Below are 114,124 nucleotides of genomic sequence, written 5' to 3' on the forward strand. Positions count from 1 at the left end.
GGCTTGAGCAGTACCGGATTGAATCGGACCGAAGGTTCCAGCCCGCAGGCGCGTGCCTGCAATGCCTGCGCGCGTCCGATCTCTCCCCCGTCCATCGTCACCACGGAGTTGTTGGACATGTTTTGTGCCTTGAACGGCGCGACACGAATCCCCTTGCGTGCCAGTAGCCGACACAGGCCGGTCACCACCAGACTCTTACCGGCGTCGGAGCTGACGCCCCCTACCAGCAGCGCGCCGGACACGGCGCCCGTCATGGCAGTGTCAGAATCTCTACTCCGTCGTCGGTGACCACCATGGTGTGCTCGAACTGCGCGGTCCATTGTTTATCGGTGGTCGCCACGGTCCAGGTGTCGTCCCAGATCTCATAGTCCAGCGATCCGAGGTTGATCATCGGTTCGATGGTGAACGTCATGCCCGGCTCGATGACGATGTCCAGATTGGGGTCATCGTAGTGCGGCACGATGAGTCCGTTGTGGAACGTGGGGCCCACACCGTGCCCGGTGAAGGAGCGAACCACGTTGTAACCGAAACGCTTTGCATAGGCCTCGATCACCCGTCCGACGACGCTGAGTGCCCGGCCCGGCTTGACGGCATTGATGGCCCGCATGGTTGCCTCCCGGGTGCGGTCTACCAGCAGGCGGTGCTCCTCGGAGACATTCCCCGCCAGGAATGTGGCATTGGTGTCTCCGTGCACGCCGTCGATGTAGGCGGTGACGTCGATGTTGACGATGTCGCCGTCCTCGATCACGGTCGAGTCCGGTATCCCGTGGCAGATGATCTCGTTGAGCGATGTGCAGCACGACTTGGGAAATCCCTTGTACCCCAGCGTTGACGGGTAAGCACCCTGGGAAACCATGTAGTCGTGGGCGATCCGGTCCAGCTCGTCGGTGGTGACCCCGGGTGCCACGGCCTCACCGGCAAGCGCCAGCGCCTGCGCCGCGATCCTGCCGGCGACGCGCATCTTCTCGACGACCTCGGGTGTCTGAACGTACGGCTCCCCGATGGCCTCCGCGACCTCGGACTTGCCCACGTACTCGGGGCGGTCGATCGACACGGGAACCTGGCGCTCGGGAGACAGCGTTCCCGGACGCAATGCGGCACGAACAGTCATGAAGGCAGCGTAGCGGGGCCTGCCGAGATCGCTACGCGTTGATGACGATGGGGTCGCCGATACCGACGGTGTTGTAGTACCAGGCCGCGTTGTCGGGGCTCAGGTTGATGCAGCCGTGGCTGACGTTCGAATTGCCCTGCGCTCCCGTCGACCACGGGGCACTGTGCACATAGACGCCACCCCAGGTGACCCGCACCGCGTAGTACACGGTCAGCTTGTAGCCCTCCGGATCATTCAGCGGAATACCGATGGTCCGCGAATCCATGACCACCGGACTCTGCTTTTCCAGGGCGGTAAACGAGCCGACCGGTGTGGGGTGCTTGGGTTTTCCCATCGACGCGGGCATCTCGCGCATGACCGTGCCGTCGATCTTGACCGTGAAGGTGTGCGCGCTGATGCTGGCGATGCCCAGCACCTCCGAGCCGGTCTGGAACTTGTACTTCATACCGCTCACGCCGTTCACGGACACCGTGATCGACGAATGCGCGGGCCAATACTCACGAGGAGTGAAACGAACCGTCGCATCGTCCACCCAGCTGAATGTCCCGGAAGGAACCTTCGACGCGGAGAAATTGATGGAACGCTCCGCGGCGGGCCGATCGGCGACAGGGGCCGCGAAATGAACCGTCACCGGCATGGCCACCCCGACCGTCTGACCCGGCGTGGGTGAGACGGATGCCACCCCGCGAGGGGATGCGGCCATTGCCTGGCCGAGGGTCGCTGGTGTGGTGATGGCCACGTTCATCAGGAGGCTGGCGAGCCCGGTCACCACAAGCACACTCCGAAATGCTCTGCGCAAGCTCTCGATCCTCCCTGGATGCTGTTTTACTACATGGTAGTTCGTAATCGCCTGGCGGAACGTTAGCGACAGCGAGCACAATCGGCTTCATGGGGCTGTCCGCCGGACTCACATTAGAAGCGATTGTGATCGACTGCCATGATGCGGCCACACTCGGCCGTTGGTGGGCCGACGCGCTGGAGTGGCCGTACGCGATCGACGATGACGGGGCCGTCGAGGTGTTCCAGCCCGACCGACATCCACCGTCCTTGTTCTTCCTGGGGACCCCCGACCGGAAGGTGGCCAAGAACCGGTTGCACCTGGACTTTCGCGGTGCCGACCAGCAGGCTGCGGTGGATCGATTCCTGGAACATGGCGCTACCAGAATTGACATCGGCCAGGGCGAATCGAGCTGGATCGTGCTCGGCGATCCCGAGGGCAACGAATTCTGCGTACTGGCGCCAAGCGCCGACTAGGCCAGGTAGTCCGGCGGCAGCGACTGGAACATAACCCGGGTGGCCCGCACAGCGGCTTCCGAGCCGCCGCCCCCGACGATCAGCGTGGCGAAGGCCATGTCGCCGCGATACCCCGCGAACCAGGCGTGTGAACCGCCCGGGAACTCGGCCTCACCGGTCTTCCCGTAGACAGAACCCTCACCCTTGAGGTCCATCGCGGTACCGCTGAGCACGGTCTCGCGCATCATCCCGCGCAGGCCGTCGATCATTGTGGACGTCACCGGTGGACGCTCACCGGTGACTCCGGTGGTCTGGCCCGAGATCAGCTGCGGTACAGGCGTTTTTCCATTGGCGACGGTTGCCGCGGCCAGCGCCATCCCGAACGGCGTGACCAGCACCTTGCCCTGCCCGAAACCATCCTCGGTGCGTTCAGTCAGGTTGACCGTGGGCGGCACGTTTCCGGAGATGGTGGGGATCCCCGCGACGTCGTAATCCGGACCGATGCCGAATTGCGAAGCGGCGACGGTCAAACCGTCCAACGGCATCTCACTGGCCAGTTTGGCGAAGGTCGTGTTGCACGAATTCGCGAAGGCCCGCCACATGGGCACCGTGCCGAGATCGAACTCGTTGTAGTTGGGGATGCTGCGGTCTCCGATGGTGACTCGCTTCGGGCAGCCCACCATGGTGTCCGGAGTGGCCATGCCGCGCTCGAGCGCCGCACCCGCGGTGATGATCTTGAATGTCGATCCGGGCGGGAACAGACCCGTGGTGGCCAGTGGCCCGTCGGCATTGGCAGCGGCGTTCTGCGCGACCGCCAGGATGTCGCCCGTCGACGGCTTGATCACCACCATCATGGCCTTTTGACCGCGAGTGTTGACGGCATTCTGCGCCGCGTTCTGCACGGCACGGTCCAGGCTGATCGTCTTCGACGGAGCCGGATTGGGTTTCACCTCGTTGAGCACCGCGGTGTCAACACCGTTCTGGTTGACACTGACCACCCGCCAGCCGGCCTCGCCATCCAGCTCATCGAGCACTGCCTTCTTGACCTGCGCGACGATATCGGGTGCGAAGCGATCATCGGTGGGCAGCAGATCGGCGATCTGTGTCATCACCACGCCGGGTCGCAATGCCCCTGGCCGCGTCTCCAGCGCGATGGAGACCTTGTCCCAATCGTCCTTGCGCAGCGTGATGAGATTCATCGGCGAGGTCTGGGCGCTCGCCTGCTCAGCCAGGGAGGCAGCATTGATCTGGTCGTCGTAGGGCCGGATGGCATCGGCCAGCGCGGTGGCGGTGCTCATCAGCGATTTACCGGCCTGCGACGCGTCGAAGGAGATCTTGTACAGGTTGGCCGGCGCCAGCACCGTCGTACCGCCCGACTCGTTGACCGTTGCCCGCTTGGCGGGATCGGTTCGCAGCGAGAGCGATTGACGCTCACCGAGTTTGGGGTGCAGGTCGCTCGGTGCCCAGCGGACCTGCCAACTGCCCGCGGTACGCAGCATCTCTAGGCGCCCGCTATAGGTCCAGGTGCGCTTTCTGGGCAATTGCCAGACATATGTCGCGTCGGCGCTACCGGTGTCCTGAGTGTATTGCGATCCGTTCACGGCGGCCTTGAATGAAGTTGCCTGTAAGCCCGAGAAAGCTTGATCCAAACCCACTTTCGCGCCATCGGGATCGTCGGTCATCTTCGCCGCCGAGGCGGTGTCACCGTTGGCCAGCGCCTCGAAGAACTTCTCTGCGACCGGGCCGGGCCCGTCGGGGCGCGGGGTGCACGCGACCGCGCCGGCCACCAACAGGGCGGTGCCGAACAACGGCAGGGACCACACACGTCTGAACATCGGGTCGATGTTATGGCCGTGAGCCTCCAAAACCCCGCAGGCGCACGGACGTAGCGAGCACTAGCTCGCCGGAATCAGCTAACGAGAACGGTCGCGAATGTGCCGATGCGCGTAAATCCTGCCCGGGCATAGGACGCACGGGCCACTTCATTGAAGCTGTTCACGTACAGGCTGGGGATGCGGCTGCTGCGATGGACCGCTGCCGCCACGGCGGCCACCCCGGCAGTGCCGAGCCCGCGGCCACGGAACTCCGGGTCAACCCATACGCCCTGGATCTGGCTCACGCAGCGCGATTGCGATCCGATCTCCGCTTTGAAGATGACCCGCCCATCCTCGAAACGTGCCCACGCCCTGCCCGCCTCGATGAGGCCGGCCACCCGCCGCCGGTATCCACGGCCGCCATCACCGTTACGCGGATCGACACCCATCTCGCCGATGAACATCTGAATCGAAGCGTTCAAATACGGGTCGAGTTCCTCGGCGCGCACCTGCCGTACCGCGGAGTCGACGGCACATGTCGGCGCATCGAGCATCGCCAGCAGGGGCTGGCAGGCGCGGACTTCGCGTGCGGGGCCCCAGACCGGATCGAGATGGCCCCACATGTCGAGCACCACATCGGCCGGGCCGACCAGGGAGGGACAGATCCGGTGCTGCTCAATGGCGCGTTCGGCAAACAACCGGGTGGCCTCCGGGCCACCGGCCAGCGGAATGATCGTGGTCCCGACGAAGCACAGGGAATCGGTCAACGCTCCCGTGGACCAGATCTCGCCACCGATGGCCGTGGGATCGGCACCGCGAGCCTCGACGCGTGCGGCGAGCATGCAGGAGGCCACCGGGTCGGCGTCCAGGACCGCACGCACCGCCTCGGTATCCGATAGTCCGAGGACGCGAACGGCATCGGACGACGACGCTCCGGGCGCTCCGTGCGCCGGCAGTGTTGTCGTCATCGGCAATCGCTCCCGTGTGTCCCGTTACGCCGAGCTTTGTTCAGCTTACGGTCACGACCGGCTGGCCAGTAGGAGTTCCGTCGGTTCCGATCTCGGTGCCCATCTCCTCGGCCAAGCGCATGGCCTCATCGATGAGTGTCTCGACGATCAGCGCCTCCGGCACGGTCTTGATGACCTCGCCCTTCACGAAGATCTGACCCTTACCGTTTCCGGATGCCACGCCGAGGTCGGCCTCACGCGCCTCGCCCGGCCCGTTGACGACGCAGCCCATGACCGCGACACGAAGCGGTACGTCCAGCCCCTCCAACCCGGCGCTCACCGCGTTGGCCAGGGTGTAGACATCCACCTGCGCGCGCCCGCAGGACGGGCAGGACACGATCTCCAGCGACCGGGGCCGCAGGTTGAGCGATTCCAGGATCTGATTGCCGACCTTGACCTCCTCGGCGGGCGGCGCCGAGAGAGACACCCGGATGGTGTCGCCGATGCCCTTGGACAACAGCGCACCGAAGGCGACGGCCGACTTGATGGTGCCCTGGAATGCCGGGCCGGCCTCGGTGACACCGAGGTGGAGCGGGTAATCGCACTGCGAGGCGAGCAGTTCATAGGCGGCGACCATGATCACCGGGTCGTTGTGCTTGACGCTGATCTTGATATCGCCGAAGCCGTGTTCTTCGAACAGGCCCGCCTCCCACAGCGCCGACTCGACGAGCGCCTCCGGGGTCGCCTTGCCGTACTTGCCCAGAATGCGCGGGTCCAGCGAACCCGCGTTCACGCCGATGCGGATCGGGATCCCGGCGTCTCCGGCGGCCTTGGCGACCTCCTTGACGCGGCCGTCGAACTCCTTGATGTTCCCCGGATTCACGCGCACCGCAGCGCAACCCGCGTCTATCGCCGCGAAGATGTATTTGGGCTGGAAGTGGATATCGGCGATGACCGGGATCTTGCTCTTGCGGGCGATCTCGGCGAGCGCGTCGGCGTCCTCCTGCCGCGGGCATGCGACACGCACGATGTCGCAGCCGGAGGCGGTCAATTCGGCGATCTGCTGCAGGGTCGAGTTCACGTCGTGGGTCTTGGTGGTGCACATCGACTGCACCGAGACCAGTGAGTCGCTGCCCACCCCGACGTTTCCGACCATGAGCTGACGTGTCTTGCGCCGCGGCGACAGTGTCGGCGGCGGTGCACTCGGAATACCCAGGCTGGTCATGTGATCCTCCGTTTGGATCGCTACTGAAAAAGTCTAATCGGGTTGACGATGTCGGCGGTGATCGTCAGCAGCATGTATCCGACCACCACCACCAAAACCAGGTATGTCGCCGGCATCAACTTCATGTAGTTGACGGGGGCTCCTGCCGCGAGCCCGCGCGCCGACCGGATCATGTTGCGGAGCTTCTCGTAGGTGGCCACCGCGATGTGTCCTCCGTCGAACGGCAGCAACGGCAGCAGGTTGATGGCACCGAGCGCAAAGTTGAGCTGCGCCAACAGTATCCAGAACATGATCCACATGTCGTGCTCGACCGTCTCGCCGCCCATGCGGCTCGCACCGACGATGCTCATCGGAGTGTCCATCGCCCGCTCACTACCGGTGATGGAGTCCCAGAGGGCACCGACCTTGGTGGGGATCTTTCCGATGGCCTTTACGGTTTCGACGGCAACGGTCCCGATGAGGTTTCCGGTGGCGGGAACCGCAGTCAGTGGGTTGTAGTGCTTCTGCGGCACGTAGGTGCCCAGCGAGGCACCCACGGCACCCACCGAGATGAGCTTGCCTGCCTTCTCATCCCAGCGCTGTGTCTCGGCGACGTTGACGAGGAGCGATTGCTGCTTGCCGTCGCGGATGATTTCGAAGACCTGCGGACCGCGCAGCTCCCGGATCGCGGTGACCATATCGCTGGATGTGCTGAGCTGCTTGCCTGCGACGGCGAGCACCTGATCACCCTCGCGCAGGCCCCCGAGCGCCGCCGGCCCTTCCCCGGTGCACGTCGCCATGTCCTTGGGGTCAGCACTCTTTTGTGCCGCCACACAGCTCGTCTGCTTGATCTCCGGGTGTGTGGGCGCGTTGTTGTCGGGCAGACCCCAGAAAAGGACGACGCCGTAGAAGACCACGATGCCGATGAGGAAGTTCATGGCCGGTCCGGCGAACAGCACCGCCACCCGTTTCCAGACCTTCTGCTTGTACATGGCGCGGTCGGATTCCTCGGGAGTGAGCTGTTCCACCGAGGTCATGCCCGCGATATCACAGAAGCCACCGAGCGGGACCGCCTTGAAGCCGTACTCGACGATGTCGTTGGCACCGCGATTGCTCTTGCGCTTGGTGGACCACAATGTCGGCCCGAATCCGACGAAGTAGCGACGCACCTTCATGCCGGTGGCCTGCGCCACCCACATGTGCCCACACTCGTGCAGCGCCACCGATACCAAGATCGCCAGCGCGAACAACGCAATTCCGATCGCGTACGCAGCCATCAGGTTCGATTTTCCTCCGCCAGGATCAATTGCGCAGCCCGCTGGTCAGCCCAGTGCTGCGCGTCGAGTACATCGTCAACGGTAGCGGGTTCTCCCGAGGTTCCCTCCCATTGGCTTGCGGCATCAAGCACATCGGCAATTGTTCGCACGATCGACTTGAATCCGATACGTCCGGCCAGGAAGGCAGCGGCCGCGGTTTCGTTGGCGGCGTTGTAGACGGCGGTCATGCATCCGCCCGCCTCTCCGGCGCTCCGAGCCAGGTCGACGGCGGGAAATACCTGCGCATCCAGTGGCTCAAACTCCCAGGTAGATGCGGTGCTGAAATCGCAGGCCGTGGCTGCGGCAGGTACCCGGTCCGGCCACCCCAGCGCCAGGGCGATGGGCAGTTTCATGTCGGGCGGACTGGCCTGCGCCAAGGTCGACCCATCGGTGAACGTCACCATCGAGTGCACGATCGACTGCGGGTGAACTACGACACCGATCTGCTGGTACGGCACGTCGAACAGAAGATGGGTCTCGATGAGTTCCAGTCCCTTGTTGACCAGCGAGGCCGAGTTGAGGGTGTTCATCGGCCCCATCGACCAGGTGGGGTGCGCTCCGGCCTGCTCCGGCGTGACGTCTTCGAGCTGCTGGGTGCTCCAGCCCCGGAACGGGCCGCCGGATGCGGTCAGGATCAGCTGTGCCACCTCGCCACGGGTACCGCCGCGCAGGCATTGCGCCAGCGCGGAGTGCTCGGAGTCGACGGGAACGATCTGGCCGGGAGCCGCCGCCTTGGTGACCAGCGGCCCACCGGCCACCAGAGACTCCTTGTTGGCCAGCGCCAGCCGTGCCCCTGTCTTCAGCGCGGCCAGTGTCGGACGTAGACCCAGCGCTCCGACCAGCGCATTGAGCACCACGTCGGCCTCGGTGTTCTCCACCAGCTCGGTAACGGCACCGGGCCCACTCAGCACGGGCAGGTCGAGGCGTTCGGCGGCACTTTTGTCGGCTACCGCGACGTTGGTGACGCCGGTCGCGTCGATCTGCTGCCGCAGCAGATCGATGTTGCCGCCGCCCGCAGCCAGGCCGACGACCTCGAAGCGCTCGGGGTTCGCGGCGATGACCTCGAGCGCCTGGGTGCCGATGGATCCGGTGCTGCCGAGCAGCAACACCCGGCAGACCTCTGAACTACGTGTCACCTACATATTGTGCGGCCTGGGCTAGCCCGCGACTCCCACCGGACCGCGCAGTTCACCATTTTCCCTTCGCGCGGGGTGTGCTTACCCGGGAGCGGATGGGCGTGGCACACTATGGGCTGTAGTAGACGTCTGAGATTGGAGGGCTGGCGGTGGCCACGACTGAGGTTGTCAAGCACGACGGAGTCGATGTCGAGGACGTGCCGTCCGCAGCGTTCGGGCGTGGGCTCTCGGGCCAGAACCCCCGCATCTTCCACATCCTGGGCCTCGCCATCGCGGCCTTCTTGCTGCTGCTCCTCAAGGGCAATCACGTCGGCAAGGTCGAAGACATCTTCTGCGTCGGTTTCGCCGTCATCGTGCTGGCCTTCACCGCGAACGACTACTTCGGTCGCCGCTCGGGCCGTATCCGCTAGCTAGCGCTCGGACGCGGCCAATTGGCCGCATGCGGCGGCAATCTCGCGACCTCGGGTATCACGCACCGTGCAGGAAACCCCCTGCTCCCGCACGCGTCGCACGAACTCACGCTCGACCGGCTTCGGGCTGGCATCCCATTGACTGCCCGGCGTCGGATTCAGCGGAATCAGATTCACATGAACGAACTGACCCAAGGCTTTTCGCAGCTTCTTGCCGAGCATGTCAGCGCGCCAGGGCTGATCGTTCACATCGCGGATGAGCGCGTACTCAATGGACACCCGACGTCCCGTGACATCGGCGTAGTACCGCGCGGCATCGAGCACCTCGCTGATCGCCCACCGGGTGTTGACCGGCACCAGGGTGTCGCGCAGCTCATCGTCCGGGCAGTGCAAGGACACCGCCAGAGTGACCCCTAGTCCCTCATCGGCAAGTTTGCGAATGGCCGGCGCCAGCCCCACTGTCGAGACCGTGACACCGCGCTGCGAGATACCGAATCCGTCGGGGGGCGGCGCCGTGATCTTGCGCAGCACTGTGAGCACCCGGTTGTAGTTGGCTAGGGGCTCACCCATGCCCATGAAGACGATGTTCGACAACCGGCCGGGGCCGCCCGGCAGCTCACCGTCACGCAGTGAAGCCGCGGCATCACGAACCTGCTCCAGGATCTCGGCGGCCGAGAGGTTGCGCGTCAGTCCACCCTGACCGGTGGCGCAGAACGGGCAGGCCATCCCACACCCGGCCTGCGAAGAGATGCACAGCGTGTTGCGGTCGGTGTAGCGCATCAGTACCGACTCGACGGTGCTGCCGTCGTGTAAGCGCCACAAGGTCTTTCGAGTATCCCCGGAATCACAGGCCACCTGGCGCAGCGGATGAAGCAGCCGGGGAAACAGCGCCTCGCCCACACCATCGCGCGCGCCCGCTGGAAGGTCTGTCATTGCCGCGGGGTCGCCCACCAGCCGTCCGTAGTACTGGTTGGCGATCTGCTTGGCACGAAACGCCGGAAGCCCCAATGCGGTCACAGCCTCACGCGTCTGCTCGGCCGTCATATCCGCCAGGTGACGCGGCGGCATGGCCCGGCGCGGCGCGTCGAAAACCAGCGGCAGGGACCCTTTATCGGCAGACATAACCCACCTAGTATCCCAGGCTCGCGCTAGTTCCCCGAACCGGAACGTGCCCGCACATGCATCCGCTCCCCCTGCGGGCCGAAAATGTGCAATACCTCGACGGGTTTATCGGTCGGATTGCCGAACCAATGCGGGATATGCGTATCGAACTCGGCGGCTTCACCGGCGGGCAGAATCAGGTCCAGCTCGCCGAGAAGTAGGCGGACCTTTCCGGAAAGCACGTACATCCACTCATAGCCCTCATGGACCTTCAGGTTCGGTTCCCCCTTCGGCGAATGCGGCGGGATGATCTGCTTGTAGCACTGCACCCCACCGGGCCGGCGTGACAGCGGCAGATAGACCGACCCGTGCCGTTTGAACGGTTTGGGGTGGATGCGCGGGTCACCCGTGGCGGGTGCGTTCACCAGCTCGTCGAGCGGCACCTGGTGCGCCTCGGCCAGCAGCAGCAGAAGTTCCAGAGTGGGCCGCCGCTGACCGGATTCCAGACGCGACAGCGTGCTCTCGGAGATACCCGTCGTGTCGGACAACTGCGCCAGGGTGACCTGACGATGCAGGCGCAGCGCCCGCAGCCGGGGCCCCAACGCGTCAAGCACGGCCTCTAACCGCTGGTTCTGATCGTCCATACCAACCATGATGGCGGCCAAATTGCTACTTTGGCAAGAAAGCTTGCGTGTTTCGCAGGTCCGCCCCAATAGTGGTGTCATGAACAAACTCTGGGATGTAGCCATCATCGGTGGCGGTGCCGCGGGCCTGTCGGCCGCCATCACCCTCGCTCGGTCGCGGCGGTCGGTGGTCGTGATCGACGATCACCACCCGCGCAACGCGCCGGCGGATCGGGTTCACAACTACCTCGGACGCGAGTCGACTCCGCCGTCAGAACTGTTTGATATCGGGCGCGGCGAGGCGGCACAGTACGGCGCGGTCTTCCGCGACGCGCGCGCCAGCTCGGTGTCCCACGCGGACAACCATTTCGACGTGACGGTGGATTGGCCAGACGGCACGACCTCAACGGTGCAAGCCCGCCGCGTCCTGGTGGCCACCGGAGTCGTGGATGAACTACCCGATATCGAGGGCCTGGCCGAGCGTTGGGGCCGCGACGTCCTGCACTGCGCCTACTGCCACGGCTGGGAAGTGCGCGATCGCGCCATCGCCGTGCTCGGCACCGGCCCACTAGCGGTTCACCACGCGCTGCTCTTCCGCCAGCTCAGCGATAACGTCAGCCTGGTGCGGCACAACGATTTTCCGTTATCACCCGAGGATGCTGCGCAGCTGGCTCGCCGGGACATCGGCGTGGTGGACGGCCCCGTTGCCCGCCTGCGAATCAGCGATGACTCGCTCACCGCGGTAGAGCTGGGAACCGGCGCCGTGCTTCCGTGTGATGCGCTGGTCGTCGCGACCGTGGTGTCGGCGCGCGTCGACATGTTGGCGCCGGTACGCCTGACGGCGCAGGAAATGCGACTCGAAGACCATCTGTTGGGGACATATCTGCCGGTCACCAGGGGAGCCACTGCGGTGCCGGGAATCTACGCCGCCGGAAACGTCACCGATATCAAGGCGCAAGTCATCACTTCTGCGGCGGCCGGAACCGAGGTCGCCGCGATCATCAACGCCGACCTCGCGGTCGCCGACGCCCAGGAGTTACAACATGCGTGATCACCAGAACCCGCCGTCCGACGAGAAGTCCTGGGATGAGTTTTACCGGTCGCACGACGCACTATGGAGCGGGAACGCCAATCCACAACTGGTCAATGAGATTTCGTCACTGCCGCCACGAACCGCACTCGACGCCGGCTGCGGCGAGGGCGGTGACGCGATCTGGCTGGCCCAGAAGGGCTGGCAGGTCACCGGAATGGATTTCGCGGAGACCGCCCTGCTTCGTGCCGCCGACAATGCCACCAGAGCCGACCCCGAGCTCGCCAACAGGATCACCTGGATGCAGGCCGACCTGACAACATGGCAGCCGAATCGGCAATTCGATTTGGTGACCTCGCATTTCATGCACCTGCCGACAAAGCTGCGCGAGCCCGTGTTCGCCGCGCTGGCCGCAGCAGTGGCACCGGGGGGCACCTTGCTGATCGTCGGGCACCATCCGTCGGACATGCACGCGGCGATCGGGCGGCCGGACCTGCCCGACTGGTACTTCACCGCCGAGGACATCGCCGACACGCTCGATCCTGACCTGTGGAGCATCCTCGTCGCCGAGTCACGCAACCGCACATTTACGCGAGACGATGAGGAGTTCGATATCGCCGATACGGTGCTGCGGGCCCACCGCACCGCTGCCGCAGAAGTGGTCTAGGCGATCGCCGCGGCGGCGCCCGAAAGCGCCTCGCGTGCAGCCCCTTCCACAGCGGCATACACGCCGGCTTCAAGCCCGCGGCGGCCGACGACCGATAGGGTCGCCAGGTTCGCCGCGGGCATGGCCTCGACCGGGGCGATGCCGTCGGGCAGCCACCCGATGATGGGCAGCAGCGCCATTCCCAACCCGGATCGCAGGCCCGCGTACAACCCCGACAAGTCCGGTGATTCCCCCACAATCTGGTACTGGCGCCCCAGCGTGTGCAGCGCGCTGAACATGGGCGCACGCAGGGTGCACGGTTCGGTGAAGGTCACGACCTGCAGGGGCTCAATGGAACCCGCCTTGTAGCCACGTGCCGCAACCCACCGCAGCCGAACGGTGCCCACCGCGTTGGCTCGATCCAGGCCCGATCCGTCGAGGATGACCGCCAGATCCATGCTCCCCCGGTCCACGGATTCGGCGAGATAAAGGTTGCGATCGAACCGCACCCGCACCGACCAATCCGGGAGATGACTGCGCAGCGCAGTGGTGATGCTGGGCAGTATCAAATCCGCGCCGTGCTCGGTGACCCCCAGAATCAGCGTGCGTTCTTGGCCGGCGATCAGATCGTCGACCGCACTGTCGTGCGCGGCAAGGATGCGACGAGCGTGCGCCAGCAGCTGCGCTCCCTTATCGGTGAACACCACACCGCGCCCCGAACGCCGGACCACCGGCTCTCCGACCGCGGCCTCCAGCTTGCGCACATGCTGACTGACCGCGGATTGGGTCAGATGCAGCACGGCCGCGGCCCGGTGGAATCCCCCGCAATCCGCCACTGCGACCAGCGACCGCAGCGGTGCGATATCGAGTGTCGAACTCGCCATATCGCCACCGTAGTCCGATCACAATTCTTGATCAATGTTTCTCCATGTCGGGTGATCGTGAGCTCCACACTGGGTGGGATGTATCAATTGATAACGATTGCTGATTGATTTTGATCAGTAATTATCGTTGGACATCGGTCGTCGAGACCGGCGACCATGGCAGGCATGCAGAAGATGCCGATGTGGTTCGCGTCGATGCTGACATTCCTCTACGCACTGGGCTACCCCGTTGGCGCGCTCGCGGTATCCGCCATGACACCCATGCTGGTGCTGGTCGCCCGCTTCACCTTCGCCGGTCTGATCGTCGCCGCCTGGGCCCTACTGGCCAAGGCGGCCTGGCCGACGGGTCGCAAGCTCGGGCACGTCGTCATTACCGGCCTGTTGATGCAGGCGGTGCAGTTCTGCGCGTTGTACGAAGCCCTCGAACATGGCGCGCCCGCCGTCCTTGGCGCGGTCGTCATTTCCATGAATCCTGTTGTCACCGCGGTGCTCGCGGCCCTGTTTCTGGGTGAGCGGCTCAACGGGTGGCGAGTCCTTGCCCTGGCGCTCGGCATAGTTGCCGTGCTGGCCGCCTGCGCCAGCCGGCTGCTCGCGACGGGTGGCGTCGACACGGTGCTGGTGCTGCTCTTGATCGCGCTGCTCGGCCTGGCCGCGGGGGGCGTGTACCAGCAGCGTTTCTGCGCTGGTGTGGATTTCCGGGTCAACTGCACCATTCAGAACGTCGCCGGGCTGGTGCCCGCCGGCATATTGGCCCTGCTGACGCCCACTGCCGTACATGATCCATGGAAGGCCACCTGGACGGTGGGCGCCATGGTGGTGTTCAGCGCGGTACTCGGCATCTCCACCTACGTCCACGCTGTGAGCCGGTTCGGCGCTTCCGCGGTGGCCATGCTGTTCTGCGTCATCCCTGCCGTCGCAGGACTGTTGTCGTGGGCGATTCTCGGCCAGCGTGTGGATGTCGGCATCGGTATCGGGCTGGTGCTCGGCGCACTGGCCTGCTGGCTGAACGCCCGTGCCAGCAGGCCCGCCGCAGCTGAGAAGAATCCCGGAATCGAGGTGGCAGCCGCCGCGCCTACCCGTCAGTCGGTGGCAGCCAGCTAGCCTGGCTGCATGCGTGCCCTGTTACACGGTGGTCTGATCATGCTGGGAGCGACGCTCCTGGTCGCAGGATGCTCGAAGGGAGCCTCGGTCTCCCCGACCACTCCCCCATCAAGCACACCAACGTCAAGCAGCACCACAAGCAAGGCCCCCACCACGACCACCACGACGACTCCCATCGAATTGCCGGAACCCGTCGCCGGTACGCCATATGACGCTGTGGCGCAGTGGATTTCCAAGGGAGCGCCGGTGAATGCCACCAACTTTCACTCGGCGACCAGCCAGGATGGCCAGAAGACCGATCTCGGGGAGAATGTCGCGTTCAAGACTCCCTCAGGCAAGACGCGATGCATGACGAGCAACATCGAGCCCGGCACACTGTCCTGCCTGGTCAACCTGACGAATCCGCCAAAGCGGCCCGCCGGTACCGAGGGTAACTGGGTCGGCGGATGGACAGATTTCAATGGCCAGCAGGTCACCGTGGGCGGGCTCCATGGCGACCCAGGCCCCTTCCAAAGCGGCGACGGAAACCCACTCGACTACGGCGGCCGCCTGACGTTCGGGGATTTCGCTTGCCGCAGTGAGACTTCCGGATTGTTCTGTGCGAACACCAAAACCAAGTCCGCGATTCGGGTCAGTGATGCCGGAATCGAGCCCTTCGGTTGCCTGAAAGAGACCACCCCATCCGACGGCAGCGGCCGGGAATTCAGCTGCTAGCTCAGCGCCCGGGCCAGATACTCCTCACCGCGCGGTGAGAGCCGATAGCCCACCGGCAGGCTCAGGGTCAGACCAAGGTTCTTGAGCTTGCGCACGTGCACCTTGAACGTCGCCAAATCGGGCCAGCGGGAGCAAGATTCGAGGTCTTTGGCACGTACCTGCGGGCGCTGGGCGATCTCTCGCAGCACCTCGCGAGTCCACGGCCCCGGCGTGGCGCTGCGGTCCATCCGATCCAATCGCGCGTCGATATCGGCGATGTCGGCATCCGTGAGCGCTACCGCAGAGGCCAGCTCCGCGCGCGGATCGGCCATCGCTATCTTTCGAAACGCCAAGCGGTACAAAGGATCGTTACCGCTCACGCCGACATCGCTTCGCGCTGCCGCGGCTGAGGGATAACCGGCTAGTAGCGCGTCGGCATCGTCGATGTCGCGCGCCGTAATCTCATCGACAGCATCGACCTCGATGAAATCGAACTCGGTCATGGAACGAATGCGATCCGAGCCGACGCGGTAACGACCACCGATCTTCACCTGGGGGCGCTTCCAGCGGCGGTAAGCCACCGAGATGGTGCCATCGCGAATTCCGGCCCGCAGCCTGGGCTCGAACAGCATTAAACCCCCAGGTGTGAGCCGTAGAGCTCGGCGAGGGCCTGCCAATGCCGCTCGGCCGTCGCCTCGTCGTAGGTGGCGTTGTCCGTGACCGCGAACCCGTGCCGGGCGGGGTATGTCTCGATGGTGTGTCGCACCCCGGCATCGGTCAGCACCTGCGCCAGGAGCTGCTCCTGCTCGGGTGGAAAGGAAGCGTCCTGCTCTGCGGCGGCAACCAGCACCACACCGGTGATCCGGTCGGCGAGGTGGTGCGGACTATTCGGGTCGTCGGCCTTGGCCAGGTTGCCACCGTGGAATGACGCGGCGGCGCCCACCCGGGGAGCGTGAGTCGCCGCTACCCGCAACGAGATCCGCCCTCCCATGCAGTATCCGGTCAGACCTACCGTGTCGCCCGTGACCTCGACCTGCTGGCCGAGGAAATCCAGAAATGCCCCCGCGTCGGCGTCGATGCGCTCGGGGGTGAGGGTGGCCATCGTCGCGAAGAGACGACCACGCTCCTGCGGGTCACCGAACGCTGTCGCCAGATCGAAAGGTTTCCAATCGCCCTCGCGGTAGTAGACGTCGGGCATCAACGCGACGTACCCCAGCGTCGCGAGGCGGTCCCCCATCTCGCGCATGACCTCGCGGGCACCGCCGGCGTCGGGGTAGAGGATTACGGCGGGGCCGGGCTGGTCCGGCAGGTGCAGAGTGCCCGGGCATTGCCCGTCGGCTGTCGGGATCTGAACGTCGCGACGAGACATATGTCCATCAAACCAGCCACCCATGCGGGTAGCTACTGCACTGGTATCTTGAGCCTCATTGATCCGTCAATGACCAGGGGGAAATCTGATGGCCGTCACCAGCACGCTGTCGACGTCGTGGCAAATCTTCAAGACATCCGCGAAGGTGCTGAGCTCACGTAAGGAGCTCGTCGTCTTCCCGATTTTGTCCGGGCTTACCGCGTTGCTTGTGCTCATCGGAATGGTGACCCTCGGCGTCCTGCTACTGCCCGCGACGACCGGAGATTCGGTGCCGCCGCTCTTTTACCCGGTCTTCGCCGTCGGGTACTTCGTGCTGATGTACGTCGCGACGTTCTGGCAGGCGGCGCTCATCTCGCAGGCGAACATCGCACTAGAGGGCGGAGACCCGAGCGTCGCCGGGGGAATCTCGGCAGCAGCCCAGCGCGGCGGACGTCTGCTCCCCTGGGTTCTTATCACCGGTGTCGTCTCCTGGATCATCAGCGCCATCGAGGAGCGGGTGCCGTTCGTCGGGCGATTGCTGGATGTCGCCTGGCGTGTGGTGTCCTTCCAGGTGCTGCCCACGATCGTGCTGCAGAATCTCGGCGCAATCGACGCCGTCAAGAAGACCAAGGAAACACTCAAGAACGCCTGGGGCCAGAACGTTGTCGGCGTCGTGGGCCTGAACTTTTTCACCGCGATGTTGACGCTGCCCGGAGCCGGGTTGATCTATCTGGGAGTCGCCGCGAATGTCACCGCCGTGACGGGCGTGCTCGTGGCACTCGGCGCACTCTGGATCCTGGCGGGCTCCATCATCGGCGCCGCGCTCACCGGGATCTTTCAGACCGCCCTGTACAGGTTCACGGTTGACGGCCATGTGCCGGGACCGTTCGCCGGAGTGGACCTGCGTCAGGCGCTCAAGACCAGGTAGACGACCTCCACGCCATCCTGGATTCGGGTGGCACCTGTCACTCTTCCTCGCACCTCAGTTGTCACACTGGTAACTTGTGTAACAGGAGTTTGTTACGCATCAGGGGACTCGGTGGCTTCTTCCAACGCACTGCCGACGTCGTGGGACATCTTCAAGACATCGATACGCCTCCTACGCCGTCACAGGACGCTCGCGCTCTTCCCCGTCGCAGCCGCCCTCACCTTCGCCGTGTTCATCGTGGTCTTGATAACCCTGGGACTTCTCTTGCCGCCGGGCATCGACAAGACGGCGCCACAGTTCATCCGTGCCGCGCTGACCGTCGACTACCTCATCCTGTGGTACCTCGTGATGTTCTGGCTCACGGCCCTGATGACACAGGCGGACGCCGCACTGGAGGGTCGAAAGCCGATCTTCGCCAACGGTTTCCGGACGGCAGCCCGCTACCGCTGGCGGCTCGTCCCCTGGGTTCTCATCGATGCGGCCGTCACCTGGGGCATCGGTGTCATCGACGAGAATCTCCTGTATGTCGGGAGCCTCGTGCACGTTCTCTTCATCGGACGTTTTCTCGACCTCGTCTGGCGCGCAGTCTCATTCCAGGTGCTTCCGAGAATCGTCCTGCACGACGCACGCACCACGGATGCCATCAAGGCCTCCAAGAGCGTCCTCCGGCGCGTGCTGGCCAAAAATGTCCTTGCCCAGGCGGGTCTTCGCATCTTCACCCTGGTGCTGGTACTGCCAGGTGCGGCTTTGCTTTTCGCCGCCGCCGCGGCGGGCCAAGGAGTGCTCGCGGGCCTGCTCGGACTGTGCGGTGGTCTCTGGATCGCGGCCGCAGTCTTGACCGCCGTGACCGTCAGCGGGATTTATCAAACGGTGCTGTACCGAAGCGCAGCCGCGTCAAACACGACCTAGATAAAGAGCGTCAACACAATCCAGGTGGCCACCGCGGAAGGCAGCAACGAGTCCAGACGGTCCATGATGCCGCCGTGTCCGGGCAGCAGCGTGCCCATGTCCTTGATGCCCAAGTCGCGCTTGACCTGCGACTCGACCAAGTCGCCGAGGGTTCCCGTGATGACGAGCATGATGCCCAGTGCCACACCGACAAAGGGATGGTGGCCCAGCAGGAAGGTCACCGCCAGTGTCGATGCGGTCGTGCCCACCAGGAGCGAGCCTGCCAAGCCCTCCCAGGACTTCTTAGGACTGATTGCGGGTGCCATCGGATGCTTACCGAACAGCACACCGGCCGCATACCCTCCGATGTCGGAGAAGGTGACCCCGAGCATGAGGCAGAAGACCTGCTCAGCGCCATTGTCCGGATAGACCAGAAGCGCGCCGAAGGATGCGAACAGCGGGATCCACGCGGCGACGAACACCGTGATGGCGACATCGCGCAGATAGTTCACCGGCTGCTGGTTCAACCCGTGCCCGACCAGGCGCCAGATCATGCAGACCACGACGGTAGCGCCAAACGCACCCAACGCTCCGGCGGTCCCCCACGGCCAGGTCAGCCAGATCATGGCCTGCCCTCCAACGAAGAGCGGGATGAATGGCACCGAGATGTCGGCCTGGCGCAGCCGCTTGGTCACCTCCCACATCGCGATGCCGAGGAAGACCGAGATGATGCCGACCCAGATCTCCTTCTGGTACAGCAGCGAGAAAATGATCATGGCGGCGAGAACAGCGCCGACGCCGATGGCCGCCGGCAAATTGCGTCCGGCCCGGGACTTCGTCCCCGAAGGGGGCGCAGGGCTGTTGCCGGGGGCCGGAGCCGCGTCGGTATCTCCCATGGTCGTCATTACCGGGGGCCCTAGACCTCCAGTAACTCGCCTTCTTTGTGCTTCACCAACTCATCGATCTGAGTCACGTACTGGGAGGTGGTCTTGTCCAGATCCTTTTCCGCGCGGCCCACTTCGTCCTCGCCGGCCTCGCCGTCCTTCTTGATCCGGTTCAGTTCGTCATTGGCCTTACGCCGGATGTTACGCAGGGTCACCTTGGCGTCCTCGCCCTTGCCCTTGGCCTGCTTGACGAGCTCGCGACGACGTTCCTCGGTGAGCTGCGGAATGGCAACGCGAATGATGCTGCCGTCGTTGCTCGGGTTCAGACCCAGGTCCGAGTTGCGGATCGCCTCCTCGATGGCCTTGAGCTGATTGGCCTCGTACGGCTTGATGACCACCAGGCGAGCCTCGGGCACGTTGATGCCGGCGATCTGCGTGATGGGGGTGATGGTGCCGTAGTAGTCGATGACAACCCGCTGAAACATTCCAGGGTTGGCACGGCCCGTGCGAATCGTCGCGAAGTCATCGCGGGCGACCGACACGGCCTTTTCCATCTTCTCCTCGGCGTCGAGAAGAACCTCGTCAATCACGATTGATCTCCCATCGGGTCTGATGATCTTCGCGCAAGCGGCTCATCATGGTGTTACCAGCGTTCCGATCTTCTCACCTGCGACCGCCCTGGCGATATTGCCTTCGGTAAGCAGGTTGAACACCAGGATCGGCATCCGGTTGTCCATACACAGGCTGAACGCGGTGGCATCGGCGACCTGCAATCCGCGATCAATGACCTCACGGTGCGTGATCTCCGGCAGGAACTCGGCGTCAGGATTGGCGCGCGGGTCATCGGTGAAGATGCCGTCGACCGCCTTGGCCATCAGCACTACCTCGGCGCCGATTTCCAGCGCGCGCTGTGCCGCAGTGGTGTCGGTGGAGAAGTACGGCAATCCCATGCCGGCACCGAAGATGACAACGCGGCCCTTCTCCAGATGCCTCCTGGCCCGCAGCGGGATGTACGGTTCGGCAACCTGGCCCATGGTGATAGCCGTCTGCACGCGCGTGACGATGCCTTCTTTTTCCAGGAAGTCTTGCAGTGCAAGGCTATTCATCACGGTGCCGAGCATGCCCATGTAGTCCGAGCGCGTCCGTTCCATCCCGCGCTGCTGCAGCTGCGCGCCGCGGAAGAAGTTGCCACCGCCGATAACGACCGCCACCTCGGCACCGCTGCGAACCACCTCGGCAATTTGGCTGGCCACCCTATGGACCACATCCGGGTCAAGACCGACAGCTCCCCCGCCGAACATCTCGCCGCCGAGCTTGAGCAGCACCCGCTTATATCCGGTGCGGCTCACATCGCGAGTCATCACGCCTCCTCGGTACGGGTTCAACAACGCCGGTGCACAAAACTCAGCCATCGGGCCCGCTGCTTCCGCTCATCGCGCAAGCGGCTCATCGGAAGGCCGCGACGGCGGTGTCTATCCTGCCTTATTGGGCGACGCTCGTTGGCACGACCCGGCGAACCGAGCCGGGGCCGACTGTGGTTTCGGTGAGGCCGGCGAGAGCTTGCGGCAACGGCGCCACGTGCAGCACGCCCAGGCGCTGTGTGGCGCGGGTGAGCGCCACATAGAGCTCGGCCGCACCTCGCGGCCCATCTGCCAGGATCCGTTCCGGCTCCACGACCAGCACCGCGTCGAACTCCAGGCCCTTGGTCTCGGAGGCGGGCACCGTGCCGGGTACACCCGGTGGCCCGATCACCACACTCGTGCCCTCCCGAGCGTCTTCATCGCTCGTGAATTCCTCGATGGCTTTTGATAATTCGCCCTCGGTGAGATGTCTTGACCAGGGGCGCACGCCGCAGGAACGGACGGATTCGGGTGGCTGGACGCCCGGTGCGAACTCGGCAAGCAGCGCCGCGGCGACGGCCATGATCTCGGCCGGGGTGCGGTAGTTCACCGACAACGACCGGTACAGCCAGCGTCCCGGCACGTACGGGGCCAGAATCGCGTCCCAGGAGGTGGCACCGGCCACCGATCGGCGCTGAGCCAGGTCCCCGACCACCGTGAACGAGCGGCTTGGACACCGGCGCATCAAGACTCGCCAGTCCATTTCGGACAGCTCCTGCGCCTCGTCGATCACGATGTGCCCGTACGTCCAGTCCCGGTCGGCCGACGCGCGTTCGACCAGGTCGCGGGTGTCACGTTCGGTGAATCGTTCCGCGAGGTCCTCGGCGCCGAGCAGATCGGTGGCGAAGAGGTGGTCTTCGTCGTCCATCATGTCTTCACGGCCGGTCATCAGGTCCAACACCCCGGCCGCGTACTCGGCCTCGGCCCTGCGCTCCTGTTCAGCCGCCTCCTCTGCGGCCTTATCGCGGCCCACCAGGTCGACAAGCTCATCGAGCAGGGGTACGTCTGAGACCGTCCATGCGTCACCGACAGGGCGTGCCAGTGCCGGATCCGCACCGGCAGCGCGCAGCCGCTCCGGTGAGGTGTACAGCTCCGACAAGAGCATCTCCGGCGTCAGCATCGGCCATAGCTCGTCGAGTGCGGCGGCGAATCCCTCGTGATCCCCGAGTTCATCCAGCAGCTCCGCGCGCAGGTGCTCCCAGGCCTTGCGGTCCTCGCGTGTGAGCCACCCCTTGCCGATACGTGGGATAGCCCGCTCGGTGATCGCCCACGTCAGTACGTCGGTGAAGACCGTTCGCGCCTCGTTGTGCGGGAGCCTGCTCGCACGCGCCTCTTCGATGGCCCACTGCGCTATATCGGCATCGATGCGCACCGAAACGTCGGTGAGCTGGATGCGCAGTGGTTCCACAGGGGTCCGCTGCCGATCCGCGACCGCAGCCGCGAGCACGTCGAGAATCTGCAGCGAGCCCTTGAGACGCGCGGCCTCCGCTCCGTCCTCCGCCGTCACCTTCAGACCGGGCAGCAGATCTCCCGCCGTCGTGAACACCACGTTCGTCTCGCCCAACGACGGCAGGACCCGCGAAATATGGCTGAGGAAGGCCGCATTCGGGCCCACAACCAGCACACCGTGGCGTTCCATCCGCTTGCGCTGGGTGTACAGCAGGTAGGCGACGCGGTGCAGCGCCACGACGGTTTTGCCTGTGCCGGGACCGCCCTCGATGACCAGCACACCAGGATGATCGAGCCGGATGATCCGGTCCTGCTCGGCCTGGATGGTCGCCACGATGTCGCGCATGCCGTTGCCGCGCGGTGCGTTCACGGCCGCGAGCAGCGCCGCATCAGTCATGCTTCCGCGCTCGCCGTCGCGATCTTCACTGTCAGGACGGCCCAGGATTTCGTCGGAGAACGCGTCGACGTGACGTCCCCGAGTCCGAAATTGGCGCCGGCGCCGGGTGTTTTCCGGGTTGGCCCCGGTGGCGATGTAGAAGGCCTGCGCTGCCGGAGCCCGCCAATCGATCAGCAGTGGTTCGTAGTCATTCGTCTCGTCCAGAAGACCGATGCGTCCGACGTAGGACCGCTCTCCCGAGACGGCATCCAGCCGGCCGAAGCACAGTCCGTCGTCGGCGACGTCCAAGCGTTGCGCCTGACTGGCCAGTGCGCGCACCTCGTCGTCGCGCTCGACCATGGCCGCACCGTTCTGCTGATCGACAGGTGCACGCAGGGTGCTGCGGTATCGCCCCTTAACGCGCGCACGCTCGGCGTCGAGCCGCACATAAAGCCCAGCGATGTACTCCCGCTCGGATTCCAGTTCTTCCTCGTATGTCGTCAACTGGACTTCCCCGTTTCCGTTCTCATTCATGGCATCTGACGTTCGGCCAGCGATTGTGCGGTATGACCGGGGCCTTGCCGCAAGGCCCCCTGTCCGATATATGTTGGAAGGGGCAGGTTGTTCACACCGAGTCGACGGTCGTCTCCGTCCGCAATTCTTTGCGCCAGCTCCATAGCCCGACGGCGGCCATCACGGTGAGAAACGCGTATAGACCTGCCGTCAGGTTCAACCCCTTGAACAGATAAACACCTACGGAGAACGTGTCGGTGATGATCCAGAGTGCCCAATTCTCGATCCATTTTCGGTTCATCATGAATTGGGAGACGATACTGAGCCCGGTGATCACCGAATCAAGCTGAGGGGCATTGGAATCGGTGAACGTGATGAGGAACGCATACAGTCCCGCCACCAGGACCGCCAGGGACAACGCCAACGGCAGCCACGCCCGCCGTGGCGTCCGCCGCACCGCGACACCATGCCGATCCGGGCTTCCCCGCTGCCACAGGTACCAGCCCTGAGCGGCCAGCGCAATGAACATGACCTGCAGGGCAGCGTCGGCGTATAGGGTCTGCCGGCTAAAGACCACGATGTAGAACAGCGAGCTGACGATCGCGACCGGGAAGGTCCAAATATTCTGGCGGACAGCGAGGATCACGAACAGCACACCGGCCAGGCTGCCGATTAGCTCTGTCCAGTCCACCGCAACAGGCTAGCCGAGCACCAGTAAGCTCGCGCCATGGCGACACCGGCACCACTGCGAAGCTTCGCGTGGCTGGCCACGATCATCAGCGAGAGCGAGCCACACTGCGGCGATGTGCGTGTTGTGGCCATCGACGGCCGGGGCGCCGCCGGCAAGAGCACCTTTGCTGCACGACTACACACAGCGGTATCGGCGACAAGCCCGTCTACTGCGCTGCTGCACACCGACGACTTCGCGTCCTGGGAGACGTTCTTCGGGTGGTGGCCGCGGTTCGAGGAGCAGATTCTCGCGCCCTGGGCGCACGGCAACTTGGCGCAGTACCGGCGCTACGACTGGACGACCCGAGAATTCGGCCCACCGGAGCAGTGCGCACCGCCGTCGGTGCTGATTCTCGAGGGCGTCGGCTCGGGCCGCGCAGCCGCCGACCGCTGGTTGAGTTCGCTGATCTGGGTGCAGACCGGCCAACTGACCCGTAGGCGCCGCGCGGAGGTTCGCGATGGCGAGGAGCTCCGCGAGTTCTGGCGATTGTGGCTCAACGAGGAGGAAGCGCACTTCCGTCGGGATCCCACCGCGGTGCGCGCCGACCTCATCGTCGACGGCGATCCCGCGGTGCCACCGGACGACCCCGACCGCGACTTCCTGCTCAGCCGTTAGCGCAGCGGCACCGTCGGCCCGTTCGGGTCAAGTGGCGCACAGCTGTCCTGCCCTACCGTCGTGGAGCATTTCGCCGCCGGGATCGCCGGGCGGTAGCCGGCTGCGGTGCCTGCATCCCGGGTGATCTGGGTGTAGGTCTGGACGGCATCGGTGGGCACGCGCTTCAGTGCCGGATCACCCAGCGCGTCTACGGTGTAGAGGCCGAAACGTGGCCGGTAACTTCCCCATTCGTAGTTGTCGACCAGCGACCAGTAGTTGTACCCGATGATCGGGATACCGTCGGCCTTGGCCCGCTGTAGCCAGAAGACGGTGTCGTTGAGGTACTGCGATCGGGTCACGCCGTCAGAGCGCGGCTTTCCGTTGTCGGTGACCATGCCGTTCTCGACGATGTAGATCGGCAGCCCGGGGTATCGCTGCGCGTAATGCCGCGACACGTAGTAGATGTCTTCGGGCTGCAACTTGATGTTCCAGCGTGCGGCCATGCTCTGCGCCGAGGCTGGATTGTCCAGGGCGGTGCCGGTGTAGTAGTCGAAGCCCAGGTAATCCAGGCTGCCGGTGACCCGGTCGAAGAACGAACCCTCCAGACCCTTCACCCCGAAGCCTGCGAACTGTGCCAACACATCCGGGGGGATGTAGGCCTCGTTGGTGGTCACCTTGGCCTTGGGGTCGGCGTCGTGCGCGGCCCGGTACACCGCACGATGAGCCTGCGCAAGACGATCCAGGAAACCTTCGAACTGATCGGGTTTGATCGCGCCGGTGCGCACCTCCATCGCCCCGAAAGCCAGCGGCTCGTTGATGCTGACCCACAGCACCCCTTGTCCGGCATAGCGTTTGGTGATTGCCTTGGCGAAGTCTTCGAACGCCGCGATGTTGTTCATGAAGCCGCCGCGGTCGGCGACCCAGCCCGGGTATACCCAGTGCATGAGCGTGATCATCGGGGTCATGCCGTTCTCGCGTAGCGTCGCGACGATGGAGTCGTAGTACGCCAGTTCCTTCTCGTCCCATTTGCCCGGCTCGGGCATCACCCGCGACCACTCCAGCCCGAATCGAAATGTATTGACGCCCATGGCATGAGCATTGGCGATGTCTTCGGCGTATCGATGGCGGAAATCATCGGCCTGCCGGTACGGGTCGACCGGGCCAGCCCCCAGAGGATCAGCCCCGGGCTCAACCGGCCTACCGGCGGTGCGATCGACATAGCGTCGCCAATTGCTGTCGGGAGCACTGCCCTCCACCTGGTAGCCCGCAGTTGCAGTACCCCAGTAGAACCCGCGATCCCAGGCGGAGTCGTCCTTCGAACTCTCCTGCTGCGGGCTGCAAGCGGCCAATCCCAATGCCACGACGACTGCCGATGCCACTACGGAGACGATCCATTTCATACGAAAACCATACACTGTATGGTTTTCTAGGCCAGTAGCCGCTCCCACACCCGCCGCATGTGGCTGCCCATGTCGATGGATGGATCCGACATCCACTGGATCTGAATGCCGTCTGCGGCCGCGATCAGCGCCGCCGCGGCGAATTCAGCATCGACATGCTCGGGAACCTCGCCCGCGGCCTGGCGCCCTCGCACGTACTCGGCGATAAGCGTGCGCATCCTTTCGTACCTGTCCCGCAGGTAAGCACCGGCAGGGTGGCCCGGGTCAACGGCCGCGGCGGCCGCCAATGAGAGATACACCGTCCCGGAACCGGGCTTACTCGCCTTGTCGAGCATCGCTTGTGCGAGCACCTCGCCGGGGTCGATCTCGGAGTCCGAATTGCCATACCAATGTTCAAATCTGGCATCGGCATCGCGCTGGATCTCGGTGAGGATCACATCGCGCGTCGGGAAGTAGTGCATGAGCCCGGCCAGGCTGATGTTGGCTTCCTTGGCGATGACACGCATCGAGGCGCCGGCCTCCCCGTCACGCTCCAACACCGTCAACGCCGCGGCGAGGATCTCCCGGCGCTTGGCCTCCCCTTTGGGATACCGCTTTGTATCAGGCCCAACAGCTGGCATTGCCCGAGGCTAGCGCACAAACAGTTCGGCCCCGCACAGGAACGAATCCTGGCGGGGCCGAATTGTTTTGAGAAACCTAGGCTTGGCCGACCTCGAACCGCGCAAAGCGGGTCACGGTGACACCGGCCTCGTCAAGCAGAGCCTTGACGGACTTCTTGTTGTCGGACACCGACGGCTGATCCAGCAGCACGACATCCTTGTAGTAGCCAGTCACGCGTCCCTCGACGATCTTGGGCAGCGCGGCCTCGGGCTTGCCCTCGGCCTTGGCGGTCTCCTCGGCGATGCGACGCTCATTCTCGACCACGTCGGCCGGAACGTCTTCGCGCGTCAGGTACTTGGCCTTGAGCGCAGCGATCTGCAGCGCCACAGAGTGCGCGGCACCCTCGTCCGAACCGGTGTACTCGACCAGCACGCCCACGGCCGGCGGCAGATCCGCGGCGCGCTTGTGCAGGTATGCCTCGACCGTTCCATCGAAGTACGCCACCCGGCGCAGCTCCAACTTCTCGCCGATCTTGGCGGCCAGGTCGGCGATCGCCTGCTCAACGGTCCGGCCGTCCTCGACCTTGGCGGCCAGGAGGGCGTCGACCTCGCCGATCTTGCCGGCAGCGGCCGCACCGACGATGGCGTCGGCCAGGCCCTGGAACTCGGCGTTCTTGGCAACGAAGTCGGTCTCGGAGTTCAGCTCGACAAGTGCGCCGTCACGCGCGACAACCAGGCCCTCGGCGGTGGCGCGCTCGGCACGCTTGCCGACGTCCTTGGCACCCTTGATGCGCAGCACCTCGACGGCCTTGTCGAAATCACCGTCGGACTCGGCCAGGGCGTTCTTGCAGTCGAGCATTCCGGCACCGGTCAGTTCCCGGAGCCGCTTCACATCGGCGGCTGTGAAATTCGCCATTTAGCCTTCCTCGGTTGTGGTTTCGGTGGTCTCGGCCGCGGGCGCAGCACCGTCGTCGGTGGTTGCGACAGCGGAGGCGAGCAGTTCCTGCTCCCACTCGGCAAGCGGCTCGGCGGCCTCTGGCTTCTCGTCGCCACCGGCCAGGCCGGAGCGGGCCTGCAGGCCCTCGGCGATCGCGGAAGCGACGACCTTGGTGAGCAGCGCGGCGCTGCGGATCGCGTCATCGTTGCCCGGGATCGGGTAGTCGACGACATCGGGATCGCAGTTGGTGTCCAGGATCGCGATGATCGGGATGTTCAGCTTGCGGGCCTCTGCTACGGCGAGGTGCTCCTTGTTGGTGTCCACCACGAAGATCGCCGACGGCACCTTCTGCATGTCCCGGATACCGCCGAGGCTGCGCTCAAGCTTGTTCTTCTCACGCGTGAGCATGAGGATTTCCTTCTTGGTGCGTCCCTCGAAGCCACCGGTCTGCTCCATCGACTCCAGCTCCTTGAGGCGCTGCAGACGCTTGTGAACAGTGGAGAAGTTGGTGAGCATGCCGCCCAGCCAGCGCTGGTTGACGTACGGCATGCCAACGCGAGTCGCCTCTTCGGCGATGGGCTCCTGAGCCTGCTTCTTGGTGCCGACGAACATGACCGACCCACCGTGGGCGACGGTCTCCTTGACGAACTCGTACGCCTTGTCGATGTAGGTCAGCGTCTGCTGCAAGTCGATGATGTAGATGCCGTTGCGGTCGGTGAAGATGAACCGCTTCATCTTGGGGTTCCAACGACGGGTCTGGTGCCCGAAGTGCGCGCCGCTGTCAAGCAGCTGCTTCATAGTTACTACAGCCATGAGTCCATGGTTCCTTTTGTCGGTTGTCGCCTGGGATCGGGTGATCCTGGGCCCTAGCGTCTGCTGATGCCGGAACCCATTCCTCGATTCCCGAAGGAAACCCTGGATGGGACCGCCCGGCATGCTGGTCACGAGTTCGTGTACAGACGCGCGAAGTCAACCCGCTAGGCGAGTTGCGGTCATGAGTTTACATGCTGCGACGAGTGCTTTTCGCCACGCACCGAAGCATCGGGCGCAGACCCCGTAGGTTATCCACAGAGGCCGAAATGGCTCTTTCCTCCACCACAATCGTCCGGTCACGATGATGTCGTGAGGTTCAGAAGGGTGGGCTGTCCCGGACTGATCCTGGCCGTGGCGCTGACCGCCTCCCCCGTGGCCACCACCGCACCGGGCGACACGGGTGATCGTTTCGGCTGGCCGCTACGTCCTCGACCTGCAGTAACCCGGCACTTCGACAAGCCGCGCGAGCGTTGGAACCGGGGCCATCGCGGGGTCGATTTGGCCGGCTTCCCCGATCAGCGGGTGGCCGCGGCCGGGCCGGGCATCGTGGTGTACGCCGGATCCCTCGCGGGTAGGACGCTGGTCTCGATCGAACACGACGGCGGCCTGCGCACCACCTACGAGCCGGTTACCCCACTGGTCAAGCCTGGTCAGCGCGTGAGCGGGGGATCGGTCATCGGGACACTACGGCCCGGACATCCCGGCTGCGATGGTGCGGCCTGTTTGCACTGGGGCGCGCTGCGCGGGCCTGCTTCGGCGGCGAACTACCTGGATCCGCTGGGACTGTTGGCCGCTACGCCGCTACGGCTCAAACCGCTTCAGGCGGGCTGACAGATGTCGACGTGCGCGGGCTTTCCCGTGGCCTGCGACAGCCTGGTGACCGCGTCATGGAATCTGTCGAGTGCGTCCTGTTCGGTGACCACTTGGTAGAACGCACGCATCTCACCGCCGTTGGCCATACACACCCACCACGGCGGGTACACATCAGCGGTCGCCGTTCCCGGTGCCACGAGTCCGAGGCCTACGACGGCGGTAGTGGCCGCCACCAGAATTCCGGCGCGCATGCTTGGAACTCTAATCATCGGACCGATTTCGACCAGGCCCTTGCCCACAATTCCAGCGGCGCCAGCGCGACGAGCAACGCCTTGCCCACCGCCGTCAGCGAGTACTGCCCGTCCTGGCTGCGCACGATGTGGGCGGCGGTCAGCTCGCTCAGGCGTGTGGTGAGGACGCCGCTCGATACCTCCCCGACGTCGCTCATATGCTGCCTGAGCTCAGAGAAAGTCTTTGACCCCGACCGCAGCTCCCAGAGCGCCAAAATGGCCCAACGGCGACCGAAAAGGTCGAATGCCGCGTTGAGTGGCTGCCCGGAACCGGACCCCCGCACGGGCTTGCCCGGGCGGGGCGTGGCGACCCCGTCGGGCGACTCCGCCTCGGATATCCCGGCACTGGCGATGATCGTGATCAGTCGGCTGGCGCGCTCGGCCATCTGCTCTGCGCTCTGGTCTGGGTGCCGGATCCACCAGGTGATCATGGCGCCGACCATCCCCATCCAGCCCTGCGTGAGCACACCGATGTCCTGTGGATCGCGCAGCTCGGTGGCCGCACTTCCCACCGCGGCCACGCCCTGGCCGGCCAGGGCAGCGAGACGCATTCTGGCGATCCGGGCAGCCGCCAGTGCATCACTGTCCTCAGGCAGCGTCTGATCCCAAATCACCAGCCAATCGGATGGGCGGGGTGCCAACGCCTGAAAGATCGCCTGCAGCACTGCCCGTGGCAACGCGAGTGTGGGCGGGGCCGCCTCCATTGCCGCAGCGATGTGGTCACCGACGATCGCTCCGGCGCGCTGCACGCACGCGATGTAGAGCTGCTCCTTGGACCCGAAATACGCCAGCACCATGGGCTTGGATACACCGACCGCCGATGCCACCGCCGCCAGGGACATGCCCGCGTATCCGCTGCGGCCGAACTCCTGGCACGCGGCATCGAGGATCTGCTGCTCCCGCTCGGCGCGGGGCATGCCCTTGGTACCTGCCCGTGTCACCAGTCCCTTGTACCAGCCTCGAGCCTTCCCGTGCCGAGTATTCATGTGCGCGGCATCACAGTAGACCGATCGGTGTGATGTTCATATGACCAACTGTTAAATTAACAATCGGCCAGTTAACGTCAACGCTCACCAACCGGATCAATGAGGAGCTGGAATGCGTGGCGCGTGGGTGTATCTGGTATCGACGGCGGTCCTCTGCATCGCCGGGGCCTACATAGCCCATCTGCGGCTCAGCGACATTCCCGACCCCGCCATCGGCCATTCGGCCAAGCCTCCAGTCATCGGCAAGCCACGAGACAAGGTCGTCGAGTACCGGCTCGACGGGCCCGCAGGCAGCGCAATCACGGCGTCCTACTTGGACGTCGACGGCGCCGTCCGCGAAGTATCGGGCACCCTCCCCTGGCAGACCACCCTGCACGCCAAACAACTTGTCGTCCCCGCCGGACTCGTCGCGCAAGCCAGTTCGGGGCAGATGTCTTGTCGCATCACGATCGACGGGCTCACACGTGACCAAAGCGCGGCCAACGCATCGGCCGTCTCCTGTCAGGTGGCGGTGGCGTGAATCTCTTGGACAAGTTTCGCGTACAGGTATGGGACAAGTTGTGGGCCGGGCCCGCGGACGTGGCACCCGCACCGGGACGACCGCTGCTGGCGCGGCTGCTCTACCGGTTCTCCATACCTATCCTCGTGGTGTGGCTTGGCGCGGCCGGTATTCTCAATCTCGCTGTGCCCCAGCTGGAAACGGTGATCAAACAGCACGCCCGCTCGTTTCTGCCCGATGACGCCGCCTCCGTGCAGGCGATCTCGAAGATGGGCGATTACTTCGGCGGTGCCGGTACCAACAACTTTGTCTATCTTCTCCTCGAGGGCGAAGCTCCGCTGGGCGCCGAGGCGCACCAGTACTACTCGTCGATCCTCGATCGGATCAACCAGGACAAGAAGCACGTCAACTCCTCCATGGATCTGTGGTCCGATCCGCAGTTCGCGCCGGCCAACGAAAGTGCCGACGGGAAGGCCGCATACGTCCTGATCAACCTCAAGGGCAACATGGGGACTGCCCTGGCCATGGAATCGACCGCGAAGATCCGCGAACTCATCGCCCAGTACCCGCCGCCCAAAGGAATCACCGCGCACCTGACGGGTCCCTCCGCGGTGGTGAACGACGAGCTGGTGTCGATCAACGACTCGATCCTGATCCTGCTGATCGCATGTGCGGGGCTGGTGGGCCTCATCTTGTTGGTGGTGTACCGCTCGCCGATCACCATCGCGCTGCCACTGCTCGTCGCGGGAGCGGGGCTTGCCGTCGGCCGGCCCATCGTCGCGTTCCTGGGCCAACACCAAATCATCGGTGTCTCGATTTTCGCCTCGGCACTACTGGCGGTGATCGTGCTGGGCGCCGGAATCGATTACGGCATTTTCCTTTTGGGCAGATACCAAGAGGCACGGCGGGCCGGCGAAGACCCGGTCGAGGCGTACTACACGGCACTGGCGGGCGTGCAACACATCATCATCGCCTCGGGGCTCACCGTTGCCGGGGCGACAGCCTGCATGGTCTTCACCCGCCTGGCCATCTTCAGCACGTCGGGGCTGCCCTGCACGGTTGCGGTGGTGGTCACCCTCGCCGCAGCGCTGACACTCGCGCCCGCCGCACTGGCCGCGGGTAGCAGATTCGGATTCTTCGAGCCGCGCGAGGAGAAGTCTCAGCGCCGGTGGCGGCGCATCGCCACGTACGTGGTGCGCTGGCCAGGGCCGGTGTTGGCGGGCAGCTTGGCTGTGCTCGCGATCGCATTTCTGGCGGTGCCCGGGTTTCAGCCCAGTTACAACGAGCGGCAAGCTCAGCCCAGTGACTCCCCCGCGAACGTCGGCTTCGCCGCTTCGGACCGTCATTTGCCGCCAAATATCATGTCCCCCAGCGTCTTCATCGTGGAAGCAGACCACGACATGCGCAACTCCGCGGATCTGATCGCCCTGGCGAAAATGAGCAATGCCGTACTGAATATCCCCGGTATCAGCAATGTGCAGGGCATCACCCGGCCGCTGGCGGCCCCCTTGGAACTGGGGACACTGCCCGCGCAGGCCGGTTATGTCGGTGGGCGGCTGACCCAGATGACCAAACTGCTGACGCAGCGCATCGAGGACCTGACCGCTCTCAGCGGCCGGGTGGGCCAACTTTCGCTGACGGTGCGGGGCCTGGAGCAAGCGCTGCGCACAGGAACTGTAGGTGCAACCCAGATACATTCAGGTGCAACGGAATTACGCACCAGTCTGGCCGCCGTGGTGCAGAAGGTCGACTCGTTGCGTGGGACGGCCAAACCGGCCGAGGACTTCATCGGCGGGATCCCGAACTGCCGCGATAACGACTATTGCCAGGCCGCCCTCACCGGCTTCTCGCTCTTCGACGATCTGCACCGTTTCGACGGGCTTGTCGGCAATCTGGTGAACGGAACCGGCACGCTGGCACAGACCTTGCCGGCACTCGGTGCGCAGTTGCCGGGACTCAAGGACTTCATCACCCAGGTCAACGCGGTTATCGCACCGCTGCAGAGCACCCTGCAGGTTCTGCTGCCCCAGGTCACCGAGATCACTCAGTTCACCGATGACCTCAGCAAGAGCTTCACGGCAGGCGACCCGAGTAACTCCTTCTTCATACCCACGCAGGCCTTCGAGAATCCACTCTTCAAAAGCGCTATGCCGTACTTCTTCTCCCCCGACGGCAAGGTGACCCGGATGGTCGTCACTCCGGAAAAGGAGGGGTTCAGCCAGGAGGCCATGGATCTGAGCTCCGAGATCATCCCGACGGCACTGCAGTCCATCAAGAGCACATCGTTGGCAGGCAGCACGGTGAGTATCGGAGGGCCGGGCGGCACCCTGCTGAACATCGAGGCCTTCACACGTGAGGACTTCATCACCAGCGCCGTGGCCGCGTTCGCCTTCGTGTTCTGCGTGATATTGATCCTGCTGCGCAGCCTCGTCGCCGCGATGGTGGTCATCGGGACTGTCGCGCTGTCCTACGTCTCGGCGCTGGGCCTCACCGTGTTCGTCTGGCAGGACCTCGTCGGGATCCCGCTGCATTGGTCGGTGGCGCCACTGTCATTCGTGTTCCTTGTCGCCGTCGGCGCCGATTACAACATGCTGCTGGTGGCCCGGTTCCGGGAAGAGATACACGCGGGCATCAAGACGGGTGTCATCCGCTCTATGGCCAACACCGGCGGGGTGGTGACAACCGCGGGCCTGGTCTTCGGTTTCACCATGTTCGCGATGATCGTTGCGCCGGCGCGCAACATCGCCCAGCTCGGTACGGCGGTCGGTCTCGGGCTGCTGATGGACACCCTGATCGTGCGATCGTTCCTGGTGCCCGCCATCGCGACCCTGCTGGGCCGCTGGTTCTGGTGGCCAGTCGTGGTACACGACAGGGCCGCGAGCCGCGACGCGGTCCGACAGAGCACGGCACCCCCAGGCCCGCTGAATCATGCACAGCTCGTAGGCGCGCCGCGATGACGTGCGCGGATTCTGTTCGAGACCAAGGCAGGTGAGCAACACATGCGGTGGCGCAGTCTTTCATCAACCGGTGTAACCCACACCTCTGTCGAGATGCGCTTAGGCACAAGATATCTCGATGACCACAGGTGCGAATTGAACCTCGGCCCGCTGCAGCTCAGCATTGTCACACCGCACGCTTGGAACCGCGGGTAACGGCCGTGCTTACGGGAGCCGGGTTCGCCGCAGTGCTTCTGTTCCTGGTGGTGGTGGCCCTGTGGGCGGCCGGTGGTAATGGCGGGTCGATGAGCTATTACCAGCGCGAAGTGGAACGCATGATGCGCAAGCAATCGCGGCAAGAAAAGGCGAGTTTGGAGGCGCGAACCCGCCGTAACCGACGGCAACGCTGGAGGAGTCGCGTCAACCCGGCTCAGGCATGCCGACGGAAACATGAGCACGAGACCTGAGTGCCTCACGACATCACGCCCTCGGGTGCGCCTGATCGTGGACGGCTCGTAGACGCGCCACGGTGACGTGGGTGTACAGCTGCGTGGTGGCCAGCGTGGAGTGCCCGAGGAGTTCCTGAACAACACGCAAGTCCGCACCGCCTTCCAGCAGATGCGTTGCGGCGCTGTGCCGCAGACCGTGCGGGCCGATATCGGGGGCGCCGGGCACGGCGGACATGGTCTGATGCACGACGGTGCGAACCTGACGCGGGTCGATGCGCCGGCCACGCGCGCCCAGGAGCAGCGCGGCACCCGAGCCCGAGTGGGCGAGATCCGCCCGACCGCGCTCCAGCCACGCCGTCAGCGCATCGGCGGCGGGACCTCCAAACGGCACGGTGCGCTCCTTGTCGCCCTTACCCAAGACGCGCAACACCTTTCGCGACCTATCGATATCGTCCACATCCAAACCGCAAAGCTCACTGACCCGAATCCCGGTGGCATAGAGCATCTCCACGATCAGCCGATCCCGCAGCGCCATCGGATCATCTTGCTCGGCACCCGAATGCGCGGCTTCCATCGCCGCCACGGCCTGGTCTTGTCGTAGCACCGCAGGGAGGGTGCGGCGAGATTTGGGCTGTTGTAGGCGAATCGCGGGATCCGTCTTCATCAATCCGCGACGGGTCGCCCACGCGGTGAAAATCTTCACCGCCGAAGTACGCCGCGCGACCGTAGACCGCGCCGCACCCTGCCGGGCCTGAGCGCCGAGCCATGACCGCAACACCGGCAATGACAGATCAGCCAGGGATGCCTGCGGATTGGTCGCCGACAAGTGATCAAACAACGAGGTGAGATCGCCACGATAGGCCCGTTGGGTGTGTACCGACCGTCCGCGCTCCAGCGCCAGATGCTCGGCGAACTCGTCGAGAATCGCGGTCAGCTGCGGAGTCACTCCCTCACGGTAGCTTCGGCGGCCGCTAGCTCCTGCTTCCACACGCGGAAAGTCTCCTCGGTTCGCCCACGGCGCCAATAGCCCGAAATCGAGGCGGCCCACTTCGGTGCGACCCCACGTTCCTTGCGTATGTACGGCCGCAGGTTGTGCATGACGGTCTGGGCCTCGCCGTGGATGAATACCTGCACCTGTCCGGGCAGCCACTCCGCCGAGCGCACCGCCGCCACTAACGGGGCGTTGTCCCCCGCCAGGCTCTCATCGACCTCGTCGGCACCAGCGCCCCGGTGAACCCAGACAATCTCGACATCGCCGCGGGTGTCGAAGGCGATCTCATCCTGCGGGCCTGCCACCTCGATGAACACCTTGGCGCGGGCGCCCTCTGGAAGTGCTTGCAGCGCGACGGTGATCGCCGGGACGGCCGATTCATCGCCGGCGAGCAGATGCCAGTCAGCGGCGGGATCTGGCGAGTAGGCGCCGTGCGAGTCGGTGAGATACAGCTTGTCACCTGGCGTGGCCCGTGCAGCCCACGGGCCCGCCACCCCAGTGTCGCCGTGCACCACAAAGTCGATCGCGATCTCGCGGCGGTCGGCATCTACGGAACGGATGGTGTACGTGCGCACGGTGGCCTGCATGTCGCGCGCTTGGTCAACATCGCGCGGACCCGGCCCTTCGTGGCCCTCGGGAAGGAATATCAGCTTGGCGTAGCTGTCGGTATCCGCGTTGGCCTCGAAACCGTCGAATCCGTTACCGCCAAGCACCACCCGGGTGATGTGCGGAGTCACTTGTTCGGTGCGAACGACCTGTAACTCGTGGAGCGGGCGTGCCATATCGCCTCCTGCGTCGAATCCTCCATGTCAATTGCCTTGACTATACGGAGGAATGCCTGTGAATGGGCGCCCCCGTCAGGGCAGCATGCCCCTGACAATCAGCTCTGCGGCGGCCTCGGCGTGCGCGTGCACCTGATCCGGATCGAACACGGCATCGCCGAAGACGGTACGAGCCAGCGCTCCGCTACTGAACAAGGCGGCGGTACCGGACGTGATGAGAAAGAAGCTGGTCTGCAGCGGCACATCGCGCAGTTCGCCTGCCTTGACCGCCTCCTCGTACACCGGCCCGAGCCGTTCTTGCATGGGGATGACGTAGGCCTGACAGATGTGTTGCAGCCGCTCGCTGTCCTGGCCCGCCTCGATGTCCATAATCCGGATCAATTCGGGGTGTTCGGCCGCGAAGATCACAAACATCTTGATGAATCGTTTGATCCGCTCCGCAGAATTCAGGCTCTCGTCGTCATCTGCCAGCACCTTGTCGACGATCGCCTGAAATCCCCAGTCGACGGCCGCGTACCACAGCTGTTCCTTGGACGAAAAACGTTGATGTAGCAGGTTATGACTTACGCCCAGCTCGCGATTGAGGGTCCGCATCGACATGCCCTGATAGCCGTGCGTGGCGAACGCTTGCAGCGCCGCGGTGAAGATCGCGTCGGCCGACACCCCCTCGCCGCCTTTGCGCGGCCGGCCACGAGGGCGCCGCGTCAACTCACCCGTTTCAGTCACGAAATCCGCCACATCCTTCCTTCCCAACCATCATCCCCCTATTGGCTGGCAATCGCGTTCAGGCCTTCCGCACAACGGTCATGATCTTTATCGGGATTGCCGAATGCCACCGTTACGGCCGGGCATACTGGCGCGATGGATACCTGGTTGTGGATCTGCGCCGGCGTGCTCGCCGTGGTGCATCTCGGCGCGGGCGTGTTCAAACTGATCACCCCGTACGAAAAGATCGCCGCCAATCCCAACCTCGCCTGGGCCACCGATTTCAGACCTCACGTGGTAAAGGCGATCGGCGGTCTGGAAGTGCTTGGCGGAATCGGCGTGGTGCTCCCGCACGCCACCGGGATCGCCCCGGTGCTGAGTCCGCTTGCCGCTGCCGGACTCGCAGTGTTACAGGCGGGGGCCTTTGGTGTTCATGTCCGCCGCAATGAATGGAAATTGACCATGGTCAACGTGATCCTCATCGTGCTTGCGGTATTCGTCGCGTTCGAGTGGTACGCGTTGTCGACCTCCGGACAGTGACTACGGCACACCCACGAGATTGGTCTGCGCGCTGCACAATTCGCTCACATATGCGGCGAAGGCCTCAGCTTCCGGCGTAGCGCCCTTCTCTCTCCACACCAGCGTGAGGCGCCCACGCATCACCTCATCTGACAGGTCGATCTGGCGAACTCGGTCCAGGCGATCAGCAGGAAACTCCGGCGCTACGGCGACGCCCAGATCCCGGGTAACGAGGTGATTCATCATGTCGACTGAGCTTGTCTCGAAGGCGATGTCAGGAACGAATCCTTTTGCCAGGCAAGCCTGATCGAGAATTTTCCGAATCCCGGACCCCTGCGGATGACTGATGAGCGCACGGTTGCGCAGATCCTCAAGACTGATCGACGCACGCGATGCCAAGGGGTCGTCGCGATGGACGATGGCCACGATGTTCTGTTGGGCAAGAAGCTGCTCGCGTAACAGCGGGGGCGTTGACGAGCCCTGCCCCACCACGGCGACGTCGAGTTTGCGTTCTAGCACCCCCGCCGTGAGTTGATCCGATCGCGCTTCGGTCAGTGTGATCGACACTGCGGGATGCGCTTGGTGGAACGCGGCCAAGGCATCGGCGAGTAACGGCAGCGGATGATCGACCGTTCCAATAGCTAGATGCCCACACAAGACGCCCGCCATGGCGCTTGCGGTCGACCGTATCTTGCCCACGGTCTGAAGTGCCGTTTCGGCGAGCGGGAACAACATCTTGCCAAACTCGGTCAGCTTGAGCGCTCTGCTCGAACGGTCGAAAAGCTCGTGACCGAGCTCCCGCTCCAGTCTCCGGACCTGAGCACTTACCCAAGGCTGAGCGACATGCAAAGCCTCCGCGGCGCGGGTGAAATTCGAGTGTTCGGCGACCGCGAGAAAGTACTCAAGCTGCCTCAATTCCATAGCGAATCATCCACAGGCCAGACAGGAGTTACCGCGGTTGACAAGGCAGGGTCAGTAGTTGATGAGCCAAAGCGGCCCAAACTTGGCCACTCCCAGCGCGATGAAAAGGACCGCAATGATCATCGCCGTGGCGAGGTCGTTCATGTGCTCGATGGGGCTGCTCGATTCAGCCTTGTGGGACTCGTAAATCTGAAATCCGGGCTCCATGCCGCGCTTCCTTCCTACTTTGGTTGAACAACTGTTCTGGAAAATCGATCTGGCGATGCAACCGGCAAGGATCGCCGTATCACTCAACCGAGAATGGTCTTGCGATCCGAGTGGAAGAATGTGATGAGTGTTGTTGCACCACATATTAATCCGACAGTGAGTATCACCTTGGATCCGCTGTAGACCGAGGCAATGACCCCGCCTGTGGCAGCACCGAGGATGAACGACAGGTAGAGCATCGCGTACCCAAGCCATTCAAAGACCGAACCCTTGCCAAAGAGATGGCGTTCGATTCCTTGCCCCAACTTGACCACGGTTCCCGTGACATAGCTCAAGGGAATGGCGGTTTCACCCTTCTTCACAAACGACGTGTTGAGCGCTCCAATCGAGAACGCCAACAACAGAATCGGCGTGAAATGCACGTCAATGTTCGCCGTGAAACTCCGGTCCTGATAGAAGTCGACCGCGGCAGCCGCGAGGAGACCCACCGTGGTCAGCACCGTCGCACCGTGCGGATGATTCTTCCAAAATTTTCTCCGGCAGAAGGAGGCGACGATCACCCCGAACAGGAAGGCCCCGATCATCGAGATAGCGGCAATCGGACCCGCACCCGCCACCTGCTGTTTGTCGGTGACCTTGAACCACGTCAGCACCGCACGTTCGGTGTTTCCGGTCATGAATGTCACGAAGTAGCCTGCGCTGTGCAGGAAGGCGACCGCGCCGACCATGCCCGCAAGTCCTGAAAGCAGCCACGAAAGCCTAGCCTCGCTGCCGATTGCGGCCTCACGAGTTATGACGGCATCGGCGGTCTTCGACACCACGGCATCGCCTTTGCGATTGTCCATTTCCACGTCATCCTGAGATCTGTTATCTAAAGTCATGGACCCGCTGCTCTTCCGGTTCATGGTGGCCAACTCAGGACTTGTCGATGTCGCCGACGTGGCCGTGCAGGACGATGCGTCCGTCGGCCAGTTTGTAGGTCAGGTACACGATGGCGAGCTTGTTGGCCTTGACCGCATCGGCGACCACCTGCGAGCGCTGCAGCAGTTTGATGCCGGTCTCTTCGACGTGGCGGGCCTCGAACTCATCGATGCGGGACAGTCCGTCTTTGCGGCCGCCCAGGATCGAGGGCATCACCCGTACCACCAAGTCGCGGATGTACCCGCCGGGTACCTCGCCGCTATCCAGGGCGGCCACGGTGGCCCCGACCGCGCCGCAGGAGTCGTGACCCAGGATCGCGATCAGCGGCACGCCCAGCACCGCCACCGCGTACTCGATCGAGCCCAGGACGGCGGAGTCGATCACCTGCCCGGCGGTACGCACGATGAACATGTCGCCCAGGCCCTGATCGAAAATGATCTCCGCGGCCACCCGGCTATCCGAGCAGCCGAACAACAGCACATTGGGGTTCTGACCATTTGCCAGCTCAGTACGACGCGCGATGCTCTGACTCGGATGCTGCGGAAAACCACCCACAAAACGCTCATTGCCCTCTTTGAGCGCCGCCCACGCGGACTTCGGATCAGATCTCATATTTCCTTCATACCCTACCGGGGTATCGCATGTCTGTGATCTTCAACACATGGTTGACTTCCATCAACCAACCGTTGATCATCGAGGCATCGAAAGGTGCCCCGCGGATCATCGAAATATGGACTGCTGAAAGCAAATTCGTCGGATCGTAGATTCGATAGCCGACAGTGACAGCCCTGGCAGACCTCTCCGGTGGGCGTCGCAGTCATTGAAAGCACCCAATTCCAATATGCCTGGATTCGGCGGAGGCCGCAACGCCGATCCTCAATCAGTTGGCAATCATCCACTGCCACAACACACTCGAACGCCTTCTGCCTCGTTGCACTTTGGGTACCCCCCTCAATCGAAAGCCGCAGCTGCGCAGGCTATTTCAGTAACTTGGCAATACAAAGTCACGCCCGGACAAGCAGGACCAAATATTCACAGGAAAAATTCAGACTGCGGCACTTCATAAGAAATCGTTCTAGCTGTCAGACAAAGTCGATGATGGCATTGGTGAACTACTTCGCTGCACCATGGAAAGGGGCCACCGGACATCCCGCTCGACGAAGACGAGAGATGAGTGAAAATGTCACGCACACAGGACGACACATGGGATGTATCCGCGAGCGTCGGGGAAACAGCTCTGGGTATTGCTCACATCAGGGCGATCGAAAGCACGCGGCAAGACGCGGCGTTCATAGACCCGTACGCCAGAGTGCTCTTCGATGCCGTCAATTCGCCATCGTGGAGCACAATGGCGAACGCCGGTGTCTCTGCTGGCGGGGCCGGCCTTGCCGCCTATGTCGTGGCGAGAACCAAATACTTCGATGACTACCTCCTGGACAGTGTCGACTCGCTCGGCATCCGCCAGGTAGTCACTCTCGCCGCGGGACTCGACAGCCGGCCATACCGGCTCGCCTGGCCGACAGGCACGATGCTCTTTGAGATCGATCAACCTAGGATTCTGGATTTCAAAGAGACAACCCTGCGGCACGCGGGTATTCAGTCGATGGCGGACTATCGCCAGGTCGGGCAGGATCTTCGATCGGACTGGGCGGGCGCACTGCTGGCCAACGGATTTGATACCCAGTGCCCCACAGCGTGGCTGGTCGAAGGACTTCTGCCCTACCTCAAGCCGCGCGACCAAGACGCACTCTTCGCAACCATCGTTGGGCTCTCGGCTCCGGGCAGCCGCGTCGCCGTGGACGATTTCGGCCATACCGACATCCCATGGTTTCGGAGCGCGACCACATCGACCGGAAACCTCGAGCGATCAAGCTACGGCGTAGACCTGGGCGAATCATCCTCGGGTGTAGCGGGATTGATGTACCTGGACGAGTCCCGCCGCCCAGCCTCCGAATGGTTCGCCGCGCACGACTGGCAGGTTTCGGGCGTTCGAGTCCGCGAGGCTGTTTCCACAGTGAACCGCTCGGTGCCGCGAGAGGACGAGCTTGGGTTGTTCGACAATCTGCTGTTCACCGCCCACGGCGCATAGGCCGTGACACCCATCGACGACACGGAGGATCAGATGGTCAACATTCACCATGGGCCGCTCTGGAAATACGAAGGACGAACGGGGTATGCCGAGTACGTGGAGACAAGCGCTGTAGACGCAACTCTCTATGTGTCAGGCCAGGCGGGGTACTCGTCCTCAGGGGAACTCCCCAAGGGTGACATGCGTGCGCAGCTCCGTAACACCTTCGCAAATATCACCGGATTGCTGGACGCCGCCGACTACCCCGCGAGCCAGGTGATCAAGATTCACATCTACGTCACCGATATGGACCGTGCACTGGAGGCTTATGACGAAGTCACCGGCTGCCTTCAACAGTGGGGTGCGGCACCGGCATCGGTCATGACAGAAGTCGGAAGGTTGGCGTCGGTCGACATGCTCTGCGAAATCGAAGCGGTAGCCGTCCGATGAGTAATCCCGCGCTGATCGATGTCCACCATCACGCCCTGCCGGCGGTGTACACCGCTGCGCTTGCACAGCAGGGTGTCACCGAGGCAATTCCCGGGCAGGACTTCCCGGCGTGGTCTCCCGAACTGAGCCTGCAGTTCATGGATGCCCACAACATTCAGAAGGCGTATTTATCGGTCACCGCTCCGGGATTCGGCGGCCTGACCGGTCAGGAGGCGATCAGGCTGGCCTATGACGTCAACGCGTGGCTGGCGACCCTGACCGCCGAATCGATCGGCAAGTTCGGGGCGTTCGCGATGGTTCCCCTCGACTCCTCCGATACCGCCCGTGTGACAGCCGCGGCTGCGATCGAGGATATGCAGCTCGACGGCGTGGGCCTATACACCAGCACCGCCGGACGATACCTTGGTTCATCGGACCTTGACCCGCTCTGGGAGTACCTTGAGGCACAACAGGTTCCAGTTTTCATACACCCGGTGGTGGGGTCTGTGCAGGTACCCAGTTTCGGTCTTCCGGCTTCGATCCTCGAGTTCCCCATCGAAACCGCAAGAGCCATCGCGAGCTTTCTGTTCAGTGGAACGCTCGACCGGTTTAGCGGTCTCAAACTGATCTTCACGCATTCAGGGGGCGCGCTCCCGGCACTCCTGCATCGGTTGAGCCTGAGATCCAGTGTGGATCCGCTGCTGGCCGCCAAACCGCCGGTTGACCTGCTGGCCAGCTTTGGCCGCCTGTATTTCGACGTGGCGATGTCGGCAACGCCAGGAAACCTGGAAGCCGTGCGCGCGCTGATATCCACCGACCGCCTGTTGTTCGGCAGCGATTTTCCTCTCCAGTCCGAGTCCGACGCCGGCGCGAACGCCGATGTCGTCTCCTCCATGGACATCGCAGGCAACACCACCGCCAATGCGCGCGACCTCTTCGCCCGCCATCCGGTCAGCCCCGGATGAACGTCGACGACCACGTGGGTGGGCCAATCGTCGTGCTGGGTAGCTCGGGGCAGACAGGGCGAGGAGTCGCCGACGCACTGGAGGCGCACGGCCACAACGTGCGGAGGGCCTCGCGACGATCTCAGTGGGTATTCGATTGGGAGGACAACGGGACGTGGGCACCCGTCCTCACCGGAGCCCGTCGCATCTATGTCGTGCTACCCGAACGGCGATTCGACTGGGCGGGATTCCTTGGAGCGATGTCGTCTTCGGGGATCGAACGTGCAGTGGTGCTCACCGCCCGCAATCCGGGCGCCAGCGGCGATGGCGTGGCTGACGGGGCGGAGCGCGCCTTCTCCGAGTCATCCGTCGATTCGACGTTTATCCGGCCGTCCTGGTTCAGTCAGAACTTCATAGCCGGTTTGTTCTCGCGGCAGCTCGATCCCAGCGGAGAGCTGCGGCTCCCCGTTGGGGACGGCAAGGAACCCTTCATCGACTACCGAGACATCTCTGATGTTGCCGTCCACGCGCTGCTCGCTCAGGACTCAGGGACCCGCAGTATTGAAGTGTCCGGCCCTGAGTTGCTCAGTTTTGATGAGGCGGTCTCCATCGTCGGCGATGTCACCAGACGCGAATTATCCTACGTGCCAATAGGACTCGATGAATGGCGTGATGAGGCGCAGCACATGGGAATTCCCGGCCCGTTTGTCGATGCTCTCGCCAATCTCTTTCAAGCGATCGCCGAGCATCGTGATGAGTACTTGTCCCCCGGCGTCGTCGAACACACCGGACGTGTGCCGCGTTCCTTCCGCCAGACCATCGCCGATATGTCCGCTTAGTGTCAGGGTCATCGGGCTCGGCCGCGGCGTCTAATCTTCCAGCCACCGTCAGCGTCCACCACCAACTCCTCAAGTTCGAGGATCGCCAGTGCGCCCAGTACCTGGCTGCTGGGCAGTCCCGACTCGGCAATCAGCTGTTGAATCGAGGCGCTGCCTCGTCCGGGCAGTGCTTCGTAGACCCGCTTCTCGTCCTCGCCGAGCCCGTCGACAGTGCTGGCGGGGCGTTCTGGATCGGCCGCGAATTCGCCCAATCTGCCTGCCAACTCGATCACATCTTGTGCGCAGACAACGAGCCGCGCACCTCGCTCGGCAATCTCGATATGGGTACCCGCCGATGCCGCCGATGTGATCGGCCCGGGCACCGCGCCGACGGGCTTTCCAAGCCCGCGCGCCCATGCCGCGGTATTGGCGGCACCGCTGCGCACCCCCGCCTCGACCACCACTGTGGCACCGGAAAGTGCTGCCACCAATCGGTTTCGGGTGAGAAATCGATATCGCGCAGGCCGCACTCCCGGCGGATACTCGCTGACCACCAATCCGTGTCGAGCGATTCGGTAGAGCAGCCCGGAGTGAGCGGACGGGTACGGCACGTCTACACCGCCTGCCAGCACCGCGACTGTGATGCCCTCGCAGGCCAGAGCCGCCCGATGCGCAGCACCATCAATGCCGAACGCACCGCCCGATACCGCCGCCATCTCATGGGCCGCCAAACCCGATGCGAGTTCGGCCGCTACGTGCTCGCCATATCCGGTGCAGGCGCGCGTACCGACGAGTGCTGCAGCCCGTGACGTGACCTCTGATAGGGAGTGCTCACCAAGTACCCAGAGTGCCAGCGGCGCTCGTCCGTTGGGCATGCGTTTCGTATCGATCGTTGCGAAATCCTGGAACTGCCACCCTGGCCATTCCGGATCATCGGGTGTCACCAAGCGCCCACCAAGGCGGGCCAGGGTCTCCAGATCCTGGCGACTGCTGTCGATGTCGTGGCGGGACTGCACGATGGTGCGCACCCTGTCCGGTACCGCCAAGCGCCGGACGCGCTCTGCCGTCTCCTGCACGCCGAACACCGACACCATGGCCGCGATTTCCGCGCAGGGCGCCTCAGCCACCCGGGATAGGTAGGCCCAATCGGGCGACGCATCGCTCATCGTTTATCGCGAAACGTCAATGCGAGCTTGACATCCTCGGTGCCCGGGAAGTCACGCCCGCCGAGGTCGGCGAGAGTCCACGCGACACGTAGGCATCGGTCCAAAGCACGGACACTGATGAGCCCGCGTTCCATAGCGTTACGCAGCGGCTCCATAACCGTCCGCGACGGTCGAAACTCCTTACGCAACAGCGGACCGGGGGCATCAGCATTGACACGGAATCCATAACCCGACCATCGCTGCGCCGCCCGCTCACGCGCCAAGAGGACACGCTCACGCACAAGCGCCGTGCCCTCGGCAGCCTCGCTGAGCGCGCTTTGGCTGACCGGGTGCATCTTTACCCGAAGGTCCACCCGATCGAGAAGCGGACCGGACAACTTGCCCAGGTAGCGACGACGTACCGGAGCCGGACATGTGCAATCCCTCGGGTTCGCCGGCGCGCACGGGCACGGATTGGCCGCCAGTACCAACTGGAATCTGGCCGGGTACACGACGACGCCGTCGCGGCGTGCCAACCGAATCTCCCCATCCTCCAACGGCGTACGCAATGCCTCCAGTGCGGGCGTCGAGAGTTCGGCGCATTCATCGAGAAACAGCACGCCACGGTGAGCTCGACTTACCGCGCCGGGCTTGGCGATACCGGAGCCGCCGCCGACGAGCGCGGCGACGCTGGAGGTGTGATGTGGCGCCACGAACGGTGGTTGGGTGATCAACGGCTGCTGCGTCGTCAACAGACCCGCCACCGAGTGGATAGCGGTGACCTCAAGGGCCTCGCCGTCGGTCAGCGGTGGCAACAGCCCTGGTAATCGTTGCGCCAGCATTGTTTTGCCGATACCCGGCGGACCGGTCAGCATGAGGTGATGAGCGCCCGCCGCCGCCACCTCGACCGCGAATCGCGCGTCGGCATGTCCAACAACGTCCGCCATGTCCGGCATATCGCTCTCGCATGGCACGTCCACCGGCCGCACCGGCTCCAGCTCGCCATCAGCACACAGCCAGCTCGTCAGTTGCCGCAAGGTCCGGGCACCCAGCACCTCGATACCGTCGACCAAACCCGCCTCCCCTAGATTCGCCTCGGGTACCACCACTGTTGGCCACCCGTCGCGTTTGGCCGCCAGCACTGCGGGAAGTACGCCGCGGATCGGGCGCACCCGCCCGTCGAGCGCCAACTCCCCTAGTAACATGCTCTTTTCCAGCCTCGTCGGTGGGATCGCGTTACCGGCCGACAGCACCGCGGTTGCGAGTGCCAGGTCATATAGCGTTCTAGTACGCTTTTAAACATGCAGGCTGTGATCTATACGCGTATCAGTAAGGACCGTGCGGGCGCTGGCCTCGGGGTGGACCGTCAACGCGAGGACTGCCAGCAGTTGGCCACCAGGTTGGGGTGGACGGTAGTCGAGACGTTCTCCGATAACGATATTTCCGCGTACTCAGGCAAGAGGCGACCAGGCTATGAGGCGATGCTGGCAGCGTTGGAATCCGACAGGGCGCAAGCGGTGATCGCCTGGCACACGGATCGTCTGCACCGCCGACCGATTGAGCTTGAAAGCTTCATCGACCTGTGCGAGTACAGGCGAATCGAAGTTCGGACTGTGCAGGCGGGTTCAGTTGACCTCTCGACGGCCTCGGGAAAGATGGTCGCTCGCATGTTGGGTGCTGCGGCTCGCCATGAGGTTGAGCACATGATTGAGCGCGCCAAGAGCGCGAAAAAGCAAGCCGCACTTGATGGCAAGTTCCGTGGCGGTCGGCGCTCTTTCGGGTACGAATCAGACGGTCTGCGGCTGCGCGAGCCGGAGGCAGCGGCCATCCGCACGGGTACGCAGCGGGTACTTAGCGGGGTGTCGCTGCGGCAGATCGCACGAGACTGGAACGCAGCAGGGTTGCGCACGGCGTACGGCGACAACGAGTTCACGTCGCGTGAGGTGCGCACGATCTTGCTGCGCCCCCGCAATGCCGGAATCGTGCTGCACGAAGGCCAGCGCGTCGGGCAAGGCCAGTGGGACGCGATCATGGACACCGAAACTTTCGCGGCCATTGAGGCGCTGTTACGTGACCCTGCTCGGTCCAACCACATCAGCTATATCCGCAAGTACCAGGGGTCTGGGGTGTATCTGTGCGGCAAGTGTGGTGCACCGATGCGCAGCGCATCACAAGTTGGCTCCAAGCGCGCTGCGGACTGGCGCAAGGTCTACACATGCAGCCAAGCCAAGCACCTCGGACGAGTAGCCGAGTACGTCGATGAATATGTAAGCGAACACGTCATAGGACGTCTAACGGCTCCCGATGCCCGTGAGGTCATCATGGGAGCGGGAGCAGACGTGACAGCCCTTCACGCCCAACGCGAGGGCCTACGTGCACGCCTGAACCAACTCAGCGACATGTTCACCGAAGGCAGCATTGATGGCGAGCAGCTGCGGCACGGAACAGCGGGCTTGCAAACCAAGCTCGCCCATGTGGACGCTGAGCTGGCCTCGGCGCGTTCATCCTCGGCATTAGCCGCGATCCTTGCGGAAGATGACGTACGCGCGGCGTGGAAGGCGGCACCACCTGACGTGCGGGGCAAGGTGATTGACACGTTGATGACAGTCACGGTCTTGCCTACCACGCGCGGACGGCAGCCTAACGGTAGCTATTTCGATCCGACGAAGATCGAGATCGTATGGAAGACTACGCAAACTGCCAACTAGGCGTTACGGGGACGGGGAACGGTGAAAACAAGCGGGGCTGAACGCGCCGAGGAACGCGCAGCGCTGAAAGCAGCCTATGAAGCTGGCGCAAGCATCCGCACCCTAGCTGCCGCTGGTGCACACTCTTATGGGTATGTGCGCGATGCGCTCATTGAAACGGGCGCCCAGCTACGCGGACGCGACGGACCGAGTAACCGCAACCAAGTACCGCCATTACAGGGCCGGTAAACACCAACGCGCGCGTAGCGGCGAGGCCGTCAGGCGCCCTTCAAATCCTCGGACTTAGGGAACTTTGTATCCCATCGCCCTTCTGATTTGAAGCACATCTTCGATAGGTGGACTACCAGGCTCGTCGCCCACGATGACAAGCGCGCCAGAGTTGACCCGTTCAACCTTTACGGATTGAGGTAGTAATTCCTGGTCAAACGCAACACTGCTCTCGTCCGCCAAGAAGGTGCCCCATCCGGCTGGATGGCCCACGAGCTGCCCCAGAATGTATCCGCCATCATCAGTTAAGCTGTCTGGCTCGGTTTGCTGTTTAGTCAAAACAGAATTAGTCCAAACTGCCCGATCAGGATGGAAAGCGTTAATTATCAAGGTCAGGATGGTTAGAGCAGAGTCATATTTGTAGAGATCCGGCCGGAGTTCCGGGTCAGGGAGAGCGATCGATACACAATTCGGAACCCATTGCGATGTTGCACCAATATTAATATTGATGCTTGCATCGCCATTCCAGAGCCCAATGGAATATCCGAGTTCCGTAATGACATTACCATTGTCATCACGCCGGTTTTGGCCAGAACTGAGCAGGTCAGAGAGCTGAGCGGGGTCATTGATTGCTGGTTGTTTTGTTGCCTCAATTTTTGTTGAGGCACGCTTCCGCCAGTTGTCAAGCGAAGCGTCGACAGCAGCAAGGCTACTCAAAAATACAGAAACAACTTCAGCACTTTCATCTGCCGATTGAGCGCGAGGACCCCAAAAAGCACTTATATGTGACTGCACCATTTGCGTCATCACTTCCCTAGCCCCGGCATTGGAACGACTTTGATGATAATACCTGAAATCCCGTTGGCTTTGAACAACTCTTGGAACGCCGCTGCAGCCTGGGGTTCAGCAACAATCCACTGTACAGGGCTGCCCTTAGCAGCATCTAACTGCCTTCTGGCTTGTGACGCGATAGCATCGCTTCCCTTCCACCATGTTTGGAATTGGCCAGTCCCCTTATTGACAAACTGCGCGTACTGCCCTTTCACCTCGGTCAGAACGCCGTTCGGGTATCCATCGAACTTCACACCATCGACTACGTACGCATCGCTGATGGGACGCCCTGTCATAGCTTCCTGGTATGCCTTCGAGAATCCTCCGAATGTTTCGTTGGAGGGGCCCCACTGGCCGATTGGCTTAGGAACGGAAGGAACCACAGCTTCAGGTGCCTTGGCTGGTATGGCCGCTTCGGTGGCGCCTTGGGTGACGGCGCGTTCAGGGGCGCGGGCCGCGTTGTTAATACCTCTGCCGCCAATCATCGCCCCGAGGACATCAAATGCGTTCTGCCCGGCAGCTTGGACGGGATTACCGTCTTTCCACTCGTCATACGATATGGCGTCTTTGCCTATATTCGTCCAAGACTCGCCAACACCGGGAGCGTTATCACCGCCAGCTCCCACCAGAGGTGCAAGACCTTGCGCCATTTGGGTTCGGTCCTGCGCTAGGCCCTGCGGGTCGATAATGCCCCGAACACTGGAAACCATTGGGTCGGCGGTCTTCATGAACTGCCAGTTGGACTTGAACTCGTCAACACCTCGCCCAACCATTCCTTCAAAGAACTTCTGCGGCGATATATCGGCGGGCCCTGAATCACTGGGTTGATAATTCTCTGCTTGCGGGACCGGCATTTTGGATGCCTTGTCAATCACATCATCGAGCCGCTTATCCACTTGGTCCGCTGGTACACCGGTATTTAGTAGCTCTTTGCGGAACAACTCCCGTTGCGATGCAGATATGAAAGGCTGCGATGACGAATCCGGCACGGCAACCGGGCCGATAAAGCCCGGATCACCCGGCAGAGGGGCAGGCTTGGTCGCATCGGTGGCAGTGGCGATTCGTGCCGAGCTTGACGGCGAAGCCGGTGGTGTGGGCGGTTTCGGAACATCACCAGGCCCGTTAACAGCAGTTGCGGTCCCCGAGAGCGCGTCGGTGGCTCCCGACGTGTCGGGCATACCGGATGCACCGAGACTTGAAGCGGTATTGACCATTCCGGAGACCTGGGAAACCCCACCTGCTACCTGGCCGGTCAGATCCGCGACTTGCCCGCCAGCTTGGGTGACCTGCTGCACCTGCTCTGCCTGGGGCTTGAGTTGCGGGTTGGCGTCGGCGGCCATCTGGGCGCCCTGACCGGCCTTGTTGATCCATGTGGAGGCGATCGACGCACCGGAACTCACGGCGTCGGCGGTATCACTGATGCCTCCAGAAACTCCCTGCACCACTGCGACCGCGTCCATGGGGTTCACGGCACCGGACTGCGCCGAGGATGCCAGGGACGCCCCGGCTTGCGCGGCGGACCCGAAGTTCTGTGCCGCCGATCCTGCCGACTGTCCCAAGTTCACACTGTCAGAGACGGTGTTGGCGATGTCTCCGGGCAGGGCTTGGCCCAGCTGTGCCCCGTCTTGCGCCAGTGCTTGGGTATCCGGGCCTTGCTGCTGGCCCTGTTCAGGCTGTTGGTCGTCTTGTTTGCGGCGGCGGGTGGAACCCGCACCGAGTAGCAGTGACGCCAGATCGGTTGTGCCGGATTGCTCGTCGCGGTCCTGCTGCTCGTCCTTTTGGTCGTCCTTCTTTTTGTCCTTGGACGGAGCCTTGGGCAGTTTCTGGTTGCCGTTCTGTTTCTGCTGCCCCTGCTGCTGCAACTGCTTGGTCAGATCGTCAATACGTTGGCGATCCTGCGTGCCCTGCTGTTGTTGGTCTTGTAGCTGGCGGGTCAGTTCGTCAAGACGCTGCTGATCAGACTGCTGCGGTTGCTCAGCGTTCTGTTGAGGCGGCTGCTGCTGCCCGGTGTTGTTCTGCGGCGGCTGGTTTTGAGGTGGCTGCTGGCCGCTGTTCTGCGACGGCGGCTGCTGGGGTGCTTGCTGCTGGCCGCCTTGGTTAGCTTGCCCGCCTTGCGATCCGGCATTGGAGCCGGGGTTGGTTTGTGCGCCTTGTGATCCTGGGTTGAAATCAGGGTTCGGCCTGCCCGGCCCTTGCGTATAGGGCGTGGCGTTCTGGTAGTCCGGGATCTGGGTGCCGTGTGCGGGCTGATCCCACCCTTGCTGAGGCCCCTGCTGCCCACTGGACCCCTGAGTACCGTTGTTACTGATCGAGGGGGCCTGAGTGTTGTAGATCGACACCGAGCCGTTTTGATCCATCGGCGGCTGATTGATCCCGCCCTGATAGTCGGGCATCTGCTGCCCACCCTGGCTCGGTGGCTGAAAAATCTGCCCTCCCCCAGGTGGGCCATCCAAACCACCACCGCCACCGCAATCCGGTGGGCACGCCGCATGGGCTTGCGGCACGGTGGCCGGCGTGAACCATCCCAGGCCCAGACCGCTAGCCGAGAACATCAGCACCGCAGCCACGCCCGCGACAGCGCCAGCCTTCTGCGAGGCATCCGTGGCCCACGTGTACAGGCCCGTCAGGCCTTTCCACCAGCCCAGATTCGACCCAATCGCCCACACCAGCGTGACCGCGATCGCTGCGACTGCGGGTAGCACGTCGGGGCCGGTGATCCACACATACAGCCGAGGCGCGATCCCAGCAGTCAACAACACCAGCCCTGCCCCGCCACCAATCAACGCCGCAAGCAGACCCGGATGCCACAACGACTCGTCCTGGTTCTTGCGGGACTGATTACGGTGCGCCCCAACACCTTCCGCAACATTAGCGCGGTCGCGTGCCCCGAGCATCCCGGCATCGGCTAATACCTCTTTGGCCAGGCCCGTCAGGTACTTGCCGCCCGTAAACAGGGCCGCTCCGGCCAGCACGGCCACCAGCATCTGCCCTATACCGAGTAGCAGCGTCCAGCCGGTTTCTCCGGAAAGGTGTTGCCACCAGCTGCTGTAGCCGCCCCGGAAGGTCCACCACATACCCATGGACCCGGCGATCACCCCAACAGCGGCAATCACGGCCTGCACCGGTTCAGACAACCGTTCCTTACCGGCAGCGGACACCGCCGCCATCACAGGCCTGGCACCCCACATGATGAGTTTGATCCCGCCGCCCACTGCCGTCATTCCAGCCAGCAGCGCCACCACCCACACACCCCAGGCCCCGGCATCGCCACCGGCCCGATACAAGCCATGCAGGCCTGCGACCGCTGCCACCACCAACACCGCTCCGGCAACCACAGCAGCGACCCGGCGACCGCCGTCACCAGCAGACATCGGCTCGGCGACTGGTTCCTTCTGCGGTTCGCTGGAATGGGTCAGATCCCGGCATGTCAGAACGTTTGTTGCCTCAGTCACATCACGGTTCACGGAACTCACCGACGGTTCACCTTCCCGACACCCGCAACCACTCCATGCATTGCGACCCAACAATCAGCCCAGCATAAGCGACGAGTCAAGATCGCGTCAGCATCGGTGGCAAACAATATCCGCGAGGTTTATTCCCTCAAGTAGGGGACACCAAGATCATTTCTGCCCCCACCAGCAGACAATCGCTCATTCAACGTCGTTCATAGTTGCCAGAACCCTGTTCATCGAGCCGCCCCAGCGCGCTACGGCTTCGGAGCATCAACAATGCGTTGCCGGTTTCCGGTGACATTGCCGGTCGTGGACCGCGCTGCTGACGCGTGCCGGAATCCCCTTGAGGCGACATCAGGTCAATACCCGGTTTTAAGAGGGATTCGGCAGATGATCCAACGGTGCAACGAGATCACTGATGTTCGTGTCCAGCCCCATAGCAAGGCGTAGCAGCGCTTTTGCGGTGGGGTTGAGTTTATGGTTTTCGTAGCGATAGATGGTGTTGCGCGGTATCCCTGTGCGTTCAGACAGGTTGTCCAAGGACAACTTCTTAGCTATGCGCAAGCGCTGAAGTTCGACCCCCAACGCAGAAATATCAACAGCGACGCCAACTGTGTCCGGATCGGGTTGCGATGCGGACGGAGACACCCAACAAGCATTGGGCGCCCCACCCACCAGGGCATCTACCTATGCGTAGATAAATCTACCTATCCGTTGATGCCATTTCACAACGCCTCCCCACTAAGGGTGTAGTAGCGTGAGATAGCTGGCAACTAGCCGGGCGGTCTGTGAGCACATTCGAGAGCGGTATCCGGCCGAAAGATTTAGGGGTGGGGGCACATGGTTGGACCTTCTGACGAGGTGTTGCGGATCGATCCTGCTGCCCTCTCTGGCGCGTTTCGGTTGCTTACTGATATTGCGCAGCGTCTGGGTGGTGGGGTGCGCAGCGCTGACGGGCGGGTGCGTTCGGTGCTGGGCCATGGCTGGTCTGGGGGTGCGGCGTCCTCGTTTTCCCCGATCTGGGATAGCTGGCATGAAGAAGCCACTGGGTCGGCGACATCGTTGACGAACACCACGGCGAAGGCGCGCAGCAGCGCGCAGCTACTCCACGAGGCCAGCGAGCACCTCTAAATGGGGGCACGGTTCCGGGTCGATCCGGCCGCGATGGCCGATATGGCCGAGGCGGTCGCAGCCTTGCGGACGTTGATCGGTGAATCTGTTGAGCAGGGCCGCGACGGGCAAAACAAGATGGCAGCGGCGTGGGAGGGCCGCACCGCGACCAGCGCCGATCAGGCAATCGGGCACTGGGTGAGTTCCAACGGTGAGCTTGGGGAGATGTTCGGCAAGATCGTCGACTACCTGCACGGGGCACGGGAAGGCTATGTGCAGGCCACCAAAAGCAACGCACAGATGTGGTCAGCGGGCGGCGGCACGCAGCTCGATGTTGACCCGCCGCAGCTCGCCGAATCAGGCAAAAGCGTAGATCACGCTGCCGATGGATTATTGGCTGCGGCGCGAGCCCTCTCGGGCGGGACATTGAGTTTCAACGCGGGCCAAGACGATGCCGGGGAAAACTTCGGCGAACAGTACGTGCAAAAGGCCAACCAGATCATCGGCGCCGTCTTCCAGACGTTGGGGGCCGCCCGTTCGGTCGGGCACGGGATCGGGGTATCGGCAGCCAACTACGCCCTCGCCGAGGCGGCCGCCACCATCCCGCAAGCGGCCCCCTCGGTGTCGATGCCGGCCAAAATCAATGACCCGAAAGTGTCGGTCAGCATTTCCAACGCCAATGGCGGCGGTGTCATGGCCCCGGCGCTGTGGTCGGTGGTCGAGTTTTTCGTCGGCGATGTGTGGCCCAACGGCGACCCGGCTGGGGCACGCGCTGTCGCTGCGCCGTGGAAAGCGTTGTGGCAGGCGCTTCCTCGGGTCGCCGCACAAATACAGGCCGCTAAGGCCGGGATCTCGGCGCAGACGATGCCCGAAGCCGAGACCATCGGTAAGGCCATCGACACCATCACATCCTCACTGACCCAGCTGGCGCAGCTGTCGGGCAAGCTCGCCAATGAACTGGAAGGGTTCGCCGATCAGGTCCAGCACGCCCAAGACAGCGTGCGGGATCTGTTGCGGCGGTTGTCACCATCGAACATGCTCGACACGTTGGGCGACTTCCTGTTTCACGGCGAATCACCGATGGATGAGATCAAGGCCGTGGCCCGCGACATCAAAGGCGTGCTCGATAACCACGGCCAACAAGTCGAGGCCCGCAAGTCCGATCTTCTCGGCATCGGGGCGCAGATTGATGCAGCCAAAGACGCGATCAAAGACTGGGTATCCAAAGAGTTTCCCTCAGCGGCACCGGTCATCAACGCGCTGATCAGCATGGATGCCGGGGCGCTGAAAAACATCACCGGCATGTTCACCGGCCCACTAGCGATGGTGACCGGGCTCGATCCCACCCGGTTCGTCTACGACACCCAAGGCGCACAACAAACCTGGGGCGGGTTGGCGAAAACCGTGGGCAGCGCTTTGGACCCGGTCGGCACCACCGCCCGGGAAATCACGAAACTCATCCAAGACCCCGGTGGGCAGACCGACAAAACCCTGGAGACCGTCAAAGCCCTGGTGGATTGGGAAGACGTCAAAAAAGGCGACCCGTGGGAGGCGGTCGGCTACAACCTCACCACCGCCGCCACGTTCCTGGTCCCTGGCGGCGGTGCGGCCAGAGCCGCATCCATAGGAACGGATGCCGCCCGCGTCGGCGAAGGCGTGGCGAGCATCGAAACGAAGACCACCACCGCGCTCGGACGTGAAGCGGCGGTGGTCAATCCGGTGGCCGAGGTCAGTGCCCAGACCGGCAAGATCACCGAAACACTCGGGAAACTACCCGAGGGCATCAACCCCGGAGAACTCAAACTCGGCCCACCCACCGACATACACCCACCAACGGCCACCATCAGCGAACCTAAACCCGGCGCCCTCGAACACCCTGCGGTTCCGGCTGCCGAAACCAAACCAACTGTCGCACAACCAGCACCGGAAGCAAGTTCCGTCCCTGCGCAGGCAGAACATCACGGCACACCCGCGATGGAACGCGCCGAGCCTAAACCGGCTGACGACGCTGCCCTGGTCTCGCATGGCAGTGGTCCCGGCTATGGCGACGCATCGGGACATGGTGTGCCCGCTATGGCCGAACGCCCAGTGCCGGTGGGTGAACGCGCCACCGAGCCCGCGCTCGCTGGGCCCGCCGAACACACCCCCGCCTCATCATCGGCGCATCCGACACCACCGGATCGGCCCGGACCCGGCCCCTCAGAAACCACCACACCCCAATTCACCGAACGAACACCCACACCGGCCGACCACCTACCCGGCGAGCGCCCCGCCACACCCGGCGACCACGGCGCCCCACCTGGTGAGCGGCCCCTGGCACCCGGTGAGCGTCCGATCGAACCGGAAACCCCGCGCACACCAGCCCATCCGACCGAGACCCCGCGCCCTGTCGACGGCCCGGTGCCGTCCGAACGCGCACCGGGGCCACACAACGCCCTGCCCGAGCACGGCGAACCGCTCCCTGCCCACACCCCCGCGGCCAGCGAGCACACACCACCCACAACGACACCCACCGGGCCCGCTGCACCAGCCGGGCCAACAGCACCGCCGCATTCGGCACCACCCGCCACGCCTCACGCACCCAGTACCCCTGCCGCGCACGGGGAACCGGTCAAACCGTCCACCATCACACCGCTGCGCGAACCCATTCGCGAACCGGTAGTCCCCAACCGTCCGCTACACGAGCCACCCGCCCCGGTTGAGTCCAAACCCTCCCTGGCCAAGAGCGCACCGGGCGAAGCGACCCCGGCAGCAGCCAGAGCCCACGAACCAGCACCCGCATCGGCCGAACGGCCAGCGACCAACGGGCGCCCTGGACCCGAACGACCTGCCGAGACAGCCCCCGGTGCCGGTGGGCGCGGTCATGATGGCGGCGAGCCACCAAAACCACCCGGCGACAACGGTTCCCTTCTCAGCGCACATGGCGAGCGGCCCGAATGGGTCCAGAAAGTCTTGGATGGACAGCTAGAACGGCCCGTCGACGCGACACGGCTACGTGAAATGTGGGACCACTTGGACCCCGCCGAACGCACCGGCGTGTTCCGTCAAGACCCTATGTTCGGCGAGAAAGCCCGCCTGCCGATCTCGGTCAGCGACGAGTACGCCCGCGACGCACTCAGCCATTGGCGCGAACACATGCCCGAAAACGAGGCATACCGCAGCATCGAAGAAGCCATCCAGCCACACCCCAACCAGGCACGCCGGTTCCTGCTCGGGTTCGAACCCGACGGACGCTCCATCACCTCCATAGGCAACCCCGACCTCGCCACCCACACGGGCGTGCTAGTGCCCGGAACAGGCACCAAGGCAACCAAACTCATCCCCGACGGTGACCACCCCGGCTATATGGAAGTTGCCCGACGGTTCCAAGTCGACGCTGAAGATGCACTGGGCCACCAGGGGCGTGCTGCGGTTGTGGATTGGCAGAACTATCGTGCACCGCAATGGGTTCTCCCGGGCGCGGCGATGGATAGTTTCGCCGAAGCCGGGGCTCCGCGACTGCGCGACTTCCTCGAACGCCTCGACCACACCAACCAGATGCCCGAGGCGCATCGCACCGTGATCGGGCACTCCTACGGTGCGGTCGTCGTCGGGGAAGCTGCCCAAGGCGCAGGGCTGAACGCACACTCGCTAGTGACTCTGGGCGGTGCGGGAATGCACGCACGCACTGTCGAAGAACTCATCCTGCAAGGGGTGCCGCTAAAGCCTGGATCGGCACCAGTATGGGCCTTGATTCACCCCAACGACCCCATCCGAATCCTGGAACTGTCCGACCGCAGCCCGATCGGACACGGCCGCATGACCCACCGCGAAGACTTCGGAGCACACCACGAGCGGATCACCGAAAGAACCGGACCCTGGCCTCTCAAATACCTGCCCAGCATCAAGGCCCACACCCAGGCGTACTGGCAACCCGACAGTCGCAGCCTGGAAATCATCGGCGAAATCATCGCAGGCATCCGGCGTTGACGACGAATGCAGATCACTACCATGGGATATGACATGACCGCACCACAGATCCACCCCGACCTGACCGACGCACTCGCGCGCCAGCGCACCATCGAGCACGTTGTCTACACCCTGCAGCACCTACCGGACGGTTGGATCGTTGGGTTTCAGAGACCAGGGTGGAACCCGCTCAGCGCTGGGAGCGGTGCAGTCGGCCCCAACGGGTCCTGGAATTTCTACATCAGGTATTGGGTATGGGGATACGGAGACCTCAGTGGCGATCAGGTGTTCGATTCATTCGTAAACGTCTGGAACTCCTGGGGTTGGATCGATTCGGTCGGTTCGGACATCCCACAAAAGAAGTCCGCTCATGGGCACACGCCAGACGGGTACCGCTTCGACATTCGTCGTGGAGTTCATGGTGGCGTGAGTATGGGTTGGATGTCGCCGTACTTTCCTCCACCAGGCCCCAACTACGAGGACAGCGTGATGCCGTCGATTATCACCAAGGACGGGCCGCAGTCTTACGAACAGCCCCAGCGTGATTGATGCATTCGCGACGAATCGGGTGTGGATTCTCTGGAAGTTCGTGAACTAGAGGGCAGGTGTAGCGGTGCTCGGTATCTCGCAGGTGATTGTTGTCGCGCTAGCCCTCATCGCACGCAAGTCGTGTGCGGGCTGGCTTTCATTAGCTCTGGTCATTTTGTCTTTGCTGACATTGGGGCTCTTGCCAGTACTCATCTTCGGGCCGCTCATATCTTTCGGTTTCGTGGCACCAGCAGCGGCTTGGCCGCTATTCGCGGTGAGCGATGTACTGCTACTGGCTTGTGCGATGACGATTGGCGACATAGCCGCCGACGGTCCAGCGCACTATTGGATACCGATACTTCGGGACAGCGCACCACTACACCAGCAACGGATGGTCCACTGGATCGGAGTGATCTGCGGTGTCGGATATTTCTTATCCCTGATACCACTGGGACTCGCATTCAGCACGCCAAAAGCATTGGCAATAGTGGCATTTGCGTGGGGGTTAGTAATTATTCCAATCGCAATCTGGTTGTACAGACGGTCAAATTCCCCGTGGTGGCGACAACACAAGGCGCGTAAGCGAAACAGTTCGGACAGTTGAGATTCAACTCTCGCCAGGCCGTTGGACAGAGGAGTTTCCCCATGGGTTTCGATGAGTTGGCTGGTGATGATCTCGTTGCGTGGTTGGGCGGTTGGGTAGACAAGGTTGCCGGGACGGTCGAGATTCAGCGTTCCGGCGCGGCCAGTGTCGGCACAGTGACGGTGTCGGTGCGCGGCGAGATGCAACAGCTGAACTTGAATGCGGAAGCGGCCGGTGTGGAACCGGAGCCATTGAGCCGAGCCATTGAGCGCGCGTATGCCGACGCCTATGTGGAGGCGTTGCGGCAGTTGGACATGGTGTACGCGCGGGTCGCTGCCGACGCGTCCGGTGATGCGGTCTTGGCGGGGCGTGTGCGTGAATTGCGTTCCAAGTATGTGGATTTGGCGGGGTTGAAGAAACTGATCCGGCCACCGATGCCAACGCTCAAGCGTCGTGATGGCGGCTCAGATGGGGAAGAGTGGGACCCGGCAGCGGACCCGTTGCAACGAGGCAGATAAGGCGAGGTGAGCCATGATCCAAGCTTTGCATTCGATGCTCGGCATGCTGGCTGCGCGACGTGAGCAGGTGCAGCGCGATATGGGGCACCGGCAGATCGGGGTGGCCTTTCTAGAGGTGATAGATGAACTCGACGCGCGTCTGCGCACAATCACCGATGCCACTCCCCCTGACGCCACACCGACCTTGCAGATGTTCATGCACGACGCTGAGCACTGGACACGTTCCCTGCTGCACATGCTGGAAGTGTTAAAGCAAGCGGGCCGAATCGCCCGCGAGGGCAGGCACAGCGTGTTCGAACGCTGGCACCCCCTCACAGCGGTCATCAATCGCGTCGAATCGGAAAACTATGCGGTGAGCGCCGAGGACTTCACCTCCGTGACCGATGGGAAGGACTGGGCCGTCCTGGACACCGCCACCGAACCAGAAATCCGGGTCCAATTAGAGGCCGAGAAGATCGCCCGCGCCGAACAAGCCAAGGCCTATCAGCAGCGCCTAGAACGCATGAAAGCCGCAATCCAAGCCATCGAAAACGAATACGCCGACCGCATCCGACAACTGCCCCACACCACACCCATTCCCCCAATGCCCGACGTGCAATCTGAACCCCAAAAGGTGCTGCGGACACTGCCCTCCGGTGAACTCGTCTTCGACTACGAACCCACCGACACACCACCCCAAACCTAAAAACCCGCTACAGGTGCCTGAGCAGCCGTTCAGCCAGAGACCAGAGAGAGAGCGGACGCTGGCCGAGTGAGGCATGCACCAAGAACGTTAATGGGTACCTCCCCACCCCCTTGCGGGTACGTGGGACGCCGACACGCGACACGCCGGTCGCGCAATGTCAAGGAACCGTCTAAGTGTCGTTTATAGTAGACATATCCACAGTTAGCTAACAGGTTATCCACATTCAGGGATGGGCCACTAGCAGCTGTTTCAAGAGTTATCCACAGCTCGGCGTGCTACGAGTTTCGCTGCGACTTGTTGAGCAAGTTTGCGCTCTGCGCATTTTCCCTGGTTCTCAATACCGGGTTGTGTCGCGGCTCACCGCTACGCTTCTCCCTAGCTACAGAAAGACCCAGGTCCAAACCTGAGTCGGCGAACCTGGGCCTTTAGGTCTGCTGTGAGGGGCAGGGCTTAAAGGTACCAGCGGGACGTGCCCATCAAAAAGGGCACGCCCAACGCCGTCACATCTTTCTGCGGTCAGCAGGCCCTGACCTGCGCAAAGGAAGAAGGAACGAAATATGGTATCGATCAATATCACTAGCTGCCGTTTCGCCGCAGTGGTCACCGGCCTTACTGTGGCGCTGAGCGCATGCGGTCACGCTGACAGCGACACCTCGGCAGCTCAGTCTGGCCCTGTGCCGTTAGGGTCCGCGAACCGCGTCAGCGGTAAGGAACCAGGTTGGGGTGGAGCCGAATTCGAGGGAACGGTGACCATCGGTTCTAAGCCCACTGTCTGCCAAGCAGGTAACGGGTCTCGGGTTCTGGTGTTCCACGTTCAGGTTGACACCACCAAGGGAGCGATCCCTACGAACTCGTGGCGTGTGCAGACCGAGAACGCTATGCCTGTGGAGAATGAGAACGTCAATCTCTCCGACATCGGTGGACCACACCTGGGATCTCCAGTAACTGGAGAAGCTAAGGGAGACATAGCGTTTACTCTCCCGGCTAGAACAACACCCACCACCATCGAGCTGCTAGGGGCCCGAGAGACGTTCAGCAGCTCTCCGGCCACCTCACTAGCAACGTGGTCTACCGGAAACCTGCCAGCGTCAACGATATGCCCAGCATCAGCGCAGACAACAGCACCGTCTTACTACCCCGGTAGCTGACCTGGAGGGCCCCTTTCAAACGAAGCGCGGGGAAGCGACTCGGCGCGAAAGGGGCCTTCCTCAGGCCCGGCATGGCTGATTGGCACTTAGAACGAAAGGAAGCAAACCGGATGATCGAATTGCGTGGTATTCGTTACGCCGTGGGAACTCGGACGGCCAAAACTATGACACTGGTAGCTGCGCTGTTCACGCTAACTGACCTCGGTTTTCTAGCTGACAATGTCAGCGCCCTTGCGATACGCGCTCACCTCTTCGACACGAGCCCGATGTATAGCGAGGCCGTCAAGGGGATTCAACTCTTGATCTTCGGTAACGCCATGCTGGCAATGGTGTTCTTGGTGCTCGTGCTCTGGTCTGCCGATCAACAGACCGTGACCGTACTCCCCAAATTCAGTGGCCGGTGGCGCACCGCTCGCGAGATCTGGAGTAGTCCACAGATGCAAGGCCTCCGCGCTACCCCGACGTGGCTTTTTCTGGCAATCATGGTCGCATCGCTAATAAATGGCTGGCTCAAAAATCATCAGCACCCTCTGTACTCAAGCGCCCTCATGATCGGCACATCCGGCCTATTGATCGCCCATATCGTTGCCCTATGGAAGGCGGAGCGCCACATGCACCGTGAAGCCTCAGAAAGGGTAAACGGACGCGTAGAAGAGTGCCGGGGCTTTGACTGGAAACGGTACGGAGCCCGCACCGATCTCGACGCATTCCGGCGTGATCATCTGGACCGCCGCTGGAAATTTCCGGGCCACATGCGCTACCCGTCCGAGGCGCAACGCTTCCAGGAGAAAGCAAGAAAGCATCGCGTTCTCTGGACAGTCATAAATACCGCATTCGGAATCGCAATCTTGGCTTTAGTAAACCAACCGGTGATAGCACTGTTTCAATCTGGCGCGGATAGTATTTGGCATCCCAAACCGAATCTTGAACAACCAAGCGTGCTTCACATGTACCGCAACGCATCTCTCGTCCTGTTGGCACTAATTCCTGCTTTCCTACAGTCCCGGCTCGGCAGGTTAGACACACTCGCCACTGCGTACGGAAATAAGGAAAAGGAGCTGCGCGCCAAACAGCCAATCAGGCCCCATCGAGCGCATCATCGTTACCGGCCAATTCCAGCGGGCCGTACACACACGCAACCACAGCAGCTACGCCCCAAATCGCCCAGATTGGCCAGCTAACACCGTAGGCGCGGCCAAGCGGAGAGTTGGACCAACGGAAGCTCCACAGCGGGGCTATTTGTTTCTCCCCGCTTAGCCGACCGATTCAAAGTTTAGCCCTCACAGGCCAAACCATCCTCGTCTCGGTCCAGCTTGGGCGCATAGCCCGGCGCACCGCGCGGAATGTTGTATTTGCCGTCCGCGTGAGCTTCTTTGCAGCTGGCATACGGAGGGTCGGCGAGCGACACCGGCACTACCCCCACCGGCAGCGATAACGCCACCATTGCTGCCGCAAGGACAGCGCCCCCTGAGTACCGGCATGACGAGATTGCGACCATGTTTGCCCCCGCTTCTGTGAAGTGACTGTGAGACACAGAAGCTACCAAGATCACCACCGGTTCAGAGGCGGATTCGCATACCCATGTTTGGGCTCGTCAAGCACCCTAACCAGCGACGAAACCCCAAGCGCACACAGCGCGGGGCGATTCGCCGTAGGGGAGTCACCATTACTGACACCCCTGAGCGCTGCTAGCCGTTCTGTTCGGCCAGTACCCGGTAGATGGTGGCGCGGCTGACACCCACGGCTTTCGCGATGGTGGTGGCCGACTCTCCCGAGGCGTGCATACGAGCCGCTAAGGCGATGTTCTCGGTGCTAAGGGCCTTGGGTCTACCCACATGCAGACCTCGTGCTTTACGTGCCTCACGCGCGGCTGTACGCCGTTCCTTACCTAGCTCTAGCTCTAGTTCGGCCAGACTGGCGAGGACTCCGGCGATCATGCGCCCGGTGGCATTACCGGTGTCGATACCCTCGCGCAGCGACCTAAGCACGATGCCGTGCTGGCCCAGCTCCCTAATGGTGGACATGACTTCCGAGGCATTGCGTCCGAGCCGGTCAATACCGACAACCACAATCACATCCCCCGCCCGCGCCTTATCCAGCAGACAAGCTAGGCCGGGGCGTTGTTCCCTTGTGGACATACCGGATTGCTTGTCGCTGTAGATGCGCGCCGGATCAACCCCAGCAGCACTCAGTGCGTCCTCTTGTTGATCCAAGCTCTGATGTCCAGTACTCACGCGGGCGTATCCGAACAACCAACCCGTTCCCGTCGCCGGTTCAACAGAGGGGGTCAGGATGTCTGCCGTGGTGGTGTTCGTCGCCATACCGAAAGTGTCTCATAAGTCGCAAAACTACGTCAATGCGAGACAAGAATTTTGATACGGCTTTTGAGAAAACCGACCAGCACGTTTAGAGCCATCGGACGGTCCCGGCTGCGTTCCGGCGCGGGTGTCCGTTTCTAAAGAATTGAGACACGGCGCGACAGCCACGGAGAGCGCTAGCAGGGTGCCGAACTATGCGGTGTCGGCGTCACCTTCGCCCATCATCCGATCGTGGATGGGCTTCAACTGGCGCGCCATCTCCGAATGTGTAAACCCATAATCGCTGTAGTCGGGCTCGTCTCGGTAGCCGCTTCCGTCGGGCGTGGATTCATAGACGATTGGACGCTCCTGCGGCAGCGGAAGTACATCGTGGATTGAGGGGGGCCTGTACCCCCGTTTTTTCTCGCGCGCCAGCCGTTCCAACTCGGGACGAAGCAGCGCCTCTTGCCAAGGTGCAACACGTGCTGCACCACGCCAGAGCTTGTCCCTGAGCTTCAACTTCTTCACCGCTTCTTGAGCCTGCGGCACCTTCAACCCGTACTGCGCTGCAAGTCCAGCGAGAGACGGCCAATCTCGTGTCATCAGTTACACCGGAATCTGTCGTGTACGACAGAAACGCAAGCACACGACAAGCCCAGCGGACCCCATCACCACACCACGTGCAACGAAGCCATGCGCGGCCACGATGCCAGCAGCTAGGCTCATGTGGTTATCGGACAAATAACACGCTGAGCCCTGACGGAGAACCGTTTCCTGTCAGGGCTCTTGCGTTCCTGGACCAAACGGCTGTTCAGTCTCTGTGATGTTCCCACTAACCTGCCAACAATCCCAGGTCGAACGCGCGTTCTAACCAAATTTTTAGCATTCAGGCTGGCCGAGTGCCAGCTTCGCGCCGCTCGTATCCAAACGCGCCGAGAGCGAGCCAAGCCGCCAACCGCACGTCCCCGTCGAGGCAACCACGCCGCGACGACGACTCCCGCTCGCGGTTGCCTGGGGTACACCCACGAACCCGCCCACACCCTGACACCTCATGCAAATCAGCCCCTCTCCCCCCGACCTCAAACAGTCCACCACTTTCAATTTCAAATCAGATGAATTAATTGGAGCGTCGCCCTAACTCAATGCCAACTGTCTACACCGGCTAGAAGGGGGGACAGTATGGGCAGTATTGACGTCCTTTACTGTCGGTGTTTGTCGGTAAGCCCGCATTTTGGGTCGAGCAGCCGTGACATATAAAGGAGTCCGATCCTGCTTCTATATTCGTCTTCTTAAATTTTTCTTCTAAGTAGTCTTCTATGTGGTCCAGATTCTCCACCACTTGCTGGTCCCAGTTCTCCACCGCCCTTGGCCCGTTTTCTCCACCACTAACCGGTGGCATATCTCCACCACCCCACGTGACGGGTGGTCCCGGTTCTCCACCATCGCCCTCACCTGTTGTTTCATTCATGAACTCGCGGATTTCGTCAACGGTTAGCCGCCGCGCCCGATGCACCAGATACGCCGAATAGTCATCGCGCACCGCAAGCCAGCCAGCGGCCACCAGCGAGTCCACACCCTTTTTGACAGTCTTTCGGTCCATCCCCAAATTTTGGGCCAATGACCGAATAGACACTCGCCATTTGGTCTCATCGTTGGACAGCAGATCCAGCATCACGGCCTTGCCAACCGCCGTCACTGACACATCGCGTGCGAACTCATTAGGAACTGCGACGTATTTACTCGGCATGCCGCCGCGCTTGCGTAACGGGCTAAGGCCGGGACGGCGCTTGTTTCCCATAACCGAATACTCGGAGCTACTCATTAAGATTCCTTTCCCCTCTAACTTGCTACACGCAAGTACGATGCAGCAGATTCCGAACTCTTCACTGCGTGCAAAGGCATGCCACGCGGTGTGAACAACACCGTCAGCTTGTTAAGCTGCGCATCCGACAACGTCGGTGCTTGGGCCACCGAATTGGCCACCAAATCCGCATACCGATAAACCATCTAAACCCCGACTCAACACCCATCACTCGCCCCACTCAACTGGCGGGAACTACCTCCCCGAACGCTATAGCCAACCCACATGATGCAGGTCAGGTAACAAAATTGGCCTCTTGGCCCAGAGCGGGCCAGCCAGGAACCTCCCCAAATACACGCCTAAATAGGCGGCTCGTTACTTATTTTTAAGACACAAAAAGAGGCACACGGATAGCGTGAGCCCCTTCAAATCTCAATATTCGGCACCAGGCCGATTCGGCAGCGAAGCGCATACCCACTCGGTATAAACATCACAAGCGCCCAGGTCTCCCCGGATTCATGATCAGCCCAGCATGTAACTATTCGGTACTAGCCATGACTTGACGGCGAACCGCACGTCCACCCGGTTCATACTCACAGGCGCCCCGACGCCCCCACCCTGCGGTGGACGCCCCCAGACCCTGGGAACGGGGTTACTTCGTTGGTGACTAGCTGTAGGCCTCTTGTCGAACAAACAGAACCTTATACGAACAGGTGTTCGAGCGCAAGCAGGCGCGCCTCGGCGGTGTGTCATGGCGGTTCACCTGGGAGATAACACAGTTTTGATTAACGTAATGACAGGTCATACACCGACCCCATCTTCGGCAATGTCGCAGGCGACAGCGCCAAGGTCAGACGCGACGACGGCCAGGTGAACCCGCAGTTAGTGATCGCCGCGCGTACACGGTCACGGGATTCCTGCAGCGCGGCATCGGGCAGCCCGACCAGGTGCACACCGGGGAGCCCAGCACTGATATCGGCCTCGATTTCGACCGTTTGGCCGGTTACCGCCTTGACCGCAACGGAATACGCTCTCCCTAAGGCCATCTAGCTCACCCCGCGGATGTGGGTGATCGCCGGTCCCGAGCCGCTCAACCGTACTTCGATGACATCGATACGCACGGCCACCCACGAACCGTCCTGCGCCGCCAGCCAAATACCCGCAAGCCGCCGCAGCCTACGTAACTTGGTGTGCGTCACCGCCTCCGCAGGTGTTCCGAATGCGCGGCCGGTACGTGTCTTCACCTCAACAAAAACCAACGCTTCGCCGTCGGTCGCGATGATGTCCAACTCTCCGTAGCGGCACCGCCAATTGCGATCGAGAACCGTGAAACCGTCCTTGCTCAGGTAGTCAGTGGCGAGATCCTCTCCACGGCTGCCGATCTGTGCGCGTGCGCTGGTTGTCATGCCCACACCATCTGCGCGGGCGCCGACACAGGTTCAGCTGAGATGCCTCACGGTGGAGAGTTATCCACATTCCGGCATTCCTCCACAGGACCGCGGCCGCGGCGACCACTGGACACCCACTAACGCCGAATGATTCGTGCGGGCAACCCACCCTTCAATCCCATGGACATGCGGTACTGGTGCCGAGGCCCGTACCCCGCCGGGAGTTCGAATCGGTAACGCTGGTACGCCGTCGCGATGGTGAGAACCGCCTCGATATACGCCATCCGCATCCCCAGACAGAGACGCTGTCCACGTCCGAAAGGAACGAATGCGCGCAGGTCGGCTTCGTTGTTCAGGAATCTGTCAGGGTTGTATCGGTTGGGCTCTGACCAAAAGCGCGGATCGCGCTGCATCGCGAGCGAGGAGTACAGGATCGTCGTTCCCGCCGCGATGCGATAACCACCCATCTCGTCGTCCACCAGGGCAGTCTTGGGATTGATGACCAGTCCCCCCTGTAAGCGCTGCGCCTCATCGAAACAGGCTCGGGTCAAAGGTAACTCGCCCATATCCGCGACCGTTACAGGTTTTCCGCCCAGGGCGTCCACCTCGTCGATGAGTCGTCGTTCGATATCCGGATGACCGGACACCAGAGCGAACGTCCACGCCAGCGCGGCCGCGGTGGTCTCGTGTCCACCGACGATCATTCCCGCGATTTCGACGGCGATCTTGTCGTTCTCCAAAGGACTGCCGTCTGCATATGTGGCATTGATGAGCAGATTCAGAATGTCGGTGCGCTCGGTGGGGTGGCGTCGCCTCATCTCAATGAGTTGATCGGCACCACCCATGATCATGTCCAACATGCCGTCCATGCGCCGCTGAAATGGCCGGGGAATCCACGCCGGGAACGAGTACATTGCCACGCGCACCGTGGTCGCCAACATCCCGAAGCTGATCGCGTTCTTGGTCACGGATGCCTCGAGCATTCGTGGCGACAAGTACTCGTCGAACATGGCGTTGAACAACACGATTAGGGCAAGCTTTCGGGTCTTCTCCTCGATATCGACGTAACCGTCGGCGTCACCGCAGTCTTCCGCCCAGGCGTCAACCTGCTCCGTCACCGCGTTGGTGAACAGATCGCCGAGTTCGGCAAGATTCTTCTGGGTGAAACTGGGGCGGTAGAGCGAACGTCCCCGCCACCACTCCTGATCATCGGCGAACGCGAAGAAGTTGTGCCCGAGTTTGGGGGGCACCATCTGCTGGGCAACCATGTCCGAACGCCGGTAACGATCAGGATGCTTTACCAGGACGTGATCAACCCAGTCTGGATGGCCAAGATAGACGGTCTTCACGAATGGTGTTGGGACCGAAACGATATCCCCATACTTTCTAGTCAGCTCCAGCGGATAGAGCCACGGGTCGCGCGCCAGGCGCGCGAGGACGCCGGCCCGTCCGCTCCCCGAGGGACCAGGCGGAGTGGGTAGACCAGCCACGTTGACGGGATTCAGCGTCGGTGAACTCATGCCGTCACCGCCGCATGCTGCGGCTGCCTTTCACCCGCGGTCGCCGCCCCCGCGGCATCGCGAATCTGGCTTAGTTCCGGTATCTGCAGCAGGAGATAAGACGACAGAATCGACGTGGCAATCACCGCAACGGCGGCCAACCAGGTCACGAAAGTCGGCGCCGAGGACTGAACCGCTTGGTAGGCAGGCCAACTCACACCCACGATGTAGCCGATGGTGGTCGCCGGAATCAAGAGAACCAACAGCCAGATCCGAGAACCCTTGAGGTACTTCACCGCATAGAAGATCACAATGCCGTACACCGGTAAGAGCGTGGTGTTCTGCACGATCGAATACAGCGGAATCCCCCCGACCCGCGTCGGGTTATGGCCGTAGTAGGCGATGACTCCCGTGAAATGCCAGACCATTTCGATGACGATCTCCGGAATTCCGACGTATATCGCCGACAGCATGAAGATGTCGCGCAGAGATCTGCCCTGGGATACGTACCGATAGGCGATATATCCACCGATCGCCACGTACGATGACGCCCCGACCAAAATCCAGGCGGGCATCCGTCGGCCCATCACCGTGTAACCGAACCACGGTGTGTCGTTGGCATAGACGATGGCGCCCACCAGATCGCCCAACGGCTCGATGTTGGCCGCGACCAGTCCCGCGATGAAAAGCACCAACGGAAGGACTTGTCGGTGTTTTCCCAGTTTCCACAACACCCACGCCAAGGCGACTGCCGCGCCCCCGTACGCCAGCGCAATCGACACCCACGCGACCATCTGGTTCGCGTGAAGTGCCGGCGCAACCGGTACGCCGCCCTCGCCGGGGAGGAGCACCCCCGAACCGCTGTAAGCCCAGGTCGAGACTCGATCAAGCATCATCATGTTACTATAGTTATCAATTCAGTCACATTAGTCAATATCTTGCGCGGCCGAGCGAGGTGAGATCATCGAATCCATGCCAGGCACCGGTGCTATCAACTGGCCGGATGTCGTCGCCACGGCGACCGCAGCGGACCCGGCCGACCTTCCGCCGTCGGATATCCGGATTCTCGATGCCACGGTGGAGGTACTCGGGATATGCGGAGAACAGCGCCTCACGATCGACATGGTTGCCGACCGTGCGCACATGTCGCGGATGACGGTGTTTCGCCGCTTCGGCTCCAAGCAGAATCTGATCGACACCGCGTATCGCCGCGAAATCAGTAAGGCCCTCCGCGATATCACCGAGTACGTCGGCAGGACCGACACCGCTGCGGGTCGGGCGACTGCGGTAGCGGCCCGGATGGTGGAAAACGCCACCCGAATTCCGGCCCTGCAGTGGATTATTCGTGCTCAGTCGGAGGAAATTGTCCGAATGTGGCGCGATCTGGAACCACCCGGCCAAGAACTTGGCCGCGTGTACATATCTACGCTGCTTCAGGACCCACAGCTACAAGACCCCTTGCCGACGCCGGACGCGGACTTTATTGCCGATGTTCTGATACGCACCGTGATGTCGTTGGTTCTCGTTCCGGACCCGACATATCACAAGGCTTCCATGAGCGAGGTGGAGCAATACATCCGGCGGGTTGTCGAGCGCCTACTGCGTTAGGGCAGTCCGCCCACTAGTTCCACATCTTGACCGGATGAACCACCGGCGCAACCTTGCCGATCGCACCCGTTGCGGGTCCCGGCAGGTCCTTGGAGTTGGGGGCCGACTTGATCTCGACGTCGTCCGTCGCGGTGCACACGTCCTTGCTGGCCTTCGACGGCGCACAGTGCACGCCTGGCGCAGCCACCGCGACGGCTGGCGAGCCCAACGGCAGGGCGACCACAATCGCCGGCGCAATCATCGCCATCGCCCTCATCAGCAAAATACCCATCGGCCGAGAATGGGACACGCCCACGAGATCCGCAACTCGAACGATTGCCTGCTGGCGAGTAATTCCCATCACAGTCGGCCAGAATCTGTCAGGTCCGGAGGGGCAGCGCCATGCAAACCATGACCGCGGCCTAGCGCGGAGCGTTGCCCTCGAGCCGATCAAGTAGCGATTCGAGCGCCTCTTCGAACTCTGTCGCGCTGTGGTCTTCACTGAGCTGTTGCTGCATCCGCTGCAGGTTCGGGTAATTCGAAAGGCTCCGCAGCGTCTTCTCGGGCAGCTCGTCTTCCACCGGACTCAGCGAGACGCCGCGTGCTGAAACCTCCAGGAGCAGCTGGCCCAGCAGGAAGGTGGTGTACGCGCGATAGGCGGTCACTGCTCCCCGGTCGTCGAAGCCGTAGGAGATCAGTGTGTCCAGGAAGGTCTCCATCCACTTCATGCTCCGCAGCGGCGGCCGAACCCATGGGGCCTCCGGTGGCCGGGTCGCCAACGTCGGAAACAGGTGTGGGTGATCGATGGCAATCGCCCGCACGCCATGCGCGAGCCGGACGAGATAGTCCTGCCAACCGTCTTCCTGCCGTCGGGCAGCGAGTTGATCGTCGTACAGCTTTTCGACCAAGTGGTCCACAATGCCGCCGAGTAGGTCTTGGCGGCCATGGACGTGACGGTAGAGGGCCATCGCTTCGACACCGCAGGCAGAACCGAGCCGCCGCATCGTCAGCTGATCCAACCCGTCGCGGTCCACCAGCGCGATCGCGGTATCGAGGATTTCCGCACGGGTCAGCGATCGTGGGCGGCGCCCCTCCGGGGTGCCTGCACTTGTTCGGTTGTCCGTCTCGTCCACTGCGTCGGTCACTCCCACCGTGCATTTCGGGGTTCGGGTTATGACGGCGTTCCCGTGGCGGCTTTGCCGTCCTCCACGACGGTACCTCTGCTAGCTAAACGCCTGGCCAGCGGCTATTTGTTTACAAAGTAGTTTACGTAGTACACAACCCTTGCTACGGTGGATTTGGTCGCCTCACGACGAGGCGACATCGAGCGGTTGCACCGCGCACGCACTGAATAAGGAGCGACAGATGAGCGATGACAACAAGGACAGCGGTCTCGAGGCCGGGATCAAGGGCGTCGTCGAAGACGTCAAGGGCAAGGCCAAGGAAGCCTTCGGCAAGCTCACCGATGACGAGTCGCTGGAGCGCGAAGGTCAGGCGCAGCAGGACAAGGCCGAAGCCCAGCGTGAGGTAGCCACCAAGGAAGCCGAGGCCGAGAAGGCCCGCGCCGAGGCTGCGGTGCATCAGGCACGCGAAGACGCCGAGAAGTAGCAACACACCGCACAGCAGCCCGCTCCACTCCCACGAGAACCAGGAAACCACAAATGATTTCACCTCTGGCCGCTGATGTTGCGGCAGCTCACCTCGGCTTTGGCATCGGCTGGATCGCATGGATCGTGATCGGCGGCCTCGCCGGATGGGTGGCCAGCAAGATCATGGGCACCGACGCCCAGCAAGGGCTCCTGCTCAACATCGTGGTGGGGATCGTGGGCGGGCTGCTGGGCGGATTCTTGCTGAGTCTGCTCAACGTCGGCACCTACGGCTTCGGCTGGATTCTGACATTCGTCACTGCACTCGCGGGTGCCTGCGTTCTCTTGTTCCTCGTGCGCCTCGTCAGCGGCAGGCGATGAGTAGCAACAGATCCCAGCAGTCCACAACAGAAGGGGCCCTAGTGATTCCGTCCATTTCGAAGAAACTCGCGGTGGCAGCCGGTATGGCCGCGGCCATCTCGCTGGCGGGCTGTTCCAGTGTGATCAATCAAGGTGGTGACACCACCTGCAAGGAATACCTCACCCAGGATGAGGCCACGCAAAATGAGGCCGTCATCAAGATGCTCAAGGACGAGAACCAACAAGACCCCAGTGGTCTGCAGTCGACGGCAGCACGAAACTCCGCCTTGGCCTACTGCAAGACGCTGGGCAACGAGAACAGCAAGATCAAAGAAGCCCCACACCTCTAACCGGGAGCATCACATGAGAATGCCAACAGTCAAGCCCACCAAGGTTTTTGCCGGATTCGCCATCATTATTGGCGCGGCTCTGACCGGGTGTGGCACGAGCACCGACAGTGGCCCGACGAGCACCAGCACGACGACCACAACAACCACAACCACCACGACAACCGTTCCCGCGCCCAGCGATGCACCGGAAGGCACCCCAGCACCCGGCCCGACCGGTAGCGGTGGTCCCGAGGGCGGATCCGGCGCCATCCCCGGTGGTCCGACCGGAGGCGGCGGACCCGGCGGCGGGAGCGGCAGCATCCCGGGCGGTCCGACCGGAGGCGGCGGACCCGAGGGCGGCGGAGGCCACATCCCCGGCGTCGGCGGCGGCCACGGCGGCCCGGGTGGCGGCGGCGGATGCGTCGACAACGTGGGTTGCGTCAGCATCCCGTAAAGCACGTACGGCCAAATAGAGCTGCGCCTATCGGAGATCTACTCCGGTAGGCGCAGTTCTGGCTTGTCGACCTCTTCGATGTTGACGTCCTTGAAGGTGATCACGCGCACGTGTTTGACGAAGCGCGCCGGCCGGAACAGGTCCCACACCCACGCGTCAGAAAGGCGCAGCTCGAAGTACACCTCGGAGTCGGTGTTCCGTGGAATCACCTCGACGCTATTGGCCAGGTAAAACCGTCGCTCGGTCTCCACCACGTAGCTGAACTGCCCGACGATGTCCTTGTACTCGCGATACAGCGAGAGTTCCATCTCGGTTTCATACTTTTCGAGGTCTTCAGCGCTCATAGACTTTCCATTATCCCCCCTGTGAACTTCCCTGCGCCGCATTGCGCACGTTCACGAACGACTGTCGATGCTGAACTGACGGTCCCAGACGCTGCAGCGCCTCGGTATGGACGGCCGTGCTGTAGCCCTTGTGCACCGCGAATCCGTACCCCGGGTGGTCGGAATCCATGGCCACCATCACTCGATCCCGGCTGACCTTCGCCAGCACACTGGCCGCGGCGATACATGCCGCCGAGGCGTCGCCACCGATGACCGGCAGGGAGGGCACCGGCAGTCCCGGCACCCGGAATCCGTCCGTCAACACATATCCCGGCTTGACGCCCAGACCGGCCACCGCGCGCCGCATTCCCTCGATGTTGGCCACGTGCACGCCGATGCGGTCCACTTCTTCGGCCGGCACCGACACCACGTGATACGCCTCGGCATACCGGCAGATGAGGGGAAACAGCGTCTCGCGCATCTTCTCGCTGAGCTTCTTGGAGTCATTGAGCGCGGCAAGGCTTTTCCGCTGGTTTGGGCCAAGCACACACGCGGCGATCACCAACGGTCCCGCACAGGCTCCACGTCCGGCCTCGTCCACACCGGCGACAGGCCCCAAACCCACTCTGTCCAGGGTCAATTCGAGGGTCCGCAATCCGGATGCTTTGCGAATCACCGTCCGCGGCGGCCAGCTGGTACTCATACCGCGAGAACTAGGTCTGAGGGTTCACCGATGCGACGCCGCCCCACCGTCCGGGCGGCCATGCGATGAAACGCGCCTTGCCGATGACGTTGTCCACCGGCACAGTGCCGATGTTCGGGTCGCCCGTGCAATAGACGCGCTGACGCTCATCCATCGCCGGCCCGGCATCACGTTCGAGGCTCTGGCAGTGTGCGCGCGAGTCGCCGCTGTGCGTCCGGTTGTCCCCCATCATCCACAGCTTGCCTTCTGGCACCTTGACGGGCCCGAACTGGAAACTCCAGCAGGCGTTGGTGGGGTCGATGTCGCTACCGGGACCGATGGTTTCCGGATCCAGATACGGCTCGTTGAGCTTCTTGCCGTCGACCGTCAGGCCCGTATCCCAGCGGCATTGCACTGTCTGCCCGCCGGTGGCGATGACACGTTTCACCAGATCGTTCTCGTCCGGTGGTACCACGCCGATGAACGACAGCGCGTTCTGCAGGTATCGGACGGCGGTGTTGTCCGACCGGATCGATCGGTAGTTGCCGTTCCACTCCGGGGGGCCTTTGAACACCACAACGTCGCCGGGCTCCGGATTGGTGAACCGGAACACCACCTTGTCGACCATGATCCGGTCACCGGTGCAACCACGGCAACCGTGCAAGGTCGGCTCCATCGACTCCGACGGAATGAGATACGGCCGGGCGATGAAATTCTGTGTGATGCAGTACAGGACCAGAGCGATCAGCAGGAGGACGCCGACCTCTTTGAGCATGCCGGAGCCGCTGTCTTCGTCTTTCGACGATGCTGCGGATGATGCCTCAGCGGCTGGTTCGGTTTCGGGAGCGTCGGCAGTAGTCTGCGCGGACGTTTCAGACGGCCCTGATTCCCCGGACACCGGTGCTGTCACGAAAGCGCCGACTCGGTCAGCGCTTCTCCTTGATCTTGGCCTTCTTGCCGCGCAGCTCACGCAGGTAGTACAGCTTCGCGCGACGGACCGCACCACGGGTGACGATCTCGATGTGGTCGATGTTCGGCGAGTGCACCGGGAAGGTGCGCTCGACGCCGACGCCGTAGCTTTCCTTGCGGACCGTGAAGGTGGCACTCACGCCACCACCGGAGCGACGCAGCACGGCACCCTTGAAGACCTGGATGCGCTCCTTGGAGCCCTCGATCACCTTGACGTGCACGTTGACGGTGTCACCGGGGCGGAAGTCGGGCACATCCTGGCGCAGCGACGCCTGGTCGACAAAGTCCAGCGTGTTCATCGGTGTACTTCCCTCTTGGTCTCTCGACTCAATCGCGCGGCCGGATCGCATACGGGGTATGCACCTGCGCCGATCAGTAGTTGCGTAGTTCTGTCTGACTTGTGGCCAAGCGGCAGCAGACAGCTACCCGATTGTGCCAGACAGGGGCCCTTTCAGTGAAATCGCCCACCCGAGCACCCCTTGGGCAGCGGCTATCCAGACAGTACCGGTAAGCTACCGTGACCGGAACACCTGTCACATAGGTAACAATTCAGAGTCTGACCGCAGAGGGGGTCTAGGTTATGCGCGGCCATCACCTGTTTGCGGGCTTAACGCTCACTGCAGTGACCGCCCTGACCTCTGGATGTGTGGCATCGGTGCGCAGCGACCCGGCTACCCCGGTGCTGGCCGTTGTCAGTGCCCCCGCCGAGCCTGCGCCGGTCTTCGAGGTGGAAAGCCCCCCATCCTTCGAGACCCTGCCCGAGCGCACCATCGCAGCAACCACCCAGGCCAAGAGTGCCGGCGCCGTACTCACCGCGGTCATCAAGGACCGCGCCTCCGGTGCCGTGGTCACCAACGGCAACAACAGCACCATTGCCATCGCCTCGGTGGCCAAGCTGTTTATCGCCGACGACCTGCTGATGCGGGAATCGACCGGCGACGTCACTCTGACTCCCGCAGATCGCGCCTCCTTCGACCGGATGCTGCAGTCCTCCGATGACAGCGCAGCCGAGATCTTCTGGCAGCGCGGGGGCGGAAACTCGATCATCACCCGGGTCGCCGCGCGATACGGGCTGCCCTCCACCACCGTGCCCTCCGACGGGATGTGGTGGAACACCATCAGCACTGCCAACGACCTGGTGCAGTACTACGACATGCTGCTTTCCGGCACCGGTGGCCTACCACCCGAGCGCGCGAACATCATCGTCGACGACTTGGCCCGTTCGACGCCCAACGGCATCGACGGCTACCCCCAGCGTTTCGGAATCCCGGACGGAATCCCCGGCGAGCCCGTCGCGGTGAAGCAGGGCTGGATGTGCTGTGTCGGGTCCGCGTGGATGCATCTGTCGACCGGCGTGGTCGGTCCCGACCGCCGATTCATCGTGGTGGTGTCGTCCCTGCAGACCGCCAACGACGTGACGGCGCGCAACACGCTAACTCAGGCCGTCTCCACCATGTTCCCCGGTGGACGAATCGAAGCCGAGTAGATCCGGGCGACGCTGCGCCGTCCGCTCACGCGACTGCTCGGCCCGCCAGGCCGCAATCTTGGCGTGATCACCTGAGAGCAACACCGGCGGTACATCGATCCCCCGCCAACTCGGCGGTCTGGTGTAGGACGGCCCCTCCAACAGGCCGTCGGAGTGTGAGTCTTCTTGCGCGGAAAGCGCATTGCCCAGCACCCCGGGAATCAGCCGCAGTACCGCCTCGATGATCACCAGAGCGGCGACCTCGCCGCCATTGAGCACATAATCGCCGATCGACACCTCGCGCACCCGCATCCGGGTCGCAGCGTCATCGGCGACTCGCTGATCGATTCCTTCGTAGCGCCCACACGCGATCACCAGATGGTCTTCGGTGGACCATTGGTGGGCACTCTCCTGCGTAAAGGGGTATCCGGCGGGCGTTGGTACCACCAGAAGCGTTTCCGGCGTGCAGATCTCGTCCAGGGCATCACCCCAGACCGTCGGCTTCATCACCATGCCGGGACCACCGCCGTAGGGCGAATCGTCGACGGACTTGTGGACGTCGTGCGTCCAGCGCCGCAGATCGTGCACCGCGACATCGACAAGCCCGGCCTCGATTGCCTTGCCCGGCAGAGACTGCCGCACCGGCTGCAGATAGTCCGGGAAGATCGTGACGACGTCTATTTTCATGCCGGAATGCTCACGACAGGTCCAACAGACCTTCGGGGGGATCTATCTCGATCACCTTGTCTGCCAAGGAGATCGACGTGACGATCGCGGAGACGAACGGCACCAGGATCTCGCCGCGCTGGTCCCTGTTGTGAGGTTTCACCGCAAGCAGCTCGCCACCCGGGGTGTGCAGCACCTCGGAAACGATTCCGACGATCGCACCCTCCCGGGTCCGCACCGTAAGCCCTTCGAGCTGATGGTCGTAGAACTCGTCGGGATCTTGAAGCGCAGGAAGCTCGCCGGCCTCAACCGTGAAAAGGGTGCCGCGCAAAGCGTCTGCCGCGTCACGGTCGGCCACGCCGGAAAGTCTGATCAGCAGCCTTCCGGTGTGCTCACGTACCGATTCGACGGTGAATTCACGATTACCGCCGCCCCGGGGCAGCCGCCCCGTCAGCACTGAGCCGACGGCGAAACGCTCGTCTGGATCGTCAGTACGGATTTCGACCGACAACTCGCCGGTGACGCCGTGCGCCTTGGCGATACGCCCGACCACAAGCTCCATCGGAGCTACCGGTCGGTGTCCACCACGTCGACCCGGATGCCGCGGCCACCCACACCCGCGACCAGGGTGCGCAGCGCGGTGGCGGTACGCCCGCCCCGACCGATCACCTTTCCGAGATCGTCGGGGTGGACGTGAACCTCTACGGTGCGGCCGCGACGATTCGTCACCAGGTCAACGCGGACATCGTCGGGGTTATCGACGATTCCTCGTACCAGATGCTCGACGGCGTCGACCACCACAGAACTCATCTGAGGTCCTATTCGCTTGCGGCGTCAGCAGATTCGGCCGGAGCCTCGGCGGCTTCGGCGGCCGGGGCCTCGGCGGCCTCGTCCTGCTCGGCCTTCTTCGGGGCCTTCTTCTTTTTCTGCTGGATGGCCTCACCGGTCGGGGCACCGTCGGCCTCGGCCAGAGCGGCGTTGAACAGCTCCAGCTTGCTGGGCTTGGGCTCCTTGACCTTCAGGGTGCCCTCGGCGCCGGGCAGGCCCTTGAACTTCTGCCAGTCACCGGTGATCTTCAGCAGGGCCAGCACCGGGTCGGTCGGCTGCGCGCCGACGGACAGCCAGTACTGCGCACGCTCGGAGTCGATCTCGATGAGGCTGGGCTCTTCCTTCGGGTGGTACCGGCCGATCACCTCGATGGCGCGGCCTTCGCGGCGCGTGCGCGCATCGGCGATCTGGATGCGGTACTGCGGGTTGCGGATCTTCCCGAGGCGGGTGAGCTTGATCTTGACAGCCATGACTACAACTTCTCCTTGAGGTATCACGCGGCAATTCGGCGATGCGTGCGGACATGCACGATCCGGTTTTGCCTCGCGTGGGTCTGACCGCAGCTGGCCATGGCCAGCACAACGGACGGTTTGTCATTGTGCCAGAACACGCCCTACCAGGCCAAATCGTCCGCCACCCGGGCTCCTCTTTGTCTACTATCACGACAAACGCTGCAAGTGGGGGGACAGACGATGGACAACCGTGCCGAGACGACCGAACCGGAGGATCCTGCGTACGCGGCGGAGCTGGCGTTGACCGAGCCTGGCGGATACGACTATGACGCGTTCCTGTCCTACAGCCGTGCCGATACCGCCGTAGCAGAAGGCATCCAGAAAGGCCTACACAGCATCGGCCGAAAACTAGGACGACTACACGCCCTGCGCGTGTTCCGCGACAAAACCGACCTCGCCGCGAGCCCCAGCCTGTGGGCCAAACTGACTGAGGCGCTGGACAAATCCCGCTACCTCGTCGTGGTGCTCTCCCCCAACTCGGCAAGCTCCGAGTGGGTTAACAAAGAGATCGACTACTGGTTGGCGCACCGCGGACGCAACAACCTCGTCCTCGTCATGGCCGACGGCACCCTCATCTGGGACGACACCCACGGAGCCTTCAACCCGCAAAACTCCACCGCAGCACCGCCAGCCCTGGCCACCCCCGACGCCCTGGGCACCGAACCCATCTACATCGACGTCTCCCAAGACAACCCCTGGGACATCCAAAACCCCGTCTTCCGCGACAAACTCACCGACATCGCCGCCCCCATCCACGGCAAACCCAAATACGAACTCGCCTCCGAAGACCTGCGCGAACAACAACGATTCCGCAGATTCCGACGACTCGCCATCACCGGACTCGCCGTGCTGCTAGTCACCGCCATCGCCGCCGCATCAGTGGCCTTCATCCAACGCCGCGAAGCCATCCAACAACGCAACGAAGCCATCCACCAACGCAACAGCGGAATCGCGCGAGGTCTGGTAGCCGACGCTGAGGCGATCTTCAAACGGGTGCGCGGTGGAACCTATGACCAAGCGCTACAGGAACTGACCGTGGCCGCACTACTAGGACCGGTGGCCGCACGCGGCGGAATGCTCACCGGGCTCCAAAACACTGCCATACTGCAGAAAATCATCCGCACCTCCCGCGGCATCGTCGCGCCGAAAGTCACCCCGGATGGCAAACGCCTCGTCACCGGCAGCAAAGAGGAGCCGGTTATCCGCATCTGGGATGCCGCCACCGGACAGCAAGTATCCGAACTGACCGGCACGCCCAAGACGGGTTTGTGGGTCGTCGGGCTCGGCCCCGACGGAAAGCGCCTGATCTCCGAGGACTCGGCTGGCGTGGTCAGGCTGTGGGATCTCGACACCAGCACCATAATTCGGCAGCTCAAGGCCGAGCTGGCGGGCGACGCGGTGATGAGTGCCGACGGCGCCCGGGTGGCCGCCGTCGACGCACGATGGGGGCCAGACCACAAGAAGCTGATCTATCGACTCGGGGTGTGGGACGCCGCCACCGGGGAGCCGGTCAGCATGTTTCCCGAGCAATCCGACTCCATACGCGAGCTGGCACTGAGCCCAGACGGGCGCCGCATCGTCGTTGTGGACGGGAACGACGCAACCCGGATCTTTGATGTCGACAGCCGCGAGCAGATCGGTGAAACGATCGCAATCCCCAGTCCCAGCAGCTCGGACGGCAGCAACATCGGCGTGCACAGCCCAGAATTCAGCCCGGACGGCCGAAGGTTTGTCATGGGCCTCAGCGAGGGCACCGTGCGACAGTGGGACGCATTCACCGGCGCCCCCCTCAGTACCCCGATGGCCGGCCACACCGGCACCGTGTTCGTGGCGACCTACAGCCCCGACGGAACCCGTATCGCCTCGGGCGGGACAGGCGACAACACCGTACGGGTATGGGATACCGAAACCGGCGCCCCGGTTGGCACGCCGTTCACGGGCCACCTGGATGCGATCACCGGGCTCACCTTCACGGCGGACAGCAAACAGATCGTCTCGACCAGCGACGATAAGACAATTCAGATCTGGCGCGCAGATGGAGACACTCCGCTCGGCGGCCCGATATCCGCCCCGGCCGGCAACCTGCCGGAAGGCACTCCAGTCGTCGGCGTGGTCCCCGGCGGCGAGACAACAGACATCTCGCGATCGGCTGCCGTCTGGAACCTCGAAGACGGCCGCGTGACCGACTTCCGCGAGAACGTGCCCCACTGGGAGTTCTCCATGGATCTGCAATTGGCTATGACACCCGACGGCCGCCGAGCCGCTGTGTTGTCACTCAACAAGCTGCAGGTCTGGGACCTGCACACCGGCAAACCGATCTCCAGTATCGATGACGACACGAATATCCGCTCCGCAACTGCCGTCAGCCCGGACGGGTCCCGGGTCGTCACCGGCGCGTCCAGCTCGTCTGTCGAAAAGCGCGGCGGTCGCCTCATCAACCTGTATGACGCCGACACCGGAAAACAGATCGACACCAAGTTCGACGGCCTAGATGGAACGATCACCGCACTTCGGTTCAGCCCCGACGGTCGCCAGCTCGTCGCCGTAAATTCGAAAGGGGCACTCCGGGAGTGGGATGCCACAACCGGGCAACAGATCGGCGATCCCTGGAACGGCGACCTCAACGTCCAAGGGGCGCTGGCGTTCAGTCCGGATGGCCGGCTGCTCGCCTCGGCAGGCCGCGGAACGATATGGATCTGGGATACACAAACTCACCGGTTGGCAGGAAAGCCGCTCAACGGCCACAACGATCCGCCTTCGAGCCTGGCGTTCAGCTCCGATAGTCGGCTCCTCGTCTCGGGTGCGACCGGCAGCAAAGACTATAAAAGGGGCGAGGTGCGGATCTGGGATGTGGCGAGCGGTCAGCAGATCGGTGAACCGCTGCCCGTCGTCGACGGTTATACGTTTCTGTTCCGCGTGGCATTTTCCTCTGACAGCACCAATATCTTCGCCAGTGGAGCTACCAAGAAAGGAAGCAGGGTCTGGCAGTGGCCGGGTCCGGCCCGGTGGCCGGAACTGTTGTGCGACAAGCTTTCCGCGAACATGAGCCGTGAACAATGGAGACAATGGGTATCCCCGGACATCGAGTATGTGGTGGGCTGCCCGAACCTACCGGTACCGGAGTAACCATGACCGAACCTGAGGATCCTGCGTACGCGGCGGAGCTGCCGCTGACCGCGCCTGGCGGATACGACTATGACGCGTTCTTGTCCTACAGCCGTGCCGATACCCCGGTGGCCGAAGGCATCCAAAAAGGCCTACACAGCATCGGCCGAAAACTAGGACGACTACACGCCCTGCGGGTGTTCCGGGACAAAACTGATCTCGCCGCCAGCCCCAGCCTGTGGGCCAAACTCACTGAGGCCCTGGACAAATCCCGCTACCTGGTCGTGGTGCTCTCCCCGAACTCCGCAGGCTCGGAATGGGTCAACAAAGAAATCGACTACTGGCTCACGCACCGCGGACGCACCAACCTCATCCTCGTCATGGCCGACGGCACCCTGCTCTGGGACGACAGCCACGGCCGCTTTGACCCCGACAATTCCACCGCATCACCACCGGCCCTGGCCGTCCCCGACGCCCTCGGCACCGAACCCGTCTATATCGATGTTTCCCAAGACAATCCGTGGGATATCCAAAACCCCGTATTCCGCGACAAACTCACCGACATCGCCGCACCCATCCACGGCAAACCCAAATACGAACTCGCCTCCGACGACCTCCGCGAACAACAACGCTTCCGCAGATTCCGACGCCTCGCCATCACCGCACTAGCGATACTCCTCGTCATCGCAATCGCCGCCGCCGGCATCGCATTCGTCAAACAACAGGAAGCCCAACAACAACGCTCCGAAGCCATCCGCCAGCGCAACGAGGCGGTCGCACTGCGTCTCGCCACCGACGCCGACGCCATCTTCAAACGGGCGCGCGGCGGGGGCGATGAGCGTGCGCTACAGGAATTGACCGTCGCGGCACGACTCGCCCCGGTGACCGCACGCGGCGGCATGCTCAGCGGAGTCCAATCCACCGTGGCCCTGCAGAAAATCATCGGAACGCCACGTGCACCTACCACGCCGACAGTCACTGCAGACCGCGGCCGCATCTTTACCGGCGGCACGCAGTCGGTTATTCGCATCTGGGATGCGGCCACAGGACGACAGGTATCCGAGCTTGCCGGCACCCCTAAAACCGCCGTGGAGGTCGTCGGGCTCACGCCCGACGGAAAGCGTCTGCTCACAGTAGATTCACTGTCAATGCTCAGGGTATGGGACGTGCAGAACAGCACCATGATCCGAGAGTTCATGGCCGGGATACAGACAGCGGTGAACGCTGACGGAACCCGCGTGGCCGGCATTACGGCCCGGCCTGGACCGGACAAAAGACCGATCTGGCGAATCGGGGTGTGGGATGTCGATACGGGCACGCAAATCGGCCCATTTCCCGAGCAATCCGACAGCCCGCGCAACCTGGCGCTGAGCCCCGACGGCCACCGCATCGTCACAACCAGCAATGTCGGCCTGGGTTACGCCATGCAGATCTGGAATGCCGACAACGGCCAACAGATTGGTGACACGATCGCAATCGACGAAGCTTATCGGAACTTAAGTGCTGGCCCGGCATTCAGTCCGGACGGCAACAGGTTCGCCGTGGGCTTCAGCGATAACACCGTTCGGCAGTGGGACGCGTTCAGCGGAGCCCCCATCGGCCCCCCGCTGGTCGGCCACACCGGACAGGTATTCCAAGTGAGGTACAGCCCGGACGGAACCCGCATCGCCGCAGGCGGCGAGGGCGACTTCGCAGTCCGTATTTGGGATGCCGAAACCGGCATCCCTGTTGGTGCACCACTTACCGGCCACCTCGGTTCCGTCATTGGACTCGCCTTCACCTCGAATGGCGAACAGATCGTCTCGACCAGCAACGACAAGACAATCCGTATCTGGCGCGCAGATGCCGACAGCCGACTCGGCGGCCCGACGGCTGCGCCCGCCGTGCACCTCCCGGAAAGCGAGTACCCGATCCACGTGGTCGGGATGATGCCTGGCGGCTATGTAGATCACATCTCGAGCCCACTCGCTGTCTGGAACGTCATGGACAACCGCGTGACGAATCTGGCGGACTCGATAACAGCCGGCAAAGTGGCGATCACGCCCGACGGTCGCCGGGCCGCGACACTCAAGTTCAATAAGGTCCAGGTCTGGGACCTGCACACCGGAGATATTGTCTTCAGCGCCGACGACAAAACGAGCTACAACCGGATTGCGATTAGTCCGGACGGAACTCGGGTCGCCCTCGCCAGATCCAAATCGGATGCCGAAAAGCACGGTGGCCGCTACATCAGCATGTATGACGCTGACACCGGGAATCCCATCGATGGGGAGTTCAGTGGGCTGGACGGAACAACCTCCGCCGTGCGGTTCAGCCCTAACGGTCGACAGCTCTTCGCCGGCGACACCTCTGGACAGATCCGGGTGTGGGATGCCGAAACCGGGCAGCTGATCGGCGATCCCTGGAATGTTAACAACACCGTGAACGCGCTGGCGTTCAGTCCGGACGGCCGACTGCTGGCCTCAGCAGGGGGCAATACCATCTGGATCTGGGGCGCGCAAAGTCGCCGGCTGGTGGGAGAGCCACTCACCGGCCACGCCAACGTCATTTACTCCTTGGCGTTCAGCTCCGACGGGGAGCTGCTCGCCTCGGGTGCACACAGCGACACCGATAGCGAGGTACGCATCTGGGAAGTGGAAAGCGGCCAGCAGATTGGCGGACCGCTCTCACCTACTGCCAGCCAGGTGTTGGATGTGGGATTCTCGCCTGATAACACCGGCATCTTCGCCAGTGAACTTACCCGCAACAAGAGCAGGGTCTGGCGGTGGCCCGGTCCGGCTAAGTGGCTGGATCTGTTGTGCGACAAGCTTTCCTCGAACATGAGCCGTAAGCAATGGAAGCAATGGGTATCGCCGGATATCGACTATGTTGTCGGCTGCCCGGGTCTGCCGGTACCGGAGTAACCATGACCGAACCTGAGGATCCTGCGTACGCGGCACAGCTGCCTGTTCCTGAGCCCGGCCCGTATGACTACGACGCGTTCCTGTCCTACAGCCGCGCCGATACCCCGGTGGCCGAAGGCATCCAAAAAGGCCTACACAGCATCGGCCGAAAACTAGGACGACTACACGCCCTGCGGGTGTTCCGGGACAAAACTGATCTCGCCGCCAGCCCCAGCCTGTGGGCCAAACTCACTGAGGCCCTGGACAAATCCCGCTACCTGGTCGTGGTGCTCTCCCCGAACTCCGCAGGCTCGGAATGGGTCAACAAAGAAATCGACTACTGGCTCACGCACCGCGGACGCACCAACCTCATCCTCGTCATGGCCGACGGCACCCTGCTCTGGGACGACAGCCACGGCCGCTTTGACCCCGACAATTCCACCGCATCACCACCGGCCCTGGCCGTCCCCGACGCCCTCGGCACCGAACCCGTCTATATCGATGTTTCCCAAGACAATCCGTGGGATATCCAAAACCCCGTATTCCGCGACAAACTCACCGACATCGCCGCACCCATCCACGGCAAACCCAAATACGAACTCGCCTCCGACGACCTCCGCGAACAACAACGCTTCCGCAGATTCCGACGCCTCGCCATCGCCGGACTGGCAATCTTGACCATTCTGTCGGTCGTTACGGCTGGCATCGCATTCACCCAACGCCGTGAAGCCATCCGCCAGCGCAATGACGCGGTCGCGCTGCGCCTGGCCACTGATGCCGACGCAATCTTCAAGCGAGTCCGCGGCGGGCCAGATGACCGGGCACTGCAAGAACTGACAATCGCCGCACGCTTGGCCCCGGAGGCCGCACGCGGTGGAATGCTGACCGGACTCCAAGCCACCGCGCCCCTGCAGAAAATCATCCGTACCCCCCAGGAGCCCAAGGGGGTACGGGTTACCCCGGATGGCCAACGCATCATCACCGGCAGCATGGACGAACCGGTCATCCGCGTCTGGGATATCACCACCGGACAGCAAGTATCCGAACTCACCGGCCAAGCGGCAGGGATAGTCAGCGGGCTCAGCGCCGACGGGAAGCGTCTGCTGTCCTTCACCCTGAATCCTTCGGACATGAATTCGTCAAAGATCGGGCTGTGGGACCTCGACACCGGCACCATGATCCGGCAGTTTGAGGGGCGGTGGGCCGATTTGAGTGCCGACGGCACCCGGATCGCCGCGATCCGCTGGAACGAGCAGGCCGGTCGTCCGCCGATCTACCGAGTCGAGGTGTGGAATGCCGATACCGGGAAGACAATCAACACCTTTCCCGAGCAGACCAGCATTGTGCTTAGCCTGGCGCTGAGTCCGGACGGGCACCGCGTCGTCATTACCGATGGGGACGACACAAGCCGGATCTGGGAGGTTGACAGCGGCAAGCAGATCGGTGAAACGATCACCATTCCCGATCCCCGCAGCTCGGATCCCGCCCGCAAGCTCAGTGTGTTGGGTGCGGAATTCAGCCCGGACGGCAGCAGGTTCGCAACGAGCGACAGCCAAGCCATCCGGCAATGGGACGCGTTCACCGGTGCCCCCATCGGGCCCCCGACGACCAGCGACACCCACCAGGTACTAGGCCATGCGGCTTACAGCCCGGACGGGAAACGCATCGCCGCGAGTATCGGGAATGACGTCCATGTCTGGGATGCCGAAACAGGCTCATTGGTCGGTACACCAATGAAAGGCCAAGCGCAGGGGCACCTCACGTTTACTCCCAACGGCAGCCAGATCGTCTCTGTGGGCTCCGACGGGACCATCCGGATTTGGCGCGCCGACGCCGACGACCACCTCGGCGGGCCGCTGACTGCCCCTGCTGATCGGCCGAAGTACACGACCGGGCTAGCACCCGGCGGTCAGAGAGACCACCTTGGAACCTCTGCCGTCTGGAACCTCGAGAGTGACCAAGTAACCAAGCTGGACCAAGCCATCAGCTTGGCCATGACACCCGACGGCCGCCGCGCAGCGGCGATCGCTTATGCAGGCAAGTCTCGCTACCGGGCGCAGGTATGGGATCTGCAGACAGGCCGGCTTGTCTCCAGCACCGACGAGATGGACGGCCGGAAGATTGCGATCAGCTCCGACGGGACCCGGTTCGCTACCGACGTGTACGCGTTAGGCGCCAAAACGGATGCTGAGCGCTTCATCACCGTTTATGACGCCGACACCGGCAAACGGATCGACGTGAAGTTCGACGGCGTGGAAAAATTCGACGCCCTTGAAAAGGATGTCGCCGCGTTTCGATTCAGCCCAGACGGCCGCCAACTCGTCGCTGCGAACGTCCACAATATGCAGGCCTGGGACGTGGTCACCGGGAAACGGATCGGTGATCCTTGGGGCGGCGGCAATATCACGGCACTTACCTTTAGTCCCAATGGCCGACTCTTGGCCTCCGGTGGTATGGATCAAACAATCTCGATCTGGGATGCGCAGACACATCAGATGGTGGGAGAGCCGCTCACCGGCCTCAACGGGACGATTCGAACGTTGGTGTTCAGCTCCGACGGACAGCTGCTCGTCTCCGGCTCTGACCCTCCGTCCGCCAAATTTACCGAGGCACGGATCTGGGACGTGGCCAGCGGTCAGTCGCTCGGCGAGGCATTGAAAATTCCCGATGGCTACTACAACTTCGCCGTCGCGATTTCTGGCGACGGCACCAAGATTTTCGCAAGCCAGGAAAAGTGGGTCTGGCAGTGGCCCGGCCCACCACGGTGGCGGGATCTGTTGTGCGACAAGCTTTCTTCGAACATGAGCCGCGCCCAATGGAAACGGTGGGTATCGCCGGATATCGAGTACGTTGTCGGCTGCCCGGATCTGCCGATCCCCGAGAGCTAGCTAGAGATTCGCACATATCGCCGGGCGAACTCGTCGCCGGGCACCACCCAAATGTCTCCGTGATCGCCTTGCACAATCCACGCGCCCTCGGATGCGGTGACGCTACCCTCCAGCGACTCGACTGTCTCACCGGTGCGCGCCGGCCGTGCGAGTACCGAACCGCGCCGACGCCACCTGCGGCCCGCGACGTGTTCATGGGTAGCGCGGAAAATGTCATCCCGCACAGACCATTCCGTGGCATCGGTGCTGGGATGCTTCTCACGAACGGACCAGTCGCCCGCCTCGGCACGCATGGTTGAGCCGTCCTGCGCGGTCCATGTCCACGCGGTAGGACGCTGCCGGGCCAGCACCTCACCGGCGCGGCGGAACTCCGCCCAGCCGGTGTCCTCAGTCGCGGGCGCTGACCGGTAGCCCAGCTCGCGCAGCTTTGTCAGGGTGGCCGCCAGGCTGCCCAGCGCGGCGTCGAGCCGTTCCGGGTCCACCTCGATCTGGGCCCAGTCGACGAGCTTGTCGTGGACCTTCCCCGCGTCGTGGCGGGGTCCGACCCGCCACCCGTGCTTGCGGTAGTAGCGGCACCAATCCTCGTGTTCGGAGCGTGCCATGGCGATGGCGGTGGGCAATTCGAAACCCATACGGCGCAAACATTCTGCAGGTTCCAGCTGATGCAGTGCCGGGGCCGATGCTTCATCGGGTGGGCTGCCCCAGGTATTCCAGGTATGCCCGCCGATCTTTTCCACCATCCATAATGCGTTGCGCACCTGCCGCCGGTTCGACTCGCGATAGAACTCGTCGAGCTGTCCCCACGGACGCGCGGTGGGACCGGTCCGCTCGTTGTCGCGGACGTACCGATTATGGATCAGCTCGGCGGCCCGTTCCCACGCGTCGTGCGCTTGCCCGCCCGGCAGATCGAGGCTCAACCGGTAGGTGTAGAGGCGGCCCAACAGTGCGGTGCGTTCCCCGCTGGCATCGGCTCGCGGGTCCCAGGCATGAACGATGGTGTTCGGGAGGCGTGCCGCGATCCGGGTCGCGGCACTGACGTCCAGGCTGGAATCGACGAGAATCACCGCGGTCGATTCCGCATCACCTGCCTGCAGGCGCTGCAGCAGCGCGTCTACGGTGGGCTCTTCGTCGACTGCGATCAGGCCGCCGGCCTGCGCCGGATGCCCGAGCTGTGTCGCGGCAAACTCATTGTCGCGCAGGTAATCTGATGCGTTCGGGGCGATCACTGTGCATGTCGTCGGTTCACCACGTCCGCTGTAGCGCTGTTCGAGACGTCGCTGCAGCATGTCGCTGCAGAGTGCGGTGGTCAGTTGGGATGACCCGCATACCAGCACCTCTCGGACCGCGCGTGCGGCCATCACCCGGTCAAGGAGCCTCCGCGCCGTCACCTCGTAGATTCCGACGGTGTCGGCAGCCCATCGATGGTGGACACCACCGAAATGCTGTGCACGCCAAGCGGATGCCTGCCACGGGTCGTCAATGCGCACAACGAGCGGAATGCGCAAGTGGTCGCCTCCGCGCGCACTGATGGCGCCGAGCCACCACAGATTGGTGGACGGGTCGGCCGCCAGCAGGTAGAGGCGGTCGAGCTTGTTCCAGATGTCCAGCGCGGCAAGCGGCGCGGTTTGGGTGAGATCCAGCGTCATTATGGCCGCTCCCGCAGTGCGGGCGCGGCGCACGCAGTCGCGATCCGGATTGTCGGTGATCACAACGAGGGAACTACGTCGCCGCATGGAGCGTTTGATGGCAGCGACCATTGGTTCGGCATCGTCGTCGAGTCCCACGATCACCGTGAGCGATCGAGCGAAACGGACGCGCAGCCGATGCAGCCGCGCCTGGAACAGCGCCACTGCAACTCCGGCCACCGACATCACCACGACTGCCATTGCCGACACCTGCGCGATGTGCAGTGCGGCCGGCATGGGAACGGGGCACGGGCCGCCGTCGAGAGAGCCAGCGGGGTCCCCGCCCTTGACCAGTTCGACTGCCCAAAGCAGGGGGGTGAAGAACGCCGGATGACTGTCGTCGTGACACCGTGCGTATGAGGCGAATCCGAGGACCAGCGTGAGCACCGCCAAGATCGCGGCAATTGCCACCGGAACCCCGGTAGCCCCCGCCCGACGGCGCGTCAGCGCCAGACCCAATGCCACCAGAGTCACGACCACGAGAGCGATGGTGGACGCCGAATCCGGTGCGCCAAACCAGCGAAACGGCGCCGGTACCGAATCACGTATCCCGGGCCATCCAGCCAACACCGTCAGGTATCCCAACGTTATGACGGCAAAGGTCGCCAACGCTATACGGGCGGTTCTCAATGCCACCGTAGGATACTACTCAGGTTCCCTACCAGGCCGGACTAGACCAGCCGATTGAAGCACTTCGTCTCGACGCGCCGTGTCAGGCGCCAGCCGTGCCGTGTCCGCACTACCGCGTCGTCGTACCAAAGTCCCAGAAAAAGCACCTGTTCGGTGTCGCCGCCTGGAACCATCGGGTTGAAACACAGGCTGCGCACGGTGGCCGAGCTGCGCTCTTCGTCGTCGAAACTGATCGACACGTTTCCCAGCATGTGCGCATACATCGGGAATGCCGGCAGCACCTGCGCCAGCCACGCCTTGACGTCGAGATACTCGCCGTCCACCCCACCCATCGCGCGATAGTCGATATACGCATCGTTGGTGAACACCTCGTCCAGGTCGTCGAACTGGCGGGTGTCGATGGCGGTCGCGTAGTCGACCAGGAGCTGCTGGATCTGCAGGCGGTCGGAAACTTCGTCGATGGTCCAGGCGGATGTCATAACTTGTGAGCATGCCCACTCGGACCGAAATCATCACGCAATTCGTCCCGAACTCCCCGCTGTGTCAGCACCTGGGAATCGTGTTGGCCGAGATCGGCACCGATCGCGCCGTGCTGAGCATGCCTTTCCGGCCCGAGCTGGCCACCATGGGCCACACCGTGCACGGCGGCGCGATCGTGACCCTCGCCGATACCGCGGCCATGGCGGCGGCGTGGGCCGACGACGTCGTGCCCGAAAAGTTCGGCGGCTCAACGGCTTCATTGACGGTCAACTACGTCTCGGCGGCCGAGGCCGCCGACCTTACCGCGGTGGGCCAGGTGGTCCGCCGCGGTAAGCGTCTGTCGAATATCGAGGTCACCGTGTCCGATGGCACCGGGCAGGTGGTGGCCAAGGCGCTGGCCACCTACAACTTCGCTTAGGCCGCGCCGGCCTCGTCCGCAGCCAGCAGGTCCTGCACCCGGGGAATGACCTCGGTGCCATACAGCTCGACGTTTTGCATGCCCAGCCCCGGCTGCGCGGCCTGGTACACCAGGCTGAACCGGTCGGCACCGAGACCACGAATGGTTTTGGCCATCTTGGACGCCACCGTATCGGGTGAACCGACATACAGCGATCCCGACTTCACCTCGGCCAGGTACTCCTCGTACCGCGGCGCCGGCCAGCCACGCTCACGCCCGATCGTGGTGCGCAATTCCCGGAATCCGGGCCAATACTGTGCGATCGCCTCCTCATCGGAATCGGCGATATGCCCCGGGCTGTGAATACCCAGCGGCATCGGCTCGGTGACACCGAGCTGATCTTGAGCCCGCCGGTAGAGGTCGACGTACGGCTCGAATCGCATGGGGTCACCACCGATGATCGCCAGGATCATGGGTATGCGGTACCGCACGCTGCGAACCACCGACTCCGGCGATCCGCCCACGCCCACCCACGCCCGCAAACCGTTCTCCGTCTTGGGATACACCTCGACGTTGTCCAACCCGGCGCGCAGCTTCCCCGACCAGGTCACCGGGTCTCCCGGCAGCAGCTTGGCCATGAGATCGAACTTCTCCTCGAAGAGTTCGTCGTACTCCGCTAGGTCGTATCCGAACAACGGGAAGGAATCCGTGAACGACCCCCGACCAAGCACGACCTCGGCACGGCCATTGGAGATTCCGTCGAGGGTCGCGAACCGCTGATACACCCGCACCGGATCGTCAGTACTGAGCACCGTCACGGCGGTCGCGAGGGTGACCCGCTCGGTACGCGCCGCGATCGCGGACAGCATCATCTCCGGGGACTCCCCCACGAACTCGGTGCGGTGATGCTCCCCGATGGCGAAGATGTCGACACCAACCTCATCGGCGCGCACGCCTTCCTCGACCACAGCCCGGATCGCTTCCGGGTTGGTCATACCCGCGGGAACGTCGGCAAACGTGTCCAATCCAAACTGCACGTGATTAGTCATGACTCCATAAACGGACTGCGGTCCGGTTATGTTCCCGATACCCTCCGCGCTAGTGTCGGAGCCGATGTCCTCCCTGCCGCTATCCCGTCGTTACCGCGCGTTCGCAGTGCTCAGCGCCCTGCTCTTGGCCTTTACGGTTCCCGGTGTCGCTCGCGCGGATACCGCGGCACCACCACCCGAGGGCCCGGCGCAGGCATGGCTGGTGGCCGATCTGGACTCCGGCCAGATCCTCGCCGCCCGCGATCCCTACGCGTCGCATGCACCCGCGAGCACCATCAAGGTCCTGCTGGCCCTGGTCGCACTCGACGAGCTGCCACTGGATGCCACCGTGGTGGCCGATGCCGCCGACTCCCACGCCGAATGCAACTGTGTGGGCATCAAGGCGGGACAGGTCTACACAACCCATGACCTACTCGAGGGCGCGCTGCTGGAATCCGGTAACGACGCCGCCAACACCCTCGCTCACATGCTGGGCGGCCGCGAGGCGGCGGTCGAGAAGATGAACGCGAAGGCAGCGGCACTCGGGGCAACCGGGACGCACACCGCTTCACCCTCCGGACTGGACGCGCCGGGCATGGACATGCGCTCTACCCCGCACGATCTGGCCGTGATTTTCCGTGCGGCACTGGCCAATCCGGTATTCGCGGAGATCACCCGCCAGCCGGCCGCCGACTTCCCCGGCCGCGTGCTGCACAACCAGAACGAGCTGATGTACCGCTATCCGGGAGTGATCGGCGGTAAGACGGGCTTCACCGACATCGCTCGTAAGACCTACGTGGTGGCCGCCGAGCGCGACGGTAAGCGCCTGGTCGTGGTGATGATGTACGGCCTGGTGCACGAGGGCGGCCCAACCTACTGGGATCAGGCCGCGAGCCTGTTCGACTGGGGTTTTGCCAACGACGGTCAGGTCACCGTCGGCTCCCTCTAGACCTTGGAATTGAGCACCTGAAGCACAGTTTCGCCCACCCGCACCCGGCACATGGCAACCGCCAGCGCGACAGCGTCTTTCGGCGAGATCTGGGCCACCGCATTGCCGCCCGCGGCCGCCTCCTGAACCGCCGCCAGCTTTCCGGCGTCGTCCATTGTGTTGAATTCCCCGCAGAGGGTGTCCGCCTGAGCGGTTGCCGGGACCGCAACCGCCAGCCCTAGGCTCATCATCACCGCCACGGCAAAACGCATGGCCGAACTCTAACGAATCTGCCCGCGCAGCACGATGAGGTCCGGCCGCGAGAGCACCTGCGGCCCCACGCGGGGGTCCTGGTGATACCCGACCACATCGGCGGGCGCTCCATGCTCAAGTCCCGGCCGTCCCAGCCAGTCCCGGGCCCGCCATGACGCCGCACCCAGCGCATCGGTGGGGTCCATGCCGATGCGCGTGAGCGCGGCCACCTCATCGGAGATGCGCCCGTGTGCGATCCCGCCGCCGGCGTCGGTGCCCGCGTAGATCGGGATTCCGGCGTCATACGCGTTCCCGAAGGTGGTGTGCAGACCCGCGTAGAGAGCGCGCATGTGCTGGGCGTAGACCGGGTATTTCGTTGCGGAGTCGGAGATTCCCGGGAAGTTCTCGATGTTGATGACGGTCGGAACCAGCGCGGTACCGTGCTCGACCATCAGGGCGATGGTGTCATCGGTGAGTCCGGTGCCATGCTCTATGCAGTCGATCCCGGCCCGGATCAAGCCGGGCAGCGCATCTTCACCGAAAACGTGTGCGGTGACGCGCGCACCGTTGGCGTGTGCGACAGCGATGGCCTGCTCGAGAATCGCATCGGACCACAGCGGGGCGAGGTCGCCGACGGAGCGGTCGATCCAGTCCCCCACCAGTTTCACCCAGCCGTCACCCCAACACGCTTGGAGGGCAATGGCTTCCGGAAGTTGCGACTCGTCCTCGATATCGATGGGCAACCCGGGGATGTAGCGCTTGGGTTTGGCCAGATGCCTGCCCGCGCGGATGATCCGCGGCAGGTCCTCTCGCTCATCGAAGCCACGAGTGTCCACCGGAGATCCGGCATCACGCAACAGCAGTGCACCCACGTCACGCTCGGCCTCGGCCTGCGCGACCGCTTCTTCCAGCGAGGTCGGACCGTGTGGCCCGACGCCAACATGGCAATGCGCATCGACAAGCCCGGGCAGCAGCCAGCCGCCGTCGAAGACGGTGTCGGCACCTGAGATCGGTTCCCGGCTTATGACGCCGTCGTGCACCCACAGATCGATGGGCTCTTCCGAGGGAAGAGTTCGTCCCCGCAGATGTGCGAGCATCGGCTCAGTTCTTGGGGAACTTCAGCTTCGAGATGTCGATATCGGCCAGACCGGGAGGCAGCTCGCCGAGCCCCTCAGGCATCCCGGAAAGGTCTGGGAATCCGGCCGGCATACCCGGCGGCATACCGGGGAATCCGCCCCGGATCTTCGGCTGAGTCGGGCCCCGCGAGCCCTTCTTGCCCTTCTTGGTGTTCTTACCGCCCTTGCGATTGCTCTTGCGGTTGATGGCGCCCATACCCATGCGGCCCGCCATCGACGACATCATCTTGCGTGCCTCGAAGAAACGGTCCACCAGCTGGTTGACCTCCGAGACCGTCACGCCCGAACCGTTGGCGATCCGCAGCCGCCGGGACGCGTTGATGATCTTCGGGTCGCTTCGTTCGGCAGGGGTCATACCGCGAATGATGGCCTGCACCCGGTCAAGTTGCTTGTCATCGACGGCGGCCAGCGCGTCCTTCATCTGGCCGGCACCCGGCAGCATGCCCAACAGGTTGCCGATGGGCCCCATCTTGCGGATCGCGAGCATCTGCTCCAGGAAGTCCTCGAGTGTGAGTTCTCCGGAGGTGATCTTCTCGGCCGCAGCCAGGGACTGTTCGGCGTCGAAATGCTGTTCGGCCTGTTCGATGAGGGACAGCAGGTCACCCATGCCCAGGATGCGGCTGGCCATCCGGTCCGGGTGGAAGACGTCGAAGTCCTCAAGCTTCTCGCCGGTGGACGCGAACAGGATCGGGGTGCCGGTGATCTCGCGTACCGAGAGTGCGGCACCACCACGGGCGTCACCGTCGAGCTTGGTCAAGACGACACCGGTGAATCCGACACCCGCACGGAAGGCTTCAGCGGTACTCACCGCGTCCTGACCGATCATGGCGTCAAGGACGAACAGCACCTCGTCGGGATCGACGGCTTCGCGGATCCGGGCGGCCTGGTCCATCAATTCGGCGTCGATACCGAGACGGCCGGCGGTGTCGACGAGCACCACATCAAAGTGTTGAGCCTTGGCATGGGCCAGGCCGTCTCGGGCCACCGCAACCGGGTCGCCGACCAGCGAGCCGACCTCCAGACCGCCGGTCGAGGTGCCCGGATGCGGAGCGAAGACGGAAACCCCAGCGCGTTCACCAACCACCTGAAGCTGGTTCACCGCACCTGGGCGCTGCAGGTCGCAGGCCACCAGAAGCGGGGTATGGCCTTGTCCCTTAAGCCATTTGGCCAGCTTGCCGGCGAGGGTCGTCTTACCGGCACCTTGCAGACCGGCAAGCATGATCACGGTCGGCGGAGTCTTGGCGAACGCCAGCTGACGGGTTTCCCCACCCAGAATGCCGATGAGCTCTTCGTTGACGATCTTGACGACCTGCTGCGCCGGGTTCAGCGCACCGGAAACCTCGGCACCCTTGGCACGTTCCTTGATGCGTCCGATGAAGGTACGCACCACGGGCAGCGCGACATCGGCTTCCAGCAGCGCCAGCCGGATGGTCCGGCAGGTCGCGTCGATATCGGCGTCGGACAGACGTCCCTTACCCCGTAGGCCAGCAAGGGCGTCGGTCAACCGGTCAGACAGCGATTCAAACACGTCGACCAGCCTAGCTGGCGGCCCCTTTTGTGCCTCCGTCGTGGCAGGCAATCTGGAGACGCAGGCCTTCCCCGCCCGTCCCGTACCTACCCGGTGACGGGAGGTTGCGGGCGCAGCGACGGAATGAGGATGCCGACAACGCCACGCAGGCTCCACCCGATGAGGCTGAGGTAGTCGATGCTGTCGCGCCAAAAGACGACTTTGTCGTCGACAAACTTCATGGTGGCTTTGATCCGGAACCGCACCCACAAGGGCCCTAGCTTGGCGATGTCGACGCGGTCACTGATCACCGAGTCGCCCTGCTGCACGACGCTCAGCGGCGACACGGTGAGTCCGGAAACGCACGCCCGGAAGCCCCGCTCCAAGGCAGGCCTGAGACTCTTCTTGCCCGTGATCTTCGGAAGGGGCGCGAGCACGTGCTCGACGTCATCTGAGAAGAACTTCAGATAGCCGTCGAGATCCAGGGCCGCCATCGTGGCGAAGGCGTCTTTCACAAGCTCCACACGGGGGTGCACGTTCGACGGGTGCCCGCCGCTCATCCGATCCTCAAGAAATGCCATGCCCCGACAATCGCCTGTGACCTGCTGCCATCACTACCCGCGGCGCTGCCAACCGCTGCCAGATCGCTTGCCTGAGCTAGCTGGCGGCCTTCTTCGGCTCGGGAGCGGCTACAGGCAGCACCGAGGCGATGGCCGCCTCCAGCACGGCCTGCTCGGGACCGGTGCTGAGGCAGAAGGTGTCGACCACCGAAGAACCGAGGGTGTTGACCCTGGCCCACGCGATGTCCACGCCGTGTCGTTCCAGGGTCGCGGTGATGCGCGCCAGCAGCCCAGGCGCATCGGAGGTGCGGATCTCCACGATCTGCTGGTCGAGGTTCCCGGCGGGCTCGAACCAGCGGATGCGCGGCGGCGCCGGCACGTAATTGGTGGGAACCGCGGGTGTCGCATCCCCGACAAGGCCGGTGGAGAACTGCGCTGACTCGCGTTCGCGCTCATCGAGCGTCGCGATGATGTCGGTATCGCCATCGATAGCGGAGATCAGCTGCTGGCGCAGCAGCCCCGCCGCCGGAGGCGATCCGAACCGCGGCGACACCTCGAAGGTGTTAATGGCCGAGCCGGCGTGGCTGGCCACCGAGGCCGAGAACACCCGCAACGAATTCAGCGACAGCACCCCGGCGGCCTTGTAGAGCAGTCCGCGTTGATCGGGCGCGATCATGCTCACGGTGTACATGTGCGGCGACCCCGCAGGCACCAGGCGGACCTGAACCCCACCATCGGCCGCCAGCGAAAGCAGTTCCGGATCAATGGGATCGGGTTCGGGCAGCGATTCACCACGCATCACCATCCGGCATTTGCGCACCAACTCCCCGATCAGCGACGCCTTCCAGTCACCCCACACCCCCGGACCGGTGGCCAGCGAGTCGGCCTCGGCAAGCTGCTGCAACAACTCCAGCAGCAGCAGATCGCCCCCGAGTGTATTGACCACGGTGTCAATGGTTTCCGGGTCACCGAGATCACGCCGGGTGGCAGTGTTGGGCAGCAGCAGGTGATACCGCACGATCTTGGACAGCAAGTCCACATCGGACGGCCACAGCCCCAGCCGGGTACCGATCTGCACGGCCAGATCCGCGCCGACAACGCTGTGATCACCGCCGCGGCCCTTGCCGATGTCGTGCACCAGTGCACCGAGAACCAGCAGATCGGGGCGAGACACCCTGGTGGTGAAGGCGCTCGCCCGCGCGACTGTTTCGACAAGGTGCCGGTCGACGGTCCAGATGTGCACGATGTCGCGTGGTGGCAGATCCCGCACCGGCCCCCATTCAGGGAAGAGCCTGCCCCACAACCCGGTTCGGTCCAGCGCCTCGATGGTGGCGACCGCAGGCGGACCGGCCTCCAGCAGCACCAGCAGATCCTTGAGCGCCTCCCGTGGCCACGGCGCACGAAGCTCCGGTGCTGATTCGGCAAGCCGACTCAACGTGGACGAGGAGATCGGCAGTCCGGTGGTCGCCGATGCCGCCGCCACCCGCAGGATCAGCGACGGGTCGCGCTCGGGACGAGCATCGCGGGCAAGCACCACCTCCCCGGCATGCTCCACCACACCCTCGTCGATCGGACGCCGGACCGTGCGCCGCAGTACCGAAATGCCCCGTCGGGGTATCGAATTACCGGCCGTCCGCAGCCCTACATCCACCGAATAGCTGATGGTGCGGGCGGCGTCGGACAGCATTCTGGCCAGATCAAACCGATCGCCGATACGCAGCGCCGCACCGATCTCGTCAGCGAACTGAGCCAGCAGTTGATCACGTTCCCGTCCGGCGACTCGGTGCAATTCAGTGCGCACATCCAGGATTACTGAGTGCGCGCCATCGAACGACTTCGCCAGCCCGCTATCGGTGAGCTGGGCGATGGCTAGCGCCCGAAGTAGCTGAACATCGCGCAGACCGCCGCGGCCGGACTTCAGATCGGGTTCGGCCCGGTGTGCGATCTCGCCGCTGCGCCGCCATCGTGCCTGCGTGTACTCGATCAACTCGTCGAGTCGGGTCCGGATCTGCGAACGCCATTGTTGGCGTACGCCCCCGATCATCAGGCTGGACAACTGCGCGTCCCCGGCGATATGCCTGGCATCGAGCAGCGCCAATGCCGCCGACATCTCCTGCCCGGCGACATGCAGGGTGTCGGCCACCGTGCGGACACTGTGGTCGAGCCGAATATTGGCGTCCCACAACGGGTACCACAGGCCGTCTGCGACCTCACTGAGAGTCTCCGTCGAGATGTTCTCGTCGTGTAGCAGCACCAGATCCAAATCCGAGTGCGGCAGCATCTCGCGGCGACCAAGCCCACCGAGTGCCACGATGGCAAATCCACTGGAGTCGGTGATACCGACCTCAGCGGCCTTGGTTGTCAGCCAAAGCTCATTGAGGTCGGTCATCGCCTCGCGAATCGCGCCGGCATTCAGCCGACCGCTATCACCGAGCAGCTGCGCCCTGGCGGCCACGAGGTCCGTTGCGGCGCCCATGTGATTACCGTCCTAAGTGTTAGAGGGCATCGGCGCCCCGCTCGCCGGTGCGTACCCGCACCACCGAGTCAACGGGGCTCACCCAGACCTTGCCGTCGCCGATCTTGCCGGTGCGTGCGGCGGTCACGATGACCTCCACCACCTTGTCGACAGCGCTGTCGTCCACCACTACCTCGACACGAACCTTCGGCACGAAGTCCACCGAGTACTCAGCGCCGCGGTACACCTCGGTGTGGCCCTTCTGCCGGCCGTAGCCCTGCACCTCGCTGACCGTCATGCCGAGGATGCCCGCCTGCTCCAGGCCAGTCTTGACATCTTCCAGCGTGAACGGTTTGACGATCGCGGTGACCAGCTTCATGTCCCTCATTCCTCCCTGCCGCTGCTGTGGCGGCCGATGACCGAACCACTTCCCAGTGCGACAAAGTCGTATGCGCCTTCAGCGTGTTGGGATTCGTCGGCTCCGGCCGCTTCTCCCTCGTCGCTGATGCGCAGGCCAATGGTGTACTTCACGATGAATGCAACGATAGCGGTGCCTATTGCCGAATAGAGCAGAACCGCCCCGGCGCCAAGAGCTTGGCGCCACAACTGTTCTAGCCCGCCGCCGTAGAACAGACCGGCCACGGCCGCACCGGTCTCGGGAGCGGCGAACAAACCGATGAGCAACGTGCCAACGATCCCGCCGACCAGGTGCACACCGACAACATCCAACGAGTCATCAAATCCTAGCTTGTACTTCAAGCCCACCGCCAGCGCACACAAAATACCGGCGATCACGCCAATAGCAAGGGCGCCAGCGACATTCACCGACGAGCACGACGGGGTGATGGCCACCAAACCGGCCACGATTCCCGAGGCCGCACCCAGCGAGGTCGCATGCCCGTCCCGGATACGCTCGGTAAGCAACCAGCCCAGCATCGCCGCGGCAGTGGCCACCGTGGTAGTCACAAACGTCGACCCGGCCAAACCATTAGAACTGGTCGCCGAACCCGCGTTGAACCCATACCAGCCGAACCACAACAGACCAGCCCCCAACATCACGAACGGCAAGTTATGCGGCCGCATCGGCGTGCCCGGCCAGCCCTTGCGCTTACCCAAGATCAGCGCCAGCACCAAACCCGCGGTACCGGCATTGATATGCACCGCGGTACCACCAGCGAAGTCAATTGCCTTGAGCTGATTCGCGATCCAGCCACCCTTCTCCGCGGCCGCACCATCGAACGCGAAAACCCAATGCGCAACCGGGAAGTACACGATCGTGACCCACAAACCCGAAAACAACAACCACGACCCGAACTTCAACCGATCAGCCACCGCACCAGAAATCAGCGCCACCGTGATGATCGCGAACATCAACTGAAACGCCACAAACACCGTCGCCGGAATCGTGCCCACCAACGGAATATTGACAACCTCAGCCGCCTCAACCCCATTAGCCGGATCAGCAATCACCGCCTCGGCGGCATTACCACCGATAAGACCCTTCAAACCGAAGAACTGCCCCGGATTACCAAACAACCCCGAAACATCATTACCGAACGCCAGCGAGTACCCATAAAGCACCCACAACACCGTCACCAGCCCCATCGCACTGATGCTCATCATGATCATGTTCAGCACGTTCTTCGCGCGGACCATGCCGCCGTAGAAGAAGGCCAGGCCGGGTGTCATCAACAACACCAACGCGGCGCTGGCCAGCATCCACGCAGTGTCTCCGGTATTCGGGACACCCATTGTCGGGAAACCATCCACTAGCGGCATTCCTCTCGGGGATCTTGAAGCTTGAACTCTGCCCATGCAGAGTGCGCAGCGGATGTTTCCGAGAGAGCGCGCATGTGTTTCGCGTCTGTTACCGGTTTCGGCGGGCAGGAGCGAAGCGACCCGGATGAGGCGGCGCCCTTACCCCAACAGAGCGTCGACGAAGGCCGGGGGCTCGAATGGGGCCAGATCGTCGGGGCCCTCCCCCAGGCCAACTAGCTTCACCGGCACGCCAAGTTCACGCTGCACGTGAAAAACAATGCCGCCCTTGGCTGTTCCGTCAAGTTTGGTGAGCGCCACCCCGGTGATGTCTACCACGTCAGCGAACACCCGGGCCTGCGCTAAACCGTTCTGCCCAATCGTGGAGTCGAGAACCAGCAGCACCTCATCGACCTCGGCACGCCGTTCCACGACACGTTTGATCTTGCCCAGCTCATCCATGAGTCCGGTCTTTGTGTGCAGTCGCCCGGCGGTGTCGATCACCACCACATCGGCACCTTCGCGGATCCCGGCGTCGACGGCGTCGAAGGCGACCGAGGCGGGATCGGCACCCTCGGCACCCCGCACCACCTGAGCACCCACGCGCTGCCCCCAGGCCTGCAACTGGTCGGCCGCTGCGGCACGGAAGGTGTCCGCCGCCCCGAGCACCACCCGGCGTCCGTCGGCGACCAGCACCCGGGCCAGCTTGCCGACCGTGGTGGTCTTGCCCGTGCCGTTCACCCCGACGATGAGCAGCACCGAGGGTTTGTCGTTGTGCGGCAGCGCCTTGATCGACCGATCGAGGTCGGGCTGCAGCTCATCGATGAGTACCTCGCGCAGCAGAGCCCGCGCCTGTGCCTCGGTGCGCACGCTGCGGGCGGCCATCTCGCTGCGCAGCCTGTCCACGATCGACGTGGTGACCGCGGTGCCGAGGTCGGCGATGAGCAGGGTGTCCTCGACCTCCTCCCACGATTCCTCGTCGAGGTCACCCGCCCCCAGCAGGCCCAGCAGGCCCCGGCCCACGGCATTCTGTGAACTGGCCAGCCGTCCCCGCAATCGGTCGAGGCGTCCTGCCACCGGCGCGATCTCATCGAGCACCGCCGCGTGGTGCGGCTCTGGTTCGGCGACTGCCTCGGGCTCTGGTTCGGGCGCCGGTTCGGGTTCGGCGACCGCCTCGGGCTCTGGTTCAGGTGTCGCGGCGGGTTCAGGCTGCGGTTTCGGTTCAGCTGCGGGTTCAGGCAGCTGAACATTGGAGATGGTGCGCCGCGGCGCGTCGCGCGGAACTTCGGCGTCATCGCCCACACTGGGCACGGGAGTTGCCTGCGCTCCGCCCTCACTGAAGGTGATGGTGGACCCGGCGCTGTATCCGCCGGAACGGTCGGCCGGTGTGGCGCCCTCGGTGATCCCCGTGTTTGTGTCGGAACGTGTCAGGCTGATACGACGGGAGCGGTAACGCACCAGTCCGAAGACCAATGCAGCAAAAACCACGACGGCGACGATCGCGATGGCGATCCACACTTCAAAAGGCACCAGGGCATTGTTACAGGAACGCAAGAAGCGCCACATTGACGCCTGCCTGAGCGATCCAGTGCAGTACGTCACCCGAACCACGGGACTGGAACGACTCGACCTGCCTTATATGGCGTTGCCCAATTCCAGCCTCGCCGCGGTTGACCTGTCCACCGAGTTTCTGGGCAAGCGATTGGCCGCACCTGTTCTCATCGGAGCCATGACCGGCGGTGCGAAACTTTCGGCCACCATCAATCGCAACCTCGCGGCCGCCGCCCAAGAGCTGGGCATCGGCATGATGCTGGGTTCGCAACGGGTGATGCTGGTCGACCCTGACAGCGCGGCGACGTTCGCGGTGCGCGAGGTAGCACCCGACATCCTGCTGATCGGCAACATCGGGCTGGCACAGCTCGGCAACACCGCGGCTGCCGCGCAGCTCAACGACCTGGTGCAGCGGGTGGGGGCGGATGCGCTGGCGGTGCACACCAATCCGCTGCAGGAGGCGGTACAGCCCGACGGCGACACCGATTTCACCGGTCAGGTGTATCGGCTCGCCGAGCTGACCCACGCGGTCGAATTTCCGGTGCTCCTCAAGGAGGTCGGCCATGGCATCAGTGGCGCCGCAGCGCGCCGCCTTAGCGGATGCCGTCTTGCGGCCATTGATGTCGCCGGCGCGGGCGGCACGTCCTGGGCCCGGGTGGAGCAGTTCGTCAGGTTCGGCGCCATCACCTCTCCCGAGCTCGCCGAATGGGGTATCCCGACAGCCGATGCACTCGCCGAGGTGCATGCCGAGCTGCCACACCTGCCTCTCGTCGGCTCGGGCGGCATACGCACCGGGATGGACGCTGCCAAGGCGATCGCACTGGGCGCCAGCGTCGTGTCAGTCGCGCTCCCTCTCTTGGCACCGGCGGTGCAGTCGCCGCAGGCGGTGATCGCCTGGCTCGAGCAATTCCTCGACGAGCTGCGCATCGCCATGCACTGTGCCGATGTCAATACGATCGCCCAGCTGCGGCGAGTTTCACTGCGTCCGCGCTCAAGCCCCCGCTAAACAGGCCAGACCCGTCATACACTGCGGGAGTCCCATCTCGTCCCAGGAGGTTCTTGGCATGAATATCCAATTCGGGGGACGTAATAAATTTCGGGCCGTGGCGCGGACTCTTGCGGTCACCGTCGCAGTGTTGTTGATATCGGCCGGCATCGTCCGGGCGCCTGTGGCGCGAGCCGACTCCCTGCTCGATTTCACCGGCACCACCGTCTCGGGCGCGCCCTTCAACGGTGCCAGCCTCAAGGGCAAGCCGGTCGTGCTGTGGTTCTGGGCCGCCTATTGCCCGTTCTGCAACGGCGAGGGACCGCATGTGAGCGCGGTATCGGCGGCTAATCCCCGCGTCACCTTCGTCGGCATCTCCGGCCGCGGTTCGGTGGGAGAAATGGAGGGATTCATTTCGCGCTACAACCTTCACTTCACCAACCTCAACGACGCCGACGGTTCGTTGTGGCGGCAGTTCGGTGTGCCCTGGCAGCCGGCCTACCTGTTCATCAACTCCAACGGCACCTCGGACTTTGTGAACAACCCGACATCGTCGATGTCCGAACAGGAGCTCAGCGACCGGGTGAAGGCACTGACCTGACCTCACTTGCCTTCGCAGCCGGGCTGATCGCCGCGCTCAACCCGTGCGGATTCGCCTTATTGCCGGTCTATCTCGCCCTTGTGGTGCGCGGACCCGGTGCCGAAATCGGCAAGTCGCGGGCTTTGGCTCGCGCGGTCATCGCCACCGTGGTGATGGCAGCCGGGTTCGTCGCGGTCTTCACCGTTTTCGGGTTGTTGACGGTGTCGGTGGCGTCCGTGGTGCAGCGGTATCTGCCGTTTGTGACGGTGGTCTTCGGAATCGGCCTGGTGATCCTCGGTCTGTGGCTGTTGTCCGGGCGCGACATCATCGCGCTCATGCCCAAGGTGCTGGATGCAAATGCCCCCACCACCCGGCTGGGCTCCATGTTCGGCTACGGCGTGGGATACGCGGTGGCCTCGTTGTCCTGCACCATCGGCCCCTTCCTGGCAGTCACCAGCACCACCTTTGAAAGCGGCTCCCTGTTCGACGGTGTCATGGTGTATCTGGCATACGCCTCCGGTATCACCCTGGTGGTGGGCACGCTTGCCGTGTCCACCGCGTTGGCAAGTACGGTGCTGCTGAACGCCATGCGGCGCGCACTGCCCTATCTGAATCGGATCAGCGGCGCCATCCTTCTCGTGGTCGGCGCCTACGTGGGCTATTACGGCAGCTACGAGGTCAGGCTGTTCCACGCCAATGGCAACCCCGATGATCCGATCATCAACGCGGCCGGGAAGATTCAGCGCACGATCTCAGGCTGGGTGTACTTGCATGGGGCCTGGCCGTGGTTGTTCATCCTCGGGTTGGTGGCGGTCGGCGCGGCCATTTGGTGGCGCAATACCGCGAAGGAATAGCCCTCCGGGCGTAGCATCATATGCATGACTAGCAATGAGACCGTCGCACCCGAGACCTCCGCGAGCTGCGACAACCCAAACTGCACCTGTACCAACTGTCAGTGTGGGGCCAACTGCAGCTGCGGCTCCGACAAGTAGCCATTGGGGAATACCAGCGGCGGACAAGTGCGTTCGCCGTGAGGTGACCACACCAGAGTTCGCACCGTACGGCTTCTTCACCCTCTACTCGGCGGTGGACGCAGATCTTTTGCGCGCCGTCGAGGATCTGGGCTTCGATACCGCATGGCTGGGTGGTTCGCCTCCCGCCGATCTGCCATGGGTCGACCCGCTGCTCTCGGCCACTGAGCGGATCAGGATCGTGACCGCGATCGTGAACATCTGGTCGGCGCCCGCACGCGAAGCAGGCGCGTCGTGGCAGCGCATCGAGGCCGCTCACCCCGGGCGGTTCATTCTGGGCATTGGCGCCGGCCACCCCGAAATCGACAGCGGCGTCGTCTACAAGCCGTACACCGGACTGGTCGAGTACCTCAATGTGCTTGATGAAGTCGGTGTTCCGAAGGAGGGCAGGGGGCTCGCCGCACTCGCGGAAAAGTCGCTCAAGCTCGCGGCGGAGCGCTCCGCTTTGGCCCACCCGTACCTCACACCGCCATCGCATACCCGCTGGGCGCGTGAACTTCTGGGACCTGACGCGATCATCGTGCCGGAGCAGAAGGTGGTGCTCACCACAGATGCCGACGAGGCCCGCGCACTCGGCCGCCAAGCCCTGGACATGTACCTGGGCCTGACCAACTACCTGTCCATGCTGGAGCGTTTCGCAGGCAGCAAGGAGGATCTGGTCAAGCCCGGCAGCGACCGACTGGTGGACGCCCTCGTCGCATACGGCACTCCCGAACAGATCGCGGCCCGGCTGCAGGAGCACCGGGATGCCGGCGCCACCCAGGTGGCCATTCAGGTGCTGGGCGATCCCGCCAAACGTGCTGAAACGCTAGGCGTTTTGGCTCGCGAGTTGGGTCTCTAGCCCGCGCATGCGCTGCGAGACCACCTGCGTGATGCCGTCATCGCGCATGCTGACGCCGTAGAGCGCGTCCGCGACCTCCATCGTCGGCTTCTGGTGCGTGATCACGATGAGCTGCGACTTCTCCCGCAGCTGCTCGAACAGGCCGATCAGGCGCTGCAGGTTGACGTCGTCGAGCGCGGCTTCGACCTCGTCCATCACATAGAAGGGCGAGGGCCGCGCGCGGAAGATCGCCACCAGCATGGCGACCGCGGTCAGTGACTTCTCGCCACCGGAGAGCAGTGACAGGCGCTTGACCTTCTTACCCGGGGGGCGCGCCTCCACTTCGATACCGGTGGTGAGCATGTCGTTGGGGTCGGTGAGCACCAACCGGCCTTCACCACCGGGGAACAACGACGAGAACACGCCCTTGAACTCGTGCTCCACATCGGCATACGCCTCGGTGAAGACCTGCAGAATGCGCGCGTCGACGTCGGCGACGACATCGAGCAGATCCTTGCGGGCCGCCTTGACATCCTCGAGCTGCGTGGACAGGAAGTTGTAGCGCTCCTCCAGAGCCGCGAACTCTTCCAGGGCAAGAGGATTCACCTTGCCGAGCTCGCGTAGGTCCTTCTCGGCGCGCTTGGCGCGGCGCTCCTGAGTGTCCCGGTCGAACGGCATGGGCTGCGGCGCGCTCACCTGCTCACCACGCTCGCGGGCCTGCTCGTATTCGTCTAGTTCCTGCTGCGAGGGCGGCAACTCGACATGCGGACCGTACTCGGCGATGAGGTCGTCGGCGGCCATACCGAACTGTTCGAGTACCTGCTCGGAGAGCTGCTCGATGCGCAGGGCCGCTTGGGCCTTGGCAACTTCATCGCGATGCAGCGCATCGGTCAGACGCGCCAGGCTCTGCGTGTGTTCGCGGACTTCCTCACGCACCGCACCCATCGCGGCGGTGTGTTGCGCGCGGGTCGCGCCGAGCAAGTCCCGGCGCGCGGACGCCGCGGCGACCACGTGTTCAAGGCGAGCCGCAACCAACCGTCCCGACTCGGCCACCGCGGCCGCCACCGCGGCCGCCCGCATCCGGCTGGCCGCCGCTCGTTCAGCCCGCACACGCGCCTCGCGCTCGGCCGTCGCGGCACGGCGCAACGAATCAGATTTACCGCGAACGGAATTCACCCGTTCCTCGGAGGTACGTACCGCCAGGCGCGCCTCGATCTCAACCGAACGCGCCTCTTCCAGTTCGATGGCCATGTCGTCGCGGTCAATCGGCTCGTCATCGAACAGGTTGGGCGCTTCTTCGGCATTGCGCAGCCGCGCCTCGACCTCAGCCAGCTCCTCCATCGTCTTGGCGCGGCCAAGTTCGAGCTGATCACGTTGCAGGGTGAGCTTTTTCACCTCGTCGGAGGCAACACGGACGTCTTGGCCGACCCGGCCCAGCTGCTCATACACCGCGGAGATGGCCGCATCAGATTCATTGAGAGCGGCCAGTGCCTGCTCGGCAGTGTCCTGACGGGCCGTCTGCTCCGCCAGCGCGCCGGCCAGCGCGGCGGAAATCTCGCCCACCTGAGTCTCGGTGGCCCGCAGCTCTTCTCCGGCAGCCTCGATGGCGGCCTGGACCTCCAGCGTGCTCTGCTTTTTGTCGGAGCCGCCGGCAACCCACCCGGCGCCTACCCGGTCGCCATCGATGGTCACGGCCCGCAGCAATGGGTTGGCCAGCACCACTTCGATGGCGGCGCCCAGCTCGTCGACGACGACCACCGAGGCCAGCATTGCCGACACCGCCGTGGCCAGCCGTTCGGGCGCCTCCACCAGATCGGCCGCCCAGTGCGCCCCGGGCGGCAGAGCGATCGCCGGACGTGTGTGCGCATGTGCGGGCCAGTCGCCGAACACAATCGCTGCTCGTCCACCGTCGGAAGCCTTCAGTGCGGCCACCGCCGCCTGCGCCGCGGCGGGATTCTCGGCGGCCACCGCGTCCGCGGCCGGGCCCATCGCGGTCGCGATGGCGCCCTGATAACCGGGCCGCACCTTGACCAGCTGCGCGATAGATCCAAAAATTCCTGCACCACTGCGATTCTCAGCGAGCCAGGCCGAGCCGTCCTTGCGTTCCAGGCCAATGGCCAGAGCGTCGATACGCGCCTTGAGCGAGGCGATCTGCCGTTCGGCCTGCCTTTCGGCCGACTGCAGCTCCGCCACACGTTCATTGGCGATCGACAACGCCGAGACCGAGCGCTCGTGGTGCTCGTCCAGTCCGACCTCACCCTGGTCCAGCTCGGCCACCCGCGCCTTGACCGTGTCGAACTCGGTCTGTGCGACCTCGCCGCGCACCGTCGCCTCCCCGATCGCATCGGTGAGTCGCTGCGCCTGACCGTCAATCGATTCCAGTCGCGTACGCATCGTGTCGACCTGACCGGTAAGCCGGGCCAGGCCCTCACGGCGGTCCGCCTCGGCAGCGACAGCGGCCAGGTGTTGGCGCTGCGCCTGGGCGACGGCAGCCTCCTTGGCCGACAACTCGGCCTTCGCGGTGGTCAGCTGCTCGGTGACCGTTTCCAGCTGCGCGATCAGCAGTCGTTCCTGCTCGGCCACGCGCTCCGCCTGGGCCTCCAGCTCTTCAGGATCCGGGCCGGTCGGCGCGGTGACGACTTCATCGAGGTGGCTGGCCCGCTCGCCCGCGATCCGGACCGTGGCGCTGACCCGTTCGGCGAGCGCCGAGAGCCGGAACCAGGTCTGTTGCGCCAGCTCGGCCTGCGGCATGAGTTCGCTCAGCGCCGTCTCGTGCTCGGTCAGCAGGGCGGTGGCCACGTCGAGCTTCTCGCTGATCTCCGCGTGTTGCTTGCGCAGCGCCGTCTCGGCATCGTTGGTTCCGTCGAAGTCTGCCCGGCGAGTCACCAGGTCATCGGCGGCCAGACGCAGTCGTGCATCGCGCAGATCGGCCTGCACTGTGGCGGCGCGGCGCGCAACTTCCGCTTGGCGACCAAGGGGTTTGAGTTGACGACGTAACTCGGTGGTGAGGTCGGTGAGCCGGGCCAAGTTGGCGGCCATCGACTCGAGCTTGCGAACCGCCTTTTCCTTGCGCTTACGGTGCTTGAGCACACCGGCCGCTTCCTCGATGAAGGCGCGACGATCCTCCGGTCGCGATTCCAGGATCTGCGACAGGCGCCCCTGCCCGACGATGACGTGCATTTCCCGGCCGATGCCCGAGTCGGACAGCAGCTCCTGGACGTCCATCAGCCGGCAGCTCTGGCCATTGATCTCGTACTCACCGGCGCCGTCCCGGAACATCCGACGGGTGATCGACACCTCGGAGTATTCGATCGGCAGCGCATGGTCGGAGTTGTCGATGGTCAGGGTCACTTCGGCACGGCCCAACGGTGCGCGGGTCGACGTCCCCGCGAAAATGACGTCTTCCATCTTGCCGCCGCGCAGGGCCTTGGCGCCCTGTTCGCCCATCACCCAGGACAGGGCATCCACAACATTGGACTTACCCGAACCATTGGGGCCGACGACGCAGGTGATACCCGGCTCCAGACGCAGAGTCGTCGGCGAAGCAAAGGACTTGAAGCCCTTCAGCGTCAGACTCTTGAGGTGCACAGCGGGCCAGAATACCGGTCTTGGCGCTAACGCTCGCTAAACCCGGAAACAGGCTCGCCGGGCTGCTGCCAGCTATCCACCACAAGATCTACGCGACCTGGCGTTTCACCGCTGTTCAACTTGGCAAGCAGCTGTTCACACTCGGCCTTGTCCCCTTGCGCGACGACGTGGACCCGGCCGTCGCGTGCGTTCGCGGCATATCCGGTCAGGCCGAGTTCAAGGGCGCGGGATCGCACCCACCAGCGGAACCCGACTCCCTGGACATGTCCGTGCACCCAGGCGTCAAGGCGGACCTCAGGACTCAATACTGAAGTTCACCTCGGCTCCGGCTTTCAGGGTGCGCCCCACCGTGCAGACCTGGTCGACGGCACGTTCCACGACGGTCAGTACCCGCGCGCGCTCCTCGGGTGTGAGCGCGCTGAGATCGATGACCATCTTCTCGTCGAGCACCGGGTAGCGCTCCTGCTCCCGATCGGCCGGGCCGCTGACGTCGATGCGCACCTGGTAGTCCTCGCCCAGGCGGCGGGCCAGGGGCTGGTCGCTGGACATCCCGCTACAGGCCGCAAGCGCGATCTTGAGCAGCTCACCGGGGGTGAAGACCCCGTCGACAGTCTCTGATCCGATCAGCACTTCGGCACCCCGGGAGCTATGTCCCGTGTAGCGCCGATTGCCCGTACGCTCTACCCATAATGACGTCACGCCCGCAATGCTATGTAATCGCCGCCATCACGGCCGCGATGGCTTTCTGCGCCTCATTTTTCTCGGCGCCAACTGCCGCGGCGGAACCCATAGTCGCGCTAGAGTCACTCTTGCTGCGTCCGTACAGCGAGGTACGGGCGCAGTTGTTGTCTGGTTCGTGGGCGCCTCGCATCGAGGAGCTGGTGTACATCCCGCCCGGCGATCCCAAGATCGTGCCGACGTCCGCCATGCGGCAGACCTTCACGGTGGTCGATACCTGCTTCACCAAACGGATCACTCCGATGGGTATCTACCTTCTGCTGGCCTCACCGGAAACCGTTGAGAAGGTCGGTGCCGACAATTTCCGGGCCACCTACGGTCAGTTGGTGCCCAAGTACCGCCCGGGTTGCGATCCCGACGTTCAACAGATCGATCTGGGCCGCCCGCCCTTCTGACCTGTCACTCCTGGAAGCGGTACCCCATCCCCGCCTCGGTGAGCAGGTGTTTCGGATGAGCCGGATCGATCTCCAGTTTGCGTCGTAGCTGCGCCAGATACACACGTAGATAATGAGTTTCGGAGCTGTACGCCGGGCCCCAGACCTCGTGGAGCAGCTCCTTTTGCCCGACAAGTTTTCCGCGGTTACGCACCAGCACCGCCAGCATCGACCATTCGGTAGGCGTCAGATGCACTTCCCTGCCATCGCGAATCACCTTGTGTGACGAAAGATCCACGTCGAATGTTTCGGTGCGGACCACCGGCTCGGCACTGTCCGGTGTGCCGCGGCGCACCGCTGCCCGCAGCCGGGCCAGGAATTCGTCCATGCCAAAAGGTTTGGTCACATAGTCGTCGGCACCCGCATCGAGTGCCTCCACCTTGTCTGCCGAGTCGGTGCGCGCCGAAAGCACGATCACCGGAACCTCGGTCCAGCCGCGCAGCCCGGCGAGCACCTCGGTGCCATCCATATCCGGCAACCCGAGATCCAGAATGACCACCTCGGGCTGGGTCTCGGCGGCCGCGCGCAGCGCACCCGCCCCCGAGGAAGCCGTCACCACCTCATAGCCACGCGCCGACAGATTGATCCGCAAGGCGCGCAGGATCTGCGGTTCGTCGTCAACCACCAGCACCCGCGTCATCGCAGCACTCCGACACTCGGTAGGTCAACGATCATGGTCAGACCGCCGCCTGCCGTATCGGTCGCGTTCACCGTGCCCTCCATTGCTTCCACGAAACCCCTCACCACCGAAAGTCCCAGCCCCACACCCACTGTGTTGTCACGATCGCCGAGCCGCTGGAACGCATCGAAGGCGGCACCGCGTTTGGATGCCTCCAGCCCTTTCCCGTGGTCGGCGACGATCACCAGCGTGCGGTCCTCTACCTCCTCGTAGCTGACCAGCACCTCTGCCTGTGAGTATCGCAGCGCATTGTCGACAAGGTTGGCCAATACGCGTTCCAGCAGGCCCGGGTCTGCCCGAACCACCGCACCGTTCAGGTCCAGATGTACCCGTTTGCGATCGTTCTCGGTGGCACCCAGAAGGGCTCGATGCGCGATTTCCTCGACGTACACCGGCACCGCACGGGGCTTGACGACCCCCGCCGCCAGCCGCGACGAGTCCAGCAGATTGCCCACCAGCGCCGTCAGTTGATCGGTCGACTCCTCCACGGTTGCAAGCAGTTCGGCGGTGTCCTCCGGCGAGAACTCGATGTCCGGACTGCGCAGGCTCGACACGGCGGCCTTGACCGCGGCAAGCGGCGTACGCAAGTCATGGCTCACCGCAGACAACAGTGCCCGCCGCAACCGGTCGGCCTCGGCAAGGGCAGAGGCCTGCGACGCTTCCTCGGCCAGCCGCGCCGAACGAACCAAACCAACCGCCGTTCCGGCGACCACCTGCAGCACCCGCGCGTCGGCGGAGGGCACCGGCGGCCCATTGAGGGCCAATGCGTACGCGCCATCGTCGACCCGGAACACCGAGTCGGCTTCGGACTCCCGTGTGGGCGGGTGCTCCCCGACACTCGCCACGGCCGGTCCCTCCGCGCACAGCAGACTCACCGCGGTCTGGTTGTAGGTGGTGCGTACCCGCTCCAGAAGGGCCGAGAGATCCGAATTCACCAGGACGCCACCGGCGAAGAGCGCCAGCAGCTCGGCTTCTCGGGCGGCCCGCCGAGCCTGCCGAGCGCGCGTGGCGGCCGCGTCGACAAGCGCCGCGACCGCGACGGCGGTCACCATGATCATCAGGATGGTCAGTGCGTTGTCGGTCTCGCCGATGGTGAAGCTGTAGCGCGGCGAAACGAACAGATAGTTGAGTAGCAGCCCGGAGATGACGGCCGACACCAGCGCGGTCGACACACCGCCGAGCAATGAAACGGCCAGCACCGCAATGAGAAACAACGCGCTTTTGCTGCCGACCCCGAGCGCGGAGTCGAAAAAATGAATGAACAACGCGGTGGCCGGCGGCACCAGGATCGCCGCCAACCAGTTGATGATCAGGCGCTTGCGTCCCTCTTGCGGCATGGACCCACTGCGCAGCCTCACCGGCCCGGCGTGCCCATGCGTCACCATGTGCACGTCGATGGCGCCGGAGTCTCGGATGACCGCCGCGGCCACCCCTTCGTCGAAGATCCTGGCCCATCGCGAACGCCGTGAGGTACCCAACACCAACTGGGTGGCGTTGACACCGCGTGCGAAGTCGAGCAGCGTCTGCGGTACATCGTCTCCAGTGACGGTCTGCACCGAGGCCCCAATATCGTTGGCCAGTCGGCGTACCCGCGCCATGACCGCCGTCGATGCCCCGACCAGTCCGTCGCCCCGCACCACATGGACTACCAGGAGTTCGGCGCTCGACTTGGCGGCGATACGGCTTGCCCGCCGCACCAGGGTCTCCGATTCAGGACCGCCCGTGACCGCGACAACTACGCGCTCACGTGCCTCCCAGGTCTTGGTGATCCTGTTGTCCGAACGGTATTTGGCAAGCGCGGCGTCCACCTGATCGGCGAGCCACAGCAGCGCCAGCTCACGCAGCGCCGTCAGATTGCCTGTCCGGAAGTAGTTACTCAGCGCCGATCCCACCTTTTCCGGCGCATAAACATTGCCGTGAACCATCCTGCGCCGCAATGCCTCCGGCGTGATGTCCACGAGCTCAACCTGCTCGGCACGTCGCACCACAGCATCGGGGACGGTCTCGCGCTGCACGATTCCGGTGATCTGTTCGACAACGTCGTTCAGGCTTTCCAGGTGTTGCACGTTGATGGTGGTCAGCACATCGATCCCGGCGTCCAGGATCTCGTCGATATCCTGCCAGCGCTTGGGATTCCGGCTACCCGGCGCATTGGTGTGCGCCATCTCGTCGATGAGTACCAGCGCCGGCTTGCGGGCCAGCACCGCATCGACATCCAGCTCGTGCATGAGCGTGCCGCGGTAGGTCGTCTCCTTGGGCGGAATGAGCTCTAAGCCGTCGAGCATCTCCGCGGTCTTGGAGCGGCCATGAGTTTCTACCGTTGCCGCGACCACATCGGTGCCACGTCCGGCCCGGCGGTGTGCCTCGTTGAGCATGGCGTAGGTCTTTCCTACACCGGGTGCGGCCCCCAGATAGATCCGCAAAGTCCCGCGTGCGCGAAGACCGTCAGGCACCGTCTCTCCTTCATCGGCAGGGTGGGCCGGTCAGGCCCAGTGCCACGTTCAGTGTGGGGACGTTGACGCGCGGCTCCCCCAGAATGCCCCATTGCCGGGAAGACGTGTGCGCTTGTACCAACTCCGCGAGCCGCGCCGTGCCCACGCCGGTGGCCGCCGCCACCCGCGGTATCTGCAGCGCCGCATACTCCGGGCTGATATCGGGGTCCAGACTCGAACCGGAACCGGTCACCGCGTCGGCGGGAATCCGTGCGGGATCAACGCTCTCGCGCCGGGCGATGGTGGCTCGGCGAGTATCGACATCCGTCTTCAGCTTCTCACTATTCGGTCCCTGGTTGGAGGGCACTCCGGCGGCGGGATCGCCACTGGCCCGAGTGTGGAAGTAGGGATCCGAACCGGAGGCTTGTGGGTCCACCCCGATGAGTGCCGACCCGACCACGCAGCCGTTACGGTCCGTAAGAGGTGAGCCCTCCGCGGATCTGGAATCGATGCGGCCGAATAGCCACACCGCGGCCGGGTACGCGACACCGAGTACCACGGTGAGCGACAGCAGCACGACCAGGCCTGCCACACACTGCCGCAGCCACGCTATGGAAATCTTCGTCATTACCAACTCACCCAATTCCCGGTATGAAACGCACAACCAGATCGATCAGCCAGATCCCCACGAACGGAACGATCACGCCGCCAAGCCCGTAGATCAACAGATTTCGCCGCAACAACTCCCCCGCGCCCACCGGCCGGTAACGAACACCCTTGAGCGCCAACGGCACCAGCGCGATGATCACCAGGGCGTTGAAGATGACGGCAGAGAGGATCGCCGACTGCGGAGTGGCCAGTCGCATGATGTTGAGCTCACCCAGCTGCGGGTAGATGCCGCTGAACAACGCGGGCAGGATCGCGAAGTACTTCGCGAGGTCATTGGCCAGCGAGAAAGTGGTCAGCGCGCCCCGGGTGATCAGCAGCTGCTTGCCGATGGCCACCACGTCGATGAGCTTGGTGGGATCGGAGTCCAGGTCCACCATGTTCCCGGCTTCCTTAGCGGCCGAAGTCCCGGTGTTCATGGCCACACCCACGTCCGCCTGCGCCAGCGCCGGGGCGTCGTTGGTGCCGTCACCGGTCATCGCGACGAGCCGGCCGGCCTTCTGCTCCCGGCGCAGCAGCTCCAGCTTGTCCTCCGGGGTGGCCTCCGCGACGTAGTCGTCCACACCGGCCTCGGAGGCGATCTGCTTGGCGGTCAACGGGTTATCACCGGTCACCATGACGGTGCGTATCCCCATGGCTCGCATCTGGGCGAAGCGTTCAGCCATACCCGGTTTGACGACGTCAGAGAGCCGAATCACGCCCAGCAGCCGCGTCTCGGCGCCGTCGTGGTCGGCCACCACCAACGGGGTGCCGCCCTCGCTGGCCACCTGATCTGCGACCTTGCGGACCGCGACCACCGCGGGGTCATCCTCCTGAACACCAGAAAGGCTTGCCACCCAGGTGAACACCGCATCAGCGGCGCCCTTGCGGATCTGCTTGCCGTCGGCGGTATCTAAACCGCTCATCCGGGTGGCCGCGGTGAAGGCCACAAACTCGCCTTCCCGCGAGACTTCATCGCTTCTTTCCCCGGCCGATTCGCTCCCGCCGGTGGCCAGTTCCACAATGCTGCGACCCTCGGGGGTCTCATCGGCAAGGCTCGAGGCCCGCGCGGCCTGGGCGAGGGTTTCGTGCGTGATACCCGGCGCCACAATGAATTCGGTGGCCTGCCGATTACCGAAGGTAATAGTGCCGGTCTTGTCCATCAGCAGGACGTCGATGTCACCAGCCGCCTCCACCGCGCGCCCCGACTTGGCCAGCACGTTGTGCTGCACCAGACGATCCATGCCCGCAATACCGATGGCCGACATCAGAGCACCGATGGTGGTGGGGATCAGGCACACGAGCAATGCGATGAGCTTGATCGGATCCTGTTGCTCACCACCATAATTGCCCATAGGACCGAGCGCGACGACGGCCAACAGGAAGATGATGGTGAGCGAGGCCAACAGGATGTTGAGCGCGATCTCGTTAGGAGTCTTCTGCCTCGCGGCACCCTCCACCAGGGCGATCATCCGGTCAACGAAGGACTCACCGGGTGCCGCGGTGATCTGTACGACGATTCGGTCCGACAGCACGGTGGTGCCGCCGGTCACGGCGCACCGGTCACCACCGGATTCTCTAACCACGGGCGCTGATTCACCGGTGATGGCCGACTCGTCGACCGTCGCGATGCCCTCCACCACGTCGCCGTCACCGGGAATTACCTGGCCGGCCTCGACTACGACACGATCACCTGGCCGCAACGCACTCCCTGCGACCTCTTCCTCGGTCTCGTTCCCGTGACCGTCTCCCACTAGCTTGCGGGCGACGGTGTCACGCTTGACCTCTCGCAGGCTCGCCGCCTGCGCCTTGCCACGCCCTTCGGCGACAGCTTCGGCCAGGTTCGCGAAGACCACCGTGAACCACAGCCAGGCGGTGATGGACCACGCGAAGATCGACGGATGCAATACCGCAAGCACCGTGGTGGCCACCGATCCCACAGTGACCACAAACATCAC

The 114,124-nt window shown here is 63.5% G+C and carries 112 protein-coding genes and 1 pseudogene (2 of these 113 only partly in view); 41 read left to right on the top strand and 72 right to left on the bottom strand.

Translation table 11 applies throughout. The features are described from left to right. The 3 genes in view from RHO23_RS11255 to RHO23_RS11265 are tightly spaced (at most 31 nt apart) and all read right to left on the bottom strand, a layout consistent with a single transcriptional unit that may run on beyond the window. Nucleotides 1-254, bottom strand: partial view of a cobyric acid synthase gene (locus tag RHO23_RS11255; RefSeq protein WP_070917375.1) — the 5' end (the start) only. 1,267 nt of this gene lie to the left of the window's left edge; 254 of the gene's 1,521 nt are visible here — the first part of the coding sequence; it begins with the start codon at nucleotides 252-254; the stop codon falls past the left edge of the window. Continuing rightward, a complete protein-coding gene (gene map / locus RHO23_RS11260) occupies nucleotides 251-1,111 on the bottom strand; it encodes a type I methionyl aminopeptidase (RefSeq protein ID WP_044103988.1) in 861 nt (286 codons plus the stop codon). Before map ends, RHO23_RS11255 begins: the two co-directional genes overlap by 4 nt. 31 nt (nucleotides 1,112-1,142) lie before the next feature. Beyond that, nucleotides 1,143-1,883 (bottom strand): L,D-transpeptidase, encoded by a 741-nt coding sequence (locus tag RHO23_RS11265; protein ID WP_070921521.1) that lies wholly within the window; start codon nucleotides 1,881-1,883, stop codon nucleotides 1,143-1,145. Nucleotides 1,884-1,999: 116 nt separating this feature from the next. Between RHO23_RS11265 and RHO23_RS11270 the strand changes: the two genes are divergently transcribed. Beyond that, on the top strand, nucleotides 2,000-2,365 hold the full coding sequence (locus tag RHO23_RS11270) for a VOC family protein (protein ID WP_423489080.1): 366 nt from the start codon (nucleotides 2,000-2,002) through the stop codon (nucleotides 2,363-2,365). On the opposite strand, the gene RHO23_RS11275 is transcribed toward RHO23_RS11270, so the two are convergent. From RHO23_RS11275 to dxr, 5 genes are all read right to left on the bottom strand, one after another. Then, nucleotides 2,362-4,179: a penicillin-binding transpeptidase domain-containing protein gene (locus tag RHO23_RS11275; protein WP_064409158.1), complete on the bottom strand. Its 1,818-nt coding sequence runs from the start codon at nucleotides 4,177-4,179 to the stop codon at nucleotides 2,362-2,364. The genes RHO23_RS11270 and RHO23_RS11275 overlap by 4 nt on opposite strands. A 74-nt stretch (nucleotides 4,180-4,253) precedes the next feature. After that, nucleotides 4,254-5,126, bottom strand: a complete 873-nt coding sequence (locus RHO23_RS11280) for a GNAT family N-acetyltransferase (protein WP_070917374.1) — start codon at nucleotides 5,124-5,126, stop codon at nucleotides 4,254-4,256. A gap of 40 nt (nucleotides 5,127-5,166) precedes the next feature. Further along, nucleotides 5,167-6,330 (bottom strand): flavodoxin-dependent (E)-4-hydroxy-3-methylbut-2-enyl-diphosphate synthase, encoded by a 1,164-nt coding sequence (gene ispG, locus RHO23_RS11285; protein WP_064409160.1) that lies wholly within the window; start codon nucleotides 6,328-6,330, stop codon nucleotides 5,167-5,169. A gap of 20 nt (nucleotides 6,331-6,350) precedes the next feature. After that, the gene (locus RHO23_RS11290; protein ID WP_423489081.1) at nucleotides 6,351-7,586 is read right to left on the bottom strand and encodes a M50 family metallopeptidase; all 1,236 of its coding nucleotides are present in this window, start codon (nucleotides 7,584-7,586) and stop codon (nucleotides 6,351-6,353) included. Further along, entirely contained in the window at nucleotides 7,586-8,761 is a 1,176-nt protein-coding gene (dxr, locus tag RHO23_RS11295; RefSeq protein WP_070917373.1) for a 1-deoxy-D-xylulose-5-phosphate reductoisomerase, read from the bottom strand. The genes RHO23_RS11290 and dxr overlap by 1 nt, the downstream gene beginning before the upstream one ends. A gap of 149 nt (nucleotides 8,762-8,910) precedes the next feature. Between dxr and RHO23_RS11300 the strand changes: the two genes are divergently transcribed. Further along, on the top strand, nucleotides 8,911-9,171 hold the full coding sequence (locus RHO23_RS11300; protein WP_030093989.1) for a DUF2631 domain-containing protein: 261 nt from the start codon (nucleotides 8,911-8,913) through the stop codon (nucleotides 9,169-9,171). Here the strand turns inward: RHO23_RS11300 and rlmN are convergent, their stop codons facing one another. Next, nucleotides 9,172-10,293 carry a 23S rRNA (adenine(2503)-C(2))-methyltransferase RlmN gene (gene rlmN / locus RHO23_RS11305; protein WP_057969304.1) on the bottom strand — a complete coding sequence of 374 codons (1,122 nt, stop codon included), beginning with the start codon at nucleotides 10,291-10,293 and terminating at the stop codon, nucleotides 9,172-9,174. It lies immediately after the preceding gene. Between the two features lie 26 nt (nucleotides 10,294-10,319). Beyond that, nucleotides 10,320-10,925, bottom strand: coding sequence for a helix-turn-helix domain-containing protein (locus RHO23_RS11310; RefSeq protein ID WP_030093991.1), 606 nt, complete (start codon nucleotides 10,923-10,925; stop codon nucleotides 10,320-10,322). Nucleotides 10,926-10,995: 70 nt separating this feature from the next. Between RHO23_RS11310 and RHO23_RS11315 the strand changes: the two genes are divergently transcribed. Beyond that, nucleotides 10,996-11,946, top strand: a complete 951-nt coding sequence (locus tag RHO23_RS11315) for an NAD(P)/FAD-dependent oxidoreductase (RefSeq protein ID WP_423489082.1) — start codon at nucleotides 10,996-10,998, stop codon at nucleotides 11,944-11,946. Further along, nucleotides 11,939-12,592, top strand: coding sequence for a class I SAM-dependent methyltransferase (locus tag RHO23_RS11320; RefSeq protein ID WP_064409163.1), 654 nt, complete (start codon nucleotides 11,939-11,941; stop codon nucleotides 12,590-12,592). Before RHO23_RS11315 ends, RHO23_RS11320 begins: the two co-directional genes overlap by 8 nt. Here RHO23_RS11320 and RHO23_RS11325 read toward each other — a convergent pair. Continuing rightward, on the bottom strand, nucleotides 12,589-13,455 hold the full coding sequence (locus tag RHO23_RS11325; protein WP_070917370.1) for a LysR family transcriptional regulator: 867 nt from the start codon (nucleotides 13,453-13,455) through the stop codon (nucleotides 12,589-12,591). The two genes, RHO23_RS11320 and RHO23_RS11325, sit on opposite strands and share 4 nt — an antisense overlap. A 165-nt stretch (nucleotides 13,456-13,620) precedes the next feature. Here RHO23_RS11325 and RHO23_RS11330 point away from each other — a divergent pair, with 165 nt between their 5' ends. Together RHO23_RS11330 and RHO23_RS11335 are read left to right on the top strand one after the other, a co-directional pair. Beyond that, nucleotides 13,621-14,556 (top strand): DMT family transporter, encoded by a 936-nt coding sequence (locus tag RHO23_RS11330; protein WP_423489083.1) that lies wholly within the window; start codon nucleotides 13,621-13,623, stop codon nucleotides 14,554-14,556. A gap of 9 nt (nucleotides 14,557-14,565) precedes the next feature. Then, nucleotides 14,566-15,270, top strand: a complete 705-nt coding sequence (locus tag RHO23_RS11335) for a hypothetical protein (protein ID WP_423489084.1) — start codon at nucleotides 14,566-14,568, stop codon at nucleotides 15,268-15,270. Here RHO23_RS11335 and RHO23_RS11340 read toward each other — a convergent pair. Beyond that, nucleotides 15,267-15,881 (bottom strand): hypothetical protein, encoded by a 615-nt coding sequence (locus RHO23_RS11340; RefSeq protein ID WP_423489085.1) that lies wholly within the window; start codon nucleotides 15,879-15,881, stop codon nucleotides 15,267-15,269. The two genes, RHO23_RS11335 and RHO23_RS11340, sit on opposite strands and share 4 nt — an antisense overlap. After that, nucleotides 15,881-16,618: a dienelactone hydrolase family protein gene (locus tag RHO23_RS11345; RefSeq protein ID WP_423489086.1), complete on the bottom strand. Its 738-nt coding sequence runs from the start codon at nucleotides 16,616-16,618 to the stop codon at nucleotides 15,881-15,883. Before RHO23_RS11345 ends, RHO23_RS11340 begins: the two co-directional genes overlap by 1 nt. Nucleotides 16,619-16,706: 88 nt before the next feature. Here RHO23_RS11345 and RHO23_RS11350 point away from each other — a divergent pair, with 88 nt between their 5' ends. Further along, nucleotides 16,707-17,525 (top strand): DUF6159 family protein, encoded by an 819-nt coding sequence (locus RHO23_RS11350; protein WP_057969309.1) that lies wholly within the window; start codon nucleotides 16,707-16,709, stop codon nucleotides 17,523-17,525. Nucleotides 17,526-17,636: 111 nt separating this feature from the next. Next, complete coding sequence (locus RHO23_RS11355; RefSeq protein ID WP_423489087.1) at nucleotides 17,637-18,434, top strand: DUF6159 family protein; 798 nt, start codon at nucleotides 17,637-17,639, stop codon at nucleotides 18,432-18,434. Here RHO23_RS11355 and RHO23_RS11360 read toward each other — a convergent pair. The 5 genes from RHO23_RS11360 to pnuC form a co-directional block, all read right to left on the bottom strand. After that, complete coding sequence (locus RHO23_RS11360; protein ID WP_081349585.1) at nucleotides 18,431-19,309, bottom strand: phosphatidate cytidylyltransferase; 879 nt, start codon at nucleotides 19,307-19,309, stop codon at nucleotides 18,431-18,433. The genes RHO23_RS11355 and RHO23_RS11360 overlap by 4 nt on opposite strands. A gap of 20 nt (nucleotides 19,310-19,329) precedes the next feature. Then, entirely contained in the window at nucleotides 19,330-19,887 is a 558-nt protein-coding gene (frr, locus tag RHO23_RS11365) for a ribosome recycling factor (RefSeq protein WP_030094002.1), read from the bottom strand. A gap of 45 nt (nucleotides 19,888-19,932) precedes the next feature. Further along, nucleotides 19,933-20,658: a UMP kinase gene (gene pyrH / locus RHO23_RS11370; RefSeq protein WP_030094003.1), complete on the bottom strand. Its 726-nt coding sequence runs from the start codon at nucleotides 20,656-20,658 to the stop codon at nucleotides 19,933-19,935. Between the two features lie 121 nt (nucleotides 20,659-20,779). Further along, nucleotides 20,780-23,056 carry an RNA polymerase recycling motor ATPase HelR gene (gene helR / locus RHO23_RS11375; protein ID WP_064409168.1) on the bottom strand — a complete coding sequence of 759 codons (2,277 nt, stop codon included), beginning with the start codon at nucleotides 23,054-23,056 and terminating at the stop codon, nucleotides 20,780-20,782. Between the two features lie 91 nt (nucleotides 23,057-23,147). Further along, nucleotides 23,148-23,726: a nicotinamide riboside transporter PnuC gene (pnuC, locus tag RHO23_RS11380; RefSeq protein ID WP_064409169.1), complete on the bottom strand. Its 579-nt coding sequence runs from the start codon at nucleotides 23,724-23,726 to the stop codon at nucleotides 23,148-23,150. A 36-nt stretch (nucleotides 23,727-23,762) separates the two neighbouring features. Between pnuC and RHO23_RS11385 the strand changes: the two genes are divergently transcribed. Continuing rightward, on the top strand, nucleotides 23,763-24,380 hold the full coding sequence (locus RHO23_RS11385) for a uridine kinase family protein (protein WP_423489088.1): 618 nt from the start codon (nucleotides 23,763-23,765) through the stop codon (nucleotides 24,378-24,380). On the opposite strand, the gene RHO23_RS11390 is transcribed toward RHO23_RS11385, so the two are convergent. From RHO23_RS11390 to rpsB, 4 genes are all read right to left on the bottom strand, one after another. Next, on the bottom strand, nucleotides 24,377-25,759 hold the full coding sequence (locus RHO23_RS11390; protein WP_423489089.1) for a family 1 glycosylhydrolase: 1,383 nt from the start codon (nucleotides 25,757-25,759) through the stop codon (nucleotides 24,377-24,379). The two genes, RHO23_RS11385 and RHO23_RS11390, sit on opposite strands and share 4 nt — an antisense overlap. Nucleotides 25,760-25,785: 26 nt before the next feature. After that, nucleotides 25,786-26,379: a TetR/AcrR family transcriptional regulator gene (locus RHO23_RS11395; protein WP_070921510.1), complete on the bottom strand. Its 594-nt coding sequence runs from the start codon at nucleotides 26,377-26,379 to the stop codon at nucleotides 25,786-25,788. Between the two features lie 76 nt (nucleotides 26,380-26,455). Further along, nucleotides 26,456-27,274 carry a translation elongation factor Ts gene (gene tsf / locus RHO23_RS11400; RefSeq protein ID WP_046254186.1) on the bottom strand — a complete coding sequence of 273 codons (819 nt, stop codon included), beginning with the start codon at nucleotides 27,272-27,274 and terminating at the stop codon, nucleotides 26,456-26,458. Further along, nucleotides 27,275-28,108, bottom strand: coding sequence for a 30S ribosomal protein S2 (rpsB, locus tag RHO23_RS11405; RefSeq protein ID WP_030094010.1), 834 nt, complete (start codon nucleotides 28,106-28,108; stop codon nucleotides 27,275-27,277). It abuts the gene before it with no gap. 372 nt (nucleotides 28,109-28,480) lie between these two features. Between rpsB and RHO23_RS11410 the strand changes: the two genes are divergently transcribed. Further along, nucleotides 28,481-28,939, top strand: a complete 459-nt coding sequence (locus tag RHO23_RS11410) for a M23 family metallopeptidase (protein ID WP_423489217.1) — start codon at nucleotides 28,481-28,483, stop codon at nucleotides 28,937-28,939. Here the strand turns inward: RHO23_RS11410 and RHO23_RS11415 are convergent. Both RHO23_RS11415 and RHO23_RS11420 read right to left on the bottom strand, forming a co-directional pair. After that, nucleotides 28,927-29,172: a hypothetical protein gene (locus tag RHO23_RS11415; protein WP_046254187.1), complete on the bottom strand. Its 246-nt coding sequence runs from the start codon at nucleotides 29,170-29,172 to the stop codon at nucleotides 28,927-28,929. The genes RHO23_RS11410 and RHO23_RS11415 overlap by 13 nt on opposite strands. A 14-nt stretch (nucleotides 29,173-29,186) precedes the next feature. After that, nucleotides 29,187-30,152 carry a TetR family transcriptional regulator gene (locus RHO23_RS11420; RefSeq protein ID WP_046255895.1) on the bottom strand — a complete coding sequence of 322 codons (966 nt, stop codon included), beginning with the start codon at nucleotides 30,150-30,152 and terminating at the stop codon, nucleotides 29,187-29,189. 157 nt (nucleotides 30,153-30,309) lie between these two features. Here RHO23_RS11420 and RHO23_RS11425 point away from each other — a divergent pair, with 157 nt between their 5' ends. Further along, entirely contained in the window at nucleotides 30,310-30,717 is a 408-nt protein-coding gene (locus RHO23_RS11425; protein ID WP_046254188.1) for an MmpS family transport accessory protein, read from the top strand. Further along, a complete protein-coding gene (locus RHO23_RS11430; protein ID WP_423489090.1) occupies nucleotides 30,714-33,653 on the top strand; it encodes an RND family transporter in 2,940 nt (979 codons plus the stop codon). The genes RHO23_RS11425 and RHO23_RS11430 overlap by 4 nt, the downstream gene beginning before the upstream one ends. Nucleotides 33,654-34,112: 459 nt before the next feature. Here RHO23_RS11430 and RHO23_RS11435 read toward each other — a convergent pair whose 3' ends face one another. From RHO23_RS11435 to RHO23_RS11445, 3 genes are all read right to left on the bottom strand, one after another. Beyond that, on the bottom strand, nucleotides 34,113-35,027 hold the full coding sequence (locus RHO23_RS11435; RefSeq protein ID WP_423489091.1) for a tyrosine recombinase XerC: 915 nt from the start codon (nucleotides 35,025-35,027) through the stop codon (nucleotides 34,113-34,115). After that, nucleotides 35,024-35,854, bottom strand: coding sequence for a siderophore-interacting protein (locus RHO23_RS11440; RefSeq protein WP_064409173.1), 831 nt, complete (start codon nucleotides 35,852-35,854; stop codon nucleotides 35,024-35,026). The genes RHO23_RS11435 and RHO23_RS11440 overlap by 4 nt, the downstream gene beginning before the upstream one ends. Nucleotides 35,855-35,929: 75 nt before the next feature. Continuing rightward, nucleotides 35,930-36,517 carry a TetR/AcrR family transcriptional regulator gene (locus RHO23_RS11445; protein ID WP_030094019.1) on the bottom strand — a complete coding sequence of 196 codons (588 nt, stop codon included), beginning with the start codon at nucleotides 36,515-36,517 and terminating at the stop codon, nucleotides 35,930-35,932. Between the two features lie 198 nt (nucleotides 36,518-36,715). Between RHO23_RS11445 and RHO23_RS11450 the strand changes: the two genes are divergently transcribed. Continuing rightward, nucleotides 36,716-37,099, top strand: coding sequence for a DoxX family protein (locus RHO23_RS11450; RefSeq protein WP_057966671.1), 384 nt, complete (start codon nucleotides 36,716-36,718; stop codon nucleotides 37,097-37,099). Here the strand turns inward: RHO23_RS11450 and RHO23_RS11455 are convergent, their stop codons facing one another. From RHO23_RS11455 to RHO23_RS11470, 4 genes are read right to left on the bottom strand one after another with little or no spacing between them, the layout of a single operon-like run. Beyond that, nucleotides 37,100-37,999, bottom strand: a complete 900-nt coding sequence (locus RHO23_RS11455) for a LysR family transcriptional regulator (RefSeq protein WP_070921506.1) — start codon at nucleotides 37,997-37,999, stop codon at nucleotides 37,100-37,102. Between the two features lie 51 nt (nucleotides 38,000-38,050). Next, complete coding sequence (locus tag RHO23_RS11460; RefSeq protein ID WP_164687521.1) at nucleotides 38,051-38,293, bottom strand: hypothetical protein; 243 nt, start codon at nucleotides 38,291-38,293, stop codon at nucleotides 38,051-38,053. Next, on the bottom strand, nucleotides 38,290-39,111 hold the full coding sequence (locus tag RHO23_RS11465; protein ID WP_030094021.1) for a YoaK family protein: 822 nt from the start codon (nucleotides 39,109-39,111) through the stop codon (nucleotides 38,290-38,292). The genes RHO23_RS11460 and RHO23_RS11465 overlap by 4 nt, the downstream gene beginning before the upstream one ends. Nucleotides 39,112-39,121: 10 nt before the next feature. Next, entirely contained in the window at nucleotides 39,122-39,739 is a 618-nt protein-coding gene (locus RHO23_RS11470) for a carbonic anhydrase (RefSeq protein ID WP_423489092.1), read from the bottom strand. A 568-nt stretch (nucleotides 39,740-40,307) separates the two neighbouring features. On the opposite strand from RHO23_RS11470, the gene RHO23_RS11475 reads away from it, so the two are divergent. From RHO23_RS11475 to RHO23_RS11490, 4 genes are read left to right on the top strand one after another with little or no spacing between them, the layout of a single operon-like run. Beyond that, nucleotides 40,308-41,216, top strand: a complete 909-nt coding sequence (locus RHO23_RS11475) for an SAM-dependent methyltransferase (protein ID WP_070921505.1) — start codon at nucleotides 40,308-40,310, stop codon at nucleotides 41,214-41,216. 3 nt (nucleotides 41,217-41,219) lie between these two features. Beyond that, a complete protein-coding gene (locus tag RHO23_RS11480) occupies nucleotides 41,220-41,645 on the top strand; it encodes a RidA family protein (protein WP_070921504.1) in 426 nt (141 codons plus the stop codon). Continuing rightward, nucleotides 41,642-42,589 carry an amidohydrolase family protein gene (locus tag RHO23_RS11485; protein WP_423489093.1) on the top strand — a complete coding sequence of 316 codons (948 nt, stop codon included), beginning with the start codon at nucleotides 41,642-41,644 and terminating at the stop codon, nucleotides 42,587-42,589. Before RHO23_RS11480 ends, RHO23_RS11485 begins: the two co-directional genes overlap by 4 nt. Next, on the top strand, nucleotides 42,586-43,407 hold the full coding sequence (locus tag RHO23_RS11490) for a dTDP-4-dehydrorhamnose reductase (protein ID WP_423489094.1): 822 nt from the start codon (nucleotides 42,586-42,588) through the stop codon (nucleotides 43,405-43,407). The genes RHO23_RS11485 and RHO23_RS11490 overlap by 4 nt, the downstream gene beginning before the upstream one ends. Nucleotides 43,408-43,415: 8 nt before the next feature. Here the strand turns inward: RHO23_RS11490 and dprA are convergent, their stop codons facing one another. Next, the gene (gene dprA, locus RHO23_RS11495; protein ID WP_423489095.1) at nucleotides 43,416-44,552 is read right to left on the bottom strand and encodes a DNA-processing protein DprA; all 1,137 of its coding nucleotides are present in this window, start codon (nucleotides 44,550-44,552) and stop codon (nucleotides 43,416-43,418) included. Further along, on the bottom strand, nucleotides 44,549-45,784 hold the full coding sequence (locus RHO23_RS11500; RefSeq protein WP_423489096.1) for a YifB family Mg chelatase-like AAA ATPase: 1,236 nt from the start codon (nucleotides 45,782-45,784) through the stop codon (nucleotides 44,549-44,551). Before RHO23_RS11500 ends, dprA begins: the two co-directional genes overlap by 4 nt. A 48-nt stretch (nucleotides 45,785-45,832) precedes the next feature. Here RHO23_RS11500 and RHO23_RS11505 point away from each other — a divergent pair, with 48 nt between their 5' ends. Further along, nucleotides 45,833-47,239: a recombinase family protein gene (locus tag RHO23_RS11505; protein WP_423489097.1), complete on the top strand. Its 1,407-nt coding sequence runs from the start codon at nucleotides 45,833-45,835 to the stop codon at nucleotides 47,237-47,239. A gap of 21 nt (nucleotides 47,240-47,260) precedes the next feature. Continuing rightward, complete coding sequence (locus RHO23_RS11510) at nucleotides 47,261-47,467, top strand: helix-turn-helix domain-containing protein (protein WP_423489098.1); 207 nt, start codon at nucleotides 47,261-47,263, stop codon at nucleotides 47,465-47,467. Between the two features lie 54 nt (nucleotides 47,468-47,521). Here RHO23_RS11510 and RHO23_RS11515 read toward each other — a convergent pair whose 3' ends face one another. The 3 genes from RHO23_RS11515 to RHO23_RS11525 form a co-directional block, all read right to left on the bottom strand. Further along, nucleotides 47,522-48,253 carry an Imm52 family immunity protein gene (locus RHO23_RS11515; RefSeq protein WP_423489099.1) on the bottom strand — a complete coding sequence of 244 codons (732 nt, stop codon included), beginning with the start codon at nucleotides 48,251-48,253 and terminating at the stop codon, nucleotides 47,522-47,524. Beyond that, nucleotides 48,253-51,750, bottom strand: coding sequence for a Tox-REase-5 domain-containing protein (locus tag RHO23_RS11520; RefSeq protein ID WP_423489100.1), 3,498 nt, complete (start codon nucleotides 51,748-51,750; stop codon nucleotides 48,253-48,255). The genes RHO23_RS11515 and RHO23_RS11520 overlap by 1 nt, the downstream gene beginning before the upstream one ends. Nucleotides 51,751-52,101: 351 nt before the next feature. Beyond that, on the bottom strand, nucleotides 52,102-52,377 hold the full coding sequence (locus RHO23_RS11525) for a helix-turn-helix domain-containing protein (protein WP_423489101.1): 276 nt from the start codon (nucleotides 52,375-52,377) through the stop codon (nucleotides 52,102-52,104). Nucleotides 52,378-52,569: 192 nt separating this feature from the next. Here RHO23_RS11525 and RHO23_RS11530 point away from each other — a divergent pair, with 192 nt between their 5' ends. The 6 genes from RHO23_RS11530 (at nucleotide 52,570) to RHO23_RS11555 (ending at nucleotide 61,430) form a co-directional block, all read left to right on the top strand. Continuing rightward, the gene (locus RHO23_RS11530; protein WP_423489102.1) at nucleotides 52,570-52,860 is read left to right on the top strand and encodes a WXG100 family type VII secretion target; all 291 of its coding nucleotides are present in this window, start codon (nucleotides 52,570-52,572) and stop codon (nucleotides 52,858-52,860) included. Next, nucleotides 52,861-56,808: an alpha/beta hydrolase gene (locus RHO23_RS11535; RefSeq protein WP_423489103.1), complete on the top strand. Its 3,948-nt coding sequence runs from the start codon at nucleotides 52,861-52,863 to the stop codon at nucleotides 56,806-56,808. Between the two features lie 33 nt (nucleotides 56,809-56,841). Beyond that, nucleotides 56,842-57,336, top strand: a complete 495-nt coding sequence (locus RHO23_RS11540; protein ID WP_423489104.1) for a hypothetical protein — start codon at nucleotides 56,842-56,844, stop codon at nucleotides 57,334-57,336. Nucleotides 57,337-57,960: 624 nt separating this feature from the next. Further along, the gene (locus RHO23_RS11545; RefSeq protein WP_423489105.1) at nucleotides 57,961-58,416 is read left to right on the top strand and encodes a hypothetical protein; all 456 of its coding nucleotides are present in this window, start codon (nucleotides 57,961-57,963) and stop codon (nucleotides 58,414-58,416) included. 13 nt (nucleotides 58,417-58,429) lie between these two features. Further along, nucleotides 58,430-59,101 (top strand): hypothetical protein, encoded by a 672-nt coding sequence (locus RHO23_RS11550; RefSeq protein ID WP_423489106.1) that lies wholly within the window; start codon nucleotides 58,430-58,432, stop codon nucleotides 59,099-59,101. Between the two features lie 1,219 nt (nucleotides 59,102-60,320). Further along, nucleotides 60,321-61,430, top strand: coding sequence for a hypothetical protein (locus RHO23_RS11555; RefSeq protein ID WP_423489107.1), 1,110 nt, complete (start codon nucleotides 60,321-60,323; stop codon nucleotides 61,428-61,430). Between the two features lie 92 nt (nucleotides 61,431-61,522). On the opposite strand, the gene RHO23_RS11560 is transcribed toward RHO23_RS11555, so the two are convergent. The 8 genes and pseudogenes from RHO23_RS11560 to RHO23_RS11595 all read right to left on the bottom strand — a co-directional run bounded on the left by RHO23_RS11560 (nucleotide 61,523) and on the right by RHO23_RS11595 (nucleotide 68,133). Further along, entirely contained in the window at nucleotides 61,523-61,747 is a 225-nt protein-coding gene (locus RHO23_RS11560; RefSeq protein WP_423489108.1) for an excalibur calcium-binding domain-containing protein, read from the bottom strand. Nucleotides 61,748-61,937: 190 nt separating this feature from the next. Next, the gene (locus RHO23_RS11565) at nucleotides 61,938-62,501 is read right to left on the bottom strand and encodes a recombinase family protein (RefSeq protein ID WP_423489218.1); all 564 of its coding nucleotides are present in this window, start codon (nucleotides 62,499-62,501) and stop codon (nucleotides 61,938-61,940) included. Nucleotides 62,502-62,759: 258 nt separating this feature from the next. After that, entirely contained in the window at nucleotides 62,760-63,149 is a 390-nt protein-coding gene (locus RHO23_RS11570) for a hypothetical protein (RefSeq protein WP_423489109.1), read from the bottom strand. 559 nt (nucleotides 63,150-63,708) lie between these two features. Continuing rightward, nucleotides 63,709-64,368, bottom strand: coding sequence for a hypothetical protein (locus tag RHO23_RS11575; RefSeq protein WP_423489110.1), 660 nt, complete (start codon nucleotides 64,366-64,368; stop codon nucleotides 63,709-63,711). A 770-nt stretch (nucleotides 64,369-65,138) separates the two neighbouring features. Further along, nucleotides 65,139-65,393, bottom strand: a pseudogene (locus tag RHO23_RS11580) (magnesium chelatase domain-containing protein); the annotation flags it as partial. Further along, entirely contained in the window at nucleotides 65,394-65,753 is a 360-nt protein-coding gene (locus RHO23_RS11585) for a YraN family protein (RefSeq protein WP_070921480.1), read from the bottom strand. 119 nt (nucleotides 65,754-65,872) lie between these two features. Further along, nucleotides 65,873-67,255: a cytochrome P450 gene (locus RHO23_RS11590; protein ID WP_423489111.1), complete on the bottom strand. Its 1,383-nt coding sequence runs from the start codon at nucleotides 67,253-67,255 to the stop codon at nucleotides 65,873-65,875. Beyond that, entirely contained in the window at nucleotides 67,252-68,133 is an 882-nt protein-coding gene (locus RHO23_RS11595; RefSeq protein WP_070921478.1) for a hypothetical protein, read from the bottom strand. The genes RHO23_RS11590 and RHO23_RS11595 overlap by 4 nt, the downstream gene beginning before the upstream one ends. Before the next feature lie 73 nt (nucleotides 68,134-68,206). Here RHO23_RS11595 and RHO23_RS11600 point away from each other — a divergent pair, with 73 nt between their 5' ends. Then, a complete protein-coding gene (locus RHO23_RS11600; protein WP_070921477.1) occupies nucleotides 68,207-68,842 on the top strand; it encodes a TetR/AcrR family transcriptional regulator in 636 nt (211 codons plus the stop codon). A 13-nt stretch (nucleotides 68,843-68,855) separates the two neighbouring features. Here the strand turns inward: RHO23_RS11600 and RHO23_RS11605 are convergent, their stop codons facing one another. Both RHO23_RS11605 and RHO23_RS11610 read right to left on the bottom strand, forming a co-directional pair. Beyond that, complete coding sequence (locus RHO23_RS11605; protein WP_227457772.1) at nucleotides 68,856-69,113, bottom strand: hypothetical protein; 258 nt, start codon at nucleotides 69,111-69,113, stop codon at nucleotides 68,856-68,858. 130 nt (nucleotides 69,114-69,243) lie between these two features. Further along, nucleotides 69,244-69,954, bottom strand: coding sequence for a TetR/AcrR family transcriptional regulator (locus RHO23_RS11610; protein WP_070921596.1), 711 nt, complete (start codon nucleotides 69,952-69,954; stop codon nucleotides 69,244-69,246). A gap of 232 nt (nucleotides 69,955-70,186) precedes the next feature. Here RHO23_RS11610 and RHO23_RS11615 point away from each other — a divergent pair, with 232 nt between their 5' ends. From RHO23_RS11615 to RHO23_RS11630, 4 genes are read left to right on the top strand one after another with little or no spacing between them, the layout of a single operon-like run. Beyond that, nucleotides 70,187-70,429: a CsbD family protein gene (locus RHO23_RS11615; RefSeq protein ID WP_046255897.1), complete on the top strand. Its 243-nt coding sequence runs from the start codon at nucleotides 70,187-70,189 to the stop codon at nucleotides 70,427-70,429. Between the two features lie 53 nt (nucleotides 70,430-70,482). Next, nucleotides 70,483-70,788, top strand: coding sequence for a GlsB/YeaQ/YmgE family stress response membrane protein (locus RHO23_RS11620; RefSeq protein WP_064409179.1), 306 nt, complete (start codon nucleotides 70,483-70,485; stop codon nucleotides 70,786-70,788). A gap of 41 nt (nucleotides 70,789-70,829) precedes the next feature. Next, a complete protein-coding gene (locus tag RHO23_RS11625; RefSeq protein ID WP_030094030.1) occupies nucleotides 70,830-71,117 on the top strand; it encodes a hypothetical protein in 288 nt (95 codons plus the stop codon). Nucleotides 71,118-71,130: 13 nt separating this feature from the next. Continuing rightward, on the top strand, nucleotides 71,131-71,550 hold the full coding sequence (locus RHO23_RS11630) for a hypothetical protein (RefSeq protein WP_070921476.1): 420 nt from the start codon (nucleotides 71,131-71,133) through the stop codon (nucleotides 71,548-71,550). 38 nt (nucleotides 71,551-71,588) lie between these two features. Here the strand turns inward: RHO23_RS11630 and RHO23_RS11635 are convergent, their stop codons facing one another. The 4 genes from RHO23_RS11635 to rplS are packed head-to-tail and all read right to left on the bottom strand — an operon-like array spanning nucleotide 71,589 to nucleotide 73,823. Continuing rightward, entirely contained in the window at nucleotides 71,589-71,894 is a 306-nt protein-coding gene (locus RHO23_RS11635; protein ID WP_005056986.1) for a DUF2469 domain-containing protein, read from the bottom strand. A 10-nt stretch (nucleotides 71,895-71,904) separates the two neighbouring features. Then, nucleotides 71,905-72,576 carry a ribonuclease HII gene (locus RHO23_RS11640; RefSeq protein ID WP_057966451.1) on the bottom strand — a complete coding sequence of 224 codons (672 nt, stop codon included), beginning with the start codon at nucleotides 72,574-72,576 and terminating at the stop codon, nucleotides 71,905-71,907. Between the two features lie 10 nt (nucleotides 72,577-72,586). Further along, nucleotides 72,587-73,465, bottom strand: coding sequence for a signal peptidase I (gene lepB / locus RHO23_RS11645; protein ID WP_057969136.1), 879 nt, complete (start codon nucleotides 73,463-73,465; stop codon nucleotides 72,587-72,589). 16 nt (nucleotides 73,466-73,481) lie between these two features. Next, nucleotides 73,482-73,823, bottom strand: coding sequence for a 50S ribosomal protein L19 (gene rplS / locus RHO23_RS11650; RefSeq protein ID WP_030094034.1), 342 nt, complete (start codon nucleotides 73,821-73,823; stop codon nucleotides 73,482-73,484). 281 nt (nucleotides 73,824-74,104) lie between these two features. On the opposite strand from rplS, the gene RHO23_RS11655 reads away from it, so the two are divergent. Continuing rightward, the gene (locus tag RHO23_RS11655; RefSeq protein WP_030094035.1) at nucleotides 74,105-75,010 is read left to right on the top strand and encodes a hypothetical protein; all 906 of its coding nucleotides are present in this window, start codon (nucleotides 74,105-74,107) and stop codon (nucleotides 75,008-75,010) included. Here RHO23_RS11655 and trmD read toward each other — a convergent pair. From trmD to rpsP, 4 genes are read right to left on the bottom strand one after another with little or no spacing between them, the layout of a single operon-like run. Beyond that, a complete protein-coding gene (gene trmD / locus RHO23_RS11660) occupies nucleotides 74,957-75,676 on the bottom strand; it encodes a tRNA (guanosine(37)-N1)-methyltransferase TrmD (protein WP_070917350.1) in 720 nt (239 codons plus the stop codon). The genes RHO23_RS11655 and trmD overlap by 54 nt on opposite strands. A gap of 10 nt (nucleotides 75,677-75,686) precedes the next feature. Then, complete coding sequence (rimM, locus tag RHO23_RS11665; protein WP_070942945.1) at nucleotides 75,687-76,217, bottom strand: ribosome maturation factor RimM; 531 nt, start codon at nucleotides 76,215-76,217, stop codon at nucleotides 75,687-75,689. A 5-nt stretch (nucleotides 76,218-76,222) separates the two neighbouring features. Then, nucleotides 76,223-76,465, bottom strand: a complete 243-nt coding sequence (locus RHO23_RS11670) for an RNA-binding protein (protein ID WP_005081564.1) — start codon at nucleotides 76,463-76,465, stop codon at nucleotides 76,223-76,225. 8 nt (nucleotides 76,466-76,473) lie between these two features. Beyond that, complete coding sequence (gene rpsP, locus RHO23_RS11675; RefSeq protein ID WP_030094038.1) at nucleotides 76,474-76,953, bottom strand: 30S ribosomal protein S16; 480 nt, start codon at nucleotides 76,951-76,953, stop codon at nucleotides 76,474-76,476. A gap of 222 nt (nucleotides 76,954-77,175) precedes the next feature. On the opposite strand from rpsP, the gene RHO23_RS11680 reads away from it, so the two are divergent. From RHO23_RS11680 to RHO23_RS11690, 3 genes are read left to right on the top strand one after another with little or no spacing between them, the layout of a single operon-like run. Beyond that, a complete protein-coding gene (locus RHO23_RS11680) occupies nucleotides 77,176-80,121 on the top strand; it encodes a toll/interleukin-1 receptor domain-containing protein (RefSeq protein ID WP_423489112.1) in 2,946 nt (981 codons plus the stop codon). A gap of 2 nt (nucleotides 80,122-80,123) precedes the next feature. Further along, nucleotides 80,124-83,003, top strand: coding sequence for a TIR domain-containing protein (locus RHO23_RS11685; RefSeq protein ID WP_423489113.1), 2,880 nt, complete (start codon nucleotides 80,124-80,126; stop codon nucleotides 83,001-83,003). Between the two features lie 2 nt (nucleotides 83,004-83,005). Continuing rightward, nucleotides 83,006-85,870 carry a TIR domain-containing protein gene (locus RHO23_RS11690; protein ID WP_070942942.1) on the top strand — a complete coding sequence of 955 codons (2,865 nt, stop codon included), beginning with the start codon at nucleotides 83,006-83,008 and terminating at the stop codon, nucleotides 85,868-85,870. Here RHO23_RS11690 and RHO23_RS11695 read toward each other — a convergent pair. Then, complete coding sequence (locus RHO23_RS11695) at nucleotides 85,867-88,191, bottom strand: hypothetical protein (protein WP_264917531.1); 2,325 nt, start codon at nucleotides 88,189-88,191, stop codon at nucleotides 85,867-85,869. The two genes, RHO23_RS11690 and RHO23_RS11695, sit on opposite strands and share 4 nt — an antisense overlap. A 35-nt stretch (nucleotides 88,192-88,226) precedes the next feature. After that, entirely contained in the window at nucleotides 88,227-88,664 is a 438-nt protein-coding gene (locus RHO23_RS11700) for a nuclear transport factor 2 family protein (protein ID WP_070942940.1), read from the bottom strand. 11 nt (nucleotides 88,665-88,675) lie between these two features. Here RHO23_RS11700 and RHO23_RS11705 point away from each other — a divergent pair, with 11 nt between their 5' ends. Continuing rightward, nucleotides 88,676-89,083, top strand: coding sequence for a PaaI family thioesterase (locus tag RHO23_RS11705; RefSeq protein WP_070942939.1), 408 nt, complete (start codon nucleotides 88,676-88,678; stop codon nucleotides 89,081-89,083). On the opposite strand, the gene RHO23_RS11710 is transcribed toward RHO23_RS11705, so the two are convergent. Then, nucleotides 89,080-90,099 carry an LLM class flavin-dependent oxidoreductase gene (locus tag RHO23_RS11710; RefSeq protein WP_070943029.1) on the bottom strand — a complete coding sequence of 340 codons (1,020 nt, stop codon included), beginning with the start codon at nucleotides 90,097-90,099 and terminating at the stop codon, nucleotides 89,080-89,082. The two genes, RHO23_RS11705 and RHO23_RS11710, sit on opposite strands and share 4 nt — an antisense overlap. Nucleotides 90,100-90,163: 64 nt before the next feature. Between RHO23_RS11710 and RHO23_RS11715 the strand changes: the two genes are divergently transcribed. Further along, nucleotides 90,164-91,039 carry a D-alanyl-D-alanine carboxypeptidase family protein gene (locus RHO23_RS11715; protein ID WP_109535961.1) on the top strand — a complete coding sequence of 292 codons (876 nt, stop codon included), beginning with the start codon at nucleotides 90,164-90,166 and terminating at the stop codon, nucleotides 91,037-91,039. Here the strand turns inward: RHO23_RS11715 and RHO23_RS11720 are convergent. The 8 genes from RHO23_RS11720 to ftsY form a co-directional block, all read right to left on the bottom strand. After that, a complete protein-coding gene (locus tag RHO23_RS11720; protein ID WP_030094043.1) occupies nucleotides 91,036-91,290 on the bottom strand; it encodes a hypothetical protein in 255 nt (84 codons plus the stop codon). The two genes, RHO23_RS11715 and RHO23_RS11720, sit on opposite strands and share 4 nt — an antisense overlap. Nucleotides 91,291-91,299: 9 nt before the next feature. Then, complete coding sequence (locus RHO23_RS11725; protein ID WP_264917532.1) at nucleotides 91,300-92,367, bottom strand: amidohydrolase family protein; 1,068 nt, start codon at nucleotides 92,365-92,367, stop codon at nucleotides 91,300-91,302. Between the two features lie 4 nt (nucleotides 92,368-92,371). Next, on the bottom strand, nucleotides 92,372-93,934 hold the full coding sequence (gene ffh, locus RHO23_RS11730; RefSeq protein ID WP_046254206.1) for a signal recognition particle protein: 1,563 nt from the start codon (nucleotides 93,932-93,934) through the stop codon (nucleotides 92,372-92,374). 86 nt (nucleotides 93,935-94,020) lie between these two features. Continuing rightward, on the bottom strand, nucleotides 94,021-94,494 hold the full coding sequence (locus tag RHO23_RS11735) for a limonene-1,2-epoxide hydrolase family protein (protein ID WP_070942937.1): 474 nt from the start codon (nucleotides 94,492-94,494) through the stop codon (nucleotides 94,021-94,023). A gap of 76 nt (nucleotides 94,495-94,570) precedes the next feature. After that, nucleotides 94,571-96,949 carry a [protein-PII] uridylyltransferase gene (locus RHO23_RS11740; protein WP_064409188.1) on the bottom strand — a complete coding sequence of 793 codons (2,379 nt, stop codon included), beginning with the start codon at nucleotides 96,947-96,949 and terminating at the stop codon, nucleotides 94,571-94,573. 19 nt (nucleotides 96,950-96,968) lie between these two features. Further along, nucleotides 96,969-97,307, bottom strand: coding sequence for a P-II family nitrogen regulator (locus tag RHO23_RS11745; RefSeq protein ID WP_005056967.1), 339 nt, complete (start codon nucleotides 97,305-97,307; stop codon nucleotides 96,969-96,971). A gap of 5 nt (nucleotides 97,308-97,312) precedes the next feature. Further along, complete coding sequence (locus RHO23_RS11750; RefSeq protein ID WP_070942936.1) at nucleotides 97,313-98,680, bottom strand: ammonium transporter; 1,368 nt, start codon at nucleotides 98,678-98,680, stop codon at nucleotides 97,313-97,315. A 165-nt stretch (nucleotides 98,681-98,845) separates the two neighbouring features. After that, nucleotides 98,846-100,249, bottom strand: a complete 1,404-nt coding sequence (gene ftsY / locus RHO23_RS11755) for a signal recognition particle-docking protein FtsY (protein ID WP_081346364.1) — start codon at nucleotides 100,247-100,249, stop codon at nucleotides 98,846-98,848. 22 nt (nucleotides 100,250-100,271) lie between these two features. On the opposite strand from ftsY, the gene fni reads away from it, so the two are divergent. The 4 genes from fni (at nucleotide 100,272) to RHO23_RS11775 (ending at nucleotide 103,671) form a co-directional block, all read left to right on the top strand. Then, the gene (gene fni / locus RHO23_RS11760) at nucleotides 100,272-101,240 is read left to right on the top strand and encodes a type 2 isopentenyl-diphosphate Delta-isomerase (RefSeq protein WP_064409191.1); all 969 of its coding nucleotides are present in this window, start codon (nucleotides 100,272-100,274) and stop codon (nucleotides 101,238-101,240) included. 58 nt (nucleotides 101,241-101,298) lie between these two features. Next, complete coding sequence (locus tag RHO23_RS11765) at nucleotides 101,299-101,820, top strand: protein disulfide oxidoreductase (protein WP_030094051.1); 522 nt, start codon at nucleotides 101,299-101,301, stop codon at nucleotides 101,818-101,820. Then, nucleotides 101,769-102,653 carry a cytochrome c biogenesis CcdA family protein gene (locus RHO23_RS11770; RefSeq protein ID WP_193601902.1) on the top strand — a complete coding sequence of 295 codons (885 nt, stop codon included), beginning with the start codon at nucleotides 101,769-101,771 and terminating at the stop codon, nucleotides 102,651-102,653. Before RHO23_RS11765 ends, RHO23_RS11770 begins: the two co-directional genes overlap by 52 nt. A gap of 181 nt (nucleotides 102,654-102,834) precedes the next feature. Then, complete coding sequence (locus RHO23_RS11775) at nucleotides 102,835-103,671, top strand: TIGR03620 family F420-dependent LLM class oxidoreductase (RefSeq protein WP_064409193.1); 837 nt, start codon at nucleotides 102,835-102,837, stop codon at nucleotides 103,669-103,671. Here the strand turns inward: RHO23_RS11775 and smc are convergent. Genes smc through RHO23_RS11790 form a run of 3 tightly spaced genes read right to left on the bottom strand, consistent with a single transcriptional unit; the run spans nucleotide 103,639 to nucleotide 107,937 of the window. Continuing rightward, complete coding sequence (gene smc, locus RHO23_RS11780) at nucleotides 103,639-107,238, bottom strand: chromosome segregation protein SMC (protein WP_064409194.1); 3,600 nt, start codon at nucleotides 107,236-107,238, stop codon at nucleotides 103,639-103,641. The genes RHO23_RS11775 and smc overlap by 33 nt on opposite strands. A gap of 26 nt (nucleotides 107,239-107,264) precedes the next feature. Then, on the bottom strand, nucleotides 107,265-107,543 hold the full coding sequence (locus RHO23_RS11785) for an acylphosphatase (protein ID WP_044103997.1): 279 nt from the start codon (nucleotides 107,541-107,543) through the stop codon (nucleotides 107,265-107,267). Continuing rightward, nucleotides 107,533-107,937 carry an OsmC family protein gene (locus RHO23_RS11790; RefSeq protein ID WP_044103998.1) on the bottom strand — a complete coding sequence of 135 codons (405 nt, stop codon included), beginning with the start codon at nucleotides 107,935-107,937 and terminating at the stop codon, nucleotides 107,533-107,535. The genes RHO23_RS11785 and RHO23_RS11790 overlap by 11 nt, the downstream gene beginning before the upstream one ends. Here RHO23_RS11790 and RHO23_RS11795 point away from each other — a divergent pair. After that, nucleotides 107,928-108,371 carry a hypothetical protein gene (locus RHO23_RS11795; protein ID WP_030094057.1) on the top strand — a complete coding sequence of 148 codons (444 nt, stop codon included), beginning with the start codon at nucleotides 107,928-107,930 and terminating at the stop codon, nucleotides 108,369-108,371. The two genes, RHO23_RS11790 and RHO23_RS11795, sit on opposite strands and share 10 nt — an antisense overlap. Before the next feature lie 4 nt (nucleotides 108,372-108,375). Here the strand turns inward: RHO23_RS11795 and RHO23_RS11800 are convergent, their stop codons facing one another. The 4 genes in view from RHO23_RS11800 to kdpB are tightly spaced (at most 10 nt apart) and all read right to left on the bottom strand, a layout consistent with a single transcriptional unit that may run on beyond the window. After that, nucleotides 108,376-109,050, bottom strand: a complete 675-nt coding sequence (locus RHO23_RS11800; RefSeq protein WP_030094058.1) for a response regulator — start codon at nucleotides 109,048-109,050, stop codon at nucleotides 108,376-108,378. After that, nucleotides 109,047-111,542 carry a sensor histidine kinase gene (locus RHO23_RS11805; protein ID WP_046254213.1) on the bottom strand — a complete coding sequence of 832 codons (2,496 nt, stop codon included), beginning with the start codon at nucleotides 111,540-111,542 and terminating at the stop codon, nucleotides 109,047-109,049. Before RHO23_RS11805 ends, RHO23_RS11800 begins: the two co-directional genes overlap by 4 nt. Nucleotides 111,543-111,552: 10 nt before the next feature. Next, nucleotides 111,553-112,149, bottom strand: coding sequence for a potassium-transporting ATPase subunit C (locus RHO23_RS11810; protein ID WP_423489114.1), 597 nt, complete (start codon nucleotides 112,147-112,149; stop codon nucleotides 111,553-111,555). 7 nt (nucleotides 112,150-112,156) lie between these two features. Continuing rightward, nucleotides 112,157-114,124: the 3' portion of a potassium-transporting ATPase subunit KdpB gene (kdpB, locus tag RHO23_RS11815; RefSeq protein WP_423489115.1), read on the bottom strand. The gene runs 108 nt beyond the window's last position; the window shows 1,968 of its 2,076 coding nt (coding positions 109-2,076); its start codon lies beyond the right edge, outside the window; the stop codon is at nucleotides 112,157-112,159.

It is taken from the genome of Mycobacteroides sp. PCS013 (assembly GCF_049532645.1).
In the GTDB taxonomy this organism is placed as follows: Bacteria; Actinomycetota; Actinomycetes; order Mycobacteriales; family Mycobacteriaceae; genus Mycobacterium; species Mycobacterium gwanakae.

Coding starts and splice junctions, on each gene's coding strand:
- RHO23_RS11465 (WP_030094021.1), bottom strand. CDS start 39,111: ATGAACCGGAAGAGCAGCGGGTCCATGACTTTAGATAACAGATCTCAG.
- RHO23_RS11745 (WP_005056967.1), bottom strand. CDS start 97,307: ATGAAGCTGGTCACCGCGATCGTCAAACCGTTCACGCTGGAAGATGTC.
- RHO23_RS11455 (WP_070921506.1), bottom strand. CDS start 37,999: ATGGAATTGAGGCAGCTTGAGTACTTTCTCGCGGTCGCCGAACACTCG.
- RHO23_RS11505 (WP_423489097.1), top strand. CDS start 45,833: ATGCAGGCTGTGATCTATACGCGTATCAGTAAGGACCGTGCGGGCGCT.
- RHO23_RS11620 (WP_064409179.1), top strand. CDS start 70,483: ATGATTTCACCTCTGGCCGCTGATGTTGCGGCAGCTCACCTCGGCTTT.
- RHO23_RS11475 (WP_070921505.1), top strand. CDS start 40,308: ATGTCACGCACACAGGACGACACATGGGATGTATCCGCGAGCGTCGGG.
- dprA (WP_423489095.1), bottom strand. CDS start 44,552: ATGAGCGATGCGTCGCCCGATTGGGCCTACCTATCCCGGGTGGCTGAG.
- RHO23_RS11605 (WP_227457772.1), bottom strand. CDS start 69,113: ATGGGTATTTTGCTGATGAGGGCGATGGCGATGATTGCGCCGGCGATT.
- RHO23_RS11700 (WP_070942940.1), bottom strand. CDS start 88,664: ATGACATCCGCCTGGACCATCGACGAAGTTTCCGACCGCCTGCAGATC.
- helR (WP_064409168.1), bottom strand. CDS start 23,056: ATGAATGAGAACGGAAACGGGGAAGTCCAGTTGACGACATACGAGGAA.
- RHO23_RS11335 (WP_423489084.1), top strand. CDS start 14,566: ATGCGTGCCCTGTTACACGGTGGTCTGATCATGCTGGGAGCGACGCTC.
- RHO23_RS11330 (WP_423489083.1), top strand. CDS start 13,621: ATGCAGAAGATGCCGATGTGGTTCGCGTCGATGCTGACATTCCTCTAC.
- RHO23_RS11395 (WP_070921510.1), bottom strand. CDS start 26,379: ATGCCAGCTGTTGGGCCTGATACAAAGCGGTATCCCAAAGGGGAGGCC.
- RHO23_RS11720 (WP_030094043.1), bottom strand. CDS start 91,290: ATGCGTTTTGCCGTGGCGGTGATGATGAGCCTAGGGCTGGCGGTTGCG.
- rpsP (WP_030094038.1), bottom strand. CDS start 76,953: ATGGCTGTCAAGATCAAGCTCACCCGCCTCGGGAAGATCCGCAACCCG.
- RHO23_RS11450 (WP_057966671.1), top strand. CDS start 36,716: ATGGATACCTGGTTGTGGATCTGCGCCGGCGTGCTCGCCGTGGTGCAT.
- RHO23_RS11540 (WP_423489104.1), top strand. CDS start 56,842: ATGACCGCACCACAGATCCACCCCGACCTGACCGACGCACTCGCGCGC.
- RHO23_RS11360 (WP_081349585.1), bottom strand. CDS start 19,309: ATGGGAGATACCGACGCGGCTCCGGCCCCCGGCAACAGCCCTGCGCCC.
- RHO23_RS11270 (WP_423489080.1), top strand. CDS start 2,000: ATGGGGCTGTCCGCCGGACTCACATTAGAAGCGATTGTGATCGACTGC.
- RHO23_RS11385 (WP_423489088.1), top strand. CDS start 23,763: ATGGCGACACCGGCACCACTGCGAAGCTTCGCGTGGCTGGCCACGATC.
- RHO23_RS11750 (WP_070942936.1), bottom strand. CDS start 98,680: ATGGGTGTCCCGAATACCGGAGACACTGCGTGGATGCTGGCCAGCGCC.
- RHO23_RS11680 (WP_423489112.1), top strand. CDS start 77,176: ATGGACAACCGTGCCGAGACGACCGAACCGGAGGATCCTGCGTACGCG.
- pyrH (WP_030094003.1), bottom strand. CDS start 20,658: ATGACTCGCGATGTGAGCCGCACCGGATATAAGCGGGTGCTGCTCAAG.
- rplS (WP_030094034.1), bottom strand. CDS start 73,823: ATGAACACGCTGGACTTTGTCGACCAGGCGTCGCTGCGCCAGGATGTG.
- RHO23_RS11530 (WP_423489102.1), top strand. CDS start 52,570: ATGGTTGGACCTTCTGACGAGGTGTTGCGGATCGATCCTGCTGCCCTC.
- RHO23_RS11585 (WP_070921480.1), bottom strand. CDS start 65,753: ATGACAACCAGCGCACGCGCACAGATCGGCAGCCGTGGAGAGGATCTC.
- RHO23_RS11560 (WP_423489108.1), bottom strand. CDS start 61,747: ATGGTCGCAATCTCGTCATGCCGGTACTCAGGGGGCGCTGTCCTTGCG.
- RHO23_RS11725 (WP_264917532.1), bottom strand. CDS start 92,367: ATGCTCGCACATCTGCGGGGACGAACTCTTCCCTCGGAAGAGCCCATC.
- ispG (WP_064409160.1), bottom strand. CDS start 6,330: ATGACCAGCCTGGGTATTCCGAGTGCACCGCCGCCGACACTGTCGCCG.
- RHO23_RS11800 (WP_030094058.1), bottom strand. CDS start 109,050: ATGACGCGGGTGCTGGTGGTTGACGACGAACCGCAGATCCTGCGCGCC.
- RHO23_RS11575 (WP_423489110.1), bottom strand. CDS start 64,368: ATGAGTAGCTCCGAGTATTCGGTTATGGGAAACAAGCGCCGTCCCGGC.
- RHO23_RS11640 (WP_057966451.1), bottom strand. CDS start 72,576: ATGAGTACCAGCTGGCCGCCGCGGACGGTGATTCGCAAAGCATCCGGA.
- rimM (WP_070942945.1), bottom strand. CDS start 76,217: ATGGAGCTTGTGGTCGGGCGTATCGCCAAGGCGCACGGCGTCACCGGC.
- RHO23_RS11595 (WP_070921478.1), bottom strand. CDS start 68,133: ATGATGATGCTTGATCGAGTCTCGACCTGGGCTTACAGCGGTTCGGGG.
- RHO23_RS11795 (WP_030094057.1), top strand. CDS start 107,928: ATGACGTCACGCCCGCAATGCTATGTAATCGCCGCCATCACGGCCGCG.
- RHO23_RS11635 (WP_005056986.1), bottom strand. CDS start 71,894: ATGAGCGCTGAAGACCTCGAAAAGTATGAAACCGAGATGGAACTCTCG.
- RHO23_RS11415 (WP_046254187.1), bottom strand. CDS start 29,172: ATGCGCGCCGGAATTCTGGTGGCGGCCACTACCGCCGTCGTAGGCCTC.
- RHO23_RS11345 (WP_423489086.1), bottom strand. CDS start 16,618: ATGTCTCGTCGCGACGTTCAGATCCCGACAGCCGACGGGCAATGCCCG.
- RHO23_RS11275 (WP_064409158.1), bottom strand. CDS start 4,179: ATGTTCAGACGTGTGTGGTCCCTGCCGTTGTTCGGCACCGCCCTGTTG.
- RHO23_RS11735 (WP_070942937.1), bottom strand. CDS start 94,494: ATGGCATTTCTTGAGGATCGGATGAGCGGCGGGCACCCGTCGAACGTG.
- RHO23_RS11765 (WP_030094051.1), top strand. CDS start 101,299: ATGAATATCCAATTCGGGGGACGTAATAAATTTCGGGCCGTGGCGCGG.
- RHO23_RS11535 (WP_423489103.1), top strand. CDS start 52,861: ATGGGGGCACGGTTCCGGGTCGATCCGGCCGCGATGGCCGATATGGCC.
- tsf (WP_046254186.1), bottom strand. CDS start 27,274: ATGGCGAATTTCACAGCCGCCGATGTGAAGCGGCTCCGGGAACTGACC.
- trmD (WP_070917350.1), bottom strand. CDS start 75,676: ATGAAAATAGACGTCGTCACGATCTTCCCGGACTATCTGCAGCCGGTG.
- RHO23_RS11570 (WP_423489109.1), bottom strand. CDS start 63,149: ATGACACGAGATTGGCCGTCTCTCGCTGGACTTGCAGCGCAGTACGGG.
- RHO23_RS11555 (WP_423489107.1), top strand. CDS start 60,321: ATGGCTGATTGGCACTTAGAACGAAAGGAAGCAAACCGGATGATCGAA.
- RHO23_RS11630 (WP_070921476.1), top strand. CDS start 71,131: ATGAGAATGCCAACAGTCAAGCCCACCAAGGTTTTTGCCGGATTCGCC.
- RHO23_RS11440 (WP_064409173.1), bottom strand. CDS start 35,854: ATGGCACGCCCGCTCCACGAGTTACAGGTCGTTCGCACCGAACAAGTG.
- RHO23_RS11350 (WP_057969309.1), top strand. CDS start 16,707: ATGGCCGTCACCAGCACGCTGTCGACGTCGTGGCAAATCTTCAAGACA.
- RHO23_RS11740 (WP_064409188.1), bottom strand. CDS start 96,949: ATGGGCGCCGCAACGGACCTCGTGGCCGCCAGGGCGCAGCTGCTCGGT.
- RHO23_RS11310 (WP_030093991.1), bottom strand. CDS start 10,925: ATGGTTGGTATGGACGATCAGAACCAGCGGTTAGAGGCCGTGCTTGAC.
- RHO23_RS11550 (WP_423489106.1), top strand. CDS start 58,430: ATGATCCAAGCTTTGCATTCGATGCTCGGCATGCTGGCTGCGCGACGT.
- RHO23_RS11685 (WP_423489113.1), top strand. CDS start 80,124: ATGACCGAACCTGAGGATCCTGCGTACGCGGCGGAGCTGCCGCTGACC.
- RHO23_RS11315 (WP_423489082.1), top strand. CDS start 10,996: ATGAACAAACTCTGGGATGTAGCCATCATCGGTGGCGGTGCCGCGGGC.
- RHO23_RS11325 (WP_070917370.1), bottom strand. CDS start 13,455: ATGGCGAGTTCGACACTCGATATCGCACCGCTGCGGTCGCTGGTCGCA.
- RHO23_RS11670 (WP_005081564.1), bottom strand. CDS start 76,465: ATGAGTTCTGTGGTGGTCGACGCCGTCGAGCATCTGGTACGAGGAATC.
- RHO23_RS11515 (WP_423489099.1), bottom strand. CDS start 48,253: ATGACGCAAATGGTGCAGTCACATATAAGTGCTTTTTGGGGTCCTCGC.
- RHO23_RS11470 (WP_423489092.1), bottom strand. CDS start 39,739: ATGAGATCTGATCCGAAGTCCGCGTGGGCGGCGCTCAAAGAGGGCAAT.
- RHO23_RS11810 (WP_423489114.1), bottom strand. CDS start 112,149: ATGACGAAGATTTCCATAGCGTGGCTGCGGCAGTGTGTGGCAGGCCTG.
- RHO23_RS11690 (WP_070942942.1), top strand. CDS start 83,006: ATGACCGAACCTGAGGATCCTGCGTACGCGGCACAGCTGCCTGTTCCT.
- RHO23_RS11490 (WP_423489094.1), top strand. CDS start 42,586: ATGAACGTCGACGACCACGTGGGTGGGCCAATCGTCGTGCTGGGTAGC.
- RHO23_RS11590 (WP_423489111.1), bottom strand. CDS start 67,255: ATGAGTTCACCGACGCTGAATCCCGTCAACGTGGCTGGTCTACCCACT.
- RHO23_RS11545 (WP_423489105.1), top strand. CDS start 57,961: ATGGGTTTCGATGAGTTGGCTGGTGATGATCTCGTTGCGTGGTTGGGC.
- RHO23_RS11615 (WP_046255897.1), top strand. CDS start 70,187: ATGAGCGATGACAACAAGGACAGCGGTCTCGAGGCCGGGATCAAGGGC.
- RHO23_RS11705 (WP_070942939.1), top strand. CDS start 88,676: ATGCCCACTCGGACCGAAATCATCACGCAATTCGTCCCGAACTCCCCG.
- RHO23_RS11485 (WP_423489093.1), top strand. CDS start 41,642: ATGAGTAATCCCGCGCTGATCGATGTCCACCATCACGCCCTGCCGGCG.
- RHO23_RS11340 (WP_423489085.1), bottom strand. CDS start 15,881: ATGCTGTTCGAGCCCAGGCTGCGGGCCGGAATTCGCGATGGCACCATC.
- RHO23_RS11655 (WP_030094035.1), top strand. CDS start 74,105: ATGCGCGGCCATCACCTGTTTGCGGGCTTAACGCTCACTGCAGTGACC.
- rlmN (WP_057969304.1), bottom strand. CDS start 10,293: ATGTCTGCCGATAAAGGGTCCCTGCCGCTGGTTTTCGACGCGCCGCGC.
- RHO23_RS11425 (WP_046254188.1), top strand. CDS start 30,310: ATGCGTGGCGCGTGGGTGTATCTGGTATCGACGGCGGTCCTCTGCATC.
- RHO23_RS11280 (WP_070917374.1), bottom strand. CDS start 5,126: ATGACGACAACACTGCCGGCGCACGGAGCGCCCGGAGCGTCGTCGTCC.
- RHO23_RS11600 (WP_070921477.1), top strand. CDS start 68,207: ATGCCAGGCACCGGTGCTATCAACTGGCCGGATGTCGTCGCCACGGCG.
- RHO23_RS11320 (WP_064409163.1), top strand. CDS start 11,939: ATGCGTGATCACCAGAACCCGCCGTCCGACGAGAAGTCCTGGGATGAG.
- ftsY (WP_081346364.1), bottom strand. CDS start 100,249: ATGTGGCGCTTCTTGCGTTCCTGTAACAATGCCCTGGTGCCTTTTGAA.
- rpsB (WP_030094010.1), bottom strand. CDS start 28,108: ATGGCTGTAGTAACTATGAAGCAGCTGCTTGACAGCGGCGCGCACTTC.
- RHO23_RS11290 (WP_423489081.1), bottom strand. CDS start 7,586: ATGGCTGCGTACGCGATCGGAATTGCGTTGTTCGCGCTGGCGATCTTG.
- map (WP_044103988.1), bottom strand. CDS start 1,111: ATGACTGTTCGTGCCGCATTGCGTCCGGGAACGCTGTCTCCCGAGCGC.
- RHO23_RS11390 (WP_423489089.1), bottom strand. CDS start 25,759: ATGAAATGGATCGTCTCCGTAGTGGCATCGGCAGTCGTCGTGGCATTG.